113 protein-coding genes (2 of these 113 only partly in view) are annotated in these 115,343 nt (G+C 38.0%); 4 read left to right on the top strand and 109 right to left on the bottom strand.

Translation table 11 applies throughout. The features are described from left to right. The 49 genes from glpK to AC1Q6O_RS04005 form a co-directional block, all read right to left on the bottom strand. Nucleotides 1–16, bottom strand: partial view of a glycerol kinase GlpK gene (gene glpK / locus AC1Q6O_RS04245; RefSeq protein WP_089985383.1) — the 5' end (the start) only. The gene continues 1,478 nt to the left of window position 1, outside the view; the window shows 16 of its 1,494 coding nt (coding positions 1–16); the start codon lies at nt 14–16; its stop codon lies off the left edge, out of view. A gap of 17 nt (nt 17–33) precedes the next feature. Then, on the bottom strand, nt 34–1,896 hold the full coding sequence (gene mutL / locus AC1Q6O_RS04240; protein ID WP_089985381.1) for a DNA mismatch repair endonuclease MutL: 1,863 nt from the start codon (nt 1,894–1,896) through the stop codon (nt 34–36). Between the two features lie 15 nt (nt 1,897–1,911). After that, entirely contained in the window at nt 1,912–4,482 is a 2,571-nt protein-coding gene (gene mutS / locus AC1Q6O_RS04235; RefSeq protein ID WP_089985379.1) for a DNA mismatch repair protein MutS, read from the bottom strand. A gap of 127 nt (nt 4,483–4,609) precedes the next feature. Then, nucleotides 4,610–5,266: an outer spore coat protein CotE gene (cotE, locus tag AC1Q6O_RS04230; RefSeq protein ID WP_225316246.1), complete on the bottom strand. Its 657-nt coding sequence runs from the start codon at nt 5,264–5,266 to the stop codon at nt 4,610–4,612. A 132-nt stretch (nt 5,267–5,398) separates the two neighbouring features. Continuing rightward, complete coding sequence (locus AC1Q6O_RS04225; protein WP_008178888.1) at nt 5,399–5,836, bottom strand: YlbF/YmcA family competence regulator; 438 nt, start codon at nt 5,834–5,836, stop codon at nt 5,399–5,401. Next, nucleotides 5,837–7,381: a tRNA (N6-isopentenyl adenosine(37)-C2)-methylthiotransferase MiaB gene (gene miaB, locus AC1Q6O_RS04220; RefSeq protein WP_008178889.1), complete on the bottom strand. Its 1,545-nt coding sequence runs from the start codon at nt 7,379–7,381 to the stop codon at nt 5,837–5,839. Nucleotides 7,382–7,563: 182 nt separating this feature from the next. After that, nucleotides 7,564–8,868, bottom strand: coding sequence for a carboxylate--amine ligase (locus AC1Q6O_RS04215; RefSeq protein WP_089985547.1), 1,305 nt, complete (start codon nt 8,866–8,868; stop codon nt 7,564–7,566). 78 nt (nt 8,869–8,946) lie between these two features. Continuing rightward, nucleotides 8,947–9,957 carry a histidinol phosphate phosphatase domain-containing protein gene (locus AC1Q6O_RS04210; protein ID WP_089985377.1) on the bottom strand — a complete coding sequence of 337 codons (1,011 nt, stop codon included), beginning with the start codon at nt 9,955–9,957 and terminating at the stop codon, nt 8,947–8,949. Next, nucleotides 9,957–10,739, bottom strand: coding sequence for a DeoR/GlpR family DNA-binding transcription regulator (locus AC1Q6O_RS04205; protein ID WP_089985376.1), 783 nt, complete (start codon nt 10,737–10,739; stop codon nt 9,957–9,959). Before AC1Q6O_RS04205 ends, AC1Q6O_RS04210 begins: the two co-directional genes overlap by 1 nt. After that, nucleotides 10,736–11,737 carry an ABC transporter ATP-binding protein gene (locus tag AC1Q6O_RS04200; RefSeq protein WP_008178894.1) on the bottom strand — a complete coding sequence of 334 codons (1,002 nt, stop codon included), beginning with the start codon at nt 11,735–11,737 and terminating at the stop codon, nt 10,736–10,738. Before AC1Q6O_RS04200 ends, AC1Q6O_RS04205 begins: the two co-directional genes overlap by 4 nt. Next, complete coding sequence (locus AC1Q6O_RS04195) at nt 11,734–12,519, bottom strand: ABC transporter permease (RefSeq protein ID WP_043990538.1); 786 nt, start codon at nt 12,517–12,519, stop codon at nt 11,734–11,736. Before AC1Q6O_RS04195 ends, AC1Q6O_RS04200 begins: the two co-directional genes overlap by 4 nt. After that, on the bottom strand, nt 12,516–13,361 hold the full coding sequence (locus tag AC1Q6O_RS04190) for an ABC transporter permease (protein ID WP_492400920.1): 846 nt from the start codon (nt 13,359–13,361) through the stop codon (nt 12,516–12,518). The genes AC1Q6O_RS04195 and AC1Q6O_RS04190 overlap by 4 nt, the downstream gene beginning before the upstream one ends. A 74-nt stretch (nt 13,362–13,435) precedes the next feature. Further along, the gene (locus tag AC1Q6O_RS04185) at nt 13,436–14,272 is read right to left on the bottom strand and encodes an alkaline phosphatase family protein (RefSeq protein WP_008178898.1); all 837 of its coding nucleotides are present in this window, start codon (nt 14,270–14,272) and stop codon (nt 13,436–13,438) included. Beyond that, complete coding sequence (locus AC1Q6O_RS04180; protein WP_089985374.1) at nt 14,262–15,350, bottom strand: ABC transporter substrate-binding protein; 1,089 nt, start codon at nt 15,348–15,350, stop codon at nt 14,262–14,264. The genes AC1Q6O_RS04185 and AC1Q6O_RS04180 overlap by 11 nt, the downstream gene beginning before the upstream one ends. A 231-nt stretch (nt 15,351–15,581) precedes the next feature. Next, on the bottom strand, nt 15,582–15,959 hold the full coding sequence (locus tag AC1Q6O_RS04175) for a hypothetical protein (RefSeq protein WP_008178900.1): 378 nt from the start codon (nt 15,957–15,959) through the stop codon (nt 15,582–15,584). 206 nt (nt 15,960–16,165) lie between these two features. Beyond that, nucleotides 16,166–17,032, bottom strand: a complete 867-nt coding sequence (locus AC1Q6O_RS04170; protein WP_008178901.1) for a 2-oxoacid:ferredoxin oxidoreductase subunit beta — start codon at nt 17,030–17,032, stop codon at nt 16,166–16,168. Beyond that, complete coding sequence (locus AC1Q6O_RS04165; protein ID WP_008178902.1) at nt 17,032–18,771, bottom strand: 2-oxoacid:acceptor oxidoreductase subunit alpha; 1,740 nt, start codon at nt 18,769–18,771, stop codon at nt 17,032–17,034. Before AC1Q6O_RS04165 ends, AC1Q6O_RS04170 begins: the two co-directional genes overlap by 1 nt. Before the next feature lie 262 nt (nt 18,772–19,033). Beyond that, entirely contained in the window at nt 19,034–19,300 is a 267-nt protein-coding gene (locus AC1Q6O_RS04160) for a stage V sporulation protein S (protein ID WP_008178903.1), read from the bottom strand. A 178-nt stretch (nt 19,301–19,478) separates the two neighbouring features. After that, nucleotides 19,479–20,276, bottom strand: a complete 798-nt coding sequence (locus AC1Q6O_RS04155; protein WP_008178904.1) for a TIGR00282 family metallophosphoesterase — start codon at nt 20,274–20,276, stop codon at nt 19,479–19,481. A gap of 126 nt (nt 20,277–20,402) precedes the next feature. Next, entirely contained in the window at nt 20,403–21,392 is a 990-nt protein-coding gene (locus tag AC1Q6O_RS04150) for a glycosyltransferase family 2 protein (protein WP_008178905.1), read from the bottom strand. Next, a complete protein-coding gene (locus tag AC1Q6O_RS04145; protein WP_089985373.1) occupies nt 21,383–22,903 on the bottom strand; it encodes an oligosaccharide flippase family protein in 1,521 nt (506 codons plus the stop codon). The genes AC1Q6O_RS04150 and AC1Q6O_RS04145 overlap by 10 nt, the downstream gene beginning before the upstream one ends. 15 nt (nt 22,904–22,918) lie before the next feature. Continuing rightward, nucleotides 22,919–24,016: a glycosyltransferase gene (locus AC1Q6O_RS04140; RefSeq protein ID WP_255250333.1), complete on the bottom strand. Its 1,098-nt coding sequence runs from the start codon at nt 24,014–24,016 to the stop codon at nt 22,919–22,921. Between the two features lie 67 nt (nt 24,017–24,083). Beyond that, entirely contained in the window at nt 24,084–25,169 is a 1,086-nt protein-coding gene (locus AC1Q6O_RS04135; RefSeq protein ID WP_089985371.1) for a glycosyltransferase, read from the bottom strand. Between the two features lie 8 nt (nt 25,170–25,177). Beyond that, the gene (locus AC1Q6O_RS04130) at nt 25,178–25,876 is read right to left on the bottom strand and encodes a CpsD/CapB family tyrosine-protein kinase (protein WP_008178910.1); all 699 of its coding nucleotides are present in this window, start codon (nt 25,874–25,876) and stop codon (nt 25,178–25,180) included. Further along, a complete protein-coding gene (locus AC1Q6O_RS04125; protein ID WP_008178912.1) occupies nt 25,876–26,592 on the bottom strand; it encodes a YveK family protein in 717 nt (238 codons plus the stop codon). The genes AC1Q6O_RS04130 and AC1Q6O_RS04125 overlap by 1 nt, the downstream gene beginning before the upstream one ends. Before the next feature lie 69 nt (nt 26,593–26,661). Next, a complete protein-coding gene (locus tag AC1Q6O_RS04120; RefSeq protein ID WP_089985369.1) occupies nt 26,662–27,819 on the bottom strand; it encodes an O-antigen ligase family protein in 1,158 nt (385 codons plus the stop codon). Nucleotides 27,820–27,850: 31 nt separating this feature from the next. After that, nucleotides 27,851–28,615: a tyrosine-protein phosphatase gene (locus AC1Q6O_RS04115; protein ID WP_008178916.1), complete on the bottom strand. Its 765-nt coding sequence runs from the start codon at nt 28,613–28,615 to the stop codon at nt 27,851–27,853. Between the two features lie 146 nt (nt 28,616–28,761). Beyond that, the gene (gene rny, locus AC1Q6O_RS04110; RefSeq protein ID WP_008178918.1) at nt 28,762–30,321 is read right to left on the bottom strand and encodes a ribonuclease Y; all 1,560 of its coding nucleotides are present in this window, start codon (nt 30,319–30,321) and stop codon (nt 28,762–28,764) included. Nucleotides 30,322–30,844: 523 nt separating this feature from the next. Then, a complete protein-coding gene (gene recA, locus AC1Q6O_RS04105; protein WP_008178923.1) occupies nt 30,845–31,906 on the bottom strand; it encodes a recombinase RecA in 1,062 nt (353 codons plus the stop codon). A gap of 159 nt (nt 31,907–32,065) precedes the next feature. Next, nucleotides 32,066–33,325, bottom strand: a complete 1,260-nt coding sequence (locus tag AC1Q6O_RS04100; RefSeq protein WP_089985368.1) for a competence/damage-inducible protein A — start codon at nt 33,323–33,325, stop codon at nt 32,066–32,068. 17 nt (nt 33,326–33,342) lie between these two features. Beyond that, entirely contained in the window at nt 33,343–33,921 is a 579-nt protein-coding gene (gene pgsA, locus AC1Q6O_RS04095; protein WP_008178927.1) for a CDP-diacylglycerol--glycerol-3-phosphate 3-phosphatidyltransferase, read from the bottom strand. A gap of 47 nt (nt 33,922–33,968) precedes the next feature. Beyond that, a complete protein-coding gene (locus AC1Q6O_RS04090; RefSeq protein ID WP_008178929.1) occupies nt 33,969–34,898 on the bottom strand; it encodes a helix-turn-helix domain-containing protein in 930 nt (309 codons plus the stop codon). 16 nt (nt 34,899–34,914) lie between these two features. Then, the gene (locus AC1Q6O_RS04085) at nt 34,915–35,700 is read right to left on the bottom strand and encodes a DUF3388 domain-containing protein (RefSeq protein WP_008178931.1); all 786 of its coding nucleotides are present in this window, start codon (nt 35,698–35,700) and stop codon (nt 34,915–34,917) included. Between the two features lie 226 nt (nt 35,701–35,926). Next, entirely contained in the window at nt 35,927–36,184 is a 258-nt protein-coding gene (locus AC1Q6O_RS04080) for a DUF3243 domain-containing protein (RefSeq protein ID WP_008178933.1), read from the bottom strand. Between the two features lie 44 nt (nt 36,185–36,228). Further along, on the bottom strand, nt 36,229–36,957 hold the full coding sequence (gene ymfI / locus AC1Q6O_RS04075) for an elongation factor P 5-aminopentanone reductase (RefSeq protein WP_089985366.1): 729 nt from the start codon (nt 36,955–36,957) through the stop codon (nt 36,229–36,231). Next, on the bottom strand, nt 36,957–38,255 hold the full coding sequence (gene yfmH / locus AC1Q6O_RS04070; protein WP_089985365.1) for an EF-P 5-aminopentanol modification-associated protein YfmH: 1,299 nt from the start codon (nt 38,253–38,255) through the stop codon (nt 36,957–36,959). Before yfmH ends, ymfI begins: the two co-directional genes overlap by 1 nt. Beyond that, nucleotides 38,252–39,523, bottom strand: coding sequence for an EF-P 5-aminopentanol modification-associated protein YfmF (gene yfmF / locus AC1Q6O_RS04065; RefSeq protein WP_008178938.1), 1,272 nt, complete (start codon nt 39,521–39,523; stop codon nt 38,252–38,254). The genes yfmH and yfmF overlap by 4 nt, the downstream gene beginning before the upstream one ends. Before the next feature lie 174 nt (nt 39,524–39,697). Beyond that, entirely contained in the window at nt 39,698–40,657 is a 960-nt protein-coding gene (locus tag AC1Q6O_RS04060) for an ABC transporter permease (RefSeq protein WP_008178940.1), read from the bottom strand. 1 nt (nt 40,658) lies between these two features. Beyond that, entirely contained in the window at nt 40,659–41,705 is a 1,047-nt protein-coding gene (locus AC1Q6O_RS04055) for an ABC transporter permease (protein ID WP_008178943.1), read from the bottom strand. Next, on the bottom strand, nt 41,705–43,252 hold the full coding sequence (locus AC1Q6O_RS04050) for an ABC transporter ATP-binding protein (RefSeq protein WP_043990541.1): 1,548 nt from the start codon (nt 43,250–43,252) through the stop codon (nt 41,705–41,707). The genes AC1Q6O_RS04055 and AC1Q6O_RS04050 overlap by 1 nt, the downstream gene beginning before the upstream one ends. 441 nt (nt 43,253–43,693) lie before the next feature. Continuing rightward, nucleotides 43,694–44,776 (bottom strand): BMP family lipoprotein, encoded by a 1,083-nt coding sequence (locus AC1Q6O_RS04045; RefSeq protein ID WP_312145795.1) that lies wholly within the window; start codon nt 44,774–44,776, stop codon nt 43,694–43,696. Nucleotides 44,777–44,830: 54 nt separating this feature from the next. Next, nucleotides 44,831–45,559 carry a GntR family transcriptional regulator gene (locus AC1Q6O_RS04040; protein ID WP_008178950.1) on the bottom strand — a complete coding sequence of 243 codons (729 nt, stop codon included), beginning with the start codon at nt 45,557–45,559 and terminating at the stop codon, nt 44,831–44,833. Nucleotides 45,560–45,747: 188 nt separating this feature from the next. Next, nucleotides 45,748–48,042 carry an FtsK/SpoIIIE family DNA translocase gene (locus tag AC1Q6O_RS04035; protein WP_090001035.1) on the bottom strand — a complete coding sequence of 765 codons (2,295 nt, stop codon included), beginning with the start codon at nt 48,040–48,042 and terminating at the stop codon, nt 45,748–45,750. Between the two features lie 153 nt (nt 48,043–48,195). Beyond that, the gene (locus AC1Q6O_RS04030; RefSeq protein ID WP_012293318.1) at nt 48,196–49,863 is read right to left on the bottom strand and encodes a ribonuclease J; all 1,668 of its coding nucleotides are present in this window, start codon (nt 49,861–49,863) and stop codon (nt 48,196–48,198) included. A gap of 895 nt (nt 49,864–50,758) precedes the next feature. After that, nucleotides 50,759–51,658, bottom strand: a complete 900-nt coding sequence (gene dapA / locus AC1Q6O_RS04025; protein ID WP_008178954.1) for a 4-hydroxy-tetrahydrodipicolinate synthase — start codon at nt 51,656–51,658, stop codon at nt 50,759–50,761. A 13-nt stretch (nt 51,659–51,671) separates the two neighbouring features. Beyond that, nucleotides 51,672–52,709: an aspartate-semialdehyde dehydrogenase gene (locus tag AC1Q6O_RS04020; protein ID WP_008178955.1), complete on the bottom strand. Its 1,038-nt coding sequence runs from the start codon at nt 52,707–52,709 to the stop codon at nt 51,672–51,674. Nucleotides 52,710–52,791: 82 nt separating this feature from the next. Continuing rightward, nucleotides 52,792–53,382, bottom strand: coding sequence for a dipicolinate synthase subunit B (locus AC1Q6O_RS04015; protein ID WP_008178956.1), 591 nt, complete (start codon nt 53,380–53,382; stop codon nt 52,792–52,794). Next, on the bottom strand, nt 53,376–54,155 hold the full coding sequence (locus AC1Q6O_RS04010) for an NAD(P)-dependent oxidoreductase (protein ID WP_008178957.1): 780 nt from the start codon (nt 54,153–54,155) through the stop codon (nt 53,376–53,378). Before AC1Q6O_RS04010 ends, AC1Q6O_RS04015 begins: the two co-directional genes overlap by 7 nt. Nucleotides 54,156–54,164: 9 nt before the next feature. Then, on the bottom strand, nt 54,165–54,428 hold the full coding sequence (locus tag AC1Q6O_RS04005) for a YlmC/YmxH family sporulation protein (RefSeq protein ID WP_004224966.1): 264 nt from the start codon (nt 54,426–54,428) through the stop codon (nt 54,165–54,167). A 141-nt stretch (nt 54,429–54,569) separates the two neighbouring features. Between AC1Q6O_RS04005 and AC1Q6O_RS04000 the strand changes: the two genes are divergently transcribed. Genes AC1Q6O_RS04000 through AC1Q6O_RS03985 form a run of 4 tightly spaced genes read left to right on the top strand, consistent with a single transcriptional unit; the run spans nt 54,570 to nt 57,045 of the window. Then, complete coding sequence (locus AC1Q6O_RS04000) at nt 54,570–54,947, top strand: GntR family transcriptional regulator (RefSeq protein ID WP_008178959.1); 378 nt, start codon at nt 54,570–54,572, stop codon at nt 54,945–54,947. 1 nt (nt 54,948) lies between these two features. Next, entirely contained in the window at nt 54,949–55,791 is an 843-nt protein-coding gene (locus AC1Q6O_RS03995) for an ABC transporter ATP-binding protein (protein ID WP_089985360.1), read from the top strand. Between the two features lie 2 nt (nt 55,792–55,793). Next, nucleotides 55,794–56,420, top strand: coding sequence for an ABC-2 transporter permease (locus tag AC1Q6O_RS03990; protein WP_089985358.1), 627 nt, complete (start codon nt 55,794–55,796; stop codon nt 56,418–56,420). A 10-nt stretch (nt 56,421–56,430) separates the two neighbouring features. Further along, on the top strand, nt 56,431–57,045 hold the full coding sequence (locus AC1Q6O_RS03985; RefSeq protein ID WP_008178964.1) for an ABC-2 transporter permease: 615 nt from the start codon (nt 56,431–56,433) through the stop codon (nt 57,043–57,045). 33 nt (nt 57,046–57,078) lie between these two features. On the opposite strand, the gene AC1Q6O_RS03980 is transcribed toward AC1Q6O_RS03985, so the two are convergent. The 60 genes from AC1Q6O_RS03980 to fliH all read right to left on the bottom strand — a co-directional run. After that, complete coding sequence (locus AC1Q6O_RS03980; protein ID WP_342532315.1) at nt 57,079–57,573, bottom strand: heme iron utilization protein; 495 nt, start codon at nt 57,571–57,573, stop codon at nt 57,079–57,081. 10 nt (nt 57,574–57,583) lie between these two features. Next, nucleotides 57,584–58,366 (bottom strand): ABC transporter ATP-binding protein, encoded by a 783-nt coding sequence (locus tag AC1Q6O_RS03975; protein ID WP_089985355.1) that lies wholly within the window; start codon nt 58,364–58,366, stop codon nt 57,584–57,586. After that, nucleotides 58,366–59,358, bottom strand: a complete 993-nt coding sequence (locus AC1Q6O_RS03970) for a FecCD family ABC transporter permease (protein ID WP_089985354.1) — start codon at nt 59,356–59,358, stop codon at nt 58,366–58,368. The genes AC1Q6O_RS03975 and AC1Q6O_RS03970 overlap by 1 nt, the downstream gene beginning before the upstream one ends. A 17-nt stretch (nt 59,359–59,375) precedes the next feature. Continuing rightward, on the bottom strand, nt 59,376–60,374 hold the full coding sequence (locus tag AC1Q6O_RS03965) for an ABC transporter substrate-binding protein (RefSeq protein ID WP_492400919.1): 999 nt from the start codon (nt 60,372–60,374) through the stop codon (nt 59,376–59,378). Between the two features lie 159 nt (nt 60,375–60,533). Next, the gene (locus AC1Q6O_RS03960; protein WP_008178971.1) at nt 60,534–61,757 is read right to left on the bottom strand and encodes a M16 family metallopeptidase; all 1,224 of its coding nucleotides are present in this window, start codon (nt 61,755–61,757) and stop codon (nt 60,534–60,536) included. Nucleotides 61,758–61,839: 82 nt separating this feature from the next. Next, nucleotides 61,840–63,954 carry a polyribonucleotide nucleotidyltransferase gene (gene pnp, locus AC1Q6O_RS03955; RefSeq protein WP_008178973.1) on the bottom strand — a complete coding sequence of 705 codons (2,115 nt, stop codon included), beginning with the start codon at nt 63,952–63,954 and terminating at the stop codon, nt 61,840–61,842. 449 nt (nt 63,955–64,403) lie between these two features. Further along, nucleotides 64,404–64,928: a DoxX family protein gene (locus AC1Q6O_RS03950; protein ID WP_008178975.1), complete on the bottom strand. Its 525-nt coding sequence runs from the start codon at nt 64,926–64,928 to the stop codon at nt 64,404–64,406. A gap of 373 nt (nt 64,929–65,301) precedes the next feature. Beyond that, nucleotides 65,302–65,571, bottom strand: a complete 270-nt coding sequence (gene rpsO, locus AC1Q6O_RS03945; RefSeq protein WP_008178982.1) for a 30S ribosomal protein S15 — start codon at nt 65,569–65,571, stop codon at nt 65,302–65,304. 153 nt (nt 65,572–65,724) lie between these two features. Beyond that, nucleotides 65,725–66,675 carry a riboflavin biosynthesis protein RibF gene (ribF, locus tag AC1Q6O_RS03940; RefSeq protein ID WP_089985350.1) on the bottom strand — a complete coding sequence of 317 codons (951 nt, stop codon included), beginning with the start codon at nt 66,673–66,675 and terminating at the stop codon, nt 65,725–65,727. Nucleotides 66,676–66,687: 12 nt separating this feature from the next. Beyond that, nucleotides 66,688–67,599, bottom strand: coding sequence for a tRNA pseudouridine(55) synthase TruB (gene truB, locus AC1Q6O_RS03935; RefSeq protein ID WP_043990545.1), 912 nt, complete (start codon nt 67,597–67,599; stop codon nt 66,688–66,690). Between the two features lie 122 nt (nt 67,600–67,721). Then, complete coding sequence (gene rbfA / locus AC1Q6O_RS03930; protein WP_008178985.1) at nt 67,722–68,063, bottom strand: 30S ribosome-binding factor RbfA; 342 nt, start codon at nt 68,061–68,063, stop codon at nt 67,722–67,724. 77 nt (nt 68,064–68,140) lie between these two features. Next, nucleotides 68,141–68,419: a DUF503 domain-containing protein gene (locus AC1Q6O_RS03925; protein WP_008178987.1), complete on the bottom strand. Its 279-nt coding sequence runs from the start codon at nt 68,417–68,419 to the stop codon at nt 68,141–68,143. Next, nucleotides 68,419–70,698 carry a translation initiation factor IF-2 gene (infB, locus tag AC1Q6O_RS03920; protein WP_239354278.1) on the bottom strand — a complete coding sequence of 760 codons (2,280 nt, stop codon included), beginning with the start codon at nt 70,696–70,698 and terminating at the stop codon, nt 68,419–68,421. Before infB ends, AC1Q6O_RS03925 begins: the two co-directional genes overlap by 1 nt. A 14-nt stretch (nt 70,699–70,712) precedes the next feature. Beyond that, nucleotides 70,713–71,021, bottom strand: coding sequence for a YlxQ family RNA-binding protein (locus AC1Q6O_RS03915; RefSeq protein ID WP_008178997.1), 309 nt, complete (start codon nt 71,019–71,021; stop codon nt 70,713–70,715). Further along, the gene (gene rnpM, locus AC1Q6O_RS03910; RefSeq protein WP_025113966.1) at nt 71,018–71,296 is read right to left on the bottom strand and encodes an RNase P modulator RnpM; all 279 of its coding nucleotides are present in this window, start codon (nt 71,294–71,296) and stop codon (nt 71,018–71,020) included. The genes AC1Q6O_RS03915 and rnpM overlap by 4 nt, the downstream gene beginning before the upstream one ends. 136 nt (nt 71,297–71,432) lie before the next feature. Further along, the gene (nusA, locus tag AC1Q6O_RS03905; RefSeq protein WP_008179001.1) at nt 71,433–72,572 is read right to left on the bottom strand and encodes a transcription termination factor NusA; all 1,140 of its coding nucleotides are present in this window, start codon (nt 72,570–72,572) and stop codon (nt 71,433–71,435) included. A gap of 30 nt (nt 72,573–72,602) precedes the next feature. Further along, the gene (gene rimP / locus AC1Q6O_RS03900; protein WP_025113965.1) at nt 72,603–73,073 is read right to left on the bottom strand and encodes a ribosome maturation factor RimP; all 471 of its coding nucleotides are present in this window, start codon (nt 73,071–73,073) and stop codon (nt 72,603–72,605) included. Nucleotides 73,074–73,413: 340 nt separating this feature from the next. Then, nucleotides 73,414–77,745, bottom strand: a complete 4,332-nt coding sequence (locus AC1Q6O_RS03895) for a PolC-type DNA polymerase III (protein WP_008181390.1) — start codon at nt 77,743–77,745, stop codon at nt 73,414–73,416. A 272-nt stretch (nt 77,746–78,017) separates the two neighbouring features. Beyond that, nucleotides 78,018–79,724 (bottom strand): proline--tRNA ligase, encoded by a 1,707-nt coding sequence (locus tag AC1Q6O_RS03890; protein ID WP_089985346.1) that lies wholly within the window; start codon nt 79,722–79,724, stop codon nt 78,018–78,020. A gap of 148 nt (nt 79,725–79,872) precedes the next feature. Beyond that, a complete protein-coding gene (gene rseP / locus AC1Q6O_RS03885; RefSeq protein WP_008181395.1) occupies nt 79,873–81,135 on the bottom strand; it encodes an RIP metalloprotease RseP in 1,263 nt (420 codons plus the stop codon). A 46-nt stretch (nt 81,136–81,181) separates the two neighbouring features. After that, on the bottom strand, nt 81,182–82,327 hold the full coding sequence (gene dxr, locus AC1Q6O_RS03880; RefSeq protein ID WP_089985343.1) for a 1-deoxy-D-xylulose-5-phosphate reductoisomerase: 1,146 nt from the start codon (nt 82,325–82,327) through the stop codon (nt 81,182–81,184). Between the two features lie 62 nt (nt 82,328–82,389). Then, nucleotides 82,390–83,190: a phosphatidate cytidylyltransferase gene (locus AC1Q6O_RS03875; protein ID WP_089985341.1), complete on the bottom strand. Its 801-nt coding sequence runs from the start codon at nt 83,188–83,190 to the stop codon at nt 82,390–82,392. Continuing rightward, nucleotides 83,187–83,981: an undecaprenyl pyrophosphate synthase gene (uppS, locus tag AC1Q6O_RS03870; RefSeq protein ID WP_008181400.1), complete on the bottom strand. Its 795-nt coding sequence runs from the start codon at nt 83,979–83,981 to the stop codon at nt 83,187–83,189. Before uppS ends, AC1Q6O_RS03875 begins: the two co-directional genes overlap by 4 nt. 315 nt (nt 83,982–84,296) lie before the next feature. Beyond that, on the bottom strand, nt 84,297–84,854 hold the full coding sequence (frr, locus tag AC1Q6O_RS03865; protein ID WP_089985339.1) for a ribosome recycling factor: 558 nt from the start codon (nt 84,852–84,854) through the stop codon (nt 84,297–84,299). Further along, nucleotides 84,854–85,579 (bottom strand): UMP kinase, encoded by a 726-nt coding sequence (pyrH, locus tag AC1Q6O_RS03860; RefSeq protein ID WP_008181404.1) that lies wholly within the window; start codon nt 85,577–85,579, stop codon nt 84,854–84,856. Before pyrH ends, frr begins: the two co-directional genes overlap by 1 nt. A gap of 214 nt (nt 85,580–85,793) precedes the next feature. Beyond that, a complete protein-coding gene (gene tsf / locus AC1Q6O_RS03855) occupies nt 85,794–86,681 on the bottom strand; it encodes a translation elongation factor Ts (protein WP_008181406.1) in 888 nt (295 codons plus the stop codon). Nucleotides 86,682–86,783: 102 nt separating this feature from the next. Then, on the bottom strand, nt 86,784–87,503 hold the full coding sequence (gene rpsB / locus AC1Q6O_RS03850; RefSeq protein WP_004269262.1) for a 30S ribosomal protein S2: 720 nt from the start codon (nt 87,501–87,503) through the stop codon (nt 86,784–86,786). A 156-nt stretch (nt 87,504–87,659) separates the two neighbouring features. Beyond that, entirely contained in the window at nt 87,660–88,235 is a 576-nt protein-coding gene (locus AC1Q6O_RS03845; RefSeq protein WP_090001011.1) for a hypothetical protein, read from the bottom strand. A 9-nt stretch (nt 88,236–88,244) separates the two neighbouring features. Continuing rightward, nucleotides 88,245–88,553 carry a hypothetical protein gene (locus AC1Q6O_RS03840; RefSeq protein ID WP_008180718.1) on the bottom strand — a complete coding sequence of 103 codons (309 nt, stop codon included), beginning with the start codon at nt 88,551–88,553 and terminating at the stop codon, nt 88,245–88,247. Between the two features lie 23 nt (nt 88,554–88,576). After that, nucleotides 88,577–89,347 (bottom strand): FliA/WhiG family RNA polymerase sigma factor, encoded by a 771-nt coding sequence (locus AC1Q6O_RS03835; protein ID WP_008180720.1) that lies wholly within the window; start codon nt 89,345–89,347, stop codon nt 88,577–88,579. Between the two features lie 582 nt (nt 89,348–89,929). Then, on the bottom strand, nt 89,930–91,150 hold the full coding sequence (locus AC1Q6O_RS03830; protein WP_043990756.1) for an amidohydrolase: 1,221 nt from the start codon (nt 91,148–91,150) through the stop codon (nt 89,930–89,932). A 28-nt stretch (nt 91,151–91,178) separates the two neighbouring features. Further along, nucleotides 91,179–92,402, bottom strand: a complete 1,224-nt coding sequence (locus tag AC1Q6O_RS03825) for an amidohydrolase (protein WP_089985338.1) — start codon at nt 92,400–92,402, stop codon at nt 91,179–91,181. Between the two features lie 14 nt (nt 92,403–92,416). Continuing rightward, nucleotides 92,417–92,815: a nucleoside deaminase gene (locus AC1Q6O_RS03820; RefSeq protein ID WP_089985336.1), complete on the bottom strand. Its 399-nt coding sequence runs from the start codon at nt 92,813–92,815 to the stop codon at nt 92,417–92,419. A 430-nt stretch (nt 92,816–93,245) separates the two neighbouring features. Continuing rightward, the gene (locus tag AC1Q6O_RS03815) at nt 93,246–93,578 is read right to left on the bottom strand and encodes a hypothetical protein (RefSeq protein WP_258954911.1); all 333 of its coding nucleotides are present in this window, start codon (nt 93,576–93,578) and stop codon (nt 93,246–93,248) included. Nucleotides 93,579–93,616: 38 nt separating this feature from the next. Next, nucleotides 93,617–94,123, bottom strand: coding sequence for a chemotaxis protein CheD (locus tag AC1Q6O_RS03810; protein ID WP_008180730.1), 507 nt, complete (start codon nt 94,121–94,123; stop codon nt 93,617–93,619). After that, complete coding sequence (locus tag AC1Q6O_RS03805; protein ID WP_008180732.1) at nt 94,123–94,755, bottom strand: chemotaxis protein CheC; 633 nt, start codon at nt 94,753–94,755, stop codon at nt 94,123–94,125. The genes AC1Q6O_RS03810 and AC1Q6O_RS03805 overlap by 1 nt, the downstream gene beginning before the upstream one ends. A gap of 9 nt (nt 94,756–94,764) precedes the next feature. Then, on the bottom strand, nt 94,765–95,211 hold the full coding sequence (locus tag AC1Q6O_RS03800; protein WP_008180734.1) for a chemotaxis protein CheW: 447 nt from the start codon (nt 95,209–95,211) through the stop codon (nt 94,765–94,767). Between the two features lie 27 nt (nt 95,212–95,238). Then, the gene (locus AC1Q6O_RS03795) at nt 95,239–97,311 is read right to left on the bottom strand and encodes a chemotaxis protein CheA (protein ID WP_008180736.1); all 2,073 of its coding nucleotides are present in this window, start codon (nt 97,309–97,311) and stop codon (nt 95,239–95,241) included. A gap of 15 nt (nt 97,312–97,326) precedes the next feature. Beyond that, nucleotides 97,327–98,481 (bottom strand): protein-glutamate methylesterase/protein-glutamine glutaminase, encoded by a 1,155-nt coding sequence (locus AC1Q6O_RS03790; RefSeq protein ID WP_008180738.1) that lies wholly within the window; start codon nt 98,479–98,481, stop codon nt 97,327–97,329. Further along, the gene (locus AC1Q6O_RS03785; protein ID WP_008180739.1) at nt 98,482–99,357 is read right to left on the bottom strand and encodes a MinD/ParA family protein; all 876 of its coding nucleotides are present in this window, start codon (nt 99,355–99,357) and stop codon (nt 98,482–98,484) included. Then, nucleotides 99,354–100,550: a flagellar biosynthesis GTPase FlhF gene (gene flhF / locus AC1Q6O_RS03780; protein WP_089985331.1), complete on the bottom strand. Its 1,197-nt coding sequence runs from the start codon at nt 100,548–100,550 to the stop codon at nt 99,354–99,356. The genes AC1Q6O_RS03785 and flhF overlap by 4 nt, the downstream gene beginning before the upstream one ends. Beyond that, complete coding sequence (gene flhA / locus AC1Q6O_RS03775; RefSeq protein ID WP_008180742.1) at nt 100,550–102,580, bottom strand: flagellar biosynthesis protein FlhA; 2,031 nt, start codon at nt 102,578–102,580, stop codon at nt 100,550–100,552. Before flhA ends, flhF begins: the two co-directional genes overlap by 1 nt. Before the next feature lie 24 nt (nt 102,581–102,604). Continuing rightward, a complete protein-coding gene (flhB, locus tag AC1Q6O_RS03770; protein ID WP_036123995.1) occupies nt 102,605–103,693 on the bottom strand; it encodes a flagellar biosynthesis protein FlhB in 1,089 nt (362 codons plus the stop codon). Nucleotide 103,694: 1 nt separating this feature from the next. Next, a complete protein-coding gene (fliR, locus tag AC1Q6O_RS03765; RefSeq protein WP_008180748.1) occupies nt 103,695–104,468 on the bottom strand; it encodes a flagellar biosynthetic protein FliR in 774 nt (257 codons plus the stop codon). Between the two features lie 4 nt (nt 104,469–104,472). Then, entirely contained in the window at nt 104,473–104,742 is a 270-nt protein-coding gene (gene fliQ / locus AC1Q6O_RS03760; RefSeq protein WP_008180750.1) for a flagellar biosynthesis protein FliQ, read from the bottom strand. A gap of 13 nt (nt 104,743–104,755) precedes the next feature. Further along, on the bottom strand, nt 104,756–105,421 hold the full coding sequence (gene fliP, locus AC1Q6O_RS03755; RefSeq protein WP_008180752.1) for a flagellar type III secretion system pore protein FliP: 666 nt from the start codon (nt 105,419–105,421) through the stop codon (nt 104,756–104,758). Then, nucleotides 105,418–106,092, bottom strand: a complete 675-nt coding sequence (locus AC1Q6O_RS03750; protein ID WP_239354275.1) for a flagellar biosynthetic protein FliO — start codon at nt 106,090–106,092, stop codon at nt 105,418–105,420. The genes fliP and AC1Q6O_RS03750 overlap by 4 nt, the downstream gene beginning before the upstream one ends. Before the next feature lie 10 nt (nt 106,093–106,102). Next, nucleotides 106,103–106,465 (bottom strand): response regulator, encoded by a 363-nt coding sequence (locus AC1Q6O_RS03745; RefSeq protein ID WP_008180756.1) that lies wholly within the window; start codon nt 106,463–106,465, stop codon nt 106,103–106,105. A gap of 21 nt (nt 106,466–106,486) precedes the next feature. Continuing rightward, a complete protein-coding gene (gene fliY / locus AC1Q6O_RS03740; protein ID WP_008180757.1) occupies nt 106,487–107,710 on the bottom strand; it encodes a flagellar motor switch phosphatase FliY in 1,224 nt (407 codons plus the stop codon). Further along, nucleotides 107,703–108,698 (bottom strand): flagellar motor switch protein FliM, encoded by a 996-nt coding sequence (fliM, locus tag AC1Q6O_RS03735; RefSeq protein WP_008180759.1) that lies wholly within the window; start codon nt 108,696–108,698, stop codon nt 107,703–107,705. The genes fliY and fliM overlap by 8 nt, the downstream gene beginning before the upstream one ends. Nucleotides 108,699–108,729: 31 nt before the next feature. Continuing rightward, entirely contained in the window at nt 108,730–109,158 is a 429-nt protein-coding gene (fliL, locus tag AC1Q6O_RS03730) for a flagellar basal body-associated protein FliL (RefSeq protein ID WP_008180761.1), read from the bottom strand. Further along, nucleotides 109,148–109,369 (bottom strand): flagellar FlbD family protein, encoded by a 222-nt coding sequence (locus AC1Q6O_RS03725; RefSeq protein WP_008180764.1) that lies wholly within the window; start codon nt 109,367–109,369, stop codon nt 109,148–109,150. Before AC1Q6O_RS03725 ends, fliL begins: the two co-directional genes overlap by 11 nt. A 101-nt stretch (nt 109,370–109,470) precedes the next feature. Next, the gene (gene flgG, locus AC1Q6O_RS03720) at nt 109,471–110,439 is read right to left on the bottom strand and encodes a flagellar basal body rod protein FlgG (protein WP_043990752.1); all 969 of its coding nucleotides are present in this window, start codon (nt 110,437–110,439) and stop codon (nt 109,471–109,473) included. An 86-nt stretch (nt 110,440–110,525) separates the two neighbouring features. Beyond that, entirely contained in the window at nt 110,526–110,894 is a 369-nt protein-coding gene (locus AC1Q6O_RS03715) for a TIGR02530 family flagellar biosynthesis protein (RefSeq protein WP_008180768.1), read from the bottom strand. 15 nt (nt 110,895–110,909) lie between these two features. Continuing rightward, nucleotides 110,910–111,596, bottom strand: a complete 687-nt coding sequence (gene flgD, locus AC1Q6O_RS03710; protein WP_043990753.1) for a flagellar hook assembly protein FlgD — start codon at nt 111,594–111,596, stop codon at nt 110,910–110,912. Nucleotides 111,597–111,599: 3 nt separating this feature from the next. Beyond that, complete coding sequence (locus AC1Q6O_RS03705) at nt 111,600–112,862, bottom strand: flagellar hook-length control protein FliK (protein ID WP_090001001.1); 1,263 nt, start codon at nt 112,860–112,862, stop codon at nt 111,600–111,602. Between the two features lie 24 nt (nt 112,863–112,886). Beyond that, nucleotides 112,887–113,495, bottom strand: a complete 609-nt coding sequence (locus tag AC1Q6O_RS03700) for a MotE family protein (RefSeq protein WP_008180774.1) — start codon at nt 113,493–113,495, stop codon at nt 112,887–112,889. A gap of 4 nt (nt 113,496–113,499) precedes the next feature. Continuing rightward, the gene (gene fliJ, locus AC1Q6O_RS03695; protein WP_008180776.1) at nt 113,500–113,949 is read right to left on the bottom strand and encodes a flagellar export protein FliJ; all 450 of its coding nucleotides are present in this window, start codon (nt 113,947–113,949) and stop codon (nt 113,500–113,502) included. Then, entirely contained in the window at nt 113,950–115,275 is a 1,326-nt protein-coding gene (gene fliI / locus AC1Q6O_RS03690; protein WP_008180778.1) for a flagellar protein export ATPase FliI, read from the bottom strand. Between the two features lie 5 nt (nt 115,276–115,280). Beyond that, nucleotides 115,281–115,343 carry the 3' portion of a flagellar assembly protein FliH gene (fliH, locus tag AC1Q6O_RS03685; protein ID WP_043990755.1) on the bottom strand. The gene runs 729 nt beyond the window's last position, so the window shows 63 of its 792 coding nt (coding positions 730–792); its start codon lies beyond the right edge, outside the window; it ends in the stop codon at nt 115,281–115,283.

Below are 115,343 nucleotides of genomic sequence, written 5' to 3'. Positions count from 1 at the left end.
AAATAAATTCGCCCATTATTTTCCCCCTTTTCACTACATGACCCGTTTGAACATTTTCTCCACTTCATACGATGTAAAATGAATGAGCACTGGACGTCCATGTGGACATGTAAATGGATTATCAGCTTTGCGTAAATCTCTCAGCAATATTTCCATTTGTTCTTTCGTTAAATAATAGTTGGCCTTAATAGATTTTTTACAGCTCATCATAATCGCAGCGGCTTCACGTAATTTCTTTACATCTGCCTTTTTAGTCGTCAGCACCTGTTCAATTAAATCTTCAATAATTTCCTGTTCCTCACCTTTAGGGAACCAGCTAGGATGCTCGCGTACAACAAAGGAAGATTGTCCAAATTCCTCTAAGAATACGCCTATTGCTTCTAATTCATGTTTGTGTTCTCGTAATAAAAGTGCCTCATCGGCCGCATAATGGAATGTTAGTGGAAGCAGTAATGCCTGACGCTCATGTGGATTAACTTGTCCGACCTTTTCCCGGAAAAATTCATATTTAATGCGCTCTTGTGCAGCATGTTGATCAATTAAATAAAAACCATCCTCCATTTGGGCGACAATGTATGTGCCATGGATTTGCCCGACTACTTCTAGCTCAGGGAACGGTTCCTTAGCCATCTCATTTACTAATTCCTCATGTTGCTCCACAACAGTTACTTCTTCTATTTCTTCAGCCTGTAATGGCTGAATAGGCTGCGCGTAATCCTCCACAATAGTAGAAACAGGCTCTGGCTCTACTGTAGTTTCTCGATTGTTTTCTTGAACGGTTTGCACATCATATAACTTCTCTACAATTGCATTCATCTTCTCCACATCTATCTGAGGTGCAGGCTTCCAAATATTTAATTGCTCTGTAGCCGGCTTGACGATTTTTTCTTTTTTCTCCATTTGTGGTACGCGAATAACGCTACGTATTCTTTCACGGATAGTGTCTTCGATTAATTTTAAAAGCTCTGGCTCCTTACTTAAACGAATTTGATGTTTCGCAGGATGCACATTAACATCTGTCAAAAATGGATCTCCCTCTATATAAAGAACCACAATAGGAAAACGTTCAATCGGTAAATACGTATGGTAGGCATCAACAATAGCTTTCTGTACTAAATAATGCTTAACCCAGCGACCATTGACGAATAGAGACATATAATTTTTTGAAGCCCGCGTCACCTCTGGTAGGGTCACATAGCCAGAAATGCGATAATCGTGTGACTCCCCTTGGAATGACACCATTTTCTTAGCATTATGTACCCCATAAATGGCAGCAAGCACTTGTTGCACATCTCCTCGTCCATTTGTTTGGAGTAATATTTGACCATTATGCAATAATCGAAAAGCAATTTGAGGGTTACTAAGCGCAAGACGATTCATTAAGTCTATAGTGTGCCCAAGTTCAGTTTGAATAGTTTTCATATATTTTAAGCGAGCAGGTGTGTTAAAGAATAATTGTGATACCGTCAGATCTGTCCCTTTACGTAAAGGGCCGGGCTTATGCGTCAACATATGACCACCCTCCAGCTCTAAATGTGTACCGGATTCACCGTTCGATGTAATTAAAGTCATTTTTGAAACAGAAGCTATAGATGCTAATGCCTCACCACGGAAGCCCAATGTCCGAATACGAAATAAATCATGTTCTTGATGGATTTTACTTGTTGCATGGCGAGAGAATGACATGATGGCATCCTCTTCATCCATACCGCTACCATTATCAATTACTTGAATGGAAGTGAGACCCGCTTCTAGTAAAAAAACATCAATGGACGTACTTCCCGCATCAATCGCATTTTCTACAAGCTCTTTGACAACTGAAGCTGGTCTTTCAACTACTTCTCCTGCTGCAATTTTATTGGAGAGCCATTCGTCCATAATTTGTATGTTTCCCACTAACGAATCACTCCTTTATTTTTTCATGTTTAATAACTCTTGCTGTAACTCATATAAAATATTCATTGCCTGCATCGGTGAAGTTCCTAAAATATTAACTTTCTCTAATTTTTTTAACACCTCTGCCCCAGCTGGTGCAATTGGCTCTTCTTCAGTAAATAAGGACATTTGCAGTGGCGGTTCTACTATTTTCTGTGTTTCAGCCACTACTTCGTTCCCAGCCTCAAAGTTTTCCAATAGCACACGTGCTCTTGCCAAAATTTCTTCTGGTAATTGCGCTAATTGTGCCACATGAATACCATATGATTTATCAGCAGCACCTTTTTTCACCTTATGCAGGAACACAACCATGCCATTTTTTTCGGTCGCTGCGACATGTACATTTTGTAAGCGTGGTAAATCCTTTTCAAGAGCTGTTAATTCATGATAATGCGTAGAAAACAACGTATTAGCACCGATTTTGTCATGAATATATTCCATCATGGATTGAGCTAAACTCATCCCATCATAAGTAGAGGTACCACGACCTATTTCATCAAATAACATTAAACTGTTTTTTGTAGCATGCATAATGGCGTGTTGAGATTCAAGCATTTCTACCATAAATGTAGATTGCCCTGCTGCTAAATCATCAGCTGCACCGATGCGAGTGAAAATTTGGTCAGTAATAGGTAGCTTCGCCTTTTCAGCAGGTACATAGCAGCCCATTTGTGCCATGACAACAATTAATGCTACCTGACGCATATAGGTACTTTTACCAGACATATTCGGCCCAGTAATAAGCATCATATTATTCTGTTCTTCTAGCACACAATCGTTTGGTACATACATTTGCTTATTCAACATTTTTTCTACAACAGGATGGCGACCTTCAATGATTTCAAGCGCTCGTCCATTATGGAATTGTGGTTTTGTAAAACGATATTTTTCTGAGATGCTCGCAAAGCTTAGCAAAACATCTAACTCACTTATACTTGCTGCCAGTGCTTGTACACGTGGAATAAATTCCTTTAATGCATCTCGAATTTCTACAAATAGGTTGTACTCTAGTGTAAGGCTTTCTTCTTCAGCATTTAAAACCAATGCTTCTTTTTCTTTTAATTCCTGTGTAATATAGCGCTCTGCATTAGCTAGCGTCTGTTTGCGCTCATAACGAGTTAAATCCGCTAAATGGATATTCGATTTTGTAATTTCAATATAATAACCAAAGATGCGATTATAGCCAATTTTTAAGTTTTTAATGCCTGTTTTCAAACGCTCTTCTTGCTCGAGCTGAGCAATCCAATCCTTACCATTGCGAGCGGCATATCGAAGCTCGTCTAATCGTTCATGATAGCCATCTCGAATCACATCCCCTTCTTTAATGGTAATTGGCGGATTATCCGTTATAGCATTTGCTAAAAGCTCCTCAACAGCTGTACATGTATCGAGAGCTGCCCCTAGTTGTTGAAGTGTCTCCTTACCCGCACCTAATAACTGCTGCTGAATAGCTGGCACTTGGCGCAACGAATCACGTAATTGCGCTAAATCACGGCCACCTACATTGCCAAAAGCAACGCGACCAGCTAGCCGCTCTAAATCATATACCTGTTTTAAGGCAGTTTGTAACTCTGTTCGAACAAAATATTCTTCTAATAAATCAGTCACAATCGCTAGTCTAGACTCAATAGCTGAGCGTGTGGCAAGCGGCTGATGGAGCCATTGTTTTAATTTACGGCCACCCATTGCTGTGACGGTATCATCGAGCAACCATAACAGTGTCCCTTTTTGATCTCCACCGCGAATGGATTGAATGAGCTCTAAATTTCGCTTTGAGCTAGAATCAATGCGTAAATAATGTTTCATTTCATTAAACGTAAATGCTTGAATATGTGATAACGAACGCATTTGTGTTTTATCTATATAGGCCAATAATCGAAGGCATGAAATTTGTAGGGCTGATGGAACAGCTTCTACATAGCTAGCTGCTTTATCCACCGTCATTTCATCGGTTTCCACTGACAGTACAATGGCGGCATTTGCAGCATGTTCTGCTAACAATAACTGTAAACCATCCGTTACAATAAGTTCCCGAATACCATAGGCCTGCATTTGCATTAATAATGCTTTGCCATCGCCTTCAATGGACGAAGCCACGGCTTCACCTGTTGATAAATCTAGATATGCATAGCCAAATGTTGTGTCATCCAGTTGTTCGGCTGCTCCAATAAAATGATTGGATTTCCCTTCAAGTGTCTTACCTTCCATAATTGTACCGGGTGTGATGAGTTGAACGACTTCACGTTTGACCACGCCTTTTGCTTGCTTTGGATCTTCTGTTTGTTCACAAATAGCCACTTTATAGCCTTTTTGCACAAGTGTTTCAATATAATTTTTAGCCGAATGATGCGGCACACCACACATTGGAATTCGTTCTTTTGCGCCAGCATCCCGGCTCGTTAACGTAATTTCTAGAATTTGTGAGGCATTAATGGCATCCTCAAAAAACATTTCATAAAAGTCACCTAATCTAAAAAATAAAAAGGCATCCTTGTAATCTTCTTTAACCTGTAGATACTGTTGCATCATTGGTGTATATGTTGTCATATAAATATTTACCTCGCTCTTACCTATAGATAGTTTTATTATAACAAAAGATACATGCGAAACGCTTCATTCACCTTTTTTAAGATGCTAGCGTTTCGCATGTATCGAAAAATAATGGTTTCTAAGATTATCTTGGTCGTTCATCAGGAAACGATGATGACTCTAATACATACCTACCTTCTCCATCAGAGCTTGACGATGAGCTTGAGCTTGAGCTAGATGAGGACGATGATGATGAACTCTCATCATTAAGGCTCCAGTCTTCTTCATAATCTAGCGGATGTACACTAATACAAATTGTTGTTTCACCCATTACTTCCACAACCACTTCACGTTCTACTACAATTTCAAATTTCGTCCCACATGAAGAAATTACTGCTTCAATACAATTCGGTTCTTGTATTACCCGTACACGAACATCATCACCAACGCTAATTTCCCCTTCTCGATAGTGAAGCTTCACTTTGTCTTTATAGTGAATTGTTTCCGAAAACACAGCTGTCTTTGAATGATTACTATAGGCATACCATACATTGACATCAAATTTCCCTGTTACTTCTACAAATTTCCCGACTCTTTTAGCAGAGCAAGTATGGTTAATTACCCAGCATCCTAAAATACTTGTCGGTTTATTTGTTGGTGATAATGTTACACGCTCTTCCGTTCTCTTCTTCCCTTTGGCAACTACTGCTTTCGTCACGATTTGTCGTAAACGTTTCAGCGCAATTCCTCCTTCGACTCTTTTCACTCCATCATATGCAGGTAGCGCCCATTGGGTGAACATATATTTTAGAGAATTAAATGATTCCTCCACAACTCTTTTCGAAAGATGACTGCTATAGCGAGAGCATTCCCCCATAGAAATAAACATAAAAAAGCTCGAATGCTGTCATTCGAGCTTTACTTCTATAATCTGTTAAGAACAGCTACCTGGTTGAGAATTGTCTACATATGAACCCGTTTCACCACGTAGCACATCGCCACCTGTTGAGCGGATAATTTCATTTGTTACATTATTAGCGATCGTATTTGATACTAATTGCAATAAATCATTTACATCGCCTTGCGATTCTTTAAATTGTTGAACAACTGGGATGTCATTAATTTCTTCTTCGATTTTAGCAATTTTATCTTCTATCATTTTTAGCGCTTTTTCTTTTCCTAAGTGTTGGAAATTAACCGCTTGTTTTTGTAAACTTTTTAAACTTGCGATTCGTTCACGTACTTGTTGATTTTCATTGATTTGAGCTTCTGCCTTTTTGAAAAATTCAACCTCTGGTGTATTTGCAATCATATGTGCAATTTCATGTGATTTTTTAATTAAATCTTCTTTTGTGAATAAGATTTGTGTCATTTACGCTTCCACCTTTTCATTTTTTACGACTTCCAAAAACTCACCAGTAAGTGAATAAGATGTAGTCTCTATAATTTTAACTTTTACTAATTGACCAATTACTTCTGCTGGTGCTTTAAAGTTAACCAGACGATTTTTTCGCGTATAGCCTGCTAGCACATCATCTCGTCGTTTACTTGTTCCTTCAACTAATACTTCGACAACCTCACCATTTAAACGCTCTAAGGCTTTGCGTGAATACTCACCCACCACTTCATTTAAACGTTGAAGTCGTTCCTTTTTCACCTCTTCAGGTACATTATCGACCATTTTTGCAGCCGGAGTCCCTTCACGAGGAGAATAGATATACGTAAATGCTGCCTCAAAGCCAACTTCACGGTATAGGGAAAGCGTTTCCTCAAATTGTTCCTCCGTTTCGTTTGGGTAGCCAACGATAATATCTGTCGTTAATGTTACTTCAGGAATTGCAGCTTTAATTTTTTCTACTAATGTCAGGAAATGCTCACGTGTATATTTACGAGCCATAATTTTTAAAATGTCATTAGAGCCAGATTGTACTGGCAAATGAATATGTTCTACTAAATTACCACGTTTTGCAAGTACTTCGATTAGTTGATCATCGAAATCTCGAGGGTGACTCGTTGTAAAACGAATTCGTGGAATATCAATTTTTCTTAAAGCATCCATTAAATCCCCAAGACGATATTCGATATCCTCAAAGTCTTTTCCGTAAGCGTTGACATTTTGACCAAGCAACATAATCTCCTGATAGCCCGCTGCCGCTAGCTCTCGGACCTCAGCAATGATCTCCTCTGGACGACGACTACGCTCTTTTCCACGTGTATACGGTACGATACAATACGTACAGAATTTATCGCAACCATACATAATATTAACCCATGCTTTAATGGAACCAAGACGTTTCTTCGGCAGATTTTCAATCACATCGCCTTCTTTAGACCAAACTTCTACGACCATTTCTTTCGACATATACGCTTCTTTAAGAATGTTTGGAAGGCGGTGAATATTATGCGTTCCAAAAACCATATCGACATGTGGATAGCTTCTTAAAATTTTATTTACAACCGATTCCTCTTGCGACATACAGCCACAAACCCCGATTAGCATCTCTGGGTTTTTTCGTTTATATTTCAACAGGAAACCAAGTTCTCCAAATACTTTGTTTTCTGCATTTTCTCGAATGGCACATGTATTCAGCAAGACGACGTCAGCCTCTTCAATTATTTCAGTTGGTGTGTAACCCAACTGCATAAAAATACCAGCCATTACTTCTGTGTCATGCTCATTCATTTGGCAGCCATAAGTACGAATGTAGAAAGTACGATCTTTACCCATTCCTGCAAATTGATCATCAATGCTAAAATCCTTATGGTATTTCACATCTTCTTTACCACGTTTTTTAGCATCTTTTAAGGAAGGTGCCGTAAAGACCTTCTCAAAATATTTACTGTAATCCTTTTCAGGCTTGTCTTCTTTTTTTGGTTGATTGACCTGTTGATTAGCTAAGCGTTGTTCCTCATTCATCGCAATCAGGTAACTCCTTTCAAACGAAATCCATGCACTTGAATTTCCATCTTACTATTATACTGAATAGTTGATACTTCCTACAAGGCTTGCGCTTCAAATGTCGTGGTTTCGACTTAATTACAAGTAGCTGAAAGGATAAATCCGTCCAATTTCAAGTTTTATCTTATCTAATAAGAGAGCTAAACGTTACGATCAATAAAATACTTCCTATGCTTTATATATAAGTATCCATTGTATAATTTCAGCTTGACCCAACGCTTCATACTCATATCCTCTTTATAAAATAAAGCATTTGTATATCGGCCTTGTTTCACTAATCGTTTGGCTTCAATTTTTAATTTTTCATTTCCCATACATTTATATAAAGTTTTTGGAGGCAGTAGTGACCACAAATGCTTAGTTTGGACATATGTTCGTTCAAGCGGGATGTGTAATAAATAATCATCCACTACATATTGCATGAAGTTATGGCCGCTCGCTGTTACATAATAGCTGGAAGAACCGGCTCGTAAATTGAGCTCAAATAACTTATACTCCCCATCACGCGGATCATATTTCATATCAAAATTGGCAAAACCCGTATAACCGATGTCCTCTAACAGATGCCGGATTGTATCCATCAATTGCTCATCATAATCGATCATGACAGCTAAAGAGATACCTTTGTTTTGCGGGGAGGAGTCCTCAAAAAGCTTATTGCTTAAACACATCAATTTCACTTTTTTATCTCTCCCTACATAGACGTCTAATACGCGAATGAACGAATCATCACCGGGGATAAACTCTTGTAAAATTAAAGTGTCCTGATAGCTTGAGCTATAAATACTGCGAACAATCTGTTGCATCTCACTGTCATTATGGACTAGATAAATTTTTTTCTTCTCAGGAAAGGAGCAGCTAGAGTACGCCACAGAATTGGAAGGTTTAATAATGATTGGGTATTGGAATGGTATGAAGCAGTTTGTCTGTTGTTCCTTTGTTACAGTCACTGTTTGGGGGTATTTTAACTTATACAAGTCACAAAGTTGATAAAATTTTTCCTTTGTTTGAACCTTCTTGAGCAAAACTTGGTCGATATAGGGTAAAATAAAATATTTTTTTAGCTGCTCTTTATTTTTAATGATCAGCTCTGCGTAGAAGCAGTCGCAAACTAATAATATCAATCGTTGATGCTGAAACTGCTTTGCCAGCGTCAACAGCGCTTGTACAAAATGGTTAGGGTCATCTAAATTCTCTACATATCGAAAGTCAAGGATACGACTATTTTGCGTAGCGATTCCCCGCGTACCACTGGAGAAAAATGATTGGAAATTCCCCCGCTTTCTAGCTGGCTCGATGACAAGGCTCTTAATAGTATAGGCCTCATAAAATGAACGAGCTACCCCGTAGGCATGCTGTCCTGATTGTATAACAATAGGCAAAAATGGTTGTACATGTAGGTATGACAATTGGATCACCTCTCTAGTAAAAATGAATTTATTCATTTGTATGCGAACTAGATTGGACATATGTAGCACAAATAAAAGACACTAATATAAAAACTTTAGTGCCTTCTCCCGTATCTATATTTCTATAAATTTTTTAATGCGTTGTTCAAAAGAGACGATGGATTGAACCCCATGGCTCTTTAGCAAGTCTGTATTGGCAAATGTATGCTTTCCTAAATCATCAGGGAAATGGGCATCTGAGGAAACTGTAAAAATAACCCCATAGTCAAGTAAGGTTTGTAAAAAGCGAGGGCCAGGGCACATTTCTTTTACAGGATAACGATAATACAACCCGGCATTGATCTCCGTGGCAGTTTCAGTTGACGTTAAAGCTTGTGCGATACGTTCATACCAAACTTTTAGAAATGCCTGATCCTCTACCTGATAATTAAATACTTTAAAGTTGTCAAGATGGGCCACAAAATCAAATAGTTTGGACTGAATCATGTTTTCAACAGTCATAAAAAATCGCTCATAGTTTTCTTGTAATGCTTGCGGACTCATTTGCTTAAATAGATATTCTGTTTGGGGATTATCAAAGCCCCAGCCATCTACAAAATGGACTGAACCGATTACATAATCCCACGGATGTTCGGCTAATAATGAAGTTAGCTCCATTTCCCCACCTATAAAATAATCTGCCTCTATACCTAGCTTCAAGGCAATGCCTTCTCGGTGCCATTTTTCCTTCGCCTGCTGAATGGTAGAGACAAAAGTATCGATATTTTCTGTCATGACACGATCTAGCCAATATCGCTGTAATTGACCAATCTTACTATCGTCCAATTTCATAAAGCGCTCGAAATAAGCACGCGTCTCCTTAAAACGATATAAGTGATCAACAATGCCAATCTCTCGTAAACCAAGCTGCTTTGCTTGCTGAAGATATAAATCCAACCATTCCTCACTATAGCAGCCATTTTGAACCCTCTTTGTTAACCTCTGTAGTTGAAAGGTCATCTGCTCCTTTGAACCCTGTGCAGTAGCATCCACATGTTGAAAGAACTCAAGCGCCTGTGATGTACGCTCTAGCCAGCGCGATGAATAAGGCCCCTCTTCTAAATGTACATGATAATCAATTGTCATCAACTTTTCCCTCCATTACATACCGTCCATTTTTCTTCATAAGCCTGCCATTCTAATGGACAGGTATTTTCACAAAAAATTTCCGTACATTCTTCAAGATGACAAATTTGAAAAAATGATTTTCCATTCATTTTCGATGCATCCGCTAATAAATAATTGACCTTACTATGCTTTTGCATTTTTTTTGAAATGAGAGATTCATCTAAATCATAATCGTAAACAACACCATCACTAATGCCACCACATGAAATAAATGCTTTATCAAAATTCATATTATCTAACATTTCCAAAGTCATAGCTCCTGCGACAGAGGATTGTCGCGGATTCGCGGTACCACCTAGTAAAATAACCTTCCCAGTCATGCGTCTTTCCTCTATAGCTAAATTAAACTGGACAGCTGCTGCAATCGAGTTTGTAACAACTGTTATATCGTCAACAGCTAGTAGAAAATCTGCAATATGAACCGTTGTCGTCCCCGTATCAATTGCTATCGTATCTCCATCGCTAATCCGTTTTGCGGCCATACGAGCAATTTGACGCTTAGCCTCTTTCTGCATTTGTAGCTTACGCAAAAAGGCAGGCTCATTGCGTACGTTCGTATATTTAATAGCCCCACCATGCACTCTTGTTAACAAACGCTGTTGCTCTAATTCATCAAAGTCTCTTCGTATTGTTTCAGGAGCTACTTGAAGCGCATCAGCAATATTCGCAACAATAATTTTCCCTTCCCACTCTAATTGTTTTAATATGAATTCGAATCTTTCTAGTTTTGCGTAAGTCATGATAATGCAATCACATCTTCTTTTGCGACATAACACTTATAGGTTGCTCCCATTTCAATTGAATAGCCCTGTTGATGCAGCTGCTCGATTGTAAATAAGACCTCCCCCTCAAACATTGTTCGAATGATATTGCCACTCATTAACGATTGTTTCGCTATTCCTGTTAAACACAGATCACCATTTCTTTTATCGAAATGCAAAGCTTCAGGACGAATCGCAAATTTACGGTGTGGCTCTGGTAAAGGTTCTCCGAGCATTTGCTGTAAAACCTGTCGAGAAAAAACATTATAATGCCCAATAAAATTAGCAATAAATTCATTATCAGGTCTTGTATAAATCTCAGTTGGTGTCCCACTTTGCGCAATACTGCCATTATTCATTACAAATATTCTATCTGAAACAGCCATGGCCTCTTCCTGATCATGCGTTACTAAAATCATCGTCATATTGAGCTTCCGTTGAATGGCCCGTAAATCTGCCTGAAGCTTCTTACGTATTTGAGCATCTAGCGCACTAAGTGGCTCGTCTAATAACAATACTTTAGGTCGGACAATTAACGCTCGCGCTAGTGCAACACGTTGTTGTTGACCTCCCGATAGTTCTTTCGGATAAGCGTGCGCTTTTTCGCTTAAATGAACAAGCTCCAACATGTCTTGAACGCGCTGTTCTAGCTCAACTGAATTCTCTTTTTGCATACGCAAACCAAAGGCGACATTTTCTTGCACGGTCATATTCGGGAAAAGTGCATAGGATTGAAAAACCATCCCCACTTGACGATCCTTCGGCTGTACACCATTCATATCTTTGCCTTCAATGGAAATTTTGCCTGCCGTTGCATCCGTTAAGCCTGCAACAATACGAAGAATCGTACTTTTTCCACAGCCACTCGGTCCTAATAAAGTAATAAATTCACCTTTGTCAATTTTCATATTAATATTCGATAAAACAGTTGATGACCCATAGTTTTTATGAAGCCCTTCAATAACAAGATAACTCATAGATTTGTAGCACCTTTCGATCGTTTCGTTACTATTGCAATGACAAATGTTAATAAACCCATCAGCACGATATAAATGAAAACTACTGCACTAGCAATATGTCCACTTGTACTCAGTTTTTTCATTAAATAAATTTGAACGGTTTCAAAGCGAGAGCCCACAACAAGATTAATTAAGACAAATTCGCCAAATAAAACAGAGAAAGATAACAGCGCACCTGCAAATAAGCCGGGATAAACTGTAGGCAGTAAAATTTTTGTGAATGCTTGCCTTTTAGAGGCGCCAAGCAATTGAGCTGCATCAAGAAGTTGCCTTGCATCTATATTTCGCAAACTATTTCGTGTGCCCTGATAGATATAAGGTAGAATGCCAACAACATAGGCCCCTAAAACAACGAAAATCATCGGTATCCCTATTTGACTATAAACGCGGATAAGTCCTACCGCTAAAATGATTCCTGGAAAAGAATAAACCATGACAACGGCCATCTGTATCCACTTTTCATACGTAGGAAAGTACAAGACAATAACGAAGATGGCTGGCACAATAACAAGGAGCGCAATACTAACAGCACCTCCTGCTAATAATACTGAACGTCCAAATGCTTGAATAAAATCACTATCCTGAAACAATGCGGTAAACCATTTTAATGTAAATCCTTCAGGTAATATCGTTTTATTCCATTTTGATGCAAAAGCATAGAGCATCGTTGCTAGAACGGGCAATATAAGATACCCAACTAATAGGAGGAAAAATAAATCGGCCAAGCCCCTCTTCTTCATTTAAGTTTCCTCCTTGTTTTTGAGATGCTCCACTCACTAATTAACATAGCTGTTACCATGGATACGGCTAAAATGACCGCTATCGCACTTGCTAGCTCTGGTTGGGCAAAGATATCACCCTTAATTAATGAGCCAATACGAATCGCCACTAAGTTATAATTACTGCTCGTCAGCGCATAGGCAGAGGCATACGCCCCCATAGCATTAGCAAATAACACGCTAAAAGTTCCGACAATCCCTGGTAGCATAACTGGTAAACTAATTTTCATCCAAAACTGCCAACTGGATGCCCCTAAAAGTGCAGCTGCCTCCTTCCACTGCTGCTGGATTCCATCATAAATCGGATATAATAGCATAAGCGATAGCGGAAGCTGAAAGTAAATATAAATTAATAAAAGACCACCCCAACTATAAAGTGAAAATGATGACAGTGCATCAATATCCCATTTTTCAAATAACAGTGTAAATAAACCACTGTTGCCAAGTAACACGATAAAAGCAAACGCTAACGGAATACCCGAAAAATTAGATGTTAAATTTGTTAGTATTAAAATTTTCTCCCTTACTGGCTCAGAAAACTTCATCATGGCATAGACCGCGAACAATGTAACCATTAACGCGATAATAGCTGAAATGACGGATAAGGTAATACTATTTTTAAACCCCTGTAGAATATAGCCGTTTGTAAAAACTGCCTTGTATTGTGCCAGCGTAAAGCCATCACTATTTTGAAAGCTAGTTATGAGCATATACAATAAAGGGACAAGGAAAAATAATAATAGTAATACTAGAAAAGGAGAAAGCCAGGCAATGGATTGCCGCTTCGATATCAACACAATCACTTCTTTCTATAATTACTGCTGCTCAAGGGGATAATAGTCGCTCCAGTCAGTCTAATAGGAGCGACTATTATTAGTTAAACCTCTTTTGCTGCATACACACCTTCAAGCAAAAGTGGCACCATCTCATCAGTAGGCTCCATATTCAATAAATGACAGCATAGTGGTGCAATTTGTAATTGTGAAACGACACCCTCATTTATCCCTGCCTTGATAGAATCGGCTATCACAAACAGTGGAACATATCGATCCTCATCCGTTGTTCCTCCATGATTGCCATCACTCGTCATGCCATGATCCGCTGTAACAATGACCTCATACCCTTGCGCCATACATTTTGGGATGAATAATGATAATAAGGCATCCATCGCTAAAACACGATTGCGATATTGTGCGGAATCCGCAGTGAATTTATGACCATCATCATCAACATTCATCGGATGAATATAAAGGAAATCAGGCTGCTTTTCATCCATTAGCCACGCTGCATCTGCAAATACATGACTATCCGGATAATGATCCTCAAAATAGAACAATCCATTGTCAATTGGTAAGGATGTATCCAATTGAATTCTGTCAGCCATATGGTTAAATGGTGCTCTGTTATAAAGTTCGCTTACCCAATAATAGGCTGAGGCTGCAGTAGTCAATCCGTGTTCCTTCGCAACATGAAAGACACTTTTTTGAGTCGATAAACGGACGGTCATATTGCTTGTGACACCATGAACGATGGGGGGTGTCCCTGTTAAAATAGTTTCATACAATGGTCGGGATAACGCTGGAACCTCCGAACAAATTTTATAGCGCGCTGCTACCTTTCGCTCTACTAAATGGTGTAAAAATCCCATATGGCTACAAGCAGTATCAAAGCGTAGTGCATCAACGACAATAAGAACTAGTTTCTTATTTTGCATGGATTAACACCTGCTCCTGAAATAATTGTGGAATTTGCTTCGTTGTTTCTTCCCATTGCTTTTGATCGTTTACTGGCTGAGCATTGTTATACATATCAGCTGGTAATAATAAATCTTTAACATCCTGTGGTAGGTCTACTTTATCTCGAATTGGTCTTGCATAGCCTTTTGCTAAATTTTCTTGACCTGCATCAGATAAAATATATTCACGTGCTAGCATGGCCGCATGTGGGTTTTTCGCATACTTGTTAATGATCGTTGCATAGCCTGAAGTAACAGATCCCTCATTTGGTATCACTACCTCAAAACGGTCCTCATCAATTTGGTGACGATAGCCTAAGGCATTGAAATCCCATAAGATCGCGACATCAATTTCTCCTTTTTCTAAGTTTGCGACCGATGGATCACCCTGTAATCTACCTTGCTTCGCTAACTCAGCAAAAAAATCAATCCCAGGTTGAATATTGGATTCATCCCCACCAAATGCCATAGCAGCTGCTAAAATAGCAAACTGTGCTTGGTTAGCTGTTAATGCATCCCCAATGCTGACTGTATAATCGCCATTTTTTAAATCCTCCCACGATTTAGGGGCATCTTTTACATTATTTTTATCTGTTAAAAATGAAATAGTTCCAGTATAGCCTACTATCCAATGGCCTTCATCGTCTTTAGCCCAATTAGGTATCTCATCCCAGTAAGAAGTTTTGTATGGTAACGTTAGACCCTTGTCCTTGGCAATTGGACCAAAAGCAATCCCTACATCACCGATATCTGCTGTAGCATCATCTTTCTCCGCTTCAAACTTCGCTAGCTCTTCAGCACTCGACATATCTGTATCATTGTGTTTAATGCTATATTCAGTTCCTAGCTCCTCCCAAGTTTCCACCCAGTTCGCCCATGTATCAGGCATACCAACTGAATTGACAGTTCCCTCTTCCTTTGCTTTTGTCGTAATTTCTTCAAGCGTTACATCTTCATTTACCTCGTTTGCACCTGATGAACTGTCTGAACAAGCTGCCAACATGGAAATAGCTAGTGCACCAATTAAGCCTTTTTTCCACAACTTTTGAATTGCCATGTGTTGGACCCTCCATTTGTTTTTGTTTATTTTTATTTGCTTACACCTGTAATGGTATAAAACAAACATTAAGCAAGTATGGAGGTCGTTAAAATATTTAGTAAAAATTATTGAGAAATTATAAATATCTATGAATGAATAGAATGATCTATAGAGAATTAAAAATTAATTGAAGAACATAGGGGGTGTTGTATGTGTACGTGTGATTGACCAGACGTACACATACTTAGATTATTTGGAGAGACCTAAAAAATCAGCATATGTATGCGGCTCATTTTCCTTTAAAATTGTTAAAAATGTAAACGCTAGTTGAACAACAGACCACCATCTCATATTGTAAGACATTTCAAAACGAGCGGGTTCTAAAGTGAAGACATCCTGAAATATAGTCATCGGCTCTATTTGCTCATCCTTTAAAATGGACAGAAAGCCCAGAAATAACGAGTGGTCTTTGACTTCTATCAGTTTGCCCTCAACGAGTGCATCAATATTTTCTGGTTGTTCGAAATTGCAGTGTGTCGCCACATAACGCTCTAAATCCTGCGCACGCTGCCTTTCTTCACGTTCTTTTTTCTTTGCAATAAAATCAATGACGTTATTCACGTGCATCGCCTCTTTTTTTCTTTTATTGTAGCATTTTCGGGGAGATTTTTACCTCTACTAGCCCCTTGTATTTGTTTTAGTTTCACAACTTGAATATGAATTCACATATTTTTGTATCATTACTGCTGTTTTCTAACTCTACATGCAATACATTCATACAACAAAAAAAGCATTTGGACTATTACCAGTCCAAATGCTTTGACTCTATCATTTTACATAAATTCTTTTACTAGCTCATTGAAATCATTTTCACTCATTTTAATATCGATATCTGTTAATGGTAACTCGGAGTAGCCAGGTACTTTCTCTTGATAAGATGCTGTTTCTGTATCATGATAAATAATTCCTGTTACTAAGCCCTCATTTTCCATCACTGTACGCATCGCCATACCACGATCTGAGTGATCATAACCTTCAACATCCGCTAATTTTGTTAAATTCTCTTTAAACCAATCGTATGTGTTCACTTTGTTATATGTGACACAAGGTGAAAAGACATTGATGAATGAGAAGCCTTTATGGTTGATCCCTGCTTCAATTAAAGCCGTCAATTCTTTAATATCTGTTGAGAAGCCTTGTGCCACAAATGTAGCACCACTTGTTAATGCAACTTCTAAAGGTTTTAACGATGGCTCAATTGCTCCACCTGGTGTGGATTTAGTGATGAATCCAGCAGCAGAACGTGGAGATGTTTGGCCCTTTGTTAAGCCGTAAATTTGGTTATCCATGACAATATACGTAATATCAATATTTCGACGGATTGCATGAATCGTATGCCCCATACCGATCGCAAATCCATCGCCGTCGCCACCAGAAGCAATAACATGTAAATCACGATTGGCCATTTTTAATCCTTGTGCAATGGGAAGTGCACGACCATGAATACCATGGAATCCATAAGAATTGATATAACCTGAAATACGACCTGAACAACCGATTCCAGAAATTACTGCAAGTTCATTTGGTTCAATTCCAACATTGGCAGCAGCACGTTGAATAGCTGCCTGTACAGAGAAGTCTCCACAACCTGGGCACCAGTTTGGCTTTACTGCATTACGAAAATCCTTAAATGTTGCCATTAGCGAGTCAACTCCTTCACACGATTTTCTAATTCACCTGGCAAGAATGGTGTACCATTATATTTAGTGATTGTCGCGATTTTATCGTGACCACCTATGTTCATTTTCATAATATTAGCTAATTGACCTGTATAGTTATTTTCTACAACGATCACTTTTTTCGCCTGTGCTACAAGAGGTGCCATTTCCGCAGATGGGAATGGGTGAACTAAACGAATATGTGCATGATTCACTTTCATACCTTGAGCATTTAGTCGTTCTTGCACTTCTTCGATAGCTCCTCTTGTTGAGTTAAAGCCTACTAATAAAATCTCGGCTTCCTCATGTGGTGCATTTACAAATACAGGGTTATCAAATTTCAAACTTTCTAATTTACGGAAACGTTTATCCATTTGTGCTTGACGATTACCTGTTGCTTCAGATGGCTTTCCTGTTTCATCATGCTCAACACCAGTAACGTGGTGAATACCATGTAATGTACCAGGTAATACTCGAGGTGAAACCCCATCTTCAGTATCTTCATAACGTTTGAAGTAGGCTTTATCAGTGGCTTCTTCAAGATCATCAATCACAATTTTACCGCGACGAATTTCAATCTTACTGTAATCAAATGGTTCTACAGATTGTTTCCCTAGCGATAATTGTAAATCTGTCATTAAGATAACTGGTAATTGCAATTCCTCTGCAATATTAAATGCTTGGATTGTATCAAAGAATGCTTCCTCCATTGTAGAAGGTGCAATAACTACTTTAGGGATTTCTCCATGTGTTCCGTAAAGCATTGCCATTAAGTCCGATTGTTCTTGCTTTGTTGGTAGCCCAGTTGAAGGACCTCCACGTTGTGTATCAACGACCACTAATGGCTGCTCTGTCATACCTGAAAGACCAATTGCTTCCATCATCAGTGAAAGACCAGGTCCAGCTGATGCTGTAAAGGAACGAACACCACCAAAGTTAGCGCCAATCGCCATTGTTGCTGCGGCAATCTCATCCTCTGTTTGAATAACTGTCCCACCAAATTTCGGTAACTTTTTAATTAAGTATTCCATAATTTCTGAAGCAGGCGTAATTGGGTAGGCTGCCATAAAGCGTGTCCCAGCAGCTAATGCACCAAGCGCCACTGCATCGTTACCAATCATAAACATACGACGCTTGCCATCTGCAGGAGAAATTTCCCATGCACCTACACGATCACCTAACAGCTCATTCATGATTTGACGACCACGAGTAATGGCTTCCATATTTTTTTGAACGACCTCTTCGCCCTTTTTCCCAAAAATATCATCGACAACATTTTGGAACACGGCATCTTCTAGATTTAGCAATGACGCTGTTGCTCCGATTGCTACCATGTTTTTCATCAAAGACGTCCCAAGCTCTGCTGCTATTTCCGTAAACGGTACAACAAATAATGGTGCCTTTGAATCTTCTGGTTTAACAGGATCAAATTTGGCATCCGCTAAAATAATACCATTTTCTGTAAGTTCTTTATAATTGACATCGATTGTTTCCTGATCGAACGCCACTAAAATATCTAAATCATCCGCAATTGCACGTACTTCTGTTGGACGAACTGTAATTTTATTATTCGTATGGCCACCTTTAATTCGAGAAGAGAAGTGACGATAACCGTATAGGAAATACCCTAAACGATTCATTGCCATTGAGAAGATTTCACCTGTACTCTCAATCCCTTCACCCTGTTGCCCACCGACTTTCCATGAAAGCTGATGTAACATGTCAACAACTCCTTAAATCCAATGTGTACTATTATTTTTCCTTCATAAGTTTAACACGAAGAAACCTTCTGCACTATTGTTTCTCAACGATTTAGGCGAAAATCAGACCTTTGACTGAAAATCCTGTTCATAAAGTTGTAATTTTCAAATCCAAGCAAAATAACGCGCCTATTTCAAGTGACATCTATCATATGTAAACAGGAAAACGAAAAAATGCCCGTCACTTTATTATGTGACTAGGCATTTTACTTATTACACTTTTTTATCGATTACGTTTTTCCACTAGCAGCTTCAAGGCTGTACGTTCTTCACCAGCAATTAAAATATCGGCAAACGCCGGCGCGCAAATTAAATCTGTGCCACTTGGCGCTACAAATCCGCGTGCGATGGCCACTGCTTTCACGGCTTGGTTAAGTGCACCTGCCCCAACTGCTTGCATTTCTGCTTGCCCTTTTTCTCTGATTACCGCGACTAATGCACCTGCAACTGAATTTGGATTAGAGCGTGATGATACTTTTAATGAATCCACAATTATTCCTCCCCGTTTCGCGAATAGTGTTTACGCTCAACAACTCATGTCCCCCTTTTTGGACCTCAAGTTATTGTCCGTAGCACATTTTATGCTCCGCAAAACGGAAATAGACTAGTTTCACAAAGAATCCTGTTTCCTCGGTAAAAGCGCTGTAAATCAACATTCTTCGACTTTTTTATCCTTGGAATGGATAATCTTCATTTATATAAATGCGTTCACAGGTTTTAGCCTTCCCTGTTTGATTATCAATCTCTACAAAGAAACCACTCAATACTTCTCGGCCTTTTTTCGGTACTTCAAAACGAGATGGCATATTTGTTTGGAATTTATAAATAACACTTTCCTTCGTCATCCCTAAAATCTCATCATATGGACCTGTCATACCTACATCCGTAATATAAGCTGTTCCATTAGGATAAATGCGTGCATCTGCTGTTTGCACATGTGTATGCGTCCCAACAACTGCAGAAGCCTTTCCATCTAAGTGCCAGCCAAGAGCGATCTTTTCACTAGTTGCCTCCGCATGGAAATCTACAAATACAAGCGGTGATGTTTGACGAGCTTCTTCAATCAATTTTTCTGCCATCGCAAATGGGTCCTCATGAGGTGGTAAAAATACACGACCATGTAAATTAATGACAGATAATGTCACACCATTTTTAGAAATTTGCACCATGCCTTTACCTGGTGCTTCTTCTGAAAAATTTGCTGGACGTATTAAATAATCAGCATCATCAATAAAATCAAATATATCTTTATTATCCCATGTATGATTACCCATCGTAATAACGTCTACACCCATTTGTAGCAGGTCATTATAAATATTATGTGTAATTCCGCGTCCTGCCGCAGCATTTTCACCGTTGGCAATGACAACATCAACATTATATTTCTTTTTTAAGCGAGGTAAATATTTCTCTACTGCATCCCGACCAATTGAACCAACAATATCGCCAATAAATAAAACTTTCATTTTTTCAACCACTCTTTCTTTCCATTACGTCTCTAAAAAACAGACTTTACGTACCTTGAATAACATCATTAATTGTAACGCTAGGTGGAGGATTAAGCAAAATAAAATAAATATCTGGGCATTATATCACTTTGCTCTTTTCACCTTCATGTAAATTAATGTTGAGGATAAAGTAAGCCAATTCATTTTTATGAGCTTTAAAAAAATAAATTGTTGTAGTTTACGGTTCATTAGCTTCACCTTCAATACTTCTGGATACGCTTGTAAAAAGGATTGAAGGGCATTTTTAATGGCCTGTGGTTTAGCTGGGCATTGATGAAGAATAACAAGGAGCCCTTCAAATTGGTAATTTAAAAAGCTATTTTTTACTTTCTCATAAACCTCTCCACTCTGTAATTCCTCAGAAAGCTTTTTATACAACAAATCATAATTATTTCTTACATTGCTCATAGCTCTACTTGTGAGGGAATTTTGATTGCCTACATTATAGTAATAAAGCTGTTTTGGGACATAGCAGATGGATTGATTCTTTATAACAGCTCTCGTTAGAAACACTGTGTCTTCTGCAAAATTCATCGTTTCATCAAATTTTAGTTTATGCAAATCTATAAAGGATTTTTTATATAGTTTACAGCTGGCAAAACCAAAATGCTTTTCGCCTATTTCTGTAAATAATTTATTTAAACAAGCGGTTGCGCTATAAGTAAAGTATGTCTTTGAGGGATAATATAGCTGCCTACTTCCTATTTCCTCCTGCCAAAATAAATCGCATTTAACAATATTGCTACCTGTCAGTCTACAGGCGAGAAATAGTTCTTCCAGCATAGTTAGCTCTAGCCAATCATCCGCATCAACAAAAGTAATATATTGTCCCTTGGCTTGTTCCATCCCTAAATTTCTTGCCTTACTCACACCACCATTGTCAGTATCTAAAACAGTTATTCGAGCATCCACCTGTGCGAAATTTTGTAAAACCGTCAATGATTGATCTTCGCTACCATCATTAATCGTAATAATTTCAATGTCCTTTAAACTTTGATGACAAATACTCGTAAGACATTTGTTCAAATAATTCTCGGCATTATAAACAGGGACAATCACACTTACTAAGACCAAAATTTTGCCCCTCCTTTACGTAATAACTCTATCCACTTTCTTCTGTGCTCTTTTGTCATGCCAATAAAGAAAAGGCTCCCACCAGCCAGAACAGTATAATAACAAATATAAAGGATGATAGAGACCCAAGTAATGGGAGGTTTCGTTAAATCCCATAAAAGCTGACTACAGCAAATAGCCATTATAAATGCTAAAACGAGCCTGCTAATTGTTCGCCAAAAACCCAAAATATCTAAACCAATTTTTTTATAGTAATAAATATTCATGATTACTACATTTCCAATAAATAAAGAACATGCTGTAATAATTGCTGTGCCCATTTTTCCATAAAAATAGATAGCCGGTATGGATACAATGATATTGACGACCGCCACTATCATTAACAAAATGGTTCTAAATTTAAAAAGATTCTTCGCCTTCAACACATTAATACCTAAATTTTGTATGAGATCAATACTGAATGGCACCATAATAATAAGAACAATTGCATAGATGGCCATAAAATCCTTGCCTAACCACAGTAATAAAAATTCTTTTCCAAACAGAAAAAAACCGCCTAGTATATAGCCAACTACTAAAAACTGAATGGCGCCCACTTTAATGAATAATTGGTTAATTTCTAATAAGCCATCTTCTTTTGTGACAAGCATAGAAATACGAGGTAGAAATAAACCGCTTATGGCTAACGCAAGTGACATAAATATGAGCACTATTTGCATAGCTACCGCATAAACTGCCACATCCTCAGTCCCTTTGAATATGCCTAATAGTACTTGATCCGTTTGCCAATAGATTTTATCGACAATGACTGTAATGAAAATGAAAAAAGAATAGATAAAAATTTCCTTTATAAGCTTTATGTTTTTTAAAGTAAATGTAAATCGGATGGATAAGACTTTCATACAATAAACGGCATCCAACACTAAAAAGAGAATATTATAAATAGCAATAATATAGATTAATGTTACCGCATCGGTTCCCTGTAACAGAAAAAACAACATTGTCAAAGGCTGTACAATCACCTGTAGTAATGTTGTTAATTTAATAAAAATAAATTTTTCATATGCTTGTAAGATGGAAGTAAAAACACCTAGTGGAAATTGCACCGCTACACTAATCGTCATGATATAGCCCATTACTTTGGCTTTGGCTAATTGGTCTCCAGATAAGCTTTGTCCAAAAATAATATGTACTTGTGAAAATAGGAAAAAGCCTATCAATAATGTAAGAAAGCCAATACCCATAAATAATTTCAAAAAAAATCCATTTAATGATGCTTCTAATGCCTTATCTGCTATTGCTCTATTTCTAGCAATATAGCGTACAATCGCATTGCCCAACCCTAAATCTAAAATAGAAAGATAGCCAACAAGGACAATCATTAAGGAATATAATCCAAATTCTTCCTGTCCAAGAAGCGAAATCATAAAAGGGGTAAAAAGAAGGGAAGAAATCATCGTGCAACCGATTGTCAGATACGAAAGAATGGCTCCCATCTTAATTTCTTTCATGAGCACACCTTTCTGTTAGTAAGGATTGTCTTTCCTATCAATAATAGCTGGATATAGAGATTGATATTGCGCCACAACATGCTTAATTTCAAAATTTGCTAAAACATGTGCACGACCAAGACTAGCTTTTTGTTCATATTGCTTTGAATCGTAATTTAATGCCCTATTGATGGCCTGCGATAAAGCTATTGCATCTTTGGGTGGTACAACCTCCCCGTAACCCCCAACTAAATATTCACAATCCCCCACATTTGTAGTCACACAGCAAGTGCCACTGGCAAGTGCCTCTACCAACACATTCGGTAGCCCCTCCCCTGAGGAGGATAAAATGAATAGATCTGCTGCTGCCATTAATTGTGGAATATCGTCTCTACTACCTAATAGGAAAGTGAATGGCTCTAATTGCGCGTTCTCAATCATTTGCCGCAATACCTCATTGGAGCCATCTATTTCATAGCCTACTAAAAATATATAAAAATCTTGTCGTTTCTGCCTTAATCGCTTCAAACTTGCCAGCAAATTTTCATAATCCTTTAAAGGGTCCCATCTACCAACATGCAATAAAATAGGTTGGTTCAGGATGTTGAATCGTTCCATATAATATTCGCGCTTTTTACTAGGCTTATAAAAATCAGTATTTACACCATTCACAATAATTCGGTGCTGCTTATTTTTGTACCCAATCGCTTCATGGATTTCTTTCACCTTTGGACCACAAGAAATAATAGCATCTACATGTTTAGACAATTTAGCACAAAGCTTTGCAATAAAAATTGTCCTTCGTTTATTGTCATACTTATTTAAATTACTATGATGGATACCCCAAATTAATTTCTTTTTCAGTAATTTTGAAAGAATGTATCCAAGAAAATTAGCATGATACATCCAAGTTTGAATAATATCACTCTCTCGACATCGTTTATAACATTGAATAAAGGCACTACCCATACTCCTTCGCATATCACATATAGTTACGTTGATGTTTAATTGCTGTTCGATAAACTCACCATAAGTTCCCATCTCTGTTAGACAAATAACCTCTATCTCATATAAGTCCCTATCGACGTTTTGTAAGAGACGATACAGCATCGCTTCTGCTCCACCAAGACCTATCGTAGTGATGATATGAGTAATTTTAATTTTCTTTTGGATAGTCTCATCCTTTGAATTAATTTGCTAGCTAAGTGTAAAGAGCACATAATCTAGTTGCTATTTCTTGTGCATCAAGACCTTTATTTTTAAGACTCTTTCTAATAATTTGCGGATCTATCTTTTCATTATTTTCCGAAATAGCTTGCAGCCAATGATCGACCTCTCCCTGTAGATCTAAATATTGTAGTAATCCAACATTCAGATCGACCTCTTTTGGCAGTGTGGAAGAAACGATGGCTGGTGTACCACAAATTTGAGCTTCTAATAATACAATGCCAAAGCCCTCAAAATGAGAAGGTAAAATAAACTTATCCATGAGCTGAAGGAGCTTAATAATATCCGCACGTGGGCCTAAAAATCGAACACAATCCTCTACGTTTCGTTGCTTGACGAGATGACGAACTTCCTGCTCTAAAGGGCCATCCCCTATCAAAAGTAATTTGAATGGAATTCCTTTTTGCTTTAATGTAGCAGCAAGCTCAATTAAAAACGGATGATTTTTCACAGGTACAAAACGACCAATATGCCCTATGACTAAATCTCCATCTTGAATCCCTAGACCTTCTGCTAAACTCTTTTTCTCCGCTGACGATAAACGCTCTATCTTCTGCATATCGATTGGATTAGCGACAATCTCATAGGATTTTTTATCAAAGCAAAACTCACCCGCTTTTTGACTACACGCTACCAGTCTTGTTGCATTTCCAACACTCAGTCTTTTCAGCAAGGCTAACAGAGCTTTATTGTTCCATTCTTCAGCAACATTCGTATGGCTATGTAATACACGGCATGATACACCAGCCAAACGAGCTGCTAGCATGGTAAAAACTGCACGGTAGCCTGTATGATCATGAACGGCATCATATTGATATTGTTTGATGATCTGGTAAATGTTCCGCATATATGAAAGTGGGCCTTGCTCCGTAATATACGTTTCGTAAAATATTTTCGAACCTTGCTGTAAGAGAATATCATGGTAAGTACCTTTATTAAATGACACAAAATCAAAATGATACAACGATTTATTAACATTCAACCAAGTATCTACGATCATGGTCGTTATACCACCAAAATCAGTGGTGGGGATAATATGCAAAATCTTTTTCACTGTCATTCTCCATTTTATTCCTTTCCATAATACTGCTCGTACGTACTGCCCTTCATTTTATAATTATTCAAGATGACACCTAATATATTGGCCTTGGAAATGGTTAAGATGGATTTTGACTTTACGACAGCTGCTTTTCCTACAGTCCCCGTATTAACAACTAAAAGAGTACCATCACATTTATTCGATAAAATTTGTGCATCCGATAAAAAAAGCAATGGTGGGGCATCAATCATCACAATATCGTATTGTTCTTTCACTTCGTGCAGCAAGAAGGTCATTGTTTCAGAGGCTAATAATTCTGTTGGATTAGGAGGAATAGCACCACTCGAAATAATATCCACACCTTCTACAAAGGTTTCTTGAATCACCTCTTGTAAAGTTGCTTGGCGTGATAACACAGATGATAAGCCAAATATATTATCAAGATAAAATGTATGATGAAGTGTAGGCTTACGCATATCAGCATCAATAATGAGGACACGTTTCCCTTCCTGTGAAAATACAACTCCGATATTCGCGGCATTTGTCGATTTTCCTTCACCAGCGATAGAGGAGGTTACTAGAATAGTTTTGACATCTTGATTGGGTTGTGAAAATTTAATATTCGCGCGAATGGTACGATATTGCTCTGAGGGAATGGACATTATATCAGAAACGGTAATCAGCTTGCGAGCCATTGGGATTCGTTTTGTTTTTCTTTTGAACAGCATTAGGAGGACCCCCTAGCTCTTGATTTTTTACTATGGAGTAATTCTATATTACTGACTACTCCAATCACTGGTAATGATAATATTTCCTCGATATCCTGCTCTGTTTTAATAGTCCTATCAAGCGTTTCTAAAAAATAGGCGAGTACGAGTGCTAAACTGAAACCACTAATAGCTGCTATTAGGAGGTTCAGCAATTTATTTGGTTTCACCGGTACTGGATGTTCACTGGATTGGGCAATAAAGAGAATATTAATATTGTCCACATGCATTAAAACAGGAATTTCCTCTTTAAAAATCTCTGCAATCGTATTGGCTATCTTCACAGCCCTTGCTTCATTCTCATCCTGTACTCGAATATTAACTACTTGGGAATTATTGGCGCTTGAGACCTCAATTTGCTTCATTAAAGTTTCTGGAGATGTATCTAGTGCCAGGACATCGATGACCTTTGTTAAAATAACAGGACTTTTAATAATGACATTGTACGTATTTATTAAACGAAGGTCCGTATCCACATTCTGTGCCCCTATTAGTTGCTGATTCTCGTAGCTTTTTTGATTGACCAATAATTGAGTTTCTGCCTCATAAATAGGCGTTTGAAGAAAATAGCTAATGAACACGGCAATGCCGATCGACAGCATCATCAGTATTAGGATGAGGAACCAGCGCTTTTGCAATACTTTTACTAGACTTTGGATTGTCATTTCTTCATTCACAAAATGGATCCCTCCTAATATAGGCAGATAACGGCAATGCTAATTAAGTATATTAAACAAGCCTAGCGCTTATTCGGTCAATATTGTCTTTTTGCCCGTATCTCTCAAGCTACCACTGACAACAAACGCAAGAATATGGAGCACGTTAAAATAAAGAATTTCAAATGTGGAAACCCCTAGCATCGCAACTATAATTAACGCCATCAAAACGGCAAGCTGGTCATTCATGTGACGATAGCCTTTGGCAATGGCTAGCAAAAAGCAGCAATAGCTAACCAATGCCAGTAAACCTGCCTCCTGTAAAATATTAATCAATGTATTATGAGCATGAGATACTCCTATAGACCATAATGATTCCACACCATGTCCCCAAAATTGAACATGCTCAAAAACATATTGCCAAATTTCAAGACGACCATCTGTTATGTTCGTAGATTTTTTTTCCATTTTCAATACAATACTTTGTATGGCATCTTGCATCCTATCCATTTTCATAAAGGCTATGAATACAACTAAAACGGTGGCCGCAAAAAGAGCACTAAACTTTAGGAATGGCACAAAGGTTTTATTCAAGTTTTTAATACTGGAAACAATCACTACAATCGTCACTAGTGCAGCGGTTAACAATGAAGTACGAGCATTTGAAAGTAGTATAATATATAAGCATATTAAATAAATGGTCGCATAAAAAACAAATAATAAAATTAATTTTGGCTGTTGTCGCTCATGTAAAATTTTCATGGTTAGCTGATATAGCCTTATAAGTACGGCAACCATTAATCCAATCATAGAAAACCCCATTGTATTGGGATTTTCAAATACACCTGCAAAGCCCCCAAACATATAGCGTGCTTGTAGGAAACATAAACAAATAAATGGGACGTAGGCTAGTAAAACACTATTCACAACAATCTGTATAACATGCTCTTTCACAAGATCATTAAAGAAAATAGAAACGGCTAAAAACATGCAAAATAATTGAAGACTATTCTTTAATAAATTCATATCTTGGTTTACCCCAGCTGCAATGACACAAAAAAACGTATACATACTAAAAAAAACACTAGCTTGTACATTGTGAATACTAATTTTTTTATGCTGAAGTATAGAGATTATAATAATGAAAAAGCTAATAATTAAAGATACTTTATGGTAAATGCCATCGACGGGCTGCATAAGGCTCATAAAAATAAGTGCGCTAAACACTAATGTGATAAATAGTTTCATATTATACTCACACTCATTTCTACATAGGAGATTAAAATATAAGCCATCGCTTCTTCACGACAAGATCCTCTAGTTCAAATCGCATGATAGGCTTGTTAGCTAAAACATTTGCATTATTCATGAGGAGCCGCTCAACCATCTCTATTTCATTCTTTTTCTCTAGATATTGGAGTGCCTCTTGGTAGCAGAATTTTCTTGTACTTACATTATGGGTGTCAGAGCCTATCGTATGAATGTAATTTGCTCTTACTAAAGCTAATGATAAACGCTGTACCTCCTTACCAAACAAACCTGTTAAACTACCTGTCGTTATTTGTGTAAACGCACCTTCTTGGATAAGGACATCGAGTCTTTTTGGATTTTCTCTAATGGCAAGATTTCGTTCAGGGTGTGCCAAAATTGGTGTATATCCAGCACATTTTAAATGTCTAATCATCTCTTTCGTATAGGCAGGAATCGTATTTGAAGGAAGTTCTAATAGAATATAGTTAGTGTGGGCTAATGTATGGAGGTGCTTCTGCTGAAGATGTGCCAAAAGCTCATCATTTAAACGAACTTCGTGTCCTGTGTGGAGGGTGATTGGAATTTGGTTTTGTAGCAGTAGCTGTTGTAAATCATGTACTAGCGCTTGAACCTTGCTATATTGGACATGATATTGTGGATGCATAGCATGTGAGGTACAGACAATATCTGTTATCCCCTCACGTGCAGCTTGCTCCAACATGTTTAAGGATTCTGTTTTGTCTTTTGGCCCATCATCCACATCAAATAATATATGGGCATGAAGATCTATCATTTTGATCACAACTTTCCTCTTTAATCCATCTGCAGAAAATCTAGCCTTTTTCTTTTTTATGATGGATGCTCCTCAAACATGACTCTGGCTAAATTAAAAAAGAGGCTCTCTAGATATGAATCTAGAGAAACCTCTAACTTTCAATATTATTTCGCGTACTCAACGGCACGAGTTTCGCGAATGACTGTTACTTTTATATGACCTGGATAATCTAATTCTTCCTCAATACGTTTGCGAATATCACGAGCAAGACGATGAGAAGCTAAATCATCAATTTTTTCAGGTTGTACGATTATTCGGATTTCACGTCCAGCTTGAATTGCATAAGATTTCTCTACGCCATCATAGCTTTCTGAAATTTCCTCTAATTTTTCAAGTCTGCGGATATAGTTTTCAAGTGTTTCACTTCGTGCACCTGGACGAGCTGCTGACAAAGCGTCAGCTGCCGCGACTAATACCGCGATCACAGACGTTGCTTCTGTATCACCATGATGCGAAGCAATACTATTAATAACGACTGGATGTTCTTTGTATTTTGTTGCTAATTCCACGCCAATCTCAACATGGCTACCTTCTACTTCATGGTCAATGGCTTTACCAATATCATGTAATAGGCCTGCGCGACGAGCTAACGCCACATCTTCACCTAATTCAGCTGCCAGTAAACCTGCCAAATGCGCGACTTCAATTGAATGTTTTAGGACGTTTTGTCCATAGCTTGTACGATATTTCATGCGGCCTAAAATTTTCATTAAATCTGGATGTAAGTTATGAATGCCAATTTCAAATGTAGTTTGCTCACCAGTTTCGCGGATTTGTTCGTCCACTTCACGGCGAGATTTTTCCACCATTTCTTCAATACGTGCTGGGTGAATGCGGCCATCCTGTACAAGTTTTTCAAGTGCAAGTCGAGCCGTTTCACGACGGATTGGATCAAAGCCTGATAAAATAACCGCTTCTGGAGTATCATCAATAATTAAATCAATGCCTGTTAACGTTTCCAATGTACGAATATTACGGCCCTCACGACCAATGATTCGACCTTTCATTTCATCATTTGGCAAGTTTACAACAGATACGGTTGTTTCAGCTACATGATCTGCTGCAAATCGTTGTAGTGCCAATGATAAGATTTCACGCGCCTTTTTATCTGAGTCTTCTTTTGCACGTGTTTCAGCTTCCTTTGTCATCACAGCTATATCAGTTGCTAGCTCTTTTTCTACTTCATTTAAGATAATTGATTTTGCTTCTTCTCTAGTTAAAGCAGAAATACGTTCTAGCTCTGTTTTTTGTGATGCAACGAGCTCGTCCACTTTGCTCTCCATCTGTTCAATATGCTGTTGTCTTTCAGCTAGAGCTTGTTCTTTACGCTCTAAGCTTGCTTCTCTCTTATTTAGAGCATCATCCTTGCGATCAAGATTCTCTTCTCTTTGCAATAAACGGTTCTCTTGTTTTTGAAGTTCTAAACGACGTTCACGAATGTCATTTTCGGCTTCAGTACGAAATTTGTGAGTTTCATCTTTGGCTTCAAGTAGTGCTTCTTTCTTTAATGCCTCCGCTTCTCGTTTTCCTTCTTCAACGATTGTTTCAGCGACATGTTTAGCACCAGTGATTTTTGAGTCATTCACTTTTTTCATGTAGATATAGCTAACAGCGGCACCAACGATGAGTCCAAGCAAAGCGGAGATGATAGTAATTCCATCCATATGAACACCTCCTCTTGCTATTTGGGTATTACAGTTTCAGTCGGCGCATACATCTATGTCGCCTTGGCAAATTGCGCAATAATTTGTTAGTCTTCATACAAAACTTGTTTAATTGGCCAAAGGTATTATCTGCATTCAGTAGGCGTTTTGACATCCTTCGAAAAGGACATGTAACTATAAAACTTTTGCTAAATGAAGATAAAATGTACTGCCTATTTAAAGTCATAATTCAGAAATTATACATATTTAATTGTATAGCTAGCCATCAGCTCTGTCAAGGATAGTCGGGCACCTGTTCGCCCTTTGAGAAGAAAAAAAGTAAGTCCTATCCATTCAGTGAATTTTTTCCCTGTTACTTTTATACTAGGAAAAAATTCTCCTTTTACACCTTTTACATTAACCCAGTACATAAGAAATAATTTCTGAGGCATATAGCTTCTATCTTATTATGTGTAAAAATTTTAGATTATAGACAAAAAAAGCATTGTTCCCGTAATAAATTGGGAACAATGCAATCGTTTGATTATTCTTCATCAAGAAGTGACATTAATTCTTCATCCATCTCGTCTTCTTCATGTGCAGCAATTGTATAAGAATTAGCAGCAATACCATAAGAAGATCGAATTTTGTTTGAGATTTCTTCCAAAACAGCAGTGTTTTCTTTTAAATATTGTTTTGCATTTTCTCGTCCTTGACCTAGACGCTCATCGCCATATGCATACCAAGATCCACTTTTTTGCACGATGTCTAATTCTACACCTAAATCAACTGTTTCGCCTTCTTTAGAAATTCCTTCTCCATACATAATATCAACTTCAGCTGTACGGAAAGGCGGCGCTACTTTATTTTTCACAATTTTAATTTTCGTACGGTTACCAACAATATCATTACCTTGCTTAATAGCTTCTGCACGGCGAACTTCTAAACGTACAGAACTGTAGAATTTAAGGGCACGACCACCTGGTGTTGTTTCCGGATTTCCGAACATTACCCCGATTTTTTCACGAATTTGGTTAATGAAAATAGCAATCGTTTTTGATTTGTTAATAGAACCTGAAAGTTTACGTAATGCCTGTGACATTAAGCGGGCTTGTAAGCCGACATGAGAATCACCCATATCCCCTTCAATTTCAGCTTTTGGCACTAAAGCAGCAACGGAGTCAATAACAATGATATCAATTGCACCACTACGAACTAGTGCTTCTGCGATTTCAAGTGCTTGTTCCCCTGTATCTGGCTGTGATAATAATAACTCATCAATGTTGACACCCAATTTTTGAGCATAGATTGGGTCCAATGCATGTTCTGCATCGATAAATGCTGCTTGTCCACCTCTTGCTTGTACTTCAGCAATAGCATGTAAAGCAACTGTTGTTTTACCTGATGATTCAGGACCATATACTTCAATAATACGTCCACGTGGATAGCCACCTACGCCTAATGCCGCGTCAAGTGCTAATGATCCACTTGAGGATGTCGCAATTTCTAAGTCGGTTTTTTCACCGAGTTTCATGATTGAACCTTTACCAAAATTCTTTTCAATTTGTTTTAAAGCCTGTTCTAAGGCTGCTTTACGATCACTCATTCATTTTCCTCCTTCGAAAACTGTTCACTGTTTTTGTCTATCTCTACTATACTTGTTTTTGAGAAAACACGCAAGAAAAAAGCGAACATTTATTCGTTTTTTCTACAAAATAAAAATTTGGATAGTTTTCCTCTACCCAAATTCCTATTTTTCACTCTATTAATATCGTTTTGTATAGCCGCGTTCTTCCAAACGCTGCATTAAATAATGGCATGTAAATTTCACTGCACGGAGTCGATTTGTATTACGCATACCAGATAAATGAAGTAAGTATGTAAGTGGCTCCTCATCATTGATGGCAATACCAATCCAAACCGTTCCTACTGGCTGATGGTCATGTGCTGTAGGCCCTGCTTCTCCTGTTAACCCAATGCCGATATTTGTCCCAAATTGTTTTCGAATTGCACTTGCCATTGCAGCAGCACATTCACCGCTCACAACGCCGTGTGTATCTATTAATTCTTGTGAAATACCAAGATGCTTTACTTTTGCTTCTGCCGCATAGGTCACTACACCACCAATGAGTGCGTTCCCTACCCCTGGAATTTCCGCAAGCTCTGATTGAAACAACCCTGCCGTTAAACTTTCCGCAGCAGAAATAGTTAGATTATTGTCTACTAGCATTTCAACTGTCTTTGAAACAAGTGAGTCATCATCCACACCATATTGATAGTCACCAACAAGGGCTTGTATCTCTGCTACTTTGGCGGCAATAAGTTGTTGGGCTTGCTGTTCGGTTTCTGCTTTAGCTGTTACGCGTAATGTTACCTCACCATCCGACGCAAGTGGAGCGATAGTTGGATTTGTTTGGGCATCTAAAATATCCTGTACCTGGACTTCAAGTTCGGCCTCACCAATCCCATAAAAACGCATCACATGAGAGGCAATGATCCCTCCATCATTAAGCATCGCAGCAAGCTTAGGTTTCGCCTCAAATTGAAACATAGGCTCAAGCTCTTTTGGTGGCCCTGGGAGTAAAATATACGTACGATTATTATTTTTAAAAATCATACCAGGTGCCATTCCGTGATAATTGGCTAATATTTCGCTTCCAGCTAGAATTAAAGCCTGTTTCCGGTTATTCTCCGTCATAGGACGTCCTCGCTTGGCAAAAAACTGCTCAATATATGTTAATGCAACTTCATCAAATTCTAGAGAAACACCGAGATGGCGTGCAATTGTTTCTTTTGTTAAATCATCTTTCGTAGGTCCTAGTCCTCCCGAAAATATAATTAAATCTGCACGAGATTCTGCCACTTCAATAGCTTGTTCTAAACGTTTTGCATTATCACCAACTACTGTATGGTAAAAAACATTAATGCCTAGCTCGGATAACTGGTTCGAGATAAATCTCGCATTCGTATTCGTAATTTGACCTAATAATAGCTCTGAGCCAACCGCAAGAATTTCAGCATTCATGATTCACAAGACCTTTCTTATTTAGACTCAAGTAAAACACGTCGATTAAGGTAGAAGTAATCCCACCCAGACCATAGCGTAAAGAACAATGCTACATATAGCATAATCATATCAAAAGGAATACCAATGAGTATAAAAATTGTGTTGTGTAAAAGAGCCGCAGCGATTGCTACAATTTGTGCCCAAGTTTTAATTTTGCCAAGCTGATTGGCGGCAACGACCTCTCCGCCACCTGCTAAAATAAGGCGTAAACCCGTAACAGCGAATTCACGGCTAATAATAATGATGATCACCCAGGCTGGTGCCATATCAAGCTCTACCATTAAAATGAAAGCTGCTGACACAAGTAATTTATCAGCTAAGGGATCTAAAAATTTCCCAAATGTAGTCACAAGATTATACTTACGTGCATAATAACCATCTACCCAATCAGTTGTCGAAGCTAAAATAAAAATAAGTGCACCTATAAAATGGTGGATTGGCATCTCTGCCCCAAATAGAGTCAATGTTCCCCAGCCAAAATCAAACATCATAACAATGACAAAAAATGGAATAAGTAAGATTCGTGAGATGGTAATTTTATTTGGTATGTTCATTTTTCTAACACCTTTCATGATGAAAGAAAGTAGTCATCACATGATGACTACTGTTCTTTATTGAAATTGATGACGATATTTTGAGTTACAACTTGCTGTGCATACGTGAGAAGCTCGTCATTAATATAGATTTTAGCTTGCGTAGAATTACCAAGACGGATACGAACATAATTTTCAGTCGTCGCGTCGAATTCTACCACTTCACCAGCATTATAAACACGAGTATCCGTTAATAATTCTTGTTGCTGCTGATTACGAATACCAACAAATGTAGGACCTGAAACTTCGATTTTAAGTTTCAATGTATCTGTACCTGTTAACGTGTAAGAAGTTGTTTCTCCATCTGCTTCAACAGTACCTGCGGAAATGGTTTGCTTGATCTCTTCAGTTTGATCAGTTTGATCTTCATCAGTTGGTGTTTCTTCTTTAGAGTCTGTATCTTTTTGGTCATTTTTCAGAGCATCTTTTTCTTCTTTTTCTTTCTTATCTTTGGCACTATCGATAGGCTTGGCATTTGTATCATATTCAATTTCAGGGGATGTTGTGTTGCCCTCGCTTGTCCCTGGACTGTTTTTGGATTGCCATAGCACCCATATTACCACGATGATCACAACAATAAATAACCCAACAATGATTTTTGGCATTGCCTCCATCATTTTATTGGAAGGGCCTTTTGTGACCTTTCTTCTGCTTGGACTATTCGTTATGGATTGACTTACTTGATCATTTGGAGTACTCGGTAGTTCTTTTTTATAAGTCTCTAAAATTTCTTCCGCATTTAAACCAACAGCATCTGCATATTGTTTAATAAAAGCTCGTACATAAAACGAGCCAGGCATAATGGAATAATTGCCCTCTTCAATTCCTACTAAATAACGCTTTTGAATTTTCGTTATTTCTTGTAAATCGTCTAAGCTGTAGCCTTTAGACAGTCTCGCCTCTTTCAGTCGAGTCCCTAATTCTGCCACTAATAACACCTACTTTAACATCAAATTAAAAATTAAATCCACCAAATGAATCGGATTCGGACATATGATTTTTTTCCATTATTTCATAAGTAATTTCTTCATCTGTGTGATGACGTAATTCAATAATATAATCAAAATCCTCTATTTTATATTCGGAATGCTGAACAAACATATCAGGATGCTCTACAACTTTAATGCATGGCATATTCATCATTTCACGCACTAATTGTAGATGTCGCTCATCAGAAGAGCGACGAGTCACAATACCATCTAAAATAAAAATATTATTACGACTAAATTCATCCCCCACTAGTTTATTACGAACGGTTTGTTTTATCATTGTGGATGATAGAAAAATCCACTTTTTATTGGCACAAACACTTGCTGCTACTATAGACTCCGTTTTACCAACGCGTGGCATGCCACGAATACCAATCAGCTTATGTCCCTCTTTTTTAAAGAGTTCGGCCATAAAATCGACTAAAATACCAAGTTCATCTCTTACAAAGTGGAAAGTGTTTTTTTCATCTGCATCTCGAGGAATATAACGACCGTGTCTAATAGCTAAGCGGTCTCGAAGTTTCGGTTGTCGAAATTTGGTCACGTTAATATGTTCCATTGTCGAAACAATTGTACGAAAACGTTCAATTGCCTCATCATTGTCTGTATGCACTAACATACCACGTCGATCCTCATCGACACCATTAATTGAAATAATATTGACACGTAGCATCCCTAAAAGTGAAGCAATATCTCCTAATAATCCAGGGCGATTCACCTGAATCTCATATTCAAAGTACCAATCGCTCAACACACTCGTTCCCTTCCTATTAGTTAACGTAAAAAATCCTTTATAAGTTCCATCATAGCTGATTTTTTATGTAATGGAAAGTTAGAATACATGGAATTACGGCGTTATTTTTAAAAACTTACTAATTTTTTTGAATGCATAGAAATAAGGCTTACATACGTTCCCGTTTTCACTAAAAAATAAATTTTTTATATAGAAAAAAGAGGAGATAAGCTCTCCTCTTTTTTTATTGCACGTGCTTATTTTGGACAAGCTTAACGACACAATTCGCCAAAGCATGCTTTTCATCTTCAGAGGCAACGCCCCATAAATCTGATAGCACTCGCTCTTGCTCGTTTTTAGGATCTACATTTGAAGCTAAATATTCACCAATTTGGACAGCAGCTGCTTGAATCATTTTCTTAGGCATACCACTTGATTCAGCTTGCATAACGTTTTGTCCTAAAAACGATGTCCATTTTTGCCAGTTTTCTAAAATGGTCATATGTTCCTCCTCCTTTACACATGTAGTATGTGTAAAAAAGAATATTATATGTACCAGCCACCATTTAATCGAATGATTTGTCCAGTTACATAATCGGCTTTCCCAGATAAATAAAAGCGAACCATCTCAGCTACGTCTTTTGTTTGCCCAATTGACCCTAAAGGGATATCCTCCAATATATAATTAAGCTCATCTTTACTTAAATGACTGTTCATGGATGTATTAATGAAGCCAGGAGCAATGGCATTTACTCGAATACGAGATAATGCCGCTTCCTTTGCATAGGATTTAACAAATGCATGTTGTGCTCCTTTTACCGTTGCGTACAGCGCCTCACCAGCTGACCCAGCTTCGCCCCATATAGAGCCTATAAATAAAACATAGCTGACATCATGCTGACGAAGCTTTTCAGATAGTAAAGCGGTCAGCCTCATCGGATTTTGAACATGGACTCGCCATAGTGCGTCCATATCTTTTACTGTTGTATCCTCTAGCAGCGAATAATGCGCTTGTCCATTTGCGAAAATAATAGCCTGCACATTAAAAATCTGTGCGGCTACCATTTCTGCTCCTGTTTCAATTGAAAAATCCCCCTGTACAAGCATAAATTCTTGCGCAGGGAAAGTTTTAAAAAGTGTATGACATAAAGTTTCTGCAGCATTTTTATTAGTTGAATAATGTAAATAGATGGACCAGCCTTCTTCTGCTAAGCTATGACAAATAGCGTGACCAATCTCACCTGAAGCACCTAGTACAAGAGCAAACTTTTTCACTAGGCATCCTGCTTACTTGGTAAAATTTTAAACACGGTTTGTTGAGATTCACCTTGTACTGAGGCAAATGCTTTATATAAATCATCAACTGTTAATTCCTCAAGAACCGGGACAACATCAAATAAATTCATGTCATTAAAGGAGTAACGAGTAAATTGATTGGCGATAAACTCAATAGAATTCAAAGCGCGTAAGAAGAAACCAATTTTTTTACGTTTAATACGTTCTAAATCAGCACCTTCAAAGTGTGATTTCCCTTCAAATTTAGCCAATTCTTCTTTTATTGCAGAAGTTAATTTATCAGGCTCTGATGAATCAGAACCGATCATAGCAAATCCAAAACCATTTTCTAATGTAAAATCAAATGCATACGTTTCATCAATTAAACCTTCCTCGTAAACACGTTCATAAAAATTAGATGTACGTCCAAAAATAAGTTCTAGTGCAATTTGAACAGATAGCTCATGCTTTAACATTTCTCGCCCTGACAAATTGGTTTCTTTTGCCTTCAATCCAACATAAACTTTAGGCTTTTGTACATCCATGTTTAATGTCCGTTCATTTATCGCTACCTCTGTTGGTTCTTCATCAAAGAAACGTTGAATGGATACCGGTTCTGAGAACTCCTTTTTTCTTTGATTATCACGAATAAAAGTCATCATTTCCTCAGGGTCCACTGCACCAATCACAAATAATAGCATATTAGATGGGTGATAAAATGTATTGTAGCACGTATATAAATGATCGGCCGTAATGCCATCAATCGATTCAATTGTACCAGCAATATCAATTTTTACTGGGTGATGATGATACATATTTTCAATCGTGCCAAAATATAGGCGCCAATCTGGTTGATCATCATACATGGTAATTTCTTGCCCAATAATTCCTTTTTCTTTGTTGACAGTCGCTTCCGTAAAGTAAGGCTCTTGCACAAAATTCAATAATGTTTCGGTACTTTTGTAAATATTATCAGTTGAAGAGAATAAGTATGCCGTACGCGTAAATGATGTAAAGGCGTTAGCTGAAGCTCCATATTCACTGAACTTTTGGAAGACGTCGCCATCTTCTTTTTCGAACATTTTATGCTCTAAGAAGTGAGCAATTCCATCTGGCACAGTAATGCTTTCTGTTTGACCTATTGGTACAAAAGTGCGATCAATAGAACCGTACTTCGTTGTAAATGTAACAAATGTTTTAGAAAAACCTTTTTTCGGCAAGATATATACATCTAATCCATTTTCAAGCTTTTCATAATAAAGAGTTTCATCTAATTGCTTAAATTCAATTGTTTTCATTGTGCGGCTTGCTCCTTTCCACATAAGAAATAGACCGCTTCAAGCTGCACTTGCTTCGCCATATCCATAACATCTTCCTTCGTCACAGCTTTCCACTTATTAGCCCAAGATTCCACAGAGAATTCCTCTGGTAAATCTTTATATTGATCAAAAATTTCAATTTGTCCACGGGCAGAATCCAAGGACTCTTTTAATTGATTCGTGAGCATTGCTTTTGTTTGTTCTAGCTCTAAATCAGTAATGTTGCCAGATTGCAATGTCGCAAGCTGTTCTTTAATTAGTGATAACGCCTTTTCCTCATTTTTAGCCTCGATACCAGAAACTACAAATACGAGACCATAATGAGAAGCATAGGAGCTAGAAGCATAATAAGCCAAACTTTCTTTTTCACGAACATTCATAAACAATTTAGCGTGTGGATAGCCGCCGAAAATACCATTAAAAATCTGCATTTTAGCAAAGTCCGGACTACCAAATCTTACTGGCGTACTAAAGCCAATGTGAAGCTTCCCTTGCTTCATCTCATGCTGTTCTCGAACATAATCGTTTTGAGGATGTTGTTGCGGAAGAACAGCTGGTACTTCCTCAGGTGTACGATCATTAAATGGTAGCGCTTTTTTTAATTTCGCTACAATTTCCTCTTCATTAATATCCCCAGCAACATAAATATCTATTTTATCGTTAGCTAGCATCGATTGATAAGCCTCAAATAAGGAGGAAGGGGTAATTTTTTGAATTTCCTCAACACTACCATTTGCCGAAATAGATGCTGGTTCGTTTGGTCTTAGGATTTGTTGTAAGCGGAATTGTGCAAAGCGAGATTTATCATCAAAAATAGATTCAATACGTTGTATAACTGTCTTCTTTTCACGTTCCACAATGGATTCCTTAAAAACTCCATTTTCTAAATTTGGCTCAAAAATAGCCGTGTGCAATAAACCAAGCATGTCATTTAACACACTTGTATTTGCTAAATAATGATCATTTACCGTCTCCACATTCATAAGCACTGTATGTTCATTACCTCGTTTAGACGTATCAAAATATAAAACAGTGCCATATAGATCATCTAAGAAGCTTCTGAAAGCAGCAGTTGTTTTATATTTAGCATTACTATGCTGCAGTACATTGGTTAACACAGTACGTTCCGATGCACTTTTAGCTGTTAATGCTCTTCTCCATTTAATTGAAAAATTTACGGTTTTAAATTGGGTCGTTTGTCGGATATGCAAATTGACACCTTTGGCAAAAGGTATAGTTTTAAACATATGAAACCCTCCTATCCTTCTTAATATAACGATGTACTACACATACTATACATGTCTACTGTCTATAATTGCAAAAAGAATCCAAAGTATGTATGGGAAAAATTATAAATTATATGAATTCAACATGAAAAAAAGACTGAGCATATTTCACTCAGTCTTTGATCATGACTTATTTTAACGCTTACCTTTAATATATGGTTGACCACTTGCCTTAGGAGCATTCGCTTTACCAATAAAGCCTGCTAAAGCAAGGATTGTTAATACATACGGTAAGATTTGTAGATAAACGGCTGGAACATTTTCAATGAATGGAATTTGGTTCCCTGCAATACTTAATGTTTGTGCTAAACCGAAGAATAGGGCTGCACCTAGCGCGCCAATTGGATGCCATTTCCCGAAAATCATGGCAGCAATCGCCATGAAACCTTGACCAGCAATTGTCGCATGTGAGAAGTCGTGCGTAATTGTTTGTGCATAGACAGCACCACCAAGTCCACCTAGAGCTCCAGAAATCATAACAGCAATATAACGCATTTTATTGACGTTAATTCCCATTGTATCTGCCGCCATTGGGTGTTCACCTACAGCGCGAAGGCGTAAGCCAAATGGTGTTTTATAAATAATAAACCAAGCACCAAATGCTACCACAAACGCCAGAATAGACGTACTGTAAACATCATGGAACAATAAACGGCCAAAGAATGGAATGTCCTCTAAATAAGGAATACCAAAACGGCGAATCGGTTGGTCAATCATATCTGTTTGACCTTTATCATAAATCATTTTTACTAAGAATACAGTAGCAGCTAAGCCTAATAAGTTAATAGCTACCCCTGATACTGTTTGATCGGCACGGAATGAAATAGAAGCAACGGCATGGAAAAGTGAGAAAATCGCACCAATTACAACAGCCGCTAGCATTGCTACCCAAACAGTTGCCGCACCTAATGATGAAGCAAATTCTAAATTGATAAATATACCAACAAAAGCACCAACAATCATTAAGCCCTCTAGCCCGATGTTGACAACACCAGAGCGTTCAGAGAATACCCCACCGATGGCTGTAAAAATCAAGGGTGTTGCATATAGAATCGCTGAAGGGATGATGAAATATAACATTTCTAAAAAGCTCATGTTATTGTCCCTCCTTTTTCTTGCTCAGCTTCTGTAAGCCTACTCGAATAATATAGCCTGATGCTACGAAGAAGATAATTAACGCGATGATAATCGATACAATTTCTTCCGGTATACCAGCAGCATTTGGCATATTTAAAGCACCATATTTTAATGAACCAAAGAGTGATGCCCCGAATACTACGCCAAGCGGTGTATTTGCACCAAGTAAGGCTACGGCGATACCATCGAAACCAATTCCAGTGAAGCCAGGTTTAATGGATGCGTTTTGGAATGTACCTAGAGCTTCCATCGCTCCGCCAAGACCTGCAAACATACCTGAAATAGTCATGGCTAAAATAATGTTTTTGTTAACGCTCATACCAGCATAATCTGCAGCGTTTTTGTTGAACCCTACAGCTTTCAGCTCATATCCACGCGTTGTTTTTTCTAAAATGAACCACATAACAACAACCATTAATAGTGCAACAATGATCCCATAGTGAAGACTTGAGTTGTCTGTAAGCTCTCTTAAAAACGGAGAACGTAATGAAGCTGATTCATGGATACGTTCTGTTTTAAAGCTACCATCTGACAATTTTTTAATGACCGCGTTTGCAATATATAACGCAGTATAGTTAAGCATAATTGTCGCAATTACTTCATGCACTTTAAATTTCGCTTTTAAGAAACCTGCAATAAAGGCCCAAAATGCACCTGCTGCTGCTGCTGCAAGTAACGCCAAAGGTAAGTGTATAACTTTAGGTAGCTCAAATGCATAACCTACCCAAGCTGCTGCTAACCAACCTAAAATAAGCTGACCTTCAACACCAATATTAAACAGCCCTGTACGGAAGGCGAATGCTACTGCAAGTCCTGCTAATATATATGGTGTAATTTGACGAATTGTGTTCCCTATTGAATATGAATCTCCAAAAATACCTGTCCAAAGAGCGATATAACCTTGTACTGGGTCATAGCCACTGACTATCATGACGATAGCCCCTACAATTAAACCGATAATGATAGAGATGATAGGAACGAGTATATTAATGACACGATTTGACATTAGTCGTTCCCCTCCTTCGCATCATGCTTGTTATTTTTTTTACTTTGACCTGCCATTAATAATCCAAGCTCTTGTTCTGTTGTTTCTTTAGGATTTAATTCGTCCACAATTTGACCATCATAAATAACGGCAATGCGATCCGATACATTCATAACCTCATCTAATTCAAAGGAAATTAACAGAACAGCTTTCCCTTTATCACGTTGCTCAATAAGACGCGAGTGAATAAATTCAATCGCCCCTACGTCAAGACCTCGTGTTGGTAGAGCGGCAATTAATAAATCTGGATTACGATCAATTTCACGACCAATAATAGCCTTTTGTTGGTTACCACCAGATAATGCACGAGCAGGTGTCATTTCACCATTACCTGTACGTACGTCGTATTCTTTAATAATTTGATTGGCTTTCTCCGACACTTTTTTATAGTCCATTACAAAGCCTTTAGCTATAGGAGATTGGTAATACGTTTGTAGCGCAATATTATGACCAATCGGGAAATCTAGTACTAAACCATGCTTATGACGGTCTTGCGGAATATGCCCAACGCCTTCTTCTGTTATACTACGAGGCTTCAAATTTGTAATATTTTTACCATTCAGTTCAACAGTACCACTTTTAATTTTACGAAGACCTGTAATCGCCTCGATCAATTCTGATTGACCATTTCCATCTATACCTGCTATACCGACGATTTCACCCTTGCGAACCTTTAAGTTCAGACCTTTTACCTTATCAATATTACGGTAATCCGTTACGACTAAGTCATGGATAGCAAGTACTTCATCAGTTGGATTCGCATCCGTTTTTTCTGTTTTAAATTCAACTTGTCGGCCAACCATCATTTCAGCTAGCTGATCAGGATTTGTGTCAGCGGTTACAACAGTGCCAATTCCTTCACCTTTACGGATAATTGTTACACGATCGGACACTTCCATAATTTCTTTTAGCTTGTGGGTAATCAAAATAATAGATTTCCCCTCAGCAATAAGACGACGCATAATTTGAATTAATTCCGTAATCTCTTGTGGTGTTAAAGAGGCTGTTGGTTCATCAAAAATTAAAATTTCTGCACCACGGTATAATGTTTTTAATATTTCAACACGTTGTTGCATACCAACAGTGATATCTTCAATTTTGGCATTAGGATCTACATCCAAGCCATATTTCTCAGAAAGGGCTTGTACTTTTTTAGATGCATCTTTTATATTGACAATACCCATTTTAGTTGGCTCGGAGCCTAAAATAATATTTTCTGTTACTGTAAAATTCTCTACCAACATAAAGTGCTGATGCACCATACCAATCCCTAAATCATTGGCAACATTTGGGTTTGTAATTTTTACAGCATTCCCACGAACGCGAATTTCGCCACCCTCTGGTTGATACAAACCAAAAAGGACGTTCATCAAAGTCGATTTACCCGCACCATTCTCTCCAAGCAATGCATGGATTTCGCCTTGTTTCAGTTGGAGGGTGATATTATTATTCGCCACGAAATTACCGAATTCTTTCCGGATTCCTAGCATTTCAATCACATATTCCAATATTGTCACTCCCTTAATAGGCACTTTTATAAAGTAATTTCGCCTTAGCGTTTAGTATCTGCCTCTACTATGACTGATGGCACAGATTAGCAATACATCCAGTATTCGAAATGTACATAAACTAGATGACCGTTAGAGCTTTTTTGCTACAGTTCTCTAATTCTTTAGACCGCTTTCGTTACCAAAGGCTATCTTTTATTTACTGATATAATCCCACCTATAGAGGTAGGTGTTTTGCTAAATTAATACAGGAAAGGTCATCGTTAGAAACCTTTCTTCTATTAACTTGTTACCATCATTATCAAAATCTTAATACTACCTCTAAAAGGTTCATATAAATCTAGTTAAATAGAGAATTGCGAATAATCTAAATATAACGATAGATTGAAAAATCATCATAAGGTCCTTCTTAAAAGTCCCTTATGATGATCAAAAGATGAATTATTTTTCCACTTTTTCTGGAACTTCGATTTCACCCTTAGCAATTTTTTCTTTATATTCATCGATTACTTTTTGTACATCTTCTGGAATTGCACCGCGAGAATCCGCAAGTTTAACTCCATCTTCAGCTAAACCATAAACAAGTGTTTCTCCACCAGGGAAGTCACCTTTTTTCGCTCTGTTTGAAATATCTACTACTGCTGTGTTAACTCCTTTTAACATAGAAGTTAAAGTTACGTTTGTTTTATCGTCTACTTTACCTTCTTCGTATTGGTCAGCATCTACACCGATAACCCATACATCTGCATTCGGATCTTTTGCTTTACGTTCTTTTGCTTCAGAGAATACACCATTACCAGTTGCACCAGCAGCGTGGAAGATGACATCTACACCTGAAGAGTACATGCTGTTAGCAGTGATTTTTCCTAGATCTGCTTTATCAAATGCACCTGTGTATTTTACTTGGATGTCGATATCTGGATTTACTGCTTTAGCGCCTTCAACAAAACCAGCGTGGAAGCGGTTAATAACTGGAATATCTACGCCACCTACGAAGCCGATTTTACCTGATTTAGACATTTTAGCTGCAGCAACACCAGCTAAGAAAGCACCTTCTTGCTCTTTGAACAGTACGTTTACTACGTTGTCTGCTTTCACTTCAGCATCAATCAACGCAAAGTGATTGTCTGGATTTTCAGCTGCTACTGCATCGATTGCATCAGCCATCATGAAACCGATACCATAAACTAAGTTAAAGTCACGACGCACTAAGTTGTTTAAGTTTGTTTCATAGTCAGCATCTGAAGCTGATTGTAGGTAGTCGAAACCACCATCACCTTTTTTAAGACCGTGTTCTTTTCCGTAAGCTTGAACACCTTCCCATGCAGATTGGTTGAATGATTTGTCATCAACGCCACCTACGTCAGTAACCATTGCTACTGAAAATGATTCTTCTGATGTTTCTCCACCTGAAGTGTTATCATTTTCTTTTGCAGGCTTTTCGTCTTTTGTACCACAAGCACCTAAAATTGCACTTGCCGCTAATACTGATGTTAATACTAAACCAAATTTACGTTTTTTCATTTAATTAACCCCCCAAAGGTATTGTAATTAGCAGGAAAAAAATTTAGAAATGTTCTACACCCGTTTACGAACTACATGGAAGCTGAATTTATCAGCTCGGAAATAATTTTTTGAATAGAGCACTACTTGATCATGGTCATCGTAATGCAACTGCTTTAACACTAAAAGAGCTGTTTCACGTCCACAGTTTAAAATCGGTGAAGCTTGTTCATGATACCCAACTGGATCAATGTACGTAACCGCATAGGCCACATGGATTTTTCCAGATTGCTCAAGAGCAGAGAACAGTGAAACTTCTTTTTTTTCGACAAAGTCAGTAGGCAGGAAGCTTGCGGGTAGCTTGTCTATACAGTAAACTACGGGCTCACCGTCCGCTGTTCTGACACGTTCAATTGTGAGTATTTTATCGTCGCCATCACATTGGAAGCGTTTTAAATCTTCCTCAGAAGGGATGTGCTCGGCCGCTTTTAAAAAACGCGAACCAGGCTCCATACCCGCTGCCTCGATCATAGAAGAAATGCTCGATAAATGCTCGATGCCTGATGTAAACAACGGCTTAGGGTTGACAAAAGTCCCAACCCCGTGTCGGCGCACAATCACATTTTCCTCTTCCAACAGTCGAAGTGCCTCTCTAAGTGTTGCTCGACTGACTCCGAGTGATTTCGATAATTCAAATTCTGAAGGCAGCTTTTCATTTTCTTTAAAAATGCCAGCCTCAATGTCAGATTTTAAACGATCGATTACTTGAAGATAGAGATGACGATGATCTGCTTTAATAGTCACATATATCACCACCAAAATCAGAGATCAGACATCTGATGTACAACATTCCTACTAATCGTTCATAAATATAACATTTTTGCAGAATGAAATAAACAGTTTTAAATAAAATCTGTTATAGAATTCATTCTTTCTTCAAATTCGTTGCAATTAAATGGACAAATATACAGAAAGGACCATCCACTTAATGTTTAATTGTCGTATTGATGAATAAGCACCTGACGAGGTTTACTGCCCTCAGGAGGCCCGACAATACCGCGTTGTTCCATCTGATCAACAATACGTGCTGCCCTTGAATATCCTATTCGGAAGCGACGCTGAAGCATGGAGACAGATGCTGTTTGCATACTTACCACTAATTGTACAGCTTCGTCATATAATTCATCTGTTTCCTCTAAAATCGTTTCTTCTTCAGTAGGAATCATCTCCTCTTGATACTGAGCCTTTTGCTGTTCTATAACAAAATTCACTACAGCCTCAACCTCTTGATCCGATAAAAAGGCTCCTTGTACCCGTTTTGGTTTCGATGCACCGGCTGGTAAAAATAACATATCTCCGCGACCAAGTAATCGTTCTGCTCCACCCATATCTAAAATCGTTCTCGAATCAATAGCTGAAGAAACTGCAAAAGCAATTCGGGATGGAATATTAGCTTTAATGACACCTGTTAAAACATCTACACTTGGTCTTTGCGTTGCAATAATCAAATGGATTCCCGCTGCACGTGCCATTTGGGCTAAACGGGTAATTGAATCCTCCACATCACTAGATGCGACCATCATCAAATCTGCTAACTCATCTACAATGACTACAATATAAGGTAGCTTAGGATGCTTTTCATCTGTCTGTTCATTGACCTTTTGTACATGATTATTATAGCCTTCAATATTTCGTGTTCCAGTATGTGAAAACAGGTCATATCGACGTTCCATTTCAGAAACAACTTTTTTCAAGGCTTGAGAAGCCTTTCGTGCATCGGTCACAACAGGCGCCAATAAATGGGGAATACCGTTATAAACGTTTAACTCCACCATTTTCGGGTCAATCATCATAAGCTTTACTTCATGTGGTTTTGTACGCATTAGTATGGATACTACTATGCCATTTATACAGACACTTTTCCCACTACCCGTTGAACCCGCTACTAGTAAATGCGGCATTTTATTGAGCTCTGCTAGCACTGCTTGTCCCGTAATATCTCGTCCAAATGCTACCTGCAACAATGCTTCTGGCTTAGCGCCATCCTTCGATTCTAATACCTCTCGTAAAGTAACAATGGCTACCTCACTATTTGGCACTTCAATACCAATGGCGGATTTCCCAGGGATTGGTGCCTCCATACGAATATCCTTGGCAGCCAGCGCTAATGCTAGATCATCTTGCAGATTGACAATTTTACTTACCTTGACACCAATATCAGGTAAAATTTCATATTTTGTAACGGCTGGTCCTAAATGAACTTGTGTGACCTTTGCCTTTACGCCAAAGCTTTGCAATGTTTGTTCAAGCTTTTTGGCGTTCGCCTGGATGACGGAATATTCTCCACTTTGGTCATGTTGTGGTGGTAATTGTAATAGATTATAAGATGGAAGCTGGTAGTCTGCATTTTCTACAGTATCTGTCCCTTGAATATGGACCTCATCCATAGCTTCATCGTGTTCATTGTCCACTATTTCTGTCTGATCAAATATAGTTCTTTCCTGAGATACATTTTGGGTAAATGCAGAAATAATAGGCTCATGATGTATTTCTTCTTCTTCTTGCTCAGGCATATCCGTAGTTTGATTGACCGCTGCAATCTCGTCCACACTTTCTGCTCTAGAACGACGATTGCTTGGCTTTTTAGGTGCATTTTTTTTCTTATCTCGATGTTTCTTTTTCCATTTACCAAATAAATCTGGCATTTTCTCTGCCAAATATGGCACTAATGCTTTTCCAGTAACCAAAATCAAGCCGATAAAGAAAATAACCCAAGCAACGACTCTTGCCCCTGATGCTTCAAATAGAACGTGAAGACCACTAAATAAAAGAGCACCAATCATTCCACCACCTAGTGCATTACTGCGATGAATAATCCCCTCGGTATTGATGAGAATTCGCCATGATTCACGGAGAACCGAATCAGATAATAAGCCACCTGATTTTGATAATTGTTCAAATAATATGCCATGACTAAAGATGGTTAAGCTCATAATAATGAGGAGCATACCTAGAATTAAGCGGTCTTTCATACCGACTTTTTTTCGACCAATCATCATTAATAACGCAACAAATATTAGCATAAATGGAACCGCAAAATGTAAATTTCCTAATAGAAACATTGCGAATGTTTGTAGCGTACGCCCGATCATACCATATTCAAAAATCATGATGACCGCAAGCGCAATTAAGAGCAGTCCTAGAATTTCATACATAAGTGGAGACATTTCTTTTTTTTCTGTTGTTGCTTTGCTTTTAGTAGCCTTTTTTCTTTTACTAACCGCCATTTCTATCACCTTCTTCTGCAATCCATTTTATATATGTAGCGAATCATACCATGTAGAACTCGAACATTTCAAAAAAAGGATTTTCCACCGCAATTGGGAGAAAATCCTTTTCCATTTACTTTTCCTCAAAGCCTTGACGATGAGTCATTTGTATTAATATTCCATAATAATTGGGATAATCATTGGACGACGCTTTGTTTTCTGGAATAGGTACGTATTTAAAGTGTCACGAATTTCTTGCTTAATATTCGTCCATTCAAATGTATCTTTCCCTACATATTTTTCAATGACAGTCCTTGCGATGTCCGATGCCTCAACCATTAACTCTTCTGATTCACGAACATATACAAAACCGCGTGATAAAATTTCTGGACCAGACGCAATTTTCTTTTGGGCACGATTTAAGGTCACGACCACAATGAAAATACCATCCTGTGATAATAATTTACGATCACGAAGAACAATATTCCCCACATCGCCAACACCGATCCCATCAATTAAGACGTTACCAGCTTGTACACGTCCACTCATGCGCATCTTATTATTTTTATATTCAACAATATCCCCTTTATCAGCGATAAATATTTGGGATTTTTGCATGCCTAGCTGTTGAGCTAATTTAGAGTGGGCAATCAGCATACGATATTCCCCTTGAACAGGAATAAAATACTTTGGCTGCATTAAATTTAACATAAGCTTTAAATCTTCTTGACTACCATGACCTGATACGTGCACATTTTTGCTAGAAGTTAGAATTTCAGCCCCTGCTTTAGAAATCGAGTTCATCGTATTAGCCATTTGCACTTCCATACCAGGAGAAGGTGTAAATGTAATTAAAACTGTATCACCTTGCTTAATTTTAATGTCACGGTGATGCTTACGTACGATTTTTTCTAGAGCATCTAAAGGCTCCCCTTTATTGCCTGTTGTAATAATGATAATTTCATCGTCTTGATATTTTTGCATTTCTGAAATTGGAATAATCGTATCTTCTTCGACTGTTAAATAGCCAAGCTGTACACCTAAATCTACAGCCTTCTCTAATGGCTTCCCGACAATCACTACTTTACGGAATGATTTTTGAGCTTGAGCAAATACTTGTTGAATTCGGATAAAATTCGATGCATAAACAGCTACTAAAATACGACCTGGTGCTGAATGGAATGTTTTTGATAATTGTTCTTCAATGACAATTTCCGATGTTGTATAACCTGGACGTTCAGCTTCGCAAGACTCAGATAATAGAATAAAGACGCCGTCTTCCCCTAACTGGGCCATTTTTGCTAAATCAGGTTTAAATTTACCTGTCGCTGATTGATCGAATTTGAACTCTCCTGTATGAACAATCGCGCCTTCAGATGTATGGAACACTACCCCTAACGAATCGGGAATACTATGTGTTGTGTGGAAGAATGTTACATACGTTGAGTTGAAATTCATACGACTACGGTTTGTTACTTCAAAAAACTTTACCTGATGTGGTGCAGGTAATTCTTTCAAATGTTCCTTTGCTAGAGCAATTGTTAATTTTGAGCCGTACACTGGTGCCTTTATTTTTTGCAATACATAGGCAATCGAGCCAATTGCATCTTCATGTCCGTGTGTTAAGAATATACCTTTCACACGCTCTTTATTTTCTTCTAAGTACGTAATGTCAGGGATCACGATATCGATGCCTAGCATCTCGTCCTCTGGGAACATTAAGCCGCTATCTACTACAAATAGCTCTTCATCAATTTCTACTACGTACATTGCTTTTCCAATTTCGCCCACACCCCCAAGAGGGATGATTCGAATCAGTTCATTTTTCTTTTTTGTCAATTTATTTCCTCCTAAAAAATATCCCGAACAGCAACCACTTAACATTTATTATACGGTTTGCTAAGCTTTTGCACAAATTAAAAATACATGTTTCACAACAGAAATATATTTTCTTATCTTTTCCTTATTGCTAGCAGATGGAAAGACAGATATTGGAATCCTTATCGAAATAGAGTCATTAAAGTATTTTTGAGGATGAGAAGTTATGGATTTCTGAAATAAAAAGGAAGCCGATTTGAATGATCAGCCTCGCAGGCTGTTGAAAAAGTCCATCGAGAAGTTCACTCTCTATACTTTTCTTCCTCTTGCACCTTCAATATTTGGTAAATCACTGCCTATATCCACATACGCTTCGAGCAAAGTTGCTCTATTAAGTTACTTGCCATGTCCAAATAGCCAGTTTCTTTAAATTCATGGCAGCCAAAGCAAGCATCGCCTGCATGGACAATTTTTTAGAGGATATCTAAATAAAAAATCTATAGCAGCTTTTAGTTTTCGCACGAAATGATCTTTGGGAATTCATTGATCAATCGAAGGGGCATATTCCTAGCGTACAAGCAATTAAGCTAGTTCAAATTGTTCACGTTCATTGATTTGATTTTCCGTCATCATGGTTGACCACCTCATAACTTTAAATGAATAAGAAGTTCTTTATGTAGAAATTGAGTGGAGTGAATTGCGGGAAAGTCGAGATTCTGGACTGAGCGGATATTTTCTGTGCGAAAGCAAAGCAGCTACAAAGTGAGGGAAGCAGATCGACCCCGCACATAGTGGAAATCAACGGCTTTACTTTTTTTATCTTATGGTAAAAGAAAAAAGACTGTAGCCAACTCAAAATTCATTGAGTTCGTCTACAGTCCGCGAGACTGATTTGAATGATCTGCCTCGTTTTTATTTATCTAAAACTTCTCGCTTTTTCTTGATACGTATCCCAAATGTTATCAAAGTTAGCCTTCTCTTCATCGGTCATTTCCATCATTGGCAAGCGAACATTGAGTGTATCAAAGCCTAGTTTTGTCATTGCATATTTAATAGGTGAAGGGTTTGGTTGAGCGAACAGCGCGCGTACAAGAGGTAATAATGCTCGGTGAATTTTAGCTGCTAGCTTATGATTTCCTTCTTCAAACGCTTTAATCATTAATTGCATATCATTGCCTACTACATGAGCAGCGACGGAAATAATGCCTGCCCCGCCAATCGCCATTAGTGGCAATGTTAGGCCATCATCTCCGCTATACACTAAGAAATCATCATCTGGATCAACATTTTCAATAACATCACCCATCTGATCCAAATTGCCGCTTGCTTCTTTAATCCAAGCAATGTTAGGAATCTTACTTAATGCAACAGAAGTTTCATAGGCCACATTCACACCAGTACGCCCAGGGACATTATAGAGCATAACTGGTAGACTCGTTTGTTTAGCAATCGTTTCAAAGTGAGCAAAGATCCCACGTTGATTTGGTTTATTGTAGTAAGGAGCTACAAGCATGATGCCATCTGCTCCATTTTCTTCTGCTTTATGGGTCATGGCTATAGAGTATGCTGTTTCATTGTCCCCTGTACCAGCAATAACTGGCACACGACCAGCTACCTTTTCTACTGTAAAACGAACAACCTCTATTTTTTCTTCAGTAGACATTGTTGGATTTTCAGAAGTCGTACCACAAGCAACAATACAATCTGTACCATTGTCGATCAAATGATTAATAATACGTTCTAATTCTGGATAATTTATCGTGCCATCATCTTTAAACGGCGTAATCATAGCCGTTCCAATTCGACCTAAATTCATCCTTACACCCCTCTTATAGTAAGTTATCCTCAAGCATTGCTTCTGCAATTTGGATAGAGTTTAATGCAGCGCCTTTTAATAGATTGTCAGAAACGATCCATAGATGGAATCCTTTTTTGTTGTCTAAATCTTGACGGATACGTCCTACAAAAGTAGCGTCTTCCCCTTCTGCATAAATAGGCATTGGGTAAGTTTGTGTTGCAATATCATCTTGTAATACTAAACCTGGTGCATTGCGTAATACGTCAAAAATCTCTTGGATTGATGTTTCTTTCTCTACCTCAATATAAACAGACTCTGAGTGACCTGAAACGACCGGCACACGAACGCAAGTAGCAGCAACTTTTAGCCCTGGTGCATGCATAATTTTTTTCGTCTCATTAATCATTTTCATTTCTTCGTATGTAAATCCGTTATCTGTGAATTTATCAATTTGTGGAATGACATTACGAGCGATTGGGTAATGGCGCTTATCACTACCAGATGGTAAAATATTTGCTTCTACATCCCTACCGGCTTCCCAGTTTGCGCTTTGTGTTTTTAATTCTTCAATAGCAGAAATACCTGCACCTGAAACCGCCTGATACGTTGAAACAAGCACTTTTGTTAATCCAAATGCTTTACGAATTGGCTCAAGTGCAGCTACCATTTGAATTGTCGAGCAGTTTGGATTTGCAATAATCCCTTTATGCTTCGCCAGATCGCCTCGATTCACTTCAGGTACAACAAGTGGTACCTCTGGATCCATTCGGAAATGGCTCGTATTGTCAATAACTACCGCACCACGCTTTGCTGCTTCGGGTGCAAGCACAGCTGATACTGAACCACCAGCTGAGAATAAAGCGACATTGACGCCTTCAAAAGCTTCAGGTGTCGCTTCTTCAATTGTATATGTTTGACCATTAAACTCGATTGATTTTCCTGCTGAACGTGCAGATGCTAGAAATTTAATGTTCCCTATTGGAAATTTACGTTTGATTAATTGCTCCATCATTTTTGATCCTACTGCTCCTGTTGCTCCAACAACCGCAACTGTTAACTGCTTTGTCATCTGTCATCTCTCCTTGAATACAAGTTCCATAATGTGTGCTATTGTATCACAAAAATACTGAAAATTGTGTGTAATCTATGATTTATTTGAAATATTGTATCAACAGCGGTTGTAATTGCTTTTTCTGCGTAATTGCTGCATGAACAGTATCTACCATTTGGTCAAAATCAGCAATTAGAGAATTTGGTTTGGAGTGAGGAGAGTCCTGACCAAATGGGATAAAATAAATATTTTTGGCATTTAACAACTTCATTATATTTATTCCATTTAAGCCCAGTGCATCATTTGTTGAAATTCCTAACACTACAGGTGATCCATTACGTAAAGTTGCCTTTGCTGCCATAAGAACAGGGCTATCTGTGGCCGCATTGGCAAACTTACTAATACTATTACCTGTCATTGGAGCGATTACCATTGCATCCAGTGGATTGGATGGACCAAATGGCTCCGCTTCTTTTATAGAAGAAATAACTTTTTCTCCAGTTAAAGCTTCTATTTTTGCAATCCATTCCTCCCCTGTACCAAAGCGTGTAGCTGCATGTAAAACGGAATGGGTAATGATTGGTATAACTGTTGCACCAACATCCATAAAATTTTGAATTTTAGGTATGACATCTTCATACGTACAATGAGAGGCTGTAATACCTAGGCCAATTCGTTTCCCCGTTAACAATTTTCTTCCTCCTCTATGGCCTTGCACAGAATTTCAGCAGCATCATGTGCAAAGTATTTCCCAGGCAATGATGGCAACAGTACATATGTTTGCAGTTGCTCAGCATCTATATCCAAACAGCCTGGCTCTGAGGCTAAATCATATAAAACTGCTGGAACATGATCTTTAAACGATTCTGTAATCCATTTAGCTGGAATGGTATTAATAAATGTACCTTCATTAATTGACCATAAACGATCATCTAAGTCCGTAGCTTTATAGCCATATGCTTTAGCTTCACTCACTTGTACAACCGAACGTGCAACAATATGAACATTTGCCCCCATTTTAACTAGTAAAGAAGCGAGCATTTTTGCGATACGTCCGAAACCTGCGATTGTAAAGTTTTGTCCGTAAATACATTTTTGCTCGAGTCCGTAAAACGTGGCGATAAACCCCTCTGCTGTTAATCTAGCATTTTGCCAAATAAACGATTCTTGTTGCAAATAGCAAAGGGATTCATTTTTTTCTAGCAGATGCTTCCAGTGCATCGTTAAACGACCTGTATAGAATTTAACCTGTGATATACCATATAGCTGTTCTACTTCTATTTTTAAAGGCAGGATAGGTAGAATAATTTTATTTGGTTGAAATTCTAAAACAAGTTTATTTAACTCCTCGTTCCAAACTGTCGTTCTTTTATAAAACACTGTTCTCGATGGACTTCTTAACATTGTTGCTAGTTCTTTTAATCTGGAGTCCTCACCGATAACGAGCCATTTTTCGTTTTCCAAAAGCTCACCTCACTGTAAATATTCTGACTGTACTGTAGATGTCTTGTTAAATAAAATTCGATCTTCACCAATTAATATAATTTCGTGCCAAGGTATCATTTCACTAACCTTCATTTTCTTTTTTTGGAAAGGTAATTTATCTTTGACAATCTCAAAACCATGTATTTTTCCTGTTTGCACATCTAATAGGCATTCTGTATGAGCCAGGATGCCAAAATGTACACCACCCTCAATTTGAATTAACTCTTTATCCACCATCTCAGATAGTAGCATTCCTCATCTCCCTCCTTGAGCCGTTACCTCAATATATGCCGAGTTTTTGTAAATCGTGCCCCCTACCAAAAGTAGGAATATATTGCATTTCCGCTCCAAACTGTGTATTGTGTATATATACAGTTATAAGAGGTGAGGACTTTGCATATCCATTTAAGCAATGCCAGTGATAAGCCCATATATGAGCAAATCACCATCCAGCTCAAAGAAGCCATTCTAGCTAATAAATTGCAAGCAGGTGATGCCCTACCATCCATTCGTGCTTTAGCTAAAGATTTAAAAATAAGCGTAATGACTACTAAACGAGCCTATGCAGATTTAGAACGGGATGGCTTTATTGAAACAGTCGCTGGGAAGGGAAGCTTTGTAACGGAACGTAACCAGGATTTCCTGCGTGAGGAGCTCTTGCGACAAGTAGAGGAACATGTACTGAAAGCCGTAAAATTAGCGAAAACAGCTGGTCTATCAAATGAAGAATTACAAGATTTAGTCACTTTAATGTTAGAGGGGGATCATTAAGATGAATGCTATTGAAATTCATGACTTACATAAAGGATTTGAAGGTTTTTCACTAAAAGATGTAAGTTTTTCAGTACCTCAAGGAACAGTAATGGGCTTTGTTGGAGAAAATGGAGCTGGAAAATCGACAACGATTAAATGCATGCTTAATTTAGTAAAAAAAGAATACGGCGATATATTACTTTTTAATAAAGATCATGTCGAACATGAGCAATCGATAAAAAAGGACATTGGCGTGGTTTTTGACGAATTACACGTACCTGAAACGCTGACTGCTACTCAGCTCGACAAAATTATGAAAAAGGTATTTAAAACATGGGATACAAACTATTACTTCGAACGATTAGCTCAATTTAACGTACCAAAGAAGAAAAAAATCAAGGAACTATCGCGAGGCATGAGGATGAAGCTATCAATTGCATTAGCATTGTCCCATCATCCGAAGCTCTTAATTTTAGATGAACCAACAAGTGGTTTGGACCCCATTATTCGCGATGAAATTTTAGATTTATTTTTAGCATTTATGCAGGATGAAACACACAGTATTCTTTTTTCTTCCCATATTACAAGTGATTTAGAAAAAATAGCCGACCATATCACCCTTATTCATAATGGAGAAATTTTATTGAGTGAAAGTAAAGATGCCCTTTTATATGAGTATGGCATTTTCAAAGGAAGTCTTGAGGAGGTAAACGAATTACCTGAGCATGCGATTATAAGAAAGCGCAATGGCGTATTTGGAATCGAGGCATTAGTACTTAAAAAGGAAGTAAATGAGATTTTTAAACTTGAAAGACCCTCTATCGAAGATATTATGCTATTTTTCGTGAAAGGGTGTGTTTGATTATGATTGGTTTACTAGTAAAAGATTTTATGACCATTCAGCGTCAAATGAAGTCACAATTATTTGTCATACTTTTTCTCCTTATTATGGCTATTCTTATGCGAGAAACTTCTATGCTTTTAGCTGTTATTGTTTTTATTGTTACCATTCAAGCCATTACTGCCCTTGCGTATGATGAACAATGCAACTGGGATAAGTACGCTAATACCTTTCCAATTACGAAAGCTGATATTGTGCTTAGTAAATACTTACTAAGCGTGTTATTAATGCTAATCGGTCTTGTCATTGCTCTACCAATCATTTTTCTTATTCATCAATTGAGCAGTAATGAGATGACTGCTCAATTTTTCCTCACGTTTATGATGATTGTAACATCGGCCCTTTGTCTTTTAGCCGTTTTTTTACCTATTTATATTAAATATGGCTCTATAAAAGGAAGAATGGTTCTGATTGCACTTTGTCTTATCCCTGGCTTTTTAATGGGGATGTTTAAAGGGGATATACCCACAATGATTATGACATTTTTAGATTTAAAGCAATTAATCTATTTTACACCTTTCGCTGGACTTCTGTTACTGTGGCTATCCTCACTCATTTCTACAGAAATCTATAAACGAAAAGAATTCTAGGGGTGATTCCATGCGTGCCTTATTAGTACAAAGATTTATCGTACAAAGATGGACTATCCTTTTTGCAATCACTATCTGTTTCGTTCTTTATTTCATACGCTTGCCTTATTTAGATAGCCCATCCATTTGTCTATTTGTTGTAGTTGTTTCCGCTAGCCTCGTTGAAAATTTATATAAAGGGGATCGTCAAGTAAAATGGGAAGTTTATGTTAATAGCTTGCCTCTTTCAAAGAAAGTCCAATTACAGTCGGATTTCCTTTTTTGCTATGCCTTTGTTGCAAGTCTCTTTATTTTAATTGCACCCTTGTACTTTTCACAGACTGAAGCGTCTACAAATTTTATTGGGCATTTTGCCATGTATTTTGGTTTTATCAGTAGCTCTTTTTTTCTTCTTTCTAGTCAATTTTATATTCAACAGCTCGAGGAAACGGAGAAAATGCGATCTTTACGGATGCTTACAGCTACAGTGCTAATTATAGCTCTTAATTCAGTTGTTCATTTTTATTTATCACTAGTAGGAGGGAATCTTTTCGTCTTGTTAATCCCTACGCTTATAAGTATCTTTAGTAGCTGGTTAGTTTTTCAAAAATGTCTTCATTTATTGATGACACGAGAAATATTTTAACAGTCAAAAAAAATAGGCTGCCCTTAAGGCAACCTATTTTTTATCTACAACTACATGAATTAATGTATCATTGGCAATATCAATCGTAAAGGCTTTCCCAAATCCAACAACATAACGCCCCTCTATTGGTGTTAGTTCGAATAAAGAAAAATCAAGTGAGCGCAACAACTCCATCATTTTTGCATTAAACAGTTGATCGAATGTCGCAAATATATCCTCATGACCTTCATTACCTAATTTTTTCGGCCTACATTGCCAACGTGCTCGCTCTGGAGCAAATGGATTGGCTGTTACGGCCTCATCTGCTACACATATTAAATCAACCACTTCAGATTGATCCATGAGTTGGTAATGCTCTGCTACTTGGCTAATATAAACATAAAACTTTCCGTTGAGTCGCACAAAAGGCGTAGTACTACTAAAAGGCTTACCTTCCCCATTCACGAAGCTTAACACACAGTTTTTTTTACTTTGTATAAAGTTTTCATAATCTTGTTTTACTTGTTCAATATCAACTGCTTTTGGCATATTATTCCCCCTATACTCTTACCGTATTTTTTAATTGAATTCTCGGAGCATTATCCCAAGATACATATTGAATTTCAGCTTCCATACGATATATTTGTTGGATCATTTGTTCAGTCATAACTTCATCCGGTGTCCCTATTTGTGCTCGGTTACCATCCTTTACAACGACGATTTTATCGCTGTAACTAGAGGCTTGGTTCAAATCATGAAGCACCATCACAACTGTCATACCCATATCACGATTAAGCTCCCGTACTAATTCTAGCACTTCATGCTGATGAGCAATATCTAAAAAGGTCGTGGGCTCATCCAATAATAAGACTTGTGGCCGTTGTGCCAAAGCCATCGCAATCCATGCTCGCTGTGCCTCACCACCAGACAAAGCGGCTATTGGTTTTTCTTTATATTGGGAGAGATAGGTTTTTTCCAATGCCCAATCAATAATTGCCTCATCCTCTGCATTCAGGCGTTCAAACCACTTTTTATGCGGATATCGACCATAGGCCACTAAACTTTTGACAGAAATATCGCTCGGTGCTTGGTTTTGCTGACTCAGCATACACATTTTGCGTGCAATTTCCTTTGAGGATAGTCGACGCATATTTTCTCCTTCAAACAGGATATTCCCATCACTGTACGGCTGCATCCGTGCAATCGCCTTTAATATCGTTGATTTACCAGAGCCATTCGGTCCAATAATCGATAGAATCTCGCCTTGTTCCACTTCAAATGAAAAATTATGGACAACTTCCTTTTGTTCATAGCTGATGGATAGCTGTTCAATTTTTAACATTAAAACGCCCTCTTTCTCATTAAGTATAAGAAGTAAGGTCCACCGATTACCGCCATTAAAATACCCGCCGGAATATCAAGTGGTGCAAATAATGTACGTCCGCCCGTATCGGCAACCAATAAAACAATCGCCCCCAAGGCCATACTCATAGGCAACATGTATTTATAATCAGAACCAACTAATAATCTCGCCATATGAGGTACAATTAATCCAACAAAGCTGATCATTCCCACTGCAGCAACAGATATCGCTGCTAAAAAGACAGCTAATATTGATAGCATGATACGAATACGTGTTACACTTTCCCCTAAATTAGTAGCGACCTGATCGCCCAAACGGATAATGTTAGCTTTGCGAATCGCCAATATGGATAGTATCCAGCCTATAATGGCGTACAAATAAATCATATGCAGCGATGCATTTCCTTTTGCAGCGAGACTACCATTCATCCATTGTACTGCCGATGGTAGACGATCACTATATAAAATCGACAAAAATCCAATGACGCCCCCACATAAAGCATTTACTGCAACCCCTGATAAAATAATGGTGATTGGGGTAATGCCTGTCCGTCTCCAGGCGAGTGCATAGACAATTGCTGCGGCAATTAAACCACCAACAAAGGCGGCGATAGGAATTAAATGAGTTAATTCTGGATTTGCTAAAAGGATTATCAATACAAATGCTGCAGCACCACTTGTTACCCCTGTTAAACCCGGATCTGCTAATGGATTTCCCATGACTGCCTGTAGTAAAGCCCCTGATATAGCTATACTTGCGCCAATAATTAAAGCTAGTAACACGCGGGGAAGGCGGATATCCCATATAATCGTTGTATACACACCCTCTTGACCACGACCATTGATAAGGGTCGATAAAATATCAGGTATAGAAATATGGACACTACCTAATCCTATTGCTATTACTGCGGCTAATATGGTTACCACAAATGTCGTGATAATAATCATGCGACTTCTTGCTGTAAGAATCATACCTCTACCTCACGAACTTATTTATAGAAATAATCTGCAATTGTTGTTAGTGCTGTCTCAGCATTTGTAATAGATGTGACACCGAAAATACTGTAATCAAGCATATAGATTTTGTCATTTTTGTATGCTGATAATTGTTGCCAAGCACTATTTTTTTCAATTTCTTGTTTAAATTTATCTTCATTCGCTCCATGATCGCCAGACGCTAAGACAAACACAATATCTGGATCTGCTACAACAATATCTTCTAAATTCATTGGTGAATAAGTAGATTCTGCTTTTAATACTGATTTCGCAATATTATCTGCTCCCAATCTTTCGACTAAGCTTCCTAAATAGGATTTGTCGTTCATTACCATAAAGGAATCAGATGTTCCGATAACCAGCATAACAGATGGTAGTTCTTTTCCTTGTGCTTGCTCTTCCAGCTCTTTTTCTTTTGCTACAAGATTTTGCAAGATTTCATTTACTTTGTCTTCCTTATCAAAGTATGTACCTAGCACCTTAAAACTTAATTTTAAGTCATCATACGAATCTGTTGGTAAATAAGCTGTTGGAAGATTCATTCCCTGTAGTGCTTGATCTAATGAGCTTTGTAGAGAAGAAGCGCCAAGAATCAAATCTGTTTGTAAACTCGAAATAACTTCTAAATCTGGTGACATAGGTGAACCAATTTTTGTAATCGAATCAAAGTCTGATGGTATCGGATTTGTCGATGTTGGTACTCCGACTGGTGTGATCTCCAAAAGATGTAGCATTTCTGTTAAAGGAACTGATGTCGTCACAATTTTTTCTGGAACGGTTGTAGGAAAGCTTGCTAATGCCTTCTGAAAGGCTTCTTCATCAACACCATCTTGAAATTCCTCTTTTTTGACTGTCGAAGTATCAGCAGCTTCATCTTGCTTTGCTACTTCTTCCTTTTGAATTTCTTTGTCTGCACCTTTTTCTTCTTGGTCTGCACAGCCAACCAGTGCTAATGATAATGCGAATGTACTAACATATAGCCATTTTTTCATATCTACTATTTCCTCCATGTAAATGAAAATGATTTTCAATATCAATTATACTATCAAAGTTAATTGATAATTACAATGCCTAATTGATAATATAAATAAAAAGGAGGTGTCTCAATAATCATTTGAGACACCTCCTTTAAGACTATACGATGAGGTATTTTATTCGCTTGGTCCAATAATTGAAATGGCCGGCTCTGCTTTCAAAATTTTAGCAATCAATCGATCCACTGAGTCCATGGATACAGCCTCTATAGACGCCAGTACCTCGTCTACTGTACGATGTTTACGATGAACAAGCTCACTCGTACCATTTCGATTCATACGTGCGCCAGTTCCCTCCAACCCTAGAACAAAGCTACCTTTCAGCTGCTCTTTTGCATTATCAAGCTCTTCTTCTGTGACACCACCTGCGACAATATCGAGTAAAGTAGCATCAATAGTATGTTGTAGCTGTGATAATTGCTGACGGCTAGTACTGCCATAAATGGTGAATGCCCCAACATCTGCATAACAGGATTGGTAAGAGAAAATAGAATAAGCTAGACCTCTTTCTTCACGCACCTCTTGAAACAATCGTGAGCTCATATTACCACCAATAATATTATTTAACGCAATAAAGCTATACATATCAGGGTCCTTTACACCAATAGCCGGATAGGATATAGCTAAATGTGCTTGCTCAGTATCTCGGATTTTCGAAATTTCTCCAGGATGAAATGAAGGATTTGTCAGCACAGGCGCAATCGCAACTGTGGAAGGCTGATATTGTCCAAATAATTGTTCAATCGTTGCCATGAGTTGAGGTGAAATATTGCCCGCAATGGAAATCACCACTGACTCTGGACCGTAATGTTTGGCCATATAATGGCGAATCGCCTCTGCAGTAAATGTCTTTAATGTAGCTGCACTGCCCAATATCGGACGGCCCAGTGCATCATTGGGATACATAACACTCCACAGCTTTTCATGCACATCATCATCCGGAGCATCTTCGCTCATTAAAATTTCCTCTAATACGACTTGTCGTTCTTTTTCTAGTTCTTCTTCTGCAAATGTAGAATTAAAAAACATATCAGCCAAAATAGACACTGCTAGCTCTGCATGATGATCTAAAACTTTTGCATAATAACACGTATTTTCCTTAGATGTGAAAGCATTTAATTCTCCACCTATCCGATCAAATTCTTCCGCAATTTGACGAGCTGAACGACTTGGTGTTCCTTTAAACAACATATGCTCTATAAAATGTGTAATACCGTTCTCTTCAGGTAGTTCATAGCGTGAACCCGCATTTACAAAAATACCTAAAGCAACAGATCTTACATGGTTAATTTGCTCCGACACAATACGAACACCATTCTGACATGTATGTACTTGAACCAAAAAATCTCCCCCAACTATATATTTCTTTATGATGATAAACTATTTAAAAAGGCTGCGCATTAGACGCAGCCTTTTATCTTTATTATTTTTGTTGTTCAGCGCGTTCTTTTTCCTCTTGTAGTACTACTTTACGAGATAAATTCACACGACCTTGTTTGTCAATTTCAATTACTTTTACTAGTAATTGATCGCCAAGTTTTAAGACGTCTTCCACTTGCTTTGTACGTTCCTCCTGAATTTCAGAAATATGAAGCAAGCCATCTTTACCTGGGAAGATTTCACAAAACGCACCGAATTTTTCAATACGCTTCACTGTCGATAAGTAGTATTCCCCTACTTTAGCTTCACGTACGATATCTTCAATAATTTGTTTTGCGCGTGCATTCATTTCTTCATTAGCAGAAGAAATATAGATTGTACCATCTTGTTCTGTATCAATCTTAACGCCCGTTTCTTCAATAATTTTATTAATTTGTTTTCCGCCAGGTCCAATAACATCGCGAATTTTATCTGGATTGATTTTAACAATCACGATTTTTGGTGCAAATTCAGATAATTGTGTACGTGGCTCTGCAAGTGTCGCAAGCATTGATTCTAAAATATGCATACGACCTACTTTAGCTTGTGTCAATGCTTCTTCTAAAATATTGCGTGATAGGCCATCGATTTTAATGTCCATTTGTAGAGCTGTTACACCTTTAGCTGTACCAGCCACTTTAAAGTCCATATCACCTAGATGATCTTCCATACCTTGAATATCTGTTAAAATAGAATAATGTTCACCTTTTTTAATAAGGCCCATTGCAATACCTGCAACTGGTGCTTTTAAAGGAACACCAGCATCCATCATAGCTAATGTAGATGCACAAATAGAGGCTTGAGATGTTGAACCATTTGATTCAAGTACTTCTGATACACAACGAATTGTATATGGGAAAACAGACTCATCAGGAATAACTGCTTCCAGTGCACGTTCTCCTAAAGCTCCATGACCAATTTCACGACGACCTGGTCCACGAATTGGTCCTGTCTCACCAACCGAGAATTGAGGGAAATTATAGTGGTGCATGAAGCGTTTTGATTCTTCGACACCTAAACCGTCAATAATTTGTACATCACCAAGCGCACCTAACGTACAGATAGAAAGTGCTTGAGTTTGTCCACGTGTAAATAGACCTGAACCGTGAGTACGTTGTAATATTCCTGTTTCAGAGGAAAGTTGTCGAATCTCGTCTAGTTTACGACCATCTGGACGAATTTTATCTTCAGTGATCTGACGACGTACTTCATCTTTTACCATCTTATCAAGTATTGTATAAACCTGCTTCATCGTATCATCATCTGCTTCTTGCTCTTCATAGGAAGCAATAATACGATCTTTTACAGCTTGAATCGCTTCGTCACGAGCATGTTTCTCAGCAGTTTGAATAGCATCATGCATATCCGTCTCACAAGCAGCCTTTATATCCGCTTGGATTGCTTCATCAATTTCAAATAATGTAACTGGTTTCTTTTCTTTTCCTACCTCAGCCACAATTTGCTCTTGGAATGCGATAATTTTTTTAATTTCTTCATGTCCAAACATAATCGCTTCTAACATCACTTCTTCTGGAACTTCAAGTGCGCCAGCTTCAACCATGTTGATAGCGTCCTTGTTCCCTGCTACAGATAAATGAATTGTCGATTGGTTCGATTGTTCCACTGTTGGATTCACAATGAACTCCCCGTTAATATAACCAACTTGTACACCTGCGATCGGTCCATCAAATGGAATGTCAGAAATAGCCAAAGCTAATGAAGAACCAACCATTGCTGCCATTTCAGACGTACAGTCAGAATCATTTGACATAACCATAGAGATCACTTGAACTTCGTTACGGAAACCATCTGGGAACATCGGACGGATTGGACGGTCGATTAAACGGCTCGCCAATATAGCTTTCTCAGATGGACGCCCTTCACGCTTAATAAAGCCGCCAGGAATTTTACCTGCAGCATATAGACGTTCTTCATAATTTACTGTTAATGGGAAGAAATCAAGTGGTTTTGGTGATTTTGACATTGTGGCTGTAGATAATACGGAAGTATCGCCATAGCGTACTAATACAGCTCCGTTTGCTTGTTTTGCTAACTGTCCTACTTCAATTACAAGTGGACGGCCAGCCCATTCGTAGGAATAGACTTTCTTTTCGTTCATTCAATGAACCCCTCTCTATTATAAAAACACTTACTTCGTCTGTATGTACTAATTGTAAGTGTACCAAAAATGCTTGTTCTATGCTCAAAAATATTTCTTGAAATAATCATACATTTAAATTCAGTTATTGCCAATTTATTTAAGATTTATTTCTATATTTTATTGAAAAAACATTTTTATACTTTTGTTATATGGAATTGACTTAAATTGATCCTTCCTGACGAAAAGTAATGTATGTAAATAGATATAAATGCTTCTTCACATTATTATTTCAAGTGCAGGCTATACACAATAGATTTATTATACCACGGTACTTGTCATACAACATCCTACTAGTATAAAGAAAGTTAAGTATGTAGTAAAGTTTAAGTGTGTCAAGAGAGAAAAATTAAAATAAATGCCCCGTCAAACTAGCATTCACGGGGCATTTCATGTCTCTTTTATGTAAATTATGTAGTTTTAGACAGCGGTCTAGCTATTTTATCTTTGTTTTTTGCTGTTTGAATCTTATTGCTGATAGCTGGAATGACGAAACGATCCAATCCAAACTTACCGGCATTGAAACCAGCTGCTGCTATAAAGATAGCGAGTAAAATATCCCAAGGATTACTTGATATAGTACCTGCCATTAAAAATGCAAAGTTCATAACCATCCCAAAAAATGCAGCATACGTTGTTAAACATCCAAGTATTAATCCTAGGCCAACTAAAAACTCTCCCCAAGGAATAAGGAAATTAATAATTTCAGCATTGGGTAAAGCAAATGTTTCAATAAACTTTACATATAGTGGATATGCTAACTCCTCGCCGCCAGTTACTGGATTTGCTATTGCATTTGCTAAAAAACCGGATGCATCAAATCCATTCATCAATTTTCCCCAACCGGCTGTTAGCCAATGCCAACCTAGATAGATGCGAATAATTGTCAAAATCCCTGCAACAATATTATTCTCTCTTAATATTTTGTTAAACATCCAACTGCACCTTCTCACCATAAAATTTTGTTTTCACATTTCACAAGCTGAAGTAATCTGTTAAAGGCCATTCATGGCTAAATAAAAACGATTACTATTCAATTCGTTCTTGATTCAACTCGATTGGACAATAAAGCTAGATTCACATAGGACTGGTTGAATTTGGTTGCGAAATGTGATTAGAATATATCACCCTTTTATTGGTTAGAACATGTTTTTTCTAGCTCGTTCACCGGAGCGTAAAAAAGTTATGGCTTATTATCGAACAAAATAAAAATGGAGATGAGAAGTGAGCTACCCTAAAAGGTCATTTGCATTTTTCAATAAAAAAAGACTGTAGACAAAACATAAGTTTGTCTACAGCCCGCTGTAATTAGCGACGTAAGCCTAAACGGTTGATTAGTTCACGGTAACGTTGTACGTCAGTTTCACGAAGATATTTTAATAAGTGACGACGACGACCTACCATTTTAAGAAGACCACGCTCAGAGTGGAAATCTTTTTTGTGTGTACGTAAGTGAGTATTTAGAGCATTGATTTCTGCTGTTAATACTGCAACTTGTACTTCTGGTGAACCAGTGTCACTTTCGTGAGTACGGTACTCAGCGATAATTTCGTTTTTACGTTCTTTTGTAATAGCCATTTGTATGGACCTCCTAAGAAAAATTATTTATCCCCACTAGCACAGTAAACGTTGGAGTCTTCGATATACCGAGCTAAGGTTGAGCATTATGCACTTATGAATGTTACCATAAATGATTGGGTCAAGCAAGTATAAACCATTACTTAGTTGACTCTATTGTAGATCGTTAAAATATTGTATAGCTTCTTGTTTATCTTTTTCGATTTGCGTTTTTAAAGCATCAATACCGTCAAATTTTCTTTCGCTTCGAATACGTTTATACCAAGCTACATGTACTTCTTCGCCATAAATATTCTTATCAAAATTTAAAATATGAACCTCAATGGACAATTGCTTATCGTTTGGATCTTTAAACGTTGGTTTGTAGCCTACATTGCAGACACCATCATACCAAGCATTTTGGACTAGCAGACGAACAGCATAGACCCCACTTGCCGGAATAAAAGTACCTTCTAAAGCTTGGACATTTGCAGTTGGGAAGCCAATTGTTCGACCACGTTTATCACCATGTACAACCATTCCGTTAATTTCAAATGGTCGTCCTAATAATGTTCTCGCTGCTTCCATATCACCCTCTTGTAAAAGTTGGCGAATACGGGTTGAGCTGATTTTCTCCACATCATCCGTTCTCTTCTCAACAATTGTCACACCATAATCACCATTGCTTAATGCACGCATATCTTCCATTGTCCCTTTACCAAATGCCCCAAATGAATAATCGAAGCCAGCTGTCACATGTTGAATATTTAATCCACGAATAAATGTATCAATAAATGCGGCTGGAGATAGCTTAGCAAAATCAGATGTGAAATGAACAACAAATACTGTATCCACGCCTTGTTCTTCAAAAAGCTGCAATTTCTGCTGTAAGAGGGTAATATAAAAAACCTTTTCGTTACGCCCTCCAAGGACTAATGATGGATGCGGGTCAAATGTCATTACTGCGCTTGGAATTTGACGCTTCTCTCCCTCTTGCTTTGCCGCCTTGATAACAGCCTGATGCCCTCTATGTACACCATCGAAAAAGCCAAGCGCTAATGAATAGGGCTGCATGCTTTCTCTTTGCTGTAATTGATGTGGGTATTTTAAATGAATGACCTCCATTGAAAAATCCTCCTACTCTATCGTCGGAAACATCTTGTGTGGTTTCATCAAACCTGCCTTTGTAGGGTGAGCTTGATAAACCGCAACTGCCTTTCCATTGATTCCAAAGACAATTTTATCATGTATCTTTAACAATGTATCTGCTGGAAGCACCTGTCCATTGAAAATTTCTTTTTCAATGGCAGAGGTAATCTCAATATATGGATAGTCTGTTAATGCATACTCGACAGGTAAAATACAAGTAGTCACCTGCTCTGCATCCATAAGCTCCGCAACCTGTGCTAGCGTAAAACAGTTATCGCGCGTAAAGGTACCTGAAGCAGTACGTACGAGCTCTTTCATATGCGCTGGATAACCAAGAGCCTCCCCAATTTGGACAGCTAATGTACGAATATAAGTCCCTTTACTACAATCGATACGAACTGGGAATGTTATCTCCTGCCCCTCGTAGGATTCATGGTCATCGAGAAGCTCTAAAGCATAAATGGTAACTTGACGAGTAGGTCTTTCAACTGTTTCACCTTTTCGAGCATATTCATAGAGACGTTTACCATTTACCTTGACCGCTGAAAACATTGGTGGAGTTTGCTCAATAACACCTGTTAATGAAGCTAAAACCTCTTGCAACTGCTCACGAGAAACCTTCTTAACTGAATGATCCTCTGCAACCGTTTCGCCCTCTGCATCCTCCGTTGTCGTTGTGCGACCAATGGAAATAATAGCTTCATAGGTTTTCCCTGCATCTGTTAAATATTCTGCAATTCGAGTGGCTTGGCCAATACAAATTGGTAGTACACCTTCCACACCTGGATCCAAAGTTCCTGTATGCCCAACCTTTTTTGTACGTAAAATTTTACGCAGCTTAAAGACACAATCATGGCTTGTCATGCCTCTTTCTTTCCAAAGCGGTAAAATACCGTTCATATACATCCTCCCAAATTGCCTTTAAAATAAAATTTACCTTGCATTATTACCAGATCAAAAATCTTCTTTATGAAGATAAAAAGCCTGCCTGCATGAACATGCAAGTGGCAGACTTTTTCAGCTTATTCTTTGTGTAAACCTCTTAGCAATGTATCAATACGGTTTCCGTACTCAATCGATGAATCGAATTCAAAGATTAATTCTGGTGTGCGTCGTAAACGAATACGTGAACCAATTTCTGATCGAATGAAACCGGAAGCTTTTACTAAAGCTTTAATCGTTTCCTCGCGTTCACGTTCATTGCCTAAAGATGTAATATAAATAGTCGCTTGCTGTAAATCACCCGTTACCTCAACACCTGTAACAGTAACAAAACCAACACGCGGATCTTTAATTTTACGGCCAAGAATATCACCAAGCTCTTTTTTCATTTGCTCAGCAACACGGTTTGAACGTAGAGACATAATTTGTCACCTCTATTTCGATGTACAGATAGTTGATCTTTTTATGCTACTTAGCTATCTCAACTACCTACTATTCCTTATAAATAGTCTCGCCACACATTAAGCTGTTCCCATGACGGATTTGACTCTAAATAGTGGAGCGCGTGATTAATTTCCCGTTCAGCTGCCTCTTTCGATGAAGAAACAGCTACAAGTGCTAATTTGGTGCGCTGCCATACGTTTTGATGGTCAATTTCCGCAATAGAAACATTAAACTTCTGCTTAGTGCGGGTAATCATACGCTGTAAGACAGCACGTTTTTCTTTTAACGAATGGGCAGTTTGAATGATAAATTCAACCTCTGCGTATACAATCATTATACTCGTTTAACTTCTTCCATAATGTAGGCTTCAATAATGTCGCCTTCTCTAATATCGTTGAAGTTTGTAATCGTAATACCACATTCGTATCCTCTTGCTACTTCTTTTACTTCGTCTTTGAAACGCTTAAGCGTATCTAATTCACCTTCAAAAATAACTACGTTATCGCGAATTACACGAACGCCTGAATCACGTGTTACTTTTCCTTCAATTATATACGAACCAGCAATTGTACCAACTTTTGATACTTTAATTGTTTGGCGAACTTCTGCTTGACCAATAATTTTTTCTTCAAATTCAGGATCAAGCATACCTTTCATTGCTTGCTCAATCTCTTCAATTACTTTGTAAATGATACGGTGTAAACGAATATCTACGCCTTCTTCTTCTGCAGCACGTTTTGCATTGACATCTGGACGTACATTGAAACCAATAACAATAGCATTGGAAGCGGCAGCAAGAGAAATATCAGATTCCGTAATGGCACCTGCACCAGTGTGAATAATTTTCACATTTACGCCTTCTACATCAATTTTCATTAATGAAGCAGCCATTGCTTCTACAGTACCTTGTACGTCTGCCTTAACGATTAAGTTCAGCTCTTTCATTTCGCCTTGGCTCATTTGCTCAAATAAGTTATCAAGCGTTACACGTTGTTTTTCAGAACGTTGTGCTTGGATAGCTGACATTGCACGAGTTTCCCCAACTTGACGAGCTGTTTTTTCATCTTCAAAGACAACAAAACGGTCCCCTGCTTGAGGTACATCATTTAAACCTGTAATTTCTACTGGTGTTGATGGTCCAGCTTCTTTCACACGACGGCCTTTATCATTCACCATTGCACGAACTCGACCAAATGTATGACCGACAACGATTGGGTCACCCACTTTTAATGTACCGTCTTGCACTAACAGCGTAGCAACTGAACCGCGTCCTTTGTCTAGCTGAGCTTCAATTACTGTTCCAAGAGCTAAACGGTCAGGATTTGCTTTTAGCTCACCTACTTCTGCAACAAGTAAAATCATTTCTAGTAATGTGTCAATGCCTTCACCTTTTAATGCTGAAATTGGTACGAAAATCGTTTCGCCACCCCATGCTTCAGGAACTAAGCCATGTTCAGTTAATTCTTGCATCACACGATCTGGATTTGCAGATGGTTTATCCATTTTATTCACAGCTACAATAATTGGTACTTCTGCTGCTTTTGCGTGATTGATTGCTTCTACCGTTTGTGGCATTACACCATCATCAGCAGCTACTACTAAAATTGTTAAATCCGTTATTTTTGCACCACGTGCACGCATTGTTGTGAAAGCAGCGTGTCCTGGTGTATCAAGGAAAGTGATTTTCTTGTCACCTTCTGTTACTTGGTAGGCACCGATATGCTGCGTAATACCCCCAGCTTCACCTGCAGTCACTTTAGTATTACGAATAGAATCTAATAATGTTGTTTTACCGTGGTCAACGTGACCCATGATTGTCACAACTGGCGGACGCTCTGATAATTCAGCTTCATTTACTTCTTCTGTTTGCTCGAAGTGTGTTTCTAAGTCCGTAATATCTACACGAATCTCTTCTTCCACTTCTACACCATAGTCTGCGCAAATTAATTCAATTGCATCCTTATCTAATTCTTGGTTAATTGTTGCCATTACCCCAAGCATGAATAATTTTTTGATAATTTCAGATGGCTCACGGTGTAATTTTTTTGCTAATTCTGCTACTGATAATGATTCAACAAAAGTAATTTTTTCTGGAAGTTCCTTTTGTTTAAGCGGTATTGATGGTTGATGCGTTTTTGGATGGCGACGTTTGCCTCCATGAATCCCTGGTTTTGGACGTTGGTTGTAACCACCGCCACCTCTACGATTATTATTATTATTGTTATTATTATTTTGTGTCATATTTCTGTTTTGATTACCTTTTGCATTCTTAGATTTTTCGTTAGACGAATTTGAGTGTTGCTGTGTGTGTTGCTGATTATTTGCTTTAGGCTTAGAAGTAGCAGATTGCTGCCTTTGACCTTCTTGCTTTTTCACCGAATGGTTTTGTTGACCATTCGATTGAGGTTTTTGTGATATGTTTTGAGTTGCTTGTTTTCCTACATTTTTCTCAGGTGTTGCTTTAAATGTTTGGTTTAACTTTGACACGATGTCTTTCTCTAACATAGACATATGATTAGTTACACTCACATTTAATTTACTAAGTGCTTCAATAACCTCTTTACTCGTTTTATTCACTTGTTTCGCATATTCATGAACTCTGATTTTGGTCATCTGCTCACCCCCGATTATTTTTCGTTGAGTAGACTAGACAATTTACTTGCAAAACCTTTATCGGTAATCGCTAAAGCCACTCGGGCCTCCTTACCTGTAGCATGTCCTAGATCGTAACGATCTCCAATTACATGATACTCAACGTTGTAGTACGTGCACTTATCTTGAATTTTCTTACTTGAGTTTTTAGAAGCATCGTTTGCAAGCAGTACTAACTTAGCATTGCCATTCCGGACTTCCTTTACTACTAACTCTTCTCCTGAAATCACTTTACGGGCTCTTGCCGCAATTCCAAGCAAATTAAATATTGCTTGATTAATCATAAAATTGACTCCCTACGAATTAGCAAAATAAGCTCCTCGTAAATTTCTTCAGGAATTTTCACATCAAGTTGGTGCCCCAATACATTTTTCTTACGAGCGATATCAATTGCCTTCTCTGATTTAGAGACATAGGCACCACGCCCAGGTTTTTTCCCGGAGATATCTACACTTACTTCGCCCTCTTTTGAACGAACAACACGTATCATTTCTTTCTTTGCCAGCATTTCTCCAGTTGCTACGCATTTACGAAGAGGTATTTTTTTGTTAACAGCCATAAGAATCACCATTCCTCTCTGAAGCTTGTCGTAAGAGGTGGACAAGTCGTGCTCTACTTGACGCTCTGACAGTATTCAGTCGGCGTAGGGGGCCCACTGAATACTGTCAGGTAACTCGTCACACGGGCTTTCTTACTTATTCTTCGTCGTCTTGATATAAATCTACTGCCACTTCATCAAAATCACTTTCTTCATCTTCAGCAGGTACGAAAGTGCTTGTAGCAGATGGATAGATACCTAATTCACGAGCATCTGTCTCACTCTTAATATCAATTTTCCAGCCAGTAAGTTTCGCAGCTAAACGTGCATTTTGGCCACGTTTACCAATAGCTAGCGATAATTGATAGTCTGGTACAACAACCGTTGTGGATTTTTCTTCTTCGTTTACTTGAACATCTAAAACTTTCGATGGGCTAAGTGCATTGGCAACGAATACAACAGGATCTTCTGACCATTCTACGATATCGATTTTTTCGCCGTTTAATTCGTTAACAATTGTTTGTACACGTGCACCTTTTGCACCAACACAAGAACCTACTGGATCTACTTCTTCGTTATGTGCATAGACAGAAATTTTTGAGCGATCTCCTGCTTCACGAGCAATCGATTTAATCTCTACAATTCCTTCATAAATTTCAGGTACTTCCATCTCAAATAATCGGCGTAATAATCCTGGATGTGTTCGAGATACAATCACTTGTGGACCGCGTGTTGTACGTTCAACTTTTGTAATATATACTTTGATGCGATCATGCGGACGATAGGTTTCGCCCTGGATTTGCTCATTGACTGGCAATGCAGCCTCTACTTTACCTAAACCTACATAAATATTTCGCGCATCTAAACGTTCCACAACACCTGTTACGATATCATCTTCACGATCGACATATTGCTCGTAGATTAAACCACGTTCCGCTTCACGTACGCGTTGTGTTACTACCTGTTTAGCTGTTTGAGCAGCAATACGGCCGAAGTTACGTGGCGTTACTTCTTGTTCCACGATATCTTCTAATTGATAAGCTGGGTTAATAACCTTTGCGTCCTCTAAAGAAATTTGTAGACGATCGTCTTCTACTTCTTCCACAACATCTTTACGTGAAAACACGCGGATAGAGCCCTTATCTAAATTTAAGTCCACTCGAACATTTTGTGCTTGGTTGAAGTTGCGTTTGTAAGCTGTGACTAATGCCGCCTCAATTGCTTCAATTAACACATCTCTTGAAATTCCTTTTTGTTCTTCTAGCGCATTCAGCGCATCTAACAAATCACTACTCATTTTGTTTTCACTCCTAAATATGCATTATGCTTAAAAATCGATGGCTAATCGTGCCAATGCGATTTTTTCTTGTTCTATTGTTACTGTAATTTTACGCGTTTTAATGCGCACTTCCATCACTAATGTATGTTCATCGTAGGATGTTAAGTAGCCTTGGAATTCCTTCATGTCGTTTATGGGCTTATAGGTTTTTACATAAATAAACTTACCAATTGCCTTTTCAAAATCAGCATCCTTTTTTAAGGGACGCTCCGCTCCAGGTGATGAAACTTCTAAATAATAGTTTTGTGTAATTGGATCTTTTTCATCCAATAACAAACTTAGTCGTTCGCTTACTTGAGCACATTGGTCAATGTCGATGCTACCTTCTGGTGTATCAACATAGACGCGTAAAAACCAGTTACGCCCTTCTTTTACGAACTCAATATCCACTAACTCCAGATTTAACTCATCTACTATTGGTTTAGCGAGCTCTTCAATTAAAGATGGTACTTTGCTCATTATTTCCTCCTGTATCTATTCTAGCGTGTCAACCATTCATTACAGTATTCTTAGTGGAATGAACCATAATAAAACAGAAATTCCACCAGTTGCTTTGGTGAAATTTTACGGTCTTACCTGCTGTTAGTCAAAATTTGTTTGCTACGGTATAACAACAGAAAAGAGCGGGTAAGCCCCACTCTTTTGCTGGAAAAATATCAACAAATTATTACCATTAGAATAGCATAGTTCTTGGTATAATGCAAATTTCCTTCATTAAAGATAACCATATTGTGACAGGATTTTGAAATTGGCAATGGTTTTACAGATTAAACTTTGAATGAATCCAGCTCATTCCATTTTAAAAGAGAGATAACTGATTAGCATCAGGCATGCCTTCTAAACAGCCCAGCTGATCCATGTATTCGATTAGTGTCTTCGAAACACGGCCTCGTTGCTGTAAATCCTCCTTTGATAAAAACTCTCCATCTTCTCGAGCAGCCACTATCGTTTTGGCTACGTTCGTACCAAGTCCTGGGATTGCATCAAAAGGTGGAATTAATGTATTGCCTTCAATGACAAATTCACTTGCCTGCGAACGGTACAAGTCAACTTTCTGGAAGCTCATTCCTCGTTCACACATTTCTAGTGCTAGCTCCATTACCGTTAATAAGTTCTTCTCTTTTGTAGAGGCATCTAGACCTTTTAAATTGATTTCGTCAATACGGGCACGAATCATTTGTGAACCTTGAACCATAGCAATTAAATCAAAGTCATCTGCACGTACCGTGAAATATGCTGCATAGTATAGGATTGGAAAATGGACCTTAAACCAAGCAATACGAACCGCCATTAATACGTATGCGGCAGCATGGGCTTTCGGGAACATATATTTTATCTTTTTACATGACTCGATATACCATCCTGGTACTTTATTGGCGAGCATCTCTGCTTCAAATTCCTCTGATAAGCCTTTCCCTTTACGTACAGACTCCATGATTTTAAATGCTAACGATGGCTCTAGACCTTGGTAAATTAAATACACCATAATATCGTCACGACAACCAATTACTTCTTTCAAGACACATGTCCCGTTATGAATTAATTCTTGTGCGTTACCTAGCCATACGTCTGTTCCATGAGATAATCCGGAAATTTGCACAAGCTCTGAGAATGTAGAAGGCTTTGTATCCTCTAACATTTGTCGTACGAAGCGAGTACCGAATTCAGGAATACCTAATGTTCCCGTCTTACAGCCAATTTGTTTTTCAGTGACACCTAACGTTTCAGGTGAACTAAAAATTTGCATGACGACAGGATCATCAGTAGGAATCGTTTTTGGATCTATTCCTGATAAATCCTGTAGCATTCTAATAACCGTCGGATCATCGTGTCCAAGTATATCTAGTTTCAAAATATTATCATGAATCGAGTGGAAGTCGAAATGGGTTGTACGCCATTCTGCATCCTGAGCATCTGCTGGGAACTGTACTGGAGAGAAATCAAAAATATCCATATAATCAGGTACTACGATAATTCCCCCTGGGTGTTGCCCACTAGTTCGCTTGACCCCTGTACATCCTTGCACTAAACGATCCACTTCAGCTCCGCGGAAATGCAAGTTGTGATCATTCGCATAGCCTTTGACATAACCATATGCTGTTTTCTCCGCCACCGTACCGATTGTTCCTGCACGGTACACATAATCCTCACCAAATAATACCTTGGTATAATTATGGGCCTTCGGCTGGTATTCACCAGAAAAGTTTAAATCGATATCGGGTACCTTATCCCCTTTAAAGCCAAGGAAGGTTTCGAATGGAATATCTTGTCCATCTTTTTTATAAGGTGTTCCACATTCTGAGCAGTCTTTATTCGGTAAGTCAAAGCCTGAGCTAACCGAACCATCATCAAAAAACTCAGAATGCTTACAATTTGGGCAAACATAATGCGGAGGCAATGGGTTAACCTCCGTAATTTCCATAAAGGTTGCGACTAATGAAGAGCCCACGGAACCACGAGAACCTACTAAATAACCGTCAGCTAAAGATTTCTTCACCAGCTTCGCAGAAATTAAATAAATTACACCAAAACCATGTCCTAATATAGATTTTAGTTCTTTTTCAATTCGAGCTTTTACAATTTCGGGTAGCTCCTCACCGTAAATATGATGAGCCATTTCATACGTTAAATTGGTTACTTCATCATCAGAGCCTTCAATTTTGGGCGTATATAAATCATCCTTAATCGGCTTAACATCTCCAATGCTGTCAGCTACTTTTTGTGCATTCGTCACAACAACTTCTTTAGCCAGATCTGGTCCTAAGAAATCAAATTCTTTTAGCATTTCATCCGTTGTTCTAAAATGCACCTCAGGTAGTTTGGATCGATTTAAGATGTTTGCACCACCTTGAGAACCAACGAGTATTTGTCTAAACATAGCATCTGTCGGATCCAAATAATGAACATTTCCCGTTGCCACAACTGGTTTATCGAGCTTCTTCCCTAACTTAACAAGCTTTCTTATGATATCCTCTAATGTCCATTCATCACGCACGACATTACGTTCAATTAATGGTGCATATACTGCTTTCGGTTGCACCTCAATATAATCATAGAATTTAGCCACTTGTTCAGCTTCCTCAGGTGATTTATTCATCATCGTTTCAAATAATTCACCATTACTACAACCAGAACCGACTAGTAAACCTTCTCGATATTGCTCTAGAACAGCTCTTGTCACACGAGGAACTCGATAGAATGTTTTTGTATGGGCGTGTGAAACAATTTTAAATAAATTCTTTAAGCCCGCATTATCAACAGCTAAAATAGTACAATGCATGGGTCGACCTTTTTTATAGGCGTCCCCACCACCAATATGCTTATTAAAATCATCATGGTATTTAATGACTAATTCATCGGCATCTTTTAATAATTGTAATAGTAAATAGCCTGTCGCCTCTGTATCGTATATCGCTCGGTGATGTTGTGTTAATTCAATATTGAATTTTTTACAAAGTGTATTTAAACGGTGATTTTTCATTGTTGGGTACAGCAATCTAGCTAGCTCTAATGTATCAATGACTGGATGTGTTGTTCCTTCAAGACCAAATTTTTTATAGCCCGTATACAGGAAACCAATATCAAATGACGCATTATGAGCAACAACAATCCCATCACCAATAAATGCATGAAACTCTTTTATAACTTGCTCTACTTCTGGTGCATGACGAACCATATCATCCGTAATACCTGTTAATTCAATAGTCGTTGCTGAAAGCGGATGATGTGGGTTTGCAAAGCTTTCATATTTATCAATGACTTGGCCATCTTTAATTTTTACTGCCGCCAGCTCAATAATTGTATCGTAAGCAGTTGATAACCCTGTCGTTTCCACGTCAAAGACAACATAAGTGGCTTCTTCTAATAAGCGGTGCTCTGGTGCATAAGCTATAGGGACACCATCATCAACTAAATTAGCCTCCAAGCCATAAATTACTTTAATACCATGCTTTTTCCCTGCTGCATATGCTTCAGGGAAGGATTGTACAACAGCATGATCTGTAATAGCTACTGCTGGATGACCCCATTTTGCTGCCTGTGCAACTAGGCGATCAACGGGCGTCACAGCGTCCATTTGGCTCATTGGTGTATGCAAATGTAGCTCTACTCGCTTTTCACCCTCTGGTGCTAGATCCTGACGTGTTTCTTTTTTTATTTCATTAATATCATTAGCCATGACGATTAAATCACGAATAAATGTATCTGTTTGGACGGAGCCTCGAACTTTAACCCACATTCCCTTTTTTAGGTGCTGCATCAGTTCAGCATCGTCATTATCACGTGAGAACATTTTGACGATGATAGAGTCCGTATAGTCGGTAATTTTAATTTGTAATAAAGAGCGTCCACTTTTCAGTACTTTAATTTCTGCATCAAAGACAAAGCCCTCAACAATTACACGGCGTTCCTCTTCAACAATGCGTTTTATTTCCATAATTTCATCGTCTTTAATAAGCATACCAAGCTGGAATGGACGATCACCAAGGTTCGCAATAGCTGGATTGTCCTTCTTCTCTTGCTCTCGTTTTTGGAAATCCTGCATCGCTTGCTGAGATAGAGCTGCTTCTTCCATGCGCTTTTGTTCCATAAACGCTTCCTGAGCAGCAATCATTTCTTCCGTTTGTTCTTGAAGCACAAAATCTATCGCCATTTTTGGAAAACCGAATTGACAATAGCTTTCTGCTAGCTTGTCGGAATACTTCGTTTTTAACATCATGAATTCCATTTCCTGCATACAGGCTAATGTGATTTTCTGACCATTCCACATCGGCACTTGAGAGATAAGGCAATTTTTCAATGTTGGTGCCATCTCATCAATTTGCTCAACAACATTTAGCCAATAAGCTTGGACAAGTTCCTCTGTTACACTTTTCTCTTGTGTCTCAATGGTTGTATAAACCTGTGCGATTGCTGAAAATTTATCTGTTAAATGGGTACGGAAAAGCTGGTAAAGCGGAAATGGCAGTATATCACGTAATTGAATAGTAAAATGCCATAGTCTATCCTTTTTATGGACTGTTAGCCGTGATAACTCACCTTCTTCAAAAAATGACATGTACACATCATCTGTTAACTCTAGTTGCTGCAAAAGCATCCGAAATCTCGTTCTTGCCTCTTGTTGCTGTTCCAATCTATCGACACCTACTTTCAGAAGGAGGCATTCCGTATAAGCCTCTTTTCTAATTCATCTTCAACATAGGACAAGAATGCCAGAAAAAAATTCGCTCCCTCACTGCGGGCGCTCTTCAAGCTTAACAGATAGTCTAGACTATCTGTTTTTCTTTGCTTGGCTCACCGTCCCGCAGAATTGTCGCGAATTTATTTATTCCTATTTTATCAAAATTACATGAAAGCCTCTATTAGAAGCATTCACTTCCATTTAAAACCAACCATAAGAGGTTATTAATTTTTACGGAAAAATTCATTTAAGTGGTCAATCACTTCTTCTTTTTTCCATTCAAATGTTTCCCCAGTTTGTCGGAACTTCACTTCCACAATACCTTCTATTGCTTTTTTACCAACCGTTACGCGAACAGGTAAACCAATTAAATCAGCGTCCGCAAACTTAACGCCGGCACGCTCGGCACGGTCATCTAGTAGTACATCATAGCGATATGATTTTAATAAGCCGTAAAGCTCATCTGCTAAAGCTACTTGCGCTTCATCTTTAGTATTCACAGGAACAACATGGATATCGTACGGTGCTAATTGCGTTGGCCATGTGAAGCCATTTTCATCTTGGAAATGCTCAGCTACCGCAGCTAGAATACGAGAAACACCAATACCATAGCAACCCATAATAAATGGTTGGGATTTCCCTTGCTCGTCTAAGAAAGTACCATTCATTTTAGCAGAATATGTAGTACCTAGTTTGAAAATATGACCAACCTCGATGCCTTCCGCGAATTTAATCGTACCTTGTCCATCTGGAGAAGGATCACCCTCTTGAATAAAACGAATATCTAAGTAGTCATTCACAGCAAAATCACGCTCAGGATTAACATTTACTAGATGGAATCCATCTTCATTCGCACCTGCAATACCATTACGAATAGATTTAATCGCATGATCAGCTACTACTTTTACGTCTACCGGTAACTTCACTGGTCCAATGGAGCCAACACCACAACCTAATAGCTCACGAATCGCTACTTCACTTGCAAGCTCTACAGAACCCGCTTCAAGAGCATTTTTCAATTTAATATCATTGATTTCATGATCTCCACGCGCAAGAACAACTACAAGCTCTCCATCTACATCAAAGACAAGAGACTTTATAACATTAGCAGGTTTTACTTGTAGGAATGCTGAAACTTCCTCAATTGTTTTTTGATCTGGTGTCGCTACTTTTTCAACTTCTTTTAATGCTTCATCAGATGTCTGGTAATCTGCAATGACTTCAGCCATTTCAATATTTGCTGCATAGTCAGATGTATCTGAGTAGGCAATTGTATCTTCTCCAATTTCAGAAAGTACCATGAACTCATGTGTACCTTTTCCGCCGATAGAACCTGCATCAGCGATAACAGCGCGATAGTTTAAGCCAAGACGTGAGAAAATATTAGAATAAGCACGGTACATATCATCATATGTTTCATCTAAACTTTCACGAGATGCATGGAAGGAATACGCATCTTTCATAATAAATTCTCTTCCTCGTAGTAAACCAAAGCGTGGACGTTTTTCATCACGGAATTTCGTTTGAATTTGATAAAGTGTTAACGGTAATTTTTTATAAGATTTAATTTCATCACGTACTAAAGTTGTAATTACTTCTTCATGTGTTGGCCCCAATGCAAAATCACGGTCATGACGGTCTTTCAAGCGCATTAATTCTGGACCGTATTTTTCCCAGCGACCTGACTCTTGCCAAAGCTCAGCAGATTGTAGAGATGGCATTAATAGCTCAATCGAATTGATGGCCTCCATCTCTTCTCGAATAATTGTTTCAATTTTTGATAACACACGTTTTGCAAGCGGTAAATACGAGTATACCCCACTTGTATTTTGACGAATAAACCCTGCACGTAGTAATTGCTTATGTGACTTTACCTCAGCATCAGCAGGTACTTCACGTAACGTTGGGATAAATGTTTTACTTTGCTTCATTCAGTGTTCCACCTTTTTTAATAGATAAATTTATACTCTCAATAGCATAAACAAATTTAGCTTTGAGCGCAATGTTTCGTAGAAATTGCGCCCAAAGCTATAAATAAAATTCCTTTTAATTGTAAAGCTAGAATTTGCTAGTCATTTATTAAAAGAAAAATCTCTGTATATCATTCCATGTGACAACTACCATTAAAATCATTAGTAGAACAATTCCTACAAAATGAACAATTCCTTCTTTTTGACGGTCAATTGGTTTCCCTCGTAAAGCTTCAAAACCAAAGAATAATAAGCGACCACCATCTAAAGCAGGTAATGGAAGTAAGTTCATAATTCCTAGATTTATACTTAACATTGCAGCCCAATTCATTAGGTTCATAATACCGTACTGAGCTACTTGCTCGGTTGCTTTATAAATACCTACAGGACCAGATAAAGCGTCTATTGTAAACTTACCAGTAATCAACATACCTAGAAGCTCAAATATTTTGACAGTCATATTATAGGTTTCTTGTGCCCCATAGACAACAGCCTTTAGTGGATTAAATTCTCTCGGGCTATCGTAAAGCACACCAATTTGACCATACTTTTCTCCATCCTGCTGGACTTCCTTAACAGTCATATTTAAGTTGATAGATTGTCCATCTCGATCTACGGTCACCATAATCTCTTCGTTTGGATGATCCTGAATAATTGCAGCTAAATCCTGCCACTTTTCAACAGCTTGTCCATCAATGGCTGTAACTCTATCACCTGCAAGCATCCCAGCCTCCGCAGCTGGATTATTTTCTACTACTTCAGAGATAACTGGCTCATATGTTGGAACTCCGTGAATTAATCCAATAACTAAATAAATCACGAAAGCTAGAATAAAGTTAAAAAATGGTCCTGCAAAAATAGTCATCGCTCGTTGGCCAACCGTTTTAGAATTAAATTGACGATCATGAGGTGCAATGACAAGCTCTCGTCCATTTTCCACAAGGACACAATCTCTCGCTACTTGATAACGAACTAATCGTTCTTCTTCATCATAGCCCTCTACAAACAAATCTTTTTCTAAATCAGCACGTTCAACTTCTAAAAATAATAAATCTGGTAATTGCTTATTATTTTGATTGAAAATGATTTTTTTAACAACATTATCTTCATTGACAACAAGCCCTATTCGATATCCTGGCTGTAATTCAGTGCCATCCATATCTTCGCCAGCCATTCGTACATATCCCCCGATAGGCAATAAACGAACAGTATACATTGTTTCTCCATGCGTTCTCCCATATATTTTGGGTCCCATTCCAATGGCAAATTCACGTACTAGAATACCTGCTCGTTTGGCGAATAAGAAGTGTCCAAGTTCATGGAAGAAGACGAGCAAACCAAATATTAAAATAAATGCAATGGCTGTTTGCATAATACCCCACCTTTAAAAGCGATTAGTTAACGATACATTGCTCTCGTTATTTTACCATGTCTAACACTATTTTTCTTGTTTCACTGTCCACCTGTAAAATCGTTTGTAAATCTGGTATTGCAATGTTTTGGTGTGCTTGCATCACACGTTCAATTGTCTCATCGATTTGAAGGAATGTTATTTTCCCTTGTAAAAAAGCTGCAACTGCTGCTTCGTTCGCTGCATTCATTGCTGTTAAAATGGTACCACCAGTACGGCCAGCCTCATATGCTAATCGCAATGCTGGATAACGTTCAAAGTCCATTTCTTGAAAATGTAACTGACCAATTTGCGCTAAATTCAGTCGCTGACCATTATGTAACGGGATTCGATCAGGATAACTTAAAGCATATTGGATAGGAACGCGCATATCTGGTGTACCTAATTGAGCAATCACACTAGTATCATGATACTCAACTAGAGAGTGAATAATACTTTCTCTATGCAAAAGTACATCAATTTTTTCGTATGGCATATCAAATAAAACATGCGCTTCAATCACTTCTAAACCTTTATTCATCATTGTTGCAGAATCTATTGTAATCTTTGCGCCCATCGACCAATTCGGGTGATTCAGTGCGTCAGCGACAGTCACATGTTTTAATTGGTCCCTTGTTTTATCACGGAAGCTGCCACCTGAAGCAGTAATAATTAAACGTTCAATATATTTTGGGTCTTCACCATTCATCGATTGGAAGATAGCTGAATGCTCACTATCAACAGGCAGAATAGTTGCGTTATATTTTTTCGCTTCAGCCATCACTAAATGCCCGGCTGTCACAAGTGTTTCTTTATTAGCAATAGCAATTGTTTTGCCCATTCGAATGGCTGCTAAAGTAGATTCCAGCCCAACACTTCCGAGCACTGCATTGACAAGAATCGTCGAATCTGGATGTGTAGCAACCTCCACTAAGCCTTTTGCGCCAAATGTAAAGTGAATTGTCGGATACTCCTTAGCAAGCAGCAGCGCATCTTCTTCTAGCTGCACAGAAACCAATTCGGGCTTTAAGTTATCAATCATCTCTCGTGTTTTCTTTATATTTTTCCCTGAAGAGAAAGCTACTAATTGAAAAGCTTCACGTTGTTCTTTTAAAATATCGTAGGTTTGCCAACCGATTGAACCAGTTGCACCTAATAAACTAATCTTTTTCACAACACATTGTCCCCTTTTTCTATCTAAGCAAATGTATGAATAGATGTCCTTAAAAGTTCGGATTAACTACCAAACAAATTTAAAAAATGAAGCAAAGGCACGACGAACAATAGACTATCGAAACGATCTAATATCCCGCCATGCCCTGGTAAAATATTACCTGAATCCTTTACATCAAAATGACGCTTAATAGCAGATTCTACTAAGTCGCCCATCTGACCAATAATGGAGGCGAAAATTGTTACGACTACAAGTGATATATAACCATCTTCGAATGGGTAAATGAGTTGCATACAGACAGCGAAAATGACGGCAATGACAATTCCACCGATGAAGCCTTCAATCGTTTTCTTAGGTGAGATTTCAGGCCATAACTTATTCTTACCAAATTTTCTTCCGACAAAATAAGCACCTGAATCCGTTGTCCAAACGACTAATAAACAATAGACAACGTACTCTAAGCCTACGTTCCTTGTTTCAATTAGGTAATGGAACCCTAAGCCCACATAAAATGCACCTAATAAAATAAAACCAACTTCATCAAAAGTTATTTTATTTTTTACTAAAACGACGTAAATCAGGAGTAACATCATTAGACCATAGACTACCATTAGATTAGACGAATAGCCTATTAAATCTACAACCTTTTCACTCCAGTCGTTCGGTATGACAAGTAAAATTAAAGTGACAAGCCCTAAGAAGCCAGGCACAGAAAAAATCGAAATACCTTTCATCTTTAGTATTTCATAAAAACCGACAATAGCCATTGCTAGCACAAGTATGGCAAATGGTACTTTTCCATAAATAACGAATGGAATGAAAAGTGCTGCTGCAATTATTGCGGTAATAATTCGTTGTTTCAAGTTGTTTCTTCTCCCTTCAACCCACCATAACGGCGATTACGCTTTTGATAGTTTTCCACCGCTTCCAGTAAGGTTTCCTCACTAAAATCTGGCCATAATGTATCTGTAAACCAAAATTCCGTATAGGCAAGCTGCCAAAGCATAAAGTTACTTAAGCGTACTTCACCACTTGTACGAATTAATAAATCCGGTTCAGGCAAATGGGCCGTCATTAAATGAGACGTTAAGCATTCTTCTGTTAGGTCTTGCATTGTTAATTGACCGTCCTGCACTTTTTGAAGCATCATTTTCATGGCATTAACCATCTCAGAACGACTTCCATAATTCAGCGCAAAATTTAAAATAAGGCCTGTATTATGCTTCGTTTCTTCCATTGCCTCATACAACGCTTTTTGTGTATGGGCAGGTAATAAAGATGGATCTCCAATCATTTCGACACGTACATTACGTTCCATCATCTCGGGTAAAAAGGAACCTAAAAACTCGACTGGTAGCCGCATGAGAAAATCTACTTCAGGTTTTGGGCGTTTCCAGTTTTCAGTGGAAAATGCATATACGGTTAATACCTTTATGCCTAAATCAGACGCAAATCTCGTGACCTTACGTACTGTCTTCATTCCCTCATGATGACCAGCAACACGTGGCATAGCTCGTTTTTTTGCCCAACGTCCATTTCCGTCCATAATAATCGCTACATGGGCAGGAATCGGCTCGCTTTTAGTTAGGGCCACACGCTCCTCCAATGATAGTGTATCCATATTTATTTGTTTACCTAATAGCTTTTTAAACATGCTAACTCCCCCACTACAACTAATCGGACGTATACTAACCTATCATAACAAACAAAAGCGCTTTTTGTCTTTTTTTTCCCCTCTAAATTGACTATGTATGTACTAGCGTATTTTAGAACTATACACATTCTTAAAGAATAAGTTTGTTAAAAAATTAATCAATATTTATGTGATGCATAACATTGTATATTTCATCTATGCTTTTCTCTATGATTCAGCTCATATTCGAACGGTAAAGAGAAAAGACGTCCTGTAAAGTATAGGACGCCTTCATCTCATCAAAAAGTTCCATCATAAACATGTAAAACCTTTGTTTTACACCTCTAAAATTTCTTTTTCTTTATCTTTCGTTACTTGATCCACTTTGACAATGAATTCATCTGTTAATTTTTGAATATCATCACCATAGCCACGTAGATCGTCTTCTGTGATTTCGCCAGCTTTTTCAAGTTTTTTCAAATCATCATTCGCATCACGACGTACATTACGTACAGCAATTTTTGCGTCTTCTGCTTCTTTTTTCACTTGCTTCACTAAATCTTTACGACGCTCTTCAGTAAGAGCAGGGATCATTAAGCGAATGATAGAGCCATCATTTGTTGGTGTAATACCGATATCAGATCTCATAATTGCTTTTTCAATTTCACCTAAAATTGTTTTATCGTAAGGTGTAATCACTAATAAACGAGCTTCTGGTACAGAAACACCTGCAAGTTGATTGATTGGTGTTGGAGCTCCATAATAATCAACCATAATACGATCTAGTAATGATGCGTTTGCACGACCTGCACGAATTGAAGATAGTTCACGTGTGAAAGCTGCAATTGTTTTGTTCATTTTATCTTTTGCTTGTTCTAATACTTGTTTTGCCATTATGCATTCCTCCTAACAACTGTTCCGATTTTTTCACCTAGTACAGCACGTTTAATGTTGCCTTGTTCCGTAATTGAGAAAACAATTAGTGGAATATCGTTATCCATACATAGGGTAGAAGCTGTTGAATCCATTACTTGTAAGCCTTGTTGAATAACGTCTAAGTATGTGAGTGTATCATATTTAACGGCTGTTTGATCCACTTTTGGATCTGCTGAATAAACGCCATCAACATTGTTTTTAGCCATTAAAATCGCATCTGCATCAATTTCTGCTGCACGTAATGCCGCCGTCGTATCAGTTGAGAAGAACGGATTACCTGTCCCTGCTGCAAAGATAACGACACGCTTTTTCTCAAGATGTCTAACTGCTTTACGACGAATGTATGGCTCCGCTACTTGAGTCATCACGATAGAAGATTGAACACGTGTTTCAATGCCTAATTTTTCAAGAGCATCTTGTAACGCTAGGGAGTTCATGACTGTTGCAAGCATGCCCATATAGTCAGCTGCAGCACGATCCATCCCCATTTCACTACCTATTTTTCCACGCCATATATTACCGCCACCTACAACAACAGCAACTTCTACATCAAGATCCACTACTTCTTTTACTTCTTCTGCAACAGACTTGATTATTTTTGGTGATAAACCGAAGCCCGCTTCTCCAGCTAACGCTTCACCACTTAGTTTAATAACTACTCGTTTATATTGCGGTACACTCATTGTAAACCTCCGTAAGACTTTATTTAAAAAATCTCTATTCCCTTTTCCATTATAGTATATCTAACAATAATTGCTAGTTGTGAATAAGGCAGAATAGAAAATTCTATTACTATTTTCTTTATTTCGGAAAAATAGGGAACACGCTATGTTGTGTTCCCCATTTTTTGTCTAGAAAATCTAGATATTATTTGATTAGGATCAAATGCCCGCTAAATTAGTTACCTTTAACTTGGCTCATTACTTCTTCTGCAAAGTTATCTTCACGTTTTTCGATACCTTCACCAACAGCGTAACGTACAAAGCCGTTTACTGAACCACCAGTAGAAGCTACGAAATCACGTACTTTTTGATCAGAGTTTTTAACGAATGATTGATCAAGTAGGCAAACATCTTCGAAATATTTACCAAGACGACCTTCAACCATTTTAGCAACGATGTTTTCTGGTTTACCTTCGTTAAGAGCTTGCTCAGTTAATACTTTACGCTCACGTTCAACTTCTTCAGCAGAAACTTCATCGCGAGAAACGTAAGTTGGGTTGATAGCAGCAATGTGCATTGCAACATCTTTAGCTGCTGATGCATCAGTAGAACCTTCTAAAGTTACTAATACTCCAATGCGGCCGCCCATGTGTAAGTAAGCGCCGAATGAATCTGCATCAGTTTTTGTTTTGATTTCAAAACGACGAAGTGTGATTTTTTCACCAATTGTTGCTACAGCTGTAGAAATTTGATCTTCAATTTTTACGCCATCAGCATTTGTAAGCTCTAATGCAGCTTCAACTGATGCTGGTTTAGCAGTAAGTAATTGCTCTGCTAAAGATGAAACTAATACTTGGAATTTGTCATTTTTTGCAACGAAGTCAGTTTCAGCGTTAACTTCAATGATGATTGCTTCGTTACCTTGTTCTAAAATATAAGTTGTACCTTCTGCCGCGATACGGTCAGCTTTTTTAGCAGCTGAAGAAAGACCTTTTTCACGTAGGAAATCGATTGCAGCTTCTAGATTACCATCAGTTTGTACTAGCGCTTTTTTACAATCCATCATACCAGCGCCAGTTTTTTCACGTAATTCTTTTACTAATTGTGCAGTAATGTTTGCCATTTAGTGTTTCCTCCTCAAATTGTTTGAACATAGTTTTAATGATAGGTTCTAAAAAAGGTGATAAGGGTTTTGAGCCACTTATCACCTTTTTGTAAACGTGAATTACTCAGCAGCAGCTTCTACAGCTGGAGCTTCTTCTTCACCTTGTTTTGACTCGATTAAAGCGTCAGCCATTTTAGCAGTTAAAAGTTTAACAGCGCGAATAGCATCATCATTAGCAGGGATTACGTAGTCGATTTCATCTGGATCACAGTTTGTATCAACAATACCTACTAGAGGGATGTTTAATTTACGAGCTTCAGCAACCGCAATACGTTCTTTACGTGGGTCAACCACGAACATTACGTCTGGAAGATCGTGCATATCACGGATACCGCCTAAGAATTTGATTAGACGTTCGTGTTCTTTTTTAAGTTGGATTACTTCTTTTTTAGGAAGAACTTCGAATGTACCTTCTTCTTCCATTTTTTCGATTTGTTTCATACGTGCAACACGTTTTTGAATTGTACCGAAGTTAGTAAGAGTACCACCTAACCAACGTTGGTTGATGTAGTAGTTGCCTGAACGTTCAGCTTCATCTTTGATCGCTTCTTGTGCTTGTTTTTTCGTACCAACGAAAAGAACTTTACCACCGTCTTGACCAACTTGACGCATGAAGTCATAAGCTTCCTCTAATTTTTTAACAGTTTTTTGTAAGTCGATGATGTAGATCCCGTTACGTTCTACGAAGATATATTTCTTCATTTTTGGGTTCCAACGACGAGTTTGGTGACCGAAATGTACACCAGCTTCAAGTAATTGTTTCATAGAAATTACTGACATGTGAATTTCCTCCTAGTATGTTTGGTTTTTATCCTCCGCATTTATCTTTTGCAACAAGCTACCCTAATCTTAGAGCACCACTTACTACATCAAAATGCGTGTGTAGTAATAACACCATTTGCAACTATATCATAGCTTTTGCCGGTTAGCAACAATTTAGTGATGAAATTTCAGTAAAAGCTCGATTTCTGTTTTTCCCTTTTGCAGCTGTTTCGCTATTTCTTCTGTTGATTTACCCTGCTTTGCTAAATTTAATGCCTGTTGCTCTATTGTAAGCTCTTTAACCTGCTCCTGTTGCTCTACTTTCAAAGGCGTTGGCGAGGATGCTGCTGTTGCCGTTGTCTGTTGCTGACGCGAATAAGCATTGGCTACTATATTTTTAGGTACATAGATACGAGCATCTTTATCTAAGCTTAATGGACTGTCATTTTTCAGCACTTGCTCTGAGGGCGAAGTAGCCTGCTCCTGTTGAGGCTCATTGCTTACGGTTTGTTGAACGCGAGTCGCCGCTATGTCTGATGATGAGACATTTTGTAGCTCCTTAATAAGACGGTCGTTTTCATCTTTCATTTCTGTTAAATAGACACTAATGGTATCGTCCATTTCGCTCATTAAGCGTTCTTGCTTCTTTTCTAAATCCTTAAATTTTGCTAACTTAGTATTTAAAATAATAAGGAAGTAAAATGTAAGTAGCTGTAAAAAGAATAGTACCGCTATTAGTATGGTTGTCATTATAAGCTCCTATCCACTAAAATCCACGAAATTGCCTTTAAACGGATGTTGTGCCTGTTTTTCTTGTTGATCCTGTTGCTTTTTCTTCTTTTTGTAAGGATCCGTTAAGTATTCGCCACCTGCATCTTCATCCTCACTTATTTCATCCATACCTTCTGATGTATTTACAATTTTTTGCTTGCGCTCTATTTCCTTTTTTAACGCTTCATTAGCATGTGCTTGTTGAGCTAAAGCTTGTTGCTGTACTTGATCAGCCATTTTCCCAGCTTCAAATGTTTTAGGAATCGCAATTTGCAATTCAACCCCTTTTAAACTCATCGGAATCTCTCCCTCAAGGATATTTACGCATTCATCATTTCGCTAGATAATAATTTACGTAATTTTAAAAGCGCTTTGGAATGGATTTGCGAAATACGTGATGTCGATAATTCAAGCATTTCACCAATTTCAGTCAGCGTCAGTTCCTCCGTGTAAAATAAACTTAGAACCAACTGTTCCTTTTCATTTAGCTTTTGAATATTTTCTGCTAAATCATCTAGTAATTCAGATTTAACCACCGATTGTTCAGGAGTTTTTGTCGTATCATCTCGAATGACAAACGACTTTCCATCTACCTCTTCTTGGTCTTGTTGTTCATTAATGGAAAGAACATTGGAAAAAAAATGCTCTTGTACTGTCTGATAAACGTCTTCCACAGGTACTTCCATATGCTTCGCAAGTTCCTCAGGTGTCACATGACGCATATATTTTTGCTCTAATTGCTCAATCTGAGCATCTAATTTTTTGGCTTTTTCTCGCGCTGAGCGTGGTAGCCAATCTTCCTTACGAAGCCCATCTATAATGGCTCCCCTTACTCTAAATGAAGCATATGTATCGAATTTCAAATCTCTATTAATATCAAATTTATTTAATGCATCAAAAAGTCCTATCATACCTAAGCTCGTTAAATCGTCTCGCGATACACTCTTTGGTAATCCCGCACTAATACGTTGAACATGGTAAGATACTAAAGAAATATATTTTTTTATGAGTAAATCACCAGCATCTGGATCACGCTCATGTATCCAGCGATTCCACAGTTTTTGCTCATCGTTCAGAATTGGTTGTGTCATGAAATCCACCTCTCTAAAAAACGCCTTTACGCGCCCGTTTGCTACTGACTACTTGCGCTCATAAAACTTTTCTTTCATCAGGATTTCTCCATAGTTTTTTTTAAAAATCTATATCCGGGTTACTCTTACTAGTACCTAACAGAGTAAAAAAATGGATAAACTATTGCCATCTTTCCTACTATTATAACAAAAATCGACTATAATTTCATTTGTTTCTGTTCGTCTCTCTTTATTTTGTACAAACAAATTAAAACTGTACCCTAGCTATACATTAACCTAGGATACAGTTTTAAAATATGTCTAAATTATTAAGCTTTTACATTTTAATTTTGTTAGGTTTTTTTGTAGGAATTATGAATCTTATATAGCGCCCTTTTGCTCTTTCTTCACCGAGGTTACTAGGTATAAATACACCCAGCAAAGTAGCATTCTCACCATTTGTCCACAGAAATTCAAATCATCTCCTATCGAACTAAATGATACTAGTTCAAATCTGGCCTTATTTTCTCCACCTTTTTTAGCCTAAAAAAGGATGGCTATTTGACCGAAGTCAAACAGTACCACCCTCTTGAAGATATTGCTTTAAATCGAACTAAAAACCATTTTACCATTAAAGATGGTTGCCTTACGTTGACCTTTGCGGGCGATTGCTTCAGCAGCGCAAGAAGCATCCACTAAAACTAGATTGGCACTATCTCCAACCTTTGGCCAGATTTGTTCACCTGCTTGATTCAACGGCGTTTTCCCACCTGTAATAAACTGCAAGGTTTGCGCTAATGAATATTCATCTCTCCACCCTGAACTATTAGCTAAACGGCCTGCTCTTTCTAACAGATCTCCGTTCCCAAATGGTGACCAAACATCAAAAATATTATCACAACCAATTGCAACCGGTACCCCTTTGCTATGTAATAATCCAACTGGAGGAAATTTTCTGCGAATAGGTACACTAGTCACTATCGTAATCCCTGCATCTCTTAATATGTCAGCCATTTCTTCTGCTTCAGCTCGTGAAACATCACCAAGTCCGAATGCATGGCTTATCGCCACTTTACCTTGCAGACCAGCCTCCTTCGTTAATTGAGCTAATCTTCTCATTGTAAAGGTACCTAATTGATCCGGGTCATGTAAATGCAAATCAACCCCAGCATTTCCCTCCACAGCGAGCTCCACCATTTGTTGTAAGGATGCCTCAATATCGCCATCCACAGTAGCTGGATCAACACCACCTACTAAGCCTACGCCCATGCGAAGGGCTTCTCTTATTATATTTGTCGCCTTCGTTCGCAATAGTCCGTGCTGCGGAAAGGCTACGATTTCATATGACAACCTTCCTTCAAAAGTTTGTAAAGCCATTTGAACTTCCTCTAAATTTTTTAAGCCCACCTCGGGATACAAATCCACATGGGTACGAACATGGGTAACCCCAGACTGTACATAACGTGAAAGCAACTCTTCTGCGCGTTGTTGTGTAGTGGTATGTAAAGTAGGAAGAACCTTTTTTTCTATTTCCAGACGTTCAAAAATATTGTTCACAGGTGTGACAGCAAGCCACTGATCGCCTAAAAGTGTTTTATCCAAATGACAATGTTTTTCGATGAAAGACGGTAGCGCTAATAGTTGCTTCATATCTTTTTTAGGGAAATGATCATTCAATTGCATTTCTGCCGAAACAATATCTGAAATTTTCCCATCCTTAATGAGGAGATGTGAGCAGGCGGTTCTTGTCTGTGCAACCATACCATTTTCAACATGATAGCCTGTTTCAAGTCGTACATTGGTTAACCAAAAAGTAGCATGCATTTTAAATGTATCCTTTCTATTTTCAATTTTAAAGTTCACCAGAAACTATTTTTCCTTTAAAGAGCACTGCCACTCTTTTCGCCCTTCTAGCCACAGCTTCTGCCGAACAAGTTGCTTCAACAAAAACAATATTTGCTTCATCTCCAACATTCGGCCATATTTGATGACCATCCTTATTTAGAGGTGTAATACCACCTGTAATGTATTTTAGGCTTTGACCAAGTGAACGCTCATCACTTAAACCAAATCGTTCTGCAAGTGTTCCTGCTTTTTCTAGACTATCCCCTTTCCCGAATGGTGACCAATGGTCCGTAATACTATCATCGCCAAGTGATATGTTTACCCCTTTATGATCTAAGAGAGGAATAGGGATAGTGTGCTCAATTGGCACAGTAGAAGTAATAGCTATGCCAAGATGTGCAAGTAATTCTGCTACTTCACTCGCTTCACTAGTAGGAATATCTGCAAAAGCCATGGCATGACTAATTGTCACTCTCCCTTGCCAACCAGCTGCCTCTGTTAACGCTGCTAGTCGTTTAAACGTAAAAATGCCGAGATGGCCAGGATCATGAATATGAAGATCTACATCTGCATTTGCGTCTACCGCTAATTCCATCACGGTTTGTAATGATTTCTCAATATTTTCATCGATTGTTGCTGGATCAACACCTCCTACGAGAGATGCCCCGTTACGCAATGCTTCTCTTACTAAAGAAACCGAATCACTACGTAATAGCCCATGCTGCGGGAATGCTACAATCTCCATAGCAACTTTATCTTTGTAAGCCTCTTTTACTCTTAAGACCGCCTCTAAATTTTTCAAACCGATAAACGGGTCAATATTACAATGCGTACGAATATGTGTGGAGCCTGCATTTAATAGTAGATCTATTAGTTTTTTTGCTCTTTCCTCTGTTACAGGTAATAAACTAGGAAGGAGTAATTCTTCCTCTTTTAATCTAGTTATAAGACCCTCTGTTGGAATGGTAGGTGCCTTCCATGGCCCACCAAAATATGTTTTATCAAGATGAATATGCATATCCCTAAAAGATGGTAGCATGAGGTAGCCTTGAGCATCCAATTGAGGTAAATCCGTCTCTAGTGGTTGATTTCCACGTTTAATTTGCTGTATTATCCCCTTTTCAATTTGTACATTAAAAAGCTCGGTTTGTGTTCCAATTACAGTAGTATGATTGTAATGTAAACCTGTTTCTAGTCGTACGTTAATGAGCCAATATGCTAATGGTGTCATTATATGAACCTCCTTTATTTTTCTTCAAGCTGAACCATCTGAATATCCCTCTCTATATGTGGTAAGGACAGTTGATGATAGACATAGTCTTGGCAAGTATTGCTAGCATGAAAATAATAGACTGTTGTTAATTTGGCATAATAGATGGCACTTAAACACATCGGACAAGGTTCTGTACTTGCATACATTTCACAGCCTTCGAGATTAATTGTTTGCAAAGTATGGCAAGCTTGGCGAATCGCTTGCATTTCTGCGTGATTCGTCAAATCATTTGTTTTGGCTACCTCATTAACACCCGAACTAATAATTTGCCCATTTTTTACTACAAGCGCTCCGAATGGTGCTCCATGTTCTGATAGTGCATTTTCATTTGCTAAATCAAGCGCTTTTCTCATAAATTCGTGTTGATTCATATTCTATTCCTCCTAGTAAAAGCAGATATATCACGTTAATAGCTGTAATATAAACTGAATGATGTCCAGTAGCCAAATGCTTTTAACCTCCTTATCCTGAGTTGTGCCTATACTAACTTTTGCTCTTATAGACTAGTCATTTCAGCAATCATTACGAGCCTTCTAGACTTAGCGTTGTGGCATCACCGTATCATAGCCAGAAGATTCAGTCTTTTTAACCAATTCTATGAGACATTAATAATGAATCTAGGTTTCCCACTTTAATTTCACATAAAAGAGTTCCTTCTTTACTTTTCCTTTATACAAATATGCTAACATGAAGACTATTATATGAATAATATAAAAAAAGTAAATTTCACTTAAGTTTTCCCTATACTAAAGTTTCTTGAATGGCAAAATAAAAAAGAGCCGCTCCTAGCGACTCTCTGTTTTAAGCATTCACTTGTTGTTCCTGTTCTCGATTCATCATCGTTCGAACCACTTGTGCAATCTCCTCTGAGTTCTCATCTTGAAATTCAACGGTTGAATGAGCCGAAGCTGCTTCTTGATTCGTGCCTTCAGGAGTAGTTTGTTCATTTTCTGCTAGTTCACCTTCAACTGCTTCCTCATCTACCTCTGGCGTATACAAAATGTATGCTATTAAAAAACGTACAATATACATGACAAGGAATACAATGATTGCTGTAACAAAAGATCCGATAATGATACGAAGGGGCGTGTAGGGCTTTAGAAATGTACTAAAAAAATAAATAGTAAAAGCCATTAATGCTCCCCATAGATTATAAAATATGGAACCAAACATTAGATTTCGCTCACTCCTTGGTTAACTGTTCGAATATGTAATGACGATGTGGCAGGATTAAATTCTATCGTTCTACCACTGTTTCCACCAGTATCCTCGGCTACTAAAGGAATTCCATGCCTTTTCAATTCATTTTTGACAGCTTCTACATTACGAGGACCGATGCGCATCGAATCTTTATCCGAAGTAAATTGAAACATCTGTGCGCCCCCAGCAATTTTTGCCTTTAGTTTAAACTTTTGAACGCCCTCTAATTTTAATAGATCAATCATTGCTGCTATTCCAGAATCCGCAAATTTTGCTACATTGATTGACTCAGATCTTCCCAAGCTTGAATCTGGTAACATCACATGGATTAAACCAGCAATTTTTTTTGACTCATCATATAAAATAACGCCAACACAAGAACCCAGACCAGAAGTTCGAATCGTGTTAGGTAGCTTTACTACATCCATTTGTGCAATTCCTACTTTAACCACTTGCCCACTACTACTGCTTAGCATCATTAGGAAACCCCTAATGCTTTAAAAATAGCATCAAATGAGTCGGGATCTGGTAATAGGAAGAAATGACCTCTCACAGTTTCATGGTCTTCTACACCTTCTTCAAAAATGGATGTATTTATAACAATGACATTATCACTTACATGTGATAATTCTATTAAACCAATACTTATGATTGCACCAAACATATCAACGCTTAGCCCCGGTACAGTTGGATAAATTTTCAAATTAGTAAAGTCCGATAAGGCAGATAAATAGGAACCTGATAAAATATTTCCCATTTCTTGCATAGCTGATAATCCTAGTTCAGAAACAGGTCGTTTTTTAAAATCAAATGTTTCATCATAAATGAGACGACGGATAAAACGGTTTGCCTGTTCAATAGGTAGTATAAAGAACATACTTCCTTCTGCATCACCCTCAATGCGAAGGTAAATACCAACAACTACATTTTCTGATCCCCCAGCCAATTCCATCATATCGTTAAAGGACACCATTTCTACCTTTGGGACACGCATATCAATTTTTTTCCCAAGTAAATTGGAAAGTGCTGTCGCGGCATGCGCAGCACCAATATTGCCAATTTCCTTTAATACATCTAAATGTAGCGAGGTAATCTTTTGATTAAATGTCATGATCGATCCCTACTTTAGTGGATTTAATACTTTTTCTAAATGTAATAAGATTAATAATCGTTTTTCTACTTTAGCAACACCTGAAATAAATTCTTCCTCAAGGGAGCCAACAACTTCTGGTTGTGGTTCAATCGCACTTGCAGGAATATCAATTACATCGTTTGCTGAATCAACAACAAAGCCTACTTCCATATCTTCTAGTGAGATAATGATAATGCGAGTTGTTTCCTCATGTTCTGAAATAGGTAATTCAAAACGTTCACGTAAATCCACAATTGGCGTTACGACACCACGAAGATTGATAACACCTTTTACATATTTTGCCGTTTTCGGTACGCGCGTAATATGCATTAGCTTTTCTATACCTTGAACATGGGACACCGGAATAGCATATTCTTTATTCGCTAGTTGAAATACAATTACTTTAATACTTTCTTGTTCCACTGCGTTTGTCATCTTTTACACCTCTCTTATTCATTCACCTTATTTTATTAATGCGTTACAATCTACAATTAAGGCTACTTTACCATTTCCTAAAATAGTTGCACCTGAAATAGCAAAAATATTTGTTAAGTAATTTCCTAAAGACTTCAAGACAATTTCTTGTTGTCCGATGAAGGAATCTACCACTAAACCAGCAAGTTTTTCACCTTTACGAACAATCACTACTGAATGGAATTCTTCATCTTGCGACTCTTTACGAGGTACTTCAAAGATTTCCTCTAAGAATACCAATGGTACAACCTTGCCACGGAAGTCGATTACTTTTTGATTATGCGCATTCATAATCTCCGATGAACGGATAATAGATGTTTCAATAATAGATGATAATGGAATTGCATAAATTTCCTTTTCAATTTCCACGAGCATCACAGAAATAATCGATAATGTTAGTGGTAATTGGATAGAGAAGATGGAACCAACATCTTGTGTGGATTCAATTGAAATATTACCACCAAGTGATTCAATTGTTGTTTTAACAACATCTAACCCTACTCCACGGCCAGATACATCCGAAATGACATCTGCAGTCGAGAAGCCTGAAGCTAAAATAAGCTCATTGATTTGATTATCAGACATTGAATAAGACTGTTCTTGTGTCACAATGCCTTTTGCAATAGCTTTCGCTAGTACTTTATCACGATTAATTCCTGCACCATCGTCTTCTATTTCAATAAAGACATAGTTTCCACTATGGTAAGCACGTAGGACAACCGTTCCTTCTTCTGGTTTGCCTTTTGCACGACGAGATGTTGGATTTTCAATGCCATGGTCCACAGAATTTCGGATTAAGTGAACAAGTGGATCACCAATTTCATCGATAACTGTACGATCTAGTTCTGTTTCAGCACCAATGATTTCAAGATTAATTTTCTTATTTAAATCTCGTGATAGCTGACGAATCATTTTTGGGAAGCGGTTGAACACTGTTTCAACTGGCACCATGCGCATTGTTAAAATGATAGTTTGCAGGTCACCCATTACACGGCTCATTCGCTCCACAGTTTCGTTTAGCTCACCATGATTTACTTCTGTGGCAATAGATTGTAAACGACCACGGTCAATAACAAGTTCTTCAAACAAGTTCATTAAAATATCAAGACGTTCAATATTGACACGAATCGTTTTATTCCCAACAGGCGCATGATTTTTTTCAGCCTTTGCAGGTGCGGCTGTTTTTGCAGGCTGTGCGGCTGGTTCAGGCTTAGAAGGTACAGTAGCAGGTGTAGACTCTACTTCCGCTACAGCCGATGCAGTTGCAGCTACTTCTTGCTGTGATTCATACTCTCTTTCACTAAATTTCTTTTGGTCTATTGTTGTGACAACAACTTCTTCAACCTCAGAAACTTTCATGATCTTTTTCTGCATATCTTCTGCTGATTCTTTTGTCACATAGGCTACATAAAACTGTTGATCAAATTGTTCGTCTTCTAGCTTTTCAACAGATGGGCTCGATTTAATAACTTCGCCGTCTTTTTCTAAAATCTCGAAGACCATAAATACACGTGCAGCCTTTAAAAGACAATCTTCTCGTAATTTCACTGAAATTTCATAGGCCTGGAAACCTTGTTCAGATGATTGTGCGATAACTGTTTGTTCAAAGCTATCATATTCTAAAACACTTTCCACAGCTGCTGGTTCTGCAACGGTTGCAGCCACCTGAGGTACTGCTTCCTCACCTAATTCTATGCGCTTAAGTTGAGCGACTGTTGCTGACACATCACGCTTGCCATCTCCACCATTCGCAATATCCATAACCATTTCTTCCAGATGGTCAACAGATTCAAAGACCACATCTAAAATTTCTGGTGTTACGTGGATTTTTTCATTACGAATCGCATCTAACACATTTTCCATTTTATGTGTTAAATCGGCTAAATCTTCAAAACCCATTGTGGCAGACATACCTTTTAAAGTATGGGCAGATCGGAATATTTCCCCAACAATTGCCAAATCATCTGGATTTTTTTCTAATTCTAATAAATGTTCACTACATGCTTGTAAATGCTCTTTACTTTCTTCGATAAACATCTCTAAATATTGATTGACTTCCATAAGAGGACACCCCTTTTAAGGCAAATATTTCATTATTGTTAGTGCTATATCATCTACATCGGCAACTTCATCAATTAGTTGCGTTTCTACCGCTGCTTTTGGCATACCATATACAATGCAAGTTTCTGCTGACTCAGCTATGGCCATGACATTACCGGTCTTTTTCAGTGCTTTTAGTCCATTTGAACCATCATGCCCCATACCTGTCATAATCACTGCTACTTTATCAAAATCCTTATATTGACTAACATCTTCAAACATCACATCTACAGATGGTCTATGGCCTGACCTTGGTGCTTCTTGATTATCAAGAACAATACCAAAAGTTGTCCCTACTTTCCTAAGCTTTAAGTGATAGCCACCTGGGGCAATATAGGCTACCCCATTTTGTAAAATATCGCCTTGTTCAGCCTCCTTCACAACAATTTCACTTAGCTGATCTAGACGAGTAGCGAGTGATTTCGTAAATCCAGCAGGCATATGCTGAACAATGAGAATAGGGGCTTGAATAGACTTAGGAATTTTTGTAATGACCTCCTGAAGCGCACGAGGTCCTCCTGTAGATGTACCTATTAGCACAATCTTTTTACCTGCTTTATTCCATTCTGTTTGCGCCTTTGTTACAGCTACTTTAGTAGCAGTAGCAGTCACAGGAATCGGTATTTGACCATGTTGTTGTAAATCCTTTATTACGGTACTCACTTTTGTCACTGAATCTTGTTGTCGTTTACTACCAGAAGGTTTTTTCAATTTGGATATTGGCACCATTGCAGCTTGCTCTACTTTATGGACAAGCTCACTTTGGATTTTATGTAAATCAAGAGATATTGTTCCGCTTGGCTTTGCGACAAAATCTACAGCGCCACTTTCAATAGCTGCTATAGCATTTTCTGTTCCACGCTGAGTGGTACTAGAGAGCATGATTACAGGAACTGGACATTGTATCATTATTTCTTTTAATGCATCTAGCCCATTCATTTCAGGCATCTCAATATCCATTGTCACAACTGATGGCTTCAATGATTGTATCTTTTTGATTGCATCTTTTCCATTACGTGCAGTTCCAACTACTTCCACCTTCGAGTTGCCAACAAAAAAGTCACTAATTAGCTTTCTCATAAAAGCAGAATCATCCACAACTAATAGCTTGCTTTTATGTAAAAAGTCCAATTAATCACGCCCTTTCGAAAAAATACTTCTTAGTTTCGTTAAAAATTTCTTTGCTGTCTGATCATGTGCATGTATTTCCTCCACACGATGCTCCATAAAACGAATCACTATGAGTTGTAATGTTTTAGAAATCAGTGCGTCTGGATAAGCAAGTGAAAATGGGACTTGCTCACGCACAGCCTTCCGCACAATCGAATCTTCGGGTAATGAACCGAGTATCGTGACTTCTTTGTCTAAAAAACGTTTCATGGCTAACTTTAAACGCTCGTTTGTTTCGATGCCTTCTTCTTTACTAAATGCACGGTTACAAAGGACATAAAATTGCTTATCAGCATCCCGCATATGAATATATTTCATCATCGAATAGGCATCCGTAATTGCGGTCGGCTCTGCCGTTGAAATAACGATAATTTCGTCTACTGATGTGAGTAAATCTAGCGACCAATTTGTCGCACCCGCCCCCATATCAAATAAAATATAATCATAGTTTTTCTGAAGCTGTTCAAATGCATGAATAAGCTGTTCAAACATCATCTCTGACCAATTAAAAATATTTGTCATACCCGACCCACCTGATATATACCTTAAACCATGGGGTCCCTCAAATATTACCTCATCTAGTAGTTTATTTCCTTCTAGGTAATCTTTCAAACTATTGGAAGCATTTTTCCCAATTAAAATATGGATATTTCCCATCCCAATATCCATATCTACAATGACAACTTTTTTTCCCTTTTGGGCCAAAGACAAGGCAAAATTCATCGTGAAGTTACTTTTTCCAACCCCGCCTTTGCCACTGACCACCGCAATTGCTCGACCTAAATCGCCTTGCTGTCTCATCATTTTCAAGCGTAATGTTTCAGCTTGGTCTCTCATTTCTCTTCACCTTGAAAAAACAAATTAAGCACTGCTTCTAAATCAGCTTCTTCAATATCTTCTGGTACTTCTTGACCATTCGTATAGTAAGCAAGTCCTTTATTATATTTAATCATTAAATTGAGCATTGTGCCAATAGAATTTGTTTCATCAATTTTCGTGAAGATAAATTTTTCAATTGGTAGCTGATTAAATTGGTCGATAATGTTCGCCATATCCTTTTCTTTTGTAGTCATCGCGAGTACTAAATAGGATTCTGCTTGATCATCAAATTTTATGAGACGTTGGAGATCATCTACATACTTGACCTCTTTATAATTTCGACCAGCTGTATCGATAAATACTAAGTCTAAATGCGATAATCTTTGGATAGCTTGTTCGAAATCTGTTGCGTTGTAAGCAATTTCAACAGGTGCCTGTAAAAGGCCCGCATACGTTTTTAGCTGTTCAATGGCTGCGATTCGGTACGTATCTGTCGTAATAAATCCGATCTTCTTCTTCTTTTCTAAAACTGCCCTAGCTGCCATTTTGGCGATCGTCGTTGTTTTACCCACGCCTGTAGGACCTAATACGTTGATATATTTTCTTTCATAGGACAATCCTCCGATAGGTAGGCTTTCTAGTCTCTTACGTAGTAAATTTTTCGTGACCATTTTACATTGTGAGAAATTGATTTCTGTCGCTTCTTTGAAATGCATAAAAAGCTCATCACCTATCGTTGTGATGAGCTCTTCATTTAGCTCTTGCTGTCTTAAGTATTCAATGAAGGGGAAGAGTTCATCGGGATATTGAGCTTGGGTAGTCTTTTTATGCATCGATTGCATTAAAGATTTTAAATCTGCAATTTCCTTCCTCAATTCTTCAGAAATGCCAGTGTCCTCATGTTTAACTACATCATGTGATGATTGATCTTGGTGAATTTTCACTTGAATCGCATTTGTAATATCTTGTAGTCTCGCATTTTCCTTAGTCGCGTTAGGTAATGCTACGGGCGTTGGTACTGGAGCCACTTGATTTGGCTCCACTCCATCTACTCCTGCAACTACCTCAAATCTTTTCTGTTTAATCATACCGAAAAATTTCTTCGTGATGACTACTTTAGAATTCAAAATAACAGCGTCCTCACCTAGTTCTGCACGCACTTGCTTCATAGCCTCTGGTATGGAGGATGCATAATATTTTTTCATTTTCATTAAACATTCACCACCCCAACACTTTGAATTTCAATAGAAGCATCCAATTCATTATATGAAAGAACTGGAATCTGCGGGAAATAACGCTCCGTCAGTTGTCGTAAATACATACGCACAGCCGGAGAACATAAAATAATAGCGGATTGTTCCATAAAGGACACACGCTCTATTTCTGCTGCAATCGTCTCTAGTACCGTTTGAGAATCTTGAGGATCCATTGCTAAATAATTTCCGTGATCTGTTTGCTGAATACTATCAGCAACCATTTTTTCTACTTTACCTGAAACTGTAATAACTTTTAATGCCGAACTATCCCCCACATATTGGGCAGTAATTTGACGAGCCAATGATTGACGAACATACTCCGTTAAAATATCTGTATCGCTAGTTACCTTCGCATAGTCTGCTAACGTTTCAAAAATAATGGGTAAATTACGAACAGAAACATTTTCTCGTAGTAGTTTACCAAGAACCTTTTGGATTTCTCCAGTTGATAAAGGTGCCGGTGTCAGCTCTTCTACTAAAATAGGATGGGTTTCACGTAAGTGATCTATTAACTGCTTCGTCTCTTGACGACCTAATAATTCGTGAGCATTCGCACGGATTATTTCAGTTAAATGCGTGGATACCACGCTTGGTGGGTCTACAACCGTGTAGCCATAAATTTCAGCATCCTCTTTCACTTGCTCAGTAATCCATTTAGCTGGTAATCCAAATGATGGCTCCACTGTATCAATTCCTTCAATAGAATCATCATCACCTGGGCTCATCGCTAAATAATGATCTAGTAAAAGCTCGCCTCTTGCCATTTCGTTCCCTTTTATTTTTATTCGATACTCATTTGGTTGAAGCTGAATATTATCTCGAATACGAACAACTGGGATGACAATTCCTAATTCTAGTGCTAACTGTCGACGAATCATAATGACACGATCTAATAAGTCCCCACCTTGAGCAGCATCGACTAACGGAATTAATCCATAACCAAATTCAAATTCGATTGGGTCCACATTTAATAAATTCACAACATTTTCAGGGCTCTTCATGCCATCTGTTGCCACTTCTTCTTCAATTTCAAGTAATTCCTCTTCATCCTCTGGTTTCTTACGTTCCATCATATAAGCCCCAACAATTAGGGAAAGACCTATTGGAAGTGTTACCCAGTTAGGGATTGGTGTAAATAGCCCTAGTAATACTATGGTACCTCCAGCTACATAGAGTAACTTTGCTTGAGCAAATAATTGTCCTGTTATATCTTGACCAAGACTTCCTTTAGAAGAGGCGCGAGTTACCACAATCCCTGTTGCTGTTGAAATAAGCAAGGCAGGAATTTGCGAAACTATACCATCCCCAACGGTTAGCTTAGAAAAATGAGTTGCTGCTTCAGCAAATGGGAGTCCCATTTGTACTACCCCGATGATGATTCCGAATAATAAGTTGATAATAACCATGACCATTGAGGCAATGGCATCCCCTTTTACGAATTTCGTGGCACCATCCATCGCTCCGTAGAAGTCCGCTTCACCGGCTACTTTTTCACGTCGTTCGCGTGCTTCCTTTTCGGAAATTACTCCTGCATTTAAATCAGCATCAATACTCATTTGTTTACCTGGCATCGCATCAAGTGTGAAACGAGCTGCTACTTCAGCTACCCGCTCTGCACCCTTTGTAATAACAATAAACTGAATTAATACTAGAATTAAAAAGACAACTAAACCTACGAGAATATTTCCCCCGACTACGAAATCACCAAATGTTTCTACGACAGAGCCCGCATCCCCAGTTGCTAAGATCGCACGGGTTGTGGAAACACTCAGTCCTAATCGGAATAAGGTTAACAGTAAAATAACCGAAGGAAAAATAGAAAAGTCTAATGCTTCCTTCATACTCATTGCTGTTAGCAGTACAATTAATCCTAATGTAATATTAATGACAATTAAGAAACTTAACATCCACGGAGGAAGAGGGATGATGAGCATCGCAACGATTAAAATAACCGCACCTAAAACCCCAATATCGCGAACTTTCATTTGTGTCCCTCCTACTAAAAAGCTTTAAATTTTACGTTTAATACGGTAAACATAAGCGAGTATTTCTGCTACTGCTTTGAAAAATTCTTCTGGTACGGGATCACCAATTTCAACTTGATCATACATGGCGCGAGCTAAAGGTCTATTTTCCACCATAATGACGTCATGCTCTTTGGCAATCAGCTTTATTTTTTGAGCGATAAAGTCTGTACCCTTTGCAATTACGCGAGGTGCATCCATATTTTCCTCGTCATATTTGAGCGCAATCGCATAGTGAGTAGGGTTGGTAATTACCACATCTGCACTTGGAATCTCTGACATCATACGACGCATCGCCATTTCGCGCTGACGTTGTTTGATTTTCGATTTTATGAGCGGGTCACCCTCACTATTTTTATATTCATCTTTAATATCTTGCTTAGACATTTTAAGATTTTTTTCATAATCAAATTTTTGATACATCCAATCCAAAATGGATACACAAAGTAAAACTAAAGATGCTGCTATGCCCATAATGCCGACTAGCTTTCCGACAGTAATGAGCGTCATCCATGGACTTTTAAAGGATAAAGCTAAAACTTCTGGCAAGTTTGTCCAGATAATAATTGTCGTTACACTACCGATAAAGCCAATCTTTAACACCGATTTCAGCAACTCAACAATTGCCTTAACCGAAAAAATCCTTTTCAACCCTTTGATAGGGTCCATCTTTTTCAAATCAAACTTCATTGGCTCCAAAGTAAATAAAAAGCCAAACTGCAAAAAGTTACCTGCAAGTGCTCCAACAACTGCTATCGCCATAATCGGTACAATAATGAAAGCCATTTGTATTAATGTTTCTATAAATAAGTGCATCACACTATCAATCGTTAGTGTTTCGATGCGTATGTTATGGATAAAGGTTTGTCTAAAAAACGCTAATAGCTCATCCCGTAAAGAACCTGCAAAGAAAATTAAGAAGATAAAGACCATCAGCATAACGATGGCACTAGTTACATCTTGACTCTTAATAACTTGTCCCTTTTTTCGAGCATCTTGACGTTTCTTTGGCGTCGCCTTCTCAGTCTTTTCACCTGAAAAAAACTGGATATCTAAATTCAGTAGTAGTTTCATATTATCCACCACCTAAAATGGCCATTAAATCACGCATGCCGTAAATCATAATAGTGATTAACTTTTGAATGACTTGAATCATTACAGCCATCATTGTAAATAACACTAAAAAACTAACGGCTATTTTAATAGGAAAACCAACAACAAATATATTTAATTGTGGTACTGTTTTCGCAGTTATTCCTAAAGCTAAATCGACTAAAAATAAGGTAGCCACAACAGGTGCAGCCATCTGAAATGCAATAGCAAAAACAGCTGTAAATGTTGTGATGATAAATTGAGGAAAGCCCTCATTTGTAAAACTAGGGAATTGATCCATAGGCAAAAACTGATAACTATAGTAAATTCCATCAAGAATCATATGATGGCCATTAATTGCTAACAATAAAAGGAATGCTAACATATTAAAAAACTGACCGATTAATGGACTTTGAGCTCCTGTTTGCGGATCAATAATATTGGCAATGGCAAAACCCATTTGAAAATCAATAAAGCTCCCTGCAATTTGAATAGCAGACATGATTATATAACCTACTAGACCGAGTAACAGCCCAACAAGTGCTTCTTTCATCACTAATAATATGTATTCATCATTGAATGCAAACGGCTCAACATCAATTGTATAATACATCATCCAAGCTAAAACCAGTGCGAGAGTAATTTTGACTTGTGGTGGTATGGTTCTATAGGAAAAAAAAGGAACCGTAACAAAAAATGCTGAAACACGCACAAGCACCAATAAGAAAACCGTTAAATGCGGAATTAATTCATTCATGGACTCACCCTATATAACGTGTTAAATTCTCAAAAATGTCTCTCGCATAGCTAGTAACTTGAGATAACATCCATGGGCCAAAGAACACTATGGCCACAAAGACGGCGATAATTTTCGGTACAAATGCCAAAGTTTGCTCTTGAATCGAAGTGGTAGCTTGAAAAATACTTACAGCCAAACCAGTGATTAAAGCTACTAATAATAACGGACCGCTTGTTAGAAGGATAATCATAATGGCACGTTCTGCAACGGAAATAACCAATTCACCTGTCATACTGTATCATCCCCTAAAAACTTTGTAGTAGCGATTTCATGACGAGATACCAGCCATCGACCAGAACAAACAATAAGATTTTGAATGGCAATGAAATCATTACTGGCGGTAACATCATCATCCCCATCGACATTAATGTACTCGCAACAATCATATCGATCACTAGGAATGGAATAAAAATCATAAAACCTATTTGAAATGCTGTTTTAATTTCACTTAAAGCAAATGCTGGCACAAGCATTGTCAGTGGGATTTCTTCCACTGATGCTGGTTTTTCTGCTTGATTGTACGATAAAAACAAGTCAAGATCTTTTTGTCTTGTATGCTTACTCATAAATTCTTTAAATGGCAAGCTTGCCCGATCATAAGCTTCATCTAAACCAATTTCTTCAGAAAATAGTGGTTGCAAAGCCTCTTTATTGACCTCTTGAAAGGTTGGTGCCATGATAAAGAACGTTAAAAATAAGGCTAAACCAACAATCACCTGATTAGGTGGCATTTGTTGTGTAGCCAGTGCTGTACGCACAAAGGATAAAACAATGACAATTCGAGCAAAGGATGTCATTAAAATTAAAATACTTGGTGCCAGTGATAAAACGGTTAATAGTAGTAAGAGCTTAACGGATGTTGAGACGTTGGTTGGATCGCTATTGGAAAAAATATTGACTAAATCATTCATTTATCATCCTTCTCCTTTTGCTTCCATCGCTCAATCTCTTCACTGCGCTCCTGTTTAATTTCGGAAATCTTTTTTTCAAAGAGTTTGCCAAATGTCTCTTGCTTTTGTTCATTTTGCAAATTCACTCTATCTTTTTTCTTAAACTTAGAAAATACTTCTGCGATATACGGTGATGTTGCTGCAAGTTCTTGCCTTTCGTTATAAAGTGCTAACAGTGCTTCTATTTCTTCAGGATCAGTAATTTCACGTAATAGCTGAACGTCTTCACCGACACCCACTAAATACATGGTTTTACCTACTTGTAAAAGCTGTACTGATTTTTGTGCACCTAACGATAAACCGCCTAAATTTTGTATCAGTTGATTACGTTGAAAGTTTAAATTTCGTTTATTTAAAAACTTCATTAAACCATAAAACAAAGCTACAACAAAAATAAGCGCTAAAACCATTTTTATGTATTCCCATGCAGATATATCTCCAGCTGCTGATACACTTGGTTCTTGTTTAGCAGCTGGATTGGTAGTATCTCCATAACAAGCTTCTGGGTCTTTAATGCAATCTGTCACACTATTCGTATCAGAGTCTGCATAGACTGAAGTTGGTGTCGGGTACAAAAACAGGAAGGATACAAGAAATGCAAAAATCATCGTGAAACGAAATGATTTTAACATTTTCATGCAATCATCCTAGCGCTTTTTGGATCGCTTCAATTACTCGATCTGCTTGGAAAGGCTTAACAATAAAGTCTTTCGCACCAGCTTGAATTGCATCGATTACCATTGCTTGTTGTCCCATTGCTGAACACATAATTACAGTTGCACTTGGATCTGATCCCTTAATTGCTTTAAGAGCCGCAATACCATCCATTTCTGGCATTGTGATATCCATTGTTACTAAATCTGGTTTTAATTCATTGTACTTTTCAACAGCCTGTAATCCATCTGCCGCTTCTCCAACAACCTCAAATCCATTTTTCGACAAAATATCCTTGATCATCATACGCATAAATGCAGCGTCGTCTACAATCAAAATTCTTTTAGACATGGTTAACTCCTCCAATTGAAACTATCTTAAATTATTTAAACGCTCTGCTTGACTTAAAACATCTGTAATACGTACACCAAAGTTTTCATCAATAACAACGACTTCACCTTTAGCGATTAAACGACTATTAACTAATATATCAACAGGCTCCCCTGCTAATTTATCTAACTCAATAATCGAACCACTTGATAGTTCTAAAATCTCTTTAACAGAACGTTTCGTACGTCCTAACTCTACAGTAACTTGCAATGGAATATCAAGTAGCATATTTAAATTTCTAGCTTCAGATTGAGAGATTACATTTGAATCAAAGCTAGCAAATTGTGCTTGTTGAACATTCACTGGCTGTGCAGGTCTCGCTGGTTGCGCAAACTGCTGTGGTTCCTGATAAACCGGTTGCTGCATAGTTGCTTCCGGCTGCTGATAAACAGGCTGTGCAGGCGGTGGCATAACAGGCGCTTGTTGTTGAACAGGTGGTGCTGCAATTGGCGGTGCCTCAGGTGCAATCGTTGCAGCCACAGGTTCTTCTATTGATTCAGTTTCACCTAATAGAGATTTTACGATGTTTTGACTAAATTTAAGCGGTAATAATTGCATTAAATTCGAATCAATTAAATTACCAATTCTTAATCTAAAAGATACTTTGACTAGCAAATCATCTTCAGGGATGTTTTCTCGACCTTCATTTTGAGAAATATTCATTAAATCAATTGTCGGAGGCGAAATATCCACTTTTTTGTTGAACACTGTCGACATAGATGTAGCCGCTGAGCCCATCATTTGATTCATGGCCTCTTGAACAGCACTTAACTGAATTTCTCCTAAGTCAGGTTTCGGATTTAATCCATCGCCACCTAACATAAGGTCTGCAATAATTGCAGCATCAGATTGTTTAATAACAAGTAAATTCATACCTGTTAAGCCAATCGTATATTCCACTTGTACAGCTACATAAGGATGTGGAAACTCCTCTTCTAATTTATTTCGATTAATCATTGATATACTTGGGGTAGTAATATCTACTTTTTGTCCTAATAATGCCGAAAGTGCAGTGGCAGAGCTCCCAAAGGAAATATTGCCTACCTCACCTAGTGCATCTTGTGCAAACGAATCAAGGTAATCCTCTACTCGTATATCATTTGTTTCATCAATTGAAGAAGCTTCAGTGCCGCTGTTTTTATCTTCCAACGTCTCGCCCCTTAATAGCGCTTCAATTTCTTCTTGGGAGAGCATTTCATCACTCATCTTCGTCTCCTCCTTTCAAAGGGTCGATAATCTGGATTGCTAATTTTTTGCCTTGCTTACCTGGTTGAACAGTGAATTTTGGTAATGTCCCTACCTTTAATAGAAGTGGATCATTAATTTTTTGCTCTAGCTGTATAACATCACCAACTTGCATTGTAAGGAAATCCTCGATCGTGATATCCGTTAGCCCTAATTCAACCGAAAGCGGTAATTTTGCTTGTTTTACGCGTGTTTCAAGCATTTTTGTTTGCTCTGGAGACATTTCTTTTGTATTTGTTTGCATCCAATAGCGAACAGAAAGATTGGGAACAATCGGCTCCAATACAACATGCGGAATACAAATATTGATCATACCGCTTGTTTCACCAATGATCGTATTTAATGAAATGACAACTACTGTTTCATTAGGTGAAATCATTTGTAAAAATTGTGGATTAACTTCAAGCTCCACTAAAATCGGATCAATTTCCGCTACATTTTCCCACGCCTCGCGTAAATTGTCGAATGAGCGTTCAAAAAGGTTTGTCATAATTTTTGTTTCAATTTCTGTTAGATTATCTACATTACTATGACTCGCCCCACTACCGCCCATTAAACGATCTAGCATGGAATAGGCAATGTTCGGATTTATTTCCATCAATATATTACCATCTAATGGTGGCACTTCAAACACATTAATGAGCGTCATATTCGGAATCGAACGAACGAACTCTTCAAATGGTATTTGGTCTACTGATGCAACTGTAATTTGCACATAGCTTCTAAGCTGTGCAGAGAAAAAGGTTGTCAATAGTCGTGCAAAATTTTCGTGTATTCGGGTCAAACTTCGGATTTGATCTTTTGAGAATCGAAGCGCTCGTTTAAAGTCATAAACTTTAACCTTGCGTCCCTCATCCTCCTTTTTTATGTCATCTGCTGACATTTCCCCAGTCGATATAGCGGAAAGCAGCGCATCTATCTCGGATTGAGATAACACATCTCCTGCCATTTGCCCACCTCCATTTCAAGCAGTTTCTATTTTATTGAGTGATGAAGGAGGTAAAATATACTTCCTGGACTTCTCCCTCTTGCATCAATTCATTTACTCTAGTTTTTAATGATTTTTGGAAAATTTGCTTTCCTTGCTTACCTTCTAAATCTTTTTGCTCCATTTCAGAAAGTTCTTGTATAGCAATGTTTTGCACTTGGAAAACACGCTTTGTTAATTCTGCAGCAGCATCTTTGCTTGTCGTTTGAACTTTTAATGACAAGCGTACTACTCTTTTATCTGCAAGATTCGTTGTGATTTCCGGAATCTCCACTGTTGCCTCTACAATTTCATCAATGGTTGGTTCAATAGCTCCTGTCGGTTTATTAAATTGTGTAAGCAATACAAACAAAATAACCCCGATCAGTATGACTGCTACTAGCAAAATAATAATCATTGTTAACATTTTATTATTCTTCATCTTTTTCACCTCTTAGATGCGGGTTGGATAGTATTTGTATATTGTTATAAAAGGCAGTTACCTTTTGTCGCACCTCATCTTCACTCTCTAAAACAATTAATTTTGTTCCAGTTGTTAAAGTAATAGTCGTATCTGGAAATGACTCGACTGTTTCTATGTATAAAGCATTTAATGTAAATGCTTTGCCATTAAGACGTGTTAGTTCAATCATTGAATTAGGGCCGGGTCTAGCATGAGAGCCGGCCCGACCCTCCCTCATATGAAAATATGTTTGTTAAAACGTCCGTTATGAATGAAAGGACTATTCAATCATTAACGTTTTAAGTTTACTAGCTCTTGTAACACTTCATCTGATGTTGTAATAATACGAGTATTCGCTTGGAAACCACGTTGAGCAACAATCATCTCTGTAAACTCTTCAGATAAGTCAACATTCGACATTTCTACAGCTCCAGGCACTACTTTCCCCATCCCTGCTACAGTTGCTACTTGTCCATATGCAGCACCAGAGTTCGCTGTTTGTTGATAGTAGTTCCCACCACTCTTAGCAAGACCACCAGCGTTCGGGAATTTAGCCATAATCAGCTGTCCAGCCCATTTGCGCTCACCATTTAGGTCTACATATTCAATCGTGCCATTAGCTCCGATGCTAATCTCTTTAGCAGTCGTAGGGATACGAATTGGACCTACAGTTCCATCATCAGGTGTTAGTACACCATCATCATCAAATAAGTTTGCGCCTTCATCCCCTGAAGCAACTGGTGCATCATCTGGATTGATACCATCATCATCAGCTTCCATTACGATATCCTCTCCAGCAGATACACCAACTAAATATTTACCGTCAGCATTCACTAAATAGCCATTGCTATCCATATAGAAAACACCATTACGAGTAAATAGAGTATTGTTGAAGCCTTCTTCGTCTATGAAACCACTATCTGGATCAGGAGCACCATTTGCATCAGCTACCATGAAAAAGCCATCACCCTCAATTGCTAAGTCAAGACCACGTCCTGTACTTTGTAAGGAACCGCCCCCATGAATCGTATCAATGGCAGCTAATTGTGTACCCAAACCAACTTGTTGTGGATTCACACCACCTCGTGTAGCTGTTGCTGCAGATGCACCAGCTTGTGTTTGAGACATTAAATCTTTAAAAAGAACACGTCCTTTTTTAAAGCCAACAGTATTAACATTTGCAATATTGTTACCAATAACATCTAGCTTTGTTTGGAAATTTTTAAGACCTGAAATACCTGAATACATAGAACGTAACATAAGTTTTCGTTCTCCCTTCATTTTTTATTTGTGTGCTTCTATCAATCAGCATCACGAAGGCTTCCTTTCATAAGAAGGTCCAGCCTTTAAAGAACGATTGTGCCATCAATATTTGTAAATAATTGTTGTTTTGCTTCCGTGCGATCCATTGCTGTAATGACAGTAGCGTTTTTAGCACTGACAATTAAAGCTGCTTGATCCATCAAGACTAATGGCTGTTTAACACCTTTTGAGTGAGCTTCAAATACCTTATCCGAGACAACCTGCCATTCTTGTTCAGAGATGTCAATTTTACGCTCCATAATACGTTCATGCGCATGTTTGCTCACCTTCAGCTCTTGCTTTGATGCTTCCTGTAAATGGGCTTTAAAGGATTGCTGTGAATGAATGGACGTAGGTTGAGTTGCACGAATAGATGGATGCAAGGGTACACGATGAATTGAAAATTTATCCATCACTTTTCCCTACCTTTATTCGCTAATAACTGTAAAATCTTTATCCGTAAGTTTTTTATCATTATCTAATACGTAGTAAATAACGCCATCTTTATTGGAAACAGAGACGATTCTCCCTTGTAGTTCCTGCTCGCCATCTTGATATGTAACTTTTTTACCTATCAATTTACTCGCCTGAACAAGTGGCGTTTCTTGCACAGGATTATTTCCATTTGAACTTGTTCCAGAGCCAAGAATTCCAGAAATATTACCAGGCGTTATTTCCTTCCCATCTGCTAATTTGAAGACAACACTACCATCTACAAATTTCAAGGATTCAATCACACCTGATCCTTCATTTACAACTGGATCTCCTTTTTCATCTGTTTTATCTGTAATTTCATGCCATTTGACTTCTTTACCAACAAAGGTTGCATAGTTCATCATTTGTGTTTGTTGCTGTGATGCTAATAATGATTCTACTGCCTTTGTCATGTTCTGCATTTGTTCTAAAGAAGAAAACTGCGCCATTTGAGAAATGAATTCTCGGTCATTCATAGGATTTGTTGGGTCCTGATGCTGTAATTGGGTAATTAACAGTTGAAGAAAGGCATCCTTACCAAGTTCACTATTCCCAGTTTGTTTGGTTGGTTTTCTATAATTAGAATAGTAAAGATCGTCCGTTATGGATGTATTGGTTGCTTTAGATGTTGCATCCGCCATCAATTACACCTCCTCGTTTAATAAATAGTCACTAAATGACATCTCTTCATCGTCATCCTCAGTTTTTTGTTGCTGTTCTTCATCCTGTTGTTGTCTAAAGAAATTATTAAAGAAGTTTTGATCACGTTGCTGACGATCTGCATCCTGTAATGATTGGGCAATATCAAGACGGTCTACTTGAATGTTCTGCTGCACAAACGCCTGCTTTAGCTGATGTGCTTGACTATCAAGCATTTCACGTCCATGAGCTGTAGAAGCTAGTAGACGAGCTGTCAGTACACCATCATTTTGCACAAGCTCTATACGAATGGTTCCTAAATTTTCTGGATACAACTTAATCGTTAATCGTGTAATCCCCTGTGCATTAGAAATTTGAGCTCTATTGATAATGGCTTGCATTTCTTTTAATAAAGCCTCTGACTGTGCAGGTTTAGCAGTCGGTAATGTTACTTGGAACGTATCCGGTTTGGTTTGCACCGTTTGTGGTGTTACCATTTCATTAGAACTTGTCTCACTTTGCTTCGTCATTTGGACTTGCTGGAAGCCTTGTAATGACAATGTTCCTGTTGATTTGGTTGTTGTTACTTGTATTGTTTCTACTTGGGTTTGTAATGTCGTTAAAAGACTTTTAACGGTTGTTAACAAATTTTCTTGTGGAGCTGTTAAGTCCGATTTCTGTCCTACTAATTGTGCTAGCTTTAACACTTGAAGTAATTGCGTTGCTTCTTTTGGTGTTACTTGACCTTCTCCTTGTAATGCAGCACCTATTTGCCCTTGAAGAATTGGCGCTTGGGCATCTACTAAGGATAATAGCTCCCAAACATCACTAGCTTCTTTTTCTTCTCCTAATAGCTGCTGGACTATTTTTTGAAGCTGTTCATCATCAATACCTAATGCATTTAATATATTGTCCAGATCCAGCATTTCGTCCATAGACACTGCTTTACCGTCTTCTCCCAGTTGAAGGATTAACAAACCATCATCGTGGGGGATTCCTAATAAATCGAGTACCTCTTCCAATGAATCAGCGTTTAAAACCTGCTGTAAATCAGCTAGCTCATTATTTGGCGTAGTTTGAGCAGTTTGATTTGATTGAGCTGAGGAAGATAGGACTTGTCCAAAAACAGAGCCGAATTTCGATAAATTATCCTGTTTCGAAGTTCCGTTGATCTTCCCATCAGCACTACTAGCTGCTGTTGTTGGCTTTGTTGCCGCATTTTTAGTCGGTACTGATTGAGTGATCATTTTCATCATCGCTATATCCACTATTTTCACCTCCTTTCATGAACTCTATTGTTTAGCCATGAGCTCCGTATATTTTGCTGCATCTTTAGCGTCCATTTTCTCTAAAATTGCTGCTAGTTTATCAGGTTTTAAATTGGTTAAAATGCGCAGTGCTTCTGTATCACTCATATTGATTAATACAGGTGCTGCAGATTTCGGAGACATTTTATCGAAAGTCGATAGAATATCGTTGAAATCGCGCTTCACATCATCTTGCTGTCGATTTAATTTTTCAATTTCAAATTGAAGCTGCTCTTTTTCTATCGTGAGCTTCTCTTTTTCAGTTGTTGTCGTATCTAACTTTTTTTGCAGCTGTGTAATTTCTGCTTCTTTTTCTTGAATCTCTGCCTGTAAATTAACTATTTTCGAGTCATTGTTTACGACAGCATCTTTCGCTTGCTGTTCTTCTGACGGAACAAAAGGTAAACTGCCAATTGCCTTTTTACCTAAATCAAAAACATTTGTATTCATTAATGTAGCCACAACAAGTAAAACTGCTACGACAAACATAAGTGGCAGTACGATCCAAGTAAAAAACTTTAGAAAGCCTCCCGTTTTTTTCTTAGGCGGCTGTTCTACTAATTCCGCTTTCAATCGATTGTCTTTTCTCACCATGAAATCACCTGATTTCTCTCTTGTTATACGTTAATAATGAAATTTCATCTAAAAAAAGGCTTTCTATACGATCCTGCTCTTGTTGGAAAAGCTTAAAATCCTTTTCTCTCATTTTTTCAAATTTACGTACTTCCAAGTTTTTTTCTAATAATTTATCTTCGTGCCAATTCATTTTTGCACGAGCTTGTATCACTTTCTGCTGAACATCTGCAATTGTTTTTTCAAGACTATCAATAAAACGTGCGTAGTGATGAATTTCATCAATAGATGAACCAACCGTTAAACGATCCTGCTGGAAGGCAATTAAATCTTCTTTCTTTTTAAGCAAGTCATATAACTTCGTAGCCACTTCCTCAAAAGATCGGACAGATTCTTTATAGGCCATTTCAGTTTCGTTTTTTTCTTGCTCACGAATTGTTAATACTTTTTCAAAACGATACACATAGCTGACCATCTAGTTCACACCACCGTTCGATAAGGATATTAGCTCATTTACACTTTCTTCCAAGGTCACTTTGTCCAAATAGCCCTGTTTAAGATAAGTAGTAATAAGCGGTTCATAATGAATAGCTTCATCAATTTCTCTAGACGTCCCTCGTTTATAAGCGCCAATATTGATTAAATCCTCAGATTTGTCGTATGTATAATAAAGTTCTCTTAATCGTTCTGCAGCTTTTTTATGCTCTGGCTCTGCTACATGATTCATTAAACGACTAACACTTTTTAAAACGTTTATAGCAGGGTATTGACCTTTATTAGCTAAATTTCGATCAAGCACAATATGACCATCTAATATCCCTCGCACCGTATCAGCGATTGGTTCATTCATATCATCACCATCTACTAGGACCGTATAAAACGCCGTGATAGAGCCCTTTTCATTAGTACCTGTACGTTCTAATAATTTAGGTAAAATCGCAAATACAGATGGTGTATACCCCTTCTGTGCTGGTGGTTCACCTGTAGCCAGTCCAATTTCACGTTGAGCCATGGCAACACGTGTTACAGAGTCCATCATCAACATGACATTTAATCCACGATTTCTAAAATACTCGGCTATTGCTGTTGCAGTAAACGCCCCTTTTATCCTCATTAATGCTGGTTGGTCAGAAGTAGCAGCAACAACAATAGAGCGACTTAGACCTTCAGGACCTAAATCACGTTCAATAAATTCACGAACCTCACGCCCACGTTCTCCAATCAGCGCAATTACATTCAAATCTGCCTGCGTATTTCTCGCAATCATTCCAAGAAGCGTACTTTTTCCGACCCCTGAACCAGCGAATATCCCGACCCGTTGGCCATTACCAACCGTTAACATTCCATCGATAGCTTTAACGCCGACCTCAAGTCTTTCATTAATTGGCGGACGTGTTAGTGGATTTGGCGGATCTTGCTCTGTCGGAACCGTCATTAGTCCTTTTGGTAATAAGGTGCCATCAATAGGATTTCCCATTGAATCCAACACTTTTCCTATTAGCTCTGGGCCCACTTTTACTTCTAGTGGAGCCCCCGTCCCTTCAACAAGACAGCCAATAGATATTTCTCTTAAAGAAGTGAAAGGCATTAAAACAACAATTTCATCTTTAAAGCCCACCACTTCAGCTAAAATGATTTGGTGACCATTGTTTACAGTTTCCACATGAATTTTACAAACATCACCTATGGAACTATCTGGACCTTGCGACTCAATCATCAAGCCGACAACTCTAGTGACTCTACCAAACTTTTTAAAAGTTGGCATATGAGGAATATGTTCGATTAATTGAGCCGTCTTCATCTAGATCATTCCCTACTTTCTAATATTTCATGAAGCTTTAATCTTAGTTCGTTCAATTGCTCATCGAT

The sequence above is a fragment of the Lysinibacillus sp. GW823-FHT06C08 genome, from assembly GCF_058795135.1.
Note: the sequence above shows the minus strand (reverse complement) of the source record. Positions and strands in the feature narration are given on the sequence as shown.

Bases quoted from the DNA above. Each gene is read 5' to 3' on its own strand.
- mutS (WP_089985379.1), bottom strand. From the start codon at position 4,482: ATGACAACATATACACCAATGATGCAACAGTATCTACAGGTTAAAGAA.
- cotE (WP_225316246.1), bottom strand. From the start codon at position 5,266: ATGTTCACCCAATGGGCGCTACCTGCATATGATGGAGTGAAAAGAGTC.
- AC1Q6O_RS04225 (WP_008178888.1), bottom strand. From the start codon at position 5,836: ATGACACAAATCTTATTCACAAAAGAAGATTTAATTAAAAAATCACAT.
- miaB (WP_008178889.1), bottom strand. From the start codon at position 7,381: ATGAATGAGGAACAACGCTTAGCTAATCAACAGGTCAATCAACCAAAA.
- AC1Q6O_RS04215 (WP_089985547.1), bottom strand. From the start codon at position 8,868: ATGAATAAATTCATTTTTACTAGAGAGGTGATCCAATTGTCATACCTA.
- AC1Q6O_RS04210 (WP_089985377.1), bottom strand. From the start codon at position 9,957: ATGACAATTGATTATCATGTACATTTAGAAGAGGGGCCTTATTCATCG.
- AC1Q6O_RS04205 (WP_089985376.1), bottom strand. From the start codon at position 10,739: ATGACTTACGCAAAACTAGAAAGATTCGAATTCATATTAAAACAATTA.
- AC1Q6O_RS04200 (WP_008178894.1), bottom strand. From the start codon at position 11,737: ATGAGTTATCTTGTTATTGAAGGGCTTCATAAAAACTATGGGTCATCA.
- AC1Q6O_RS04195 (WP_043990538.1), bottom strand. From the start codon at position 12,519: ATGAAGAAGAGGGGCTTGGCCGATTTATTTTTCCTCCTATTAGTTGGG.
- AC1Q6O_RS04185 (WP_008178898.1), bottom strand. From the start codon at position 14,272: ATGCAAAATAAGAAACTAGTTCTTATTGTCGTTGATGCACTACGCTTT.
- AC1Q6O_RS04180 (WP_089985374.1), bottom strand. From the start codon at position 15,350: ATGGCAATTCAAAAGTTGTGGAAAAAAGGCTTAATTGGTGCACTAGCT.
- AC1Q6O_RS04175 (WP_008178900.1), bottom strand. From the start codon at position 15,959: ATGCACGTGAATAACGTCATTGATTTTATTGCAAAGAAAAAAGAACGT.
- AC1Q6O_RS04170 (WP_008178901.1), bottom strand. From the start codon at position 17,032: ATGGCAACATTTAAGGATTTTCGTAATGCAGTAAAGCCAAACTGGTGC.
- AC1Q6O_RS04165 (WP_008178902.1), bottom strand. From the start codon at position 18,771: ATGTTACATCAGCTTTCATGGAAAGTCGGTGGGCAACAGGGTGAAGGG.
- AC1Q6O_RS04155 (WP_008178904.1), bottom strand. From the start codon at position 20,276: ATGAAAGTTTTATTTATTGGCGATATTGTTGGTTCAATTGGTCGGGAT.
- AC1Q6O_RS04145 (WP_089985373.1), bottom strand. From the start codon at position 22,903: ATGAAAGAAATTAAGATGGGAGCCATTCTTTCGTATCTGACAATCGGT.
- AC1Q6O_RS04135 (WP_089985371.1), bottom strand. From the start codon at position 25,169: ATGACAGTGAAAAAGATTTTGCATATTATCCCCACCACTGATTTTGGT.
- AC1Q6O_RS04130 (WP_008178910.1), bottom strand. From the start codon at position 25,876: ATGCTGTTCAAAAGAAAAACAAAACGAATCCCAATGGCTCGCAAGCTG.
- AC1Q6O_RS04120 (WP_089985369.1), bottom strand. From the start codon at position 27,819: ATGAAACTATTTATCACATTAGTGTTTAGCGCACTTATTTTTATGAGC.
- AC1Q6O_RS04115 (WP_008178916.1), bottom strand. From the start codon at position 28,615: ATGATAGATCTTCATGCCCATATATTATTTGATGTGGATGATGGGCCA.
- rny (WP_008178918.1), bottom strand. From the start codon at position 30,321: ATGGATGGAATTACTATCATCTCCGCTTTGCTTGGACTCATCGTTGGT.
- recA (WP_008178923.1), bottom strand. From the start codon at position 31,906: ATGAGTGATCGTAAAGCAGCCTTAGAACAGGCTTTAAAACAAATTGAA.
- AC1Q6O_RS04100 (WP_089985368.1), bottom strand. From the start codon at position 33,325: ATGAATGCTGAAATTCTTGCGGTTGGCTCAGAGCTATTATTAGGTCAA.
- pgsA (WP_008178927.1), bottom strand. From the start codon at position 33,921: ATGAACATACCAAATAAAATTACCATCTCACGAATCTTACTTATTCCA.
- AC1Q6O_RS04080 (WP_008178933.1), bottom strand. From the start codon at position 36,184: ATGACCATTTTAGAAAACTGGCAAAAATGGACATCGTTTTTAGGACAA.
- yfmH (WP_089985365.1), bottom strand. From the start codon at position 38,255: ATGAAAACAATTGAATTTAAGCAATTAGATGAAACTCTTTATTATGAA.
- yfmF (WP_008178938.1), bottom strand. From the start codon at position 39,523: ATGTTTAAAACTATACCTTTTGCCAAAGGTGTCAATTTGCATATCCGA.
- AC1Q6O_RS04060 (WP_008178940.1), bottom strand. From the start codon at position 40,657: ATGAGCTTTTTAGAAATGTTATATTTCATCATCCCTTCAGCGATTCTA.
- AC1Q6O_RS04055 (WP_008178943.1), bottom strand. From the start codon at position 41,705: ATGTCAAATCGTGTCATTAATATACTCGTTCCTATCATCTCTATCATT.
- AC1Q6O_RS04045 (WP_312145795.1), bottom strand. From the start codon at position 44,776: ATGAAAAAACGTAAATTTGGTTTAGTATTAACATCAGTATTAGCGGCA.
- AC1Q6O_RS04035 (WP_090001035.1), bottom strand. From the start codon at position 48,042: ATGGCGGTTAGTAAAAGAAAAAAGGCTACTAAAAGCAAAGCAACAACA.
- dapA (WP_008178954.1), bottom strand. From the start codon at position 51,658: ATGAATTTAGGTCGAATTGGAACGGCTATGATTACGCCGTTTAAAGAT.
- AC1Q6O_RS04020 (WP_008178955.1), bottom strand. From the start codon at position 52,709: ATGACAAAGCAGTTAACAGTTGCGGTTGTTGGAGCAACAGGAGCAGTA.
- AC1Q6O_RS04005 (WP_004224966.1), bottom strand. From the start codon at position 54,428: ATGCTACTATCTGAGATGGTGGATAAAGAGTTAATTCAAATTGAGGGT.
- AC1Q6O_RS03995 (WP_089985360.1), top strand. From the start codon at position 54,949: ATGAATGCTATTGAAATTCATGACTTACATAAAGGATTTGAAGGTTTT.
- AC1Q6O_RS03990 (WP_089985358.1), top strand. From the start codon at position 55,794: ATGATTGGTTTACTAGTAAAAGATTTTATGACCATTCAGCGTCAAATG.
- AC1Q6O_RS03985 (WP_008178964.1), top strand. From the start codon at position 56,431: ATGCGTGCCTTATTAGTACAAAGATTTATCGTACAAAGATGGACTATC.
- AC1Q6O_RS03980 (WP_342532315.1), bottom strand. From the start codon at position 57,573: ATGCCAAAAGCAGTTGATATTGAACAAGTAAAACAAGATTATGAAAAC.
- AC1Q6O_RS03975 (WP_089985355.1), bottom strand. From the start codon at position 58,366: ATGTTAAAAATTGAACAGCTATCCATCAGCTATGAACAAAAGGAAGTT.
- AC1Q6O_RS03970 (WP_089985354.1), bottom strand. From the start codon at position 59,358: ATGATTCTTACAGCAAGAAGTCGCATGATTATTATCACGACATTTGTG.
- AC1Q6O_RS03965 (WP_492400919.1), bottom strand. From the start codon at position 60,374: ATGAAAAAATGGCTATATGTTAGTACATTCGCATTATCATTAGCACTG.
- pnp (WP_008178973.1), bottom strand. From the start codon at position 63,954: ATGAACGAAAAGAAAGTCTATTCCTACGAATGGGCTGGCCGTCCACTT.
- AC1Q6O_RS03950 (WP_008178975.1), bottom strand. From the start codon at position 64,928: ATGTTTAACAAAATATTAAGAGAGAATAATATTGTTGCAGGGATTTTG.
- rpsO (WP_008178982.1), bottom strand. From the start codon at position 65,571: ATGGCTATTACAAAAGAACGTAAAAACGAAATTATCGCTGAGTACCGT.
- ribF (WP_089985350.1), bottom strand. From the start codon at position 66,675: ATGGAGGTCATTCATTTAAAATACCCACATCAATTACAGCAAAGAGAA.
- truB (WP_043990545.1), bottom strand. From the start codon at position 67,599: ATGAACGGTATTTTACCGCTTTGGAAAGAAAGAGGCATGACAAGCCAT.
- rbfA (WP_008178985.1), bottom strand. From the start codon at position 68,063: ATGTCTCTACGTTCAAACCGTGTTGCTGAGCAAATGAAAAAAGAGCTT.
- AC1Q6O_RS03925 (WP_008178987.1), bottom strand. From the start codon at position 68,419: ATGATTGTATACGCAGAGGTTGAATTTATCATTCAAACTGCCCATTCG.
- infB (WP_239354278.1), bottom strand. From the start codon at position 70,698: ATGACCAAAATCAGAGTTCATGAATATGCGAAACAAGTGAATAAAACG.
- AC1Q6O_RS03915 (WP_008178997.1), bottom strand. From the start codon at position 71,021: ATGATTAATCAAGCAATATTTAATTTGCTTGGAATTGCGGCAAGAGCC.
- rnpM (WP_025113966.1), bottom strand. From the start codon at position 71,296: ATGGCTGTTAACAAAAAAATACCTCTTCGTAAATGCGTAGCAACTGGA.
- nusA (WP_008179001.1), bottom strand. From the start codon at position 72,572: ATGAGTAGTGATTTGTTAGATGCGCTGAATGCGCTAGAAGAACAAAAA.
- rimP (WP_025113965.1), bottom strand. From the start codon at position 73,073: ATGAGCAAAGTACCATCTTTAATTGAAGAGCTCGCTAAACCAATAGTA.
- AC1Q6O_RS03890 (WP_089985346.1), bottom strand. From the start codon at position 79,724: ATGAAGCAAAGTAAAACATTTATCCCAACGTTACGTGAAGTACCTGCT.
- rseP (WP_008181395.1), bottom strand. From the start codon at position 81,135: ATGCAAACAGCCATTGCATTTATTTTAATATTTGGTTTGCTCGTCTTC.
- uppS (WP_008181400.1), bottom strand. From the start codon at position 83,981: ATGTTTAAAAAGCTATTAGGTAAACAAATAAATATGGATACACTATCA.
- frr (WP_089985339.1), bottom strand. From the start codon at position 84,854: ATGGCAAAACAAGTATTAGAACAAGCAAAAGATAAAATGAACAAAACA.
- pyrH (WP_008181404.1), bottom strand. From the start codon at position 85,579: ATGAGTGTACCGCAATATAAACGAGTAGTTATTAAACTAAGTGGTGAA.
- tsf (WP_008181406.1), bottom strand. From the start codon at position 86,681: ATGGCAAACATTACTGCACAATTAGTAAAAGAATTACGTGAAAAAACT.
- rpsB (WP_004269262.1), bottom strand. From the start codon at position 87,503: ATGTCAGTAATTTCTATGAAACAATTACTTGAAGCTGGTGTACATTTC.
- AC1Q6O_RS03845 (WP_090001011.1), bottom strand. From the start codon at position 88,235: ATGACAACCATACTAATAGCGGTACTATTCTTTTTACAGCTACTTACA.
- AC1Q6O_RS03840 (WP_008180718.1), bottom strand. From the start codon at position 88,553: ATGAGTTTAAAAGGGGTTGAATTGCAAATTGCGATTCCTAAAACATTT.
- AC1Q6O_RS03835 (WP_008180720.1), bottom strand. From the start codon at position 89,347: ATGACACAACCAATTCTGAACGATGAGCAAAAACTGTGGAATCGCTGG.
- AC1Q6O_RS03830 (WP_043990756.1), bottom strand. From the start codon at position 91,150: ATGCATGCTACTTTTTGGTTAACCAATGTACGACTTGAAACAGGCTAT.
- AC1Q6O_RS03825 (WP_089985338.1), bottom strand. From the start codon at position 92,402: ATGACACCATTAGCATATTGGCTCATTAACGTACGACTAGAAACAGGT.
- AC1Q6O_RS03820 (WP_089985336.1), bottom strand. From the start codon at position 92,815: ATGAATCAACACGAATTTATGAGAAAAGCGCTTGATTTAGCAAATGAA.
- AC1Q6O_RS03815 (WP_258954911.1), bottom strand. From the start codon at position 93,578: ATGGCTTTTACTATTTATTTTTTTAGTACATTTCTAAAGCCCTACACG.
- AC1Q6O_RS03810 (WP_008180730.1), bottom strand. From the start codon at position 94,123: ATGATGCTAAGCAGTAGTAGTGGGCAAGTGGTTAAAGTAGGAATTGCA.
- AC1Q6O_RS03805 (WP_008180732.1), bottom strand. From the start codon at position 94,755: ATGACATTTAATCAAAAGATTACCTCGCTACATTTAGATGTATTAAAG.
- AC1Q6O_RS03800 (WP_008180734.1), bottom strand. From the start codon at position 95,211: ATGACAAACGCAGTGGAACAAGAAAGTATTAAAGTAATTGTATTTCAA.
- AC1Q6O_RS03795 (WP_008180736.1), bottom strand. From the start codon at position 97,311: ATGGAAGTCAATCAATATTTAGAGATGTTTATCGAAGAAAGTAAAGAG.
- AC1Q6O_RS03785 (WP_008180739.1), bottom strand. From the start codon at position 99,357: ATGAGAGACCAAGCTGAAACATTACGCTTGAAAATGATGAGACAGCAA.
- flhF (WP_089985331.1), bottom strand. From the start codon at position 100,550: ATGAAAATGAAAAAATATTATGCATCCTCCATACCAGAGGCTATGAAG.
- flhA (WP_008180742.1), bottom strand. From the start codon at position 102,580: ATGAAAGTTCGCGATATTGGGGTTTTAGGTGCGGTTATTTTAATCGTT.
- flhB (WP_036123995.1), bottom strand. From the start codon at position 103,693: ATGAAACTACTACTGAATTTAGATATCCAGTTTTTTTCAGGTGAAAAG.
- fliR (WP_008180748.1), bottom strand. From the start codon at position 104,468: ATGAATGAATTAATTCCGCATTTAACGGTTTTCTTATTGGTGCTTGTG.
- fliQ (WP_008180750.1), bottom strand. From the start codon at position 104,742: ATGACAGGTGAATTGGTTATTTCCGTTGCAGAACGTGCCATTATGATT.
- fliP (WP_008180752.1), bottom strand. From the start codon at position 105,421: ATGAATGATTTAGTCAATATTTTTTCCAATAGCGATCCAACCAACGTC.
- AC1Q6O_RS03750 (WP_239354275.1), bottom strand. From the start codon at position 106,092: ATGTTAAAATCATTTCGTTTCACGATGATTTTTGCATTTCTTGTATCC.
- AC1Q6O_RS03745 (WP_008180756.1), bottom strand. From the start codon at position 106,465: ATGTCTAAAAGAATTTTGATTGTAGACGACGCTGCATTTATGCGTATG.
- fliY (WP_008180757.1), bottom strand. From the start codon at position 107,710: ATGAGTGATGAAATGCTCTCCCAAGAAGAAATTGAAGCGCTATTAAGG.
- fliM (WP_008180759.1), bottom strand. From the start codon at position 108,698: ATGGCAGGAGATGTGTTATCTCAATCCGAGATAGATGCGCTGCTTTCC.
- fliL (WP_008180761.1), bottom strand. From the start codon at position 109,158: ATGAAGAATAATAAAATGTTAACAATGATTATTATTTTGCTAGTAGCA.
- AC1Q6O_RS03725 (WP_008180764.1), bottom strand. From the start codon at position 109,369: ATGATTGAACTAACACGTCTTAATGGCAAAGCATTTACATTAAATGCT.
- flgG (WP_043990752.1), bottom strand. From the start codon at position 110,439: ATGTTACGTTCTATGTATTCAGGTATTTCAGGTCTTAAAAATTTCCAA.
- AC1Q6O_RS03715 (WP_008180768.1), bottom strand. From the start codon at position 110,894: ATGGATAAATTTTCAATTCATCGTGTACCCTTGCATCCATCTATTCGT.
- flgD (WP_043990753.1), bottom strand. From the start codon at position 111,596: ATGGCGGATGCAACATCTAAAGCAACCAATACATCCATAACGGACGAT.
- AC1Q6O_RS03700 (WP_008180774.1), bottom strand. From the start codon at position 113,495: ATGGTGAGAAAAGACAATCGATTGAAAGCGGAATTAGTAGAACAGCCG.
- fliJ (WP_008180776.1), bottom strand. From the start codon at position 113,949: ATGGTCAGCTATGTGTATCGTTTTGAAAAAGTATTAACAATTCGTGAG.
- fliI (WP_008180778.1), bottom strand. From the start codon at position 115,275: ATGAAGACGGCTCAATTAATCGAACATATTCCTCATATGCCAACTTTT.